The following is a 95,883-nucleotide window of genomic DNA, read 5'->3' as shown; positions in this document are numbered from 1 at the left end:
AATTTAACGGAAAGGACATGCGCTTCGAGCGCGTGCAATACAGATGCATATCCCCCACATCGAATCAATTCAAAATCCCATGCTGTCGGCCCGCCTGGACGCGGTGATCGATAACAAGACCAAGCCGCGGGGCAGTCTGGGCATGCTGGAGTCACTGGCAAAGCAAGTCGGTCTGATCCAGAAGACGACGCGCCCGGCCCTGGTACAGCCCACGATCCTGGTGTTTGCCGGCGACCATGGCATCGTCGCTGAAAACGTGTCGGCATTCCCGCAGAGCGTCACCTGGCAGATGGTGGAGAACTTCCTCGCGGAGGGCGCAGCAATCAATGTCTTTGCGCGCCAGAACACGATTGCGCTGAAGGTAATTGATGCCGGCGTCAATCACGATTTTGGCTCGCGTGAGGGATTGATCAACCGGAAAGTCGGTCCGGGCACGCGCAATTTTGTCGATACGTCCGCGATGACGAAAGACGAATGCGCACGCGCGATGCAGCATGGCATGGCGCTGGTGAAGGAGCTGGAGGGCAATGTGATCGGTTTCGGCGAAATGGGCATCGGCAATACCACGCCTGCTGCGGCGATCCTGCACAAAATAACGGGCATGTCGGTGGCCGAATGCACTGGCGCCGGTACCGGACTGACAACTGAAGGCATTTCTCACAAACAGCGTGTGATCGAGCGTGCGGTGGCACATCATGAAGCGGTCGTCGAACCGCTGGACATTCTGGCAACCTTTGGCGGCTATGAAATTGCGATGATGGCCGGCGCCATGCTGCAAGCTGCCGAGCAACGCATGGTGCTGCTGATTGACGGCTTCATCGTCACCAGTGCACTCATGATCGCCGCCAGGATCAATCCCGCTGTCCTGGATTACTGCGTGTTTTCCCATTGCTCGGATGAGCAGGGCCACAAGGCAATGCTGCGATATTTCGACGCGCGACCGTTGCTGCAACTGAGCTTGCGACTGGGCGAGGGTACCGGCGGCGCGCTCGCGTATCCTCTGCTGCAAGCGGCCGTCAATTTTCTGAACGAGATGGCGACCTTCGAGTCGGCGCAAGTCAGTGAGCAAGTGGCCTAGCACAGATATTTCACCAGGCCAGCCCTCAACTTGATCGGAATCTGCATGTTTGTTGCGGATACGGCGTGCGACGACCGTATTCAATTTGTACTGCTGGTCTACGCAGGGGCCTGCGACGGTCCTCAGCACGGCGCGTGTCCGACGGGCCTGGTGATGCGGTGGCATTGGCGCGCATGGCCCGCCGGTATACAAATCTCGTTCACCTCGAGTCGGCGCGCAGGGCTCTTGCCGGTGTTCCGCCGCGAGGACAGGCCTGGCCCGTCCAGCGGGAGCTGTCGGCGATAACATGACAGCCCTTGCCGTCGCGCCCGTGCACGAAGTGCCTGGCCGCACTATCCGAGCGTGGGCAAGTCCTTCGGCACCCAATACTTGGGATGATCGATCCCATAGTCGACGCGGGCCAGCTGTTCCGCAATCTGCTGGAGCGGTGTCTCTCCACCGTAGTGCTGGTCGTTCACGCTTTTTGTCGCGTGTCCGATCAGGCGGCTGCGGTGCTCCAATGTCATGCCCTTCTTTTGAAGAATGCCATTTAATGTGCTGCGGAAGGAGTGAAAGACCTTCTTGCGTTCCCGGTACACGCCATAACGCTTCGTGTACTCGCGGAATGTGCGCGAGGGAATACGCCCGTAACCGGACTTTGGCTCATAGGTCAACTCAGGAAAGAGACGCTTGTGGCCAAGCGACTTGACGTACTCGAGGTAGAGATCCAGCCCGATCTCGATCAGTTTCGGGTGAATCGGAACGAGGCGTCGTGCAGCGTCCGTCTTCACGCTCTTGCGAAAGTCTTCGCGGCTCACTTCGGGCGAATACAGTTCACCATCGTGTTCATCCTCGTCCTCGGTGTCGGTGATATGGAAGCAGCGGATACCCTCTTCCGATACGACGATGTCTGCGACATCCATCTGTGCGATTTCGTTGATCCGCGCCCCGGTGTACAGTCCGATCAGGGGTATCCAGTATTGCGCGGCGGTCTTGAACAGATTGTCGCGATAATCGACGCTCTCGAACAGTATATGCAGTTCGGCATCGGTGAAGCGCAGGTAGCCGTGCTTGCCCTCACCGTTTTTCTTGCGCTGCTTGCTGGGCAGAATACCTGCAAAGCGGTCCCCTTCGGGAATGCAGCCATCGATGTAGGCCCAGCGCAGGAATGCCTTGACCACTTCGCATTTCTTGATCGCGTTTTGGGCACTCTGCCGAGGCAGATGGGTCATGGCGAGCGCATCCTTCGCGGTGAGCACTCCCTTGGCGGTGCCGCGCGTGCCTTGCCCGAAGCCCTTGGGCCAGACGCTCATTACGGATTTGAACTGGCGGATGTGGGTAGCGTCGATGTCCGCCACCGGGATATCGAAGATGCGGGCGGTCTTGCCGTTGATGACGACCGTGCGCTTTTCTGCCGTCGTCTCGTCCGGTGCGATGATTTCCCGGAAATGACGCAGGGCCGGCTCGTAGGCGCCCGGCCAGGTGCTGGCGCTGGCCCAGCGCTCTTCGAGCTCCATGTCTTGCTTGTAGCGCAGGATGGCGTCGGACAGCCACTCGCCGCGGCCGTCATTGCCCTGCTGACGCAGCAGTGTGCGCGTTTCCCGGATCTCGCGCGCGCTGGGCACAAACGTCGCGCGCTGGAACGGGTTCTCCAGCACTTCGAGGGGCACCCGGCCATTTTCCATCATCGCGTGGATGATCACGCTCAAGTCGTTCGGATCGTCGCCCGGTTGCCGGGTGACCTGCAAGCGGCCATCCGCAGCCTTGCCGATCAGCCATTGACTGGCTTCATTGTCGTAGCGCATCGCTGTCTCCATCGTCTTCGATTGCAGGAACAAGTCGTACGCCGCAGCGAAGCGCCGCGCCGCCGTTTTGGCCAGCCGCGGATTGCGCGTGTGGAGCGAGCGCCGGATTTCACGCGGCAATACAGGATAGGACAGGCGCCAGGCGCGCGGGATGACGACGCGCAGATAATAGATGCCGAGGCGGTTGCGGACGAGGTAGGAGGGCAGTTGCATGGAGTAAGTGGAGCACTGGTGTGTGCCACTTCGTGCCGTTCCATGAACCGCGAAAGGAAAAAGTCGGAAAATCAGCGACTTACGGAGTAGTGGTGGAGCGGAGGAGGATCGAACTCCCGACCTTCGCATTGCGAACGCGACGCTCTCCCAGCTGAGCTACCGCCCCACGAAGCCTTGATTTTATTGACTCGGGCTGTTTGATGCAAGGGGTCAATGGGATTTGCTTGATCAAAATGCGAATTTCAGAAATGTTTTCAAAAAACGTCCCCAAGTGATTGAATCTATTGACGGAAATTCGTCCCGGCCACTATAGTGACGGGATGATTTCCGATTTTCATCAACTTTCCGAAAAAGTCACGCAGCTGGCTGAACTGGCCCAATCCCTGCGCAGGGAAAATGCTGACTTGCGCCTGACGCTTGCTTCGCTCTCGGCGGAGAATGCTGAACTTTCCAGGCGTATCGAGGAGGCCTATCACCGTGTTTCCGCCCTGCTGGAAAAAATTCCGGTGGCGGGCGAGACGAATGAGGAGGCAGCATGATCCAGCTCGATGTCACGATCATGGGCATACCCTATCGCCTCGCATGCAGGGAAGGTGAAGAAGCCGCGTTGAAGCAGGCTGTCGACTACCTGAACGACAGGATGTGTGCGATCCGCGATGCCGGAAAGGTGAAGGGCAACGATCGCATTGCCGTCATGGCCGCGCTCGGCATCGCTGCCGAATTGCTTGCGACCAAGTCCGAGGACGGCCCGTTCTCGGGAATGACCGTGTCGGAAGTGAATCAGAAAATTGCAGCAATGCATACCGTCCTGGACGCGGCGCTTGCGCCCCAGCAGGACCTCTTCTGAGCGCACCTGCCAGCACGAATTCCGCCCCGGAATCCCGCCCGAAATTTTTCCGCAAAGTCTTTGACAAGGGGCGTGATTCAGGTACACTAAAGTCTCCTGCCGTGTTCGCGATTGCCATATATTCCTTGAACCATTTATGTGCATAGGTCGTGGAAATTTGTTCGATGGGCGTGCGCGTCGCTAGTCCGATGAACCCGAAATTGAACTAACTGCGACCACCTTGAACCGTAAGGTTCGGGATGCCGGCAAAGACGGCACAGGCGGGACTGATTCACGAGCGGCTGCATTCATGCAGCCGCTTTTTTATGTGCGCTTCGTTTGCGTCGGCGCTCACTTCGTGATGAGGACACGACTATGCAGTACTGGCTGATGAAATCTGAACCGGACGAGGTAAGCATCGACGATGCACTCGCCGCGCCGAAGCAGACGGTGCCGTGGTTCGGCGTGCGCAACTACCAGGCGCGCAACTTCATGCGCGACATGATGCATGTTGGCGATGGGGTGCTGTTCTATCACTCCAGTTGCGCCGAACCCGGCATCGCGGGCATTGCCGAGGTCGCCAGCTCACCCTATCCAGACGAGACCCAGTTCGACCCGAAAAGCAGCTACTACGATCCGAAGTCCACACGCGAGAATCCGCGCTGGATGCTGGTCGACGTGCGCGCCGTGAAAAAGACACGGCTCATGACCTTGCCTGAACTGCGCGCGCTTCCGGAATTGGCCGACATGCAGATCCTCCGTCGCGGCAACCGCCTCTCCATCACTCCAGTCACGCCATCCGAGTGGCGGTGTATCATCAAGCACATTTCATAATCTCGGGAAACATTCGGATGGACATCTCCCTGGTTGCAGGGCTGCTGGTGCTTGGCGCAGCGGTCGGGTTTGCCGCGGGGCTGCTCGGCATTGGCGGTGGCATGCTGCTGGTGCCTTTCATGACCATGCTGCTGACGGCGAAGCATTTTCCGCACGAGCAGATCGTCCACATGGCGATTGCGACGTCGCTTGGCACTATCATGTTCACTTCGCTGTCGTCAGTGCGCGCGCATCACTCCCGTGGAGCAGTGCTGTGGAATGTGGTGAAGCTGCTGGCGCCCGGCATTCTCATTGGTTCCTGGATCGGTCCGTGGATCGGGGCGCAGATGAATTCCTCTGCGCTGGCACTGTCTTTCGCCGTATTCGTTGCGTTCTCCGCGACGCAGATGCTGCTCGACAAGAAGCCGGCAGGCTCGCGTGAATTGCCGAAGCCGCCGGGCATGTTTGCGGCCGGCGGCGTGATCGGTACGCTGGCGGGACTCGTGGGCGCGGGAGGCGGATTCGTCTCCGTTCCCTTCATGACGTGGTGCAACGTCAAGATTCACAATGCGGTGGCAACCAGCGCTGCGCTCGGTTTTCCGATCGCGCTCGCTGGCACCCTGTCCAACATTTACTTCGGCATGAAAGTGCCCGACCTGCCTTCCGGCTCGCTGGGTTACATCTACCTGCCGGCACTGTTCGTGATCTCGCTTGCCAGCGTGACCACCGCGCCGCTCGGTGCGAAGACCGCGCACAATCTGCCAGTGAAAAGCCTGAAGAAGATTTTTGCCCTCATGCTGTACCTGCTGGCAGCGTACATGATGGTCAAGGCATTTCGTTAGTGGCAGGAGAGCCGCCTCACAGGCTCAGGCATTCTTGAACTGTTCTCGCAACACATTCTTCTGCACCTTGCCCATCGTGTTGCGCGGCAGGTCCTGCAGGAAGAACACGCGCTTCGGCACCTTGAAATTCGCGATGCGCGACTTGAGGTAAGCGATGACATCGACCTCGGTCAGTGTCGAACCGGGACGCGGCACAATGACGGCAGTCACCGCTTCGCCGAAGTCATGGTGCGGCACACCGACTACCGCCGATTCGGTCACACCCTCCATCTCGTCGATGAAGGATTCGATTTCCTTTGGATACACGTTGTAGCCGCCCGAGATGATCAGGTCTTTGCTCCGCCCGACAATCGACAGATAGCCGTCGGCATCGAACTTGCCCACATCGCCCGTCTTGAAATAAGCATCAGCCGTGAATTCTTCCGCCGTCTTTTCCGGCATGCGCCAGTAACCCTTGAAGACATTCGGACCCTTGACCTGGATGTCGCCGATCTCATCGGCCGCGCACGGCGTGCCGTCGCCTTTCACTACGCGCACCGACACGCCGGTCAGCGGCAGGCCGACCGTGCCTCCCTTGCGCTTGCCTTCATACGGGTTCGACACCAGCATCGTGGTTTCGCTCATGCCGTAACGTTCGAGGATGGTGTGGCCGGTGCGCTCGATGAACTCATTGAACGTGTCGGTCAGCAGCGGCGCCGAGCCGGAGACGAACAGCCTCATGTTCGCACAGGCTTTCCTGTCGAACGACGCCTCGGCCAGCAGGCGGACATAGTAGGTCGGCACGCCCATGAACACCGTGGAGCGCGGCAGGTGGCGCATCACATCTGCGGCATCGAATTTCGGCAGGAAAATCATCTTGCTGCCGTTGAGCAGCGCGCCATGCGATGCGACGAACAGGCCGTGTACATGGAACAGCGGCAGTGCATGCAGCAGCACGTCGCCCGGCTGCCAGTGCCAGTAGTCGTGCAGCACCTTGGCATTGGAGGCGAGGTTATCGTGCGTCAGCATGGCGCCCTTGCTGCGGCCGGTGGTTCCCGAGGTGTACAGGATCGCAGCGAGATCGTCGGGACGGCGTTCGACGGTGTCGAAACTGTTCGACTGCAACGCGGCGCGCACCAGCAACGATCCCTGTCGGTCGTCGCCCAGCGTGAAGACATGCTGCGTGCCGCACTTGAAGGCGATCTTCGACACCCAGCCGAAGTTCTGCGGCGAGCAGACCACGACAGCAGGTTCGGCATTGCCGACGAAATATTCGATCTCCGCCGCGCGATACGCGGTATTGAGGGGCAGATAGATATAGCCGGCGCGGATGGTCGCGAGATAGAGGATCAGCGCTTCCGGCGATTTCTCGACCTGCACCGCGATGCGTGAATCCTTCGGCAGGTTGAGACCGGCGAGGAGGTTGGCGATTTTCGCAGTGGCACGATCGAGGTCGTTCCATGTGTAGAACAGGCCATCATGCGTTTCGATGCAGCAGGAAGCGCGGTCTTGCGGAAAGCGGGAAGTGAAGAGAGCGTACAGGTTGGCGTTCATGGCGGGAAGTTATTTTCCTGAAAATACCGGTTTGCGCTTGTTGAGAAAAGTTTGGACGCCTTCGCGGTAATCCTGCGAGGCGAGAAAGGAGAAGGCGTCGTGCAGTTCCTGCTCGGTCAGCGGCTCGGGCTGTGCGGCCAGCCGATTGACAAGGCGCTTGTTCATGCGCGCGGCGAGCGGCGCACCCTGCGCAATGCGGGAGGCGGTCTTGCCGGCCTCCGCATGCACGTCCGAAGCAATGCGATGGATCAGTCCCTTGTCCTTCGCTTCGGCAGCATCGAACACGCGGCCTTCCAGCAGGATTTCCAGCACGACGGCCTTACCGACCAGCTGCAGCAGGCTCTGCAGTTCGCCGGGCGCTAGCGGAAAGCCGAGGCGATTGATCGGGATGCCGAAACGAGCCGAGGGTGCGGCGATCCGCAGATCGCAGGCGCAGGCGATTTCCAGGCCGCCGCCGACGCAGACGCCTTCGATCGCTGCGATGGTCGGGTGCTGGCATTGCGGCACGGCGTGCAGCGCCTGCGCAATGGTTTCGGTGTGGTAGCGGATGCCCTGTGCCATCGTATTGCGCACGGTAGAAAATTCCTCCACGTCGGCGCCCGCCGCGAAATTGCCTTCGTCGCCGCGCACGATCACGCAGCGCAGCGACTCATCCTGCGACAGCACGGTAAAGGCATGCGCCAGCGCCTTCCACATCGCCACATCGATGGCATTGAGCTTGTGCGGATTGGACAGGATGATAGTGGCGACGACGTCTTTTTTCTCTATGCGAATTTCCGACATTAGCTTCGATGCCTGCGGTAGGTGACGATGAGGGCGACCGCACCGAAAACGATCATCGGCAGCGACAGCATCTGTCCGGCGGAGATGGTGATGCCGGCGAAACTGACTTCATAGTCTGGCGTGCGGAAGTATTCGGTGAAGAAGCGCGCCATGCCGTACAGCATGACGAACATCGCGCCCACCGCCAGCGGCGGACGTGGCTTGCGCGCGTAGATCCACAGGATGATGAACAGCAGCAGGCCATCGACCAGCGCCTGGTAGATCGGCGAGGGATGGCGCGGCAGGTTGTCGACGTTCGGCCAGATCATCGCCCACGGCAGCGAAGGGTCGGCGACGCGGCCCGGCAATTCCGCGTTGATGAAATTGCCGATGCGCCCGGCGGCATAACCGAGCGGCACCATCGGTGCGATGAAATCGTACACATCAATGAGATTCTTGCCGGCCTTGCGCGCCCACAGCCACATTGCAATCAGCACGCCGAGGAAACCACCATGGAAGGACATGCCACCCTTCCATATGGCGATGATTTCGAGCGGGTGGGTGAAGTAATACTCCGGATGGTAGAACAGCACTTCACCCAGCCGGCCGCCGAGCACGACGCCCAGCACGCCATAGAACAGCATGTCGTCCAGCTGCTCAGGCTTCCAGCCGGCGGCCGCCATGTGCGGCTGACGTGCGCGGACGCGTCCGAGAACGATGAACTGGATGAAGCCGAACAGGTACATCAGGCCGTACCAGTGCACCTTGAGCGGGCCAATAGAGAAAGCGATCGGATCGGGAAGTGGATGTATCAGCATTTATCGTTTCTTTCGCAGTAATTCGAGAAAGGTATGCAGCACCGGGGACATGTTGTCGCGTCGCCATGCCAGTCCGGTCTCGATGGACACGGGCTTACCGGAAAGCGTCTTGTATTCGACGCCGGGGCGCTTCAGGTTCGACACGGATTGTGGCACAAGCGCGATGCCCATGCCTGCGGAAACGAGCCCGACGATGGTTTGCATCTGGATCGCTTCCTGGCCAATATGTGGCGTCAGACCGGCGTCGCGGAAACAGCCGACGATCGCGTCATGGAAAGCGGGCGCGATGCGCCGTGGGAAAATGATCAGCGGCATGTCCGATATGCTGCCGAGTGACACCTCGCGCTTGCCGCGCAAGGCTTTCAGGCCCTTCGGCGCGGCCAGCACCAGCGGCTCGGAGAATACTCTCAGGTAGTCAAGTTCCGCCTTGACCTTGTCCTGGAGCGGCGCAATCAGCAGACCGGCATCGATCCGGTTCTGCATCAGGTCTTCCAGTTGCACATCTGTGGTGGCTTCGCGCAACTCGATACGAACCTGCGGATGACGTTCGCGGAATTCCCGCAGGAGCGGCGGCAAAACGCTGTAATCGGCGGTGGAGACGAAGGACAGTGACAGCAGGCCGGATTCGCCCGAAGCAGCGCGCCGAGCCAGATCGGGCAGCGCGCCGGCCTGCTGCAATATGCGACGTGCTTCGGGTAGCAAGGCAGCGCCGGCGGGCGTCAGGGCGACGCGACGCTTGGTGCGGGCAAAAAGCGGTGTACCGAGGGCGGCTTCCAGCGACTGGATGGTTTGCGACAGCGGCGGCTGCGTCATGTGCAGGCGCACGGCGGCGCGCCCGAAGTGGCTCTCCTCGGCCACCGCGACAAAATAGCGCAATTGCCGCAGCTCAATATTCATATGCAATTCGAATTAATAGGCAATGAATCATATATTTGACACGCAGCTTCGCGCAAGGCAATCTAGTTCCTTTATCGTGACGCCGCCTGAAGCAGGCGACTGGACGCAGATTCATTTCCGGAGAGTGACATGCCGCAATACCGTTCCCGCACCACCACCCATGGCCGCAACATGGCCGGCGCACGCGCATTATGGCGCGCCACCGGCATGAAGGATAGCGACTTCAGCAAGCCGATCATCGCCGTGGTCAATTCGTTCACCCAGTTCGTGCCGGGCCACGTGCACCTGAAGGACATGGGGCAGCTGGTCGCGCGCGAGATCGAGGCAGCCGGCGGCGTGGCGAAGGAATTCAATACCATCGCAGTGGACGACGGCATCGCCATGGGCCACGGCGGCATGCTGTATTCGCTGCCGTCGCGCGAGCTGATCGCCGACTCGGTCGAGTATATGGTCAACGCGCACTGCGCCGACGCGATGGTCTGCATTTCCAACTGCGACAAGATCACCCCCGGCATGCTGATGGCCGCGATGCGTCTGAACATCCCGGTGGTGTTCGTCTCCGGCGGCCCGATGGAGGCCGGCAAGGTGATCGAGGCATTGCACGGCAAGCAGGAAGGATCGCAGAAGATCATCAAGGTCGACCTGATCGATGCCATGATCCAGGCCGGCGACCCGACCGTATCCGATGCGCAGGTAGCCGACATCGAGCGCTCCGCCTGCCCGACCTGCGGTTCCTGCTCCGGCATGTTCACCGCGAATTCCATGAACTGCCTGACTGAAGCGTTAGGCCTGTCCCTGCCGGGCAACGGCACGACGGTGGCGACGCATGCCGACCGCAAGCAGTTGTTCCTGCGCGCCGGCCGCCTGGTCGTGGACCTGGCCAAGCGCTATTACGAGCAGGACGATGCTTCCATCCTGCCGCGCAGCATCGCCACCAAGGCAGCCTTCGAGAATGCGATGGCGCTCGATGTGTCGATGGGCGGCTCGACCAACACCGTACTGCACCTGCTGGCCGCAGCGCAGGAAGCCGGCGTGGATTTCACGATGGCCGACATTGATCGCATCTCGCGCAAGGTACCTTGCCTTTGCAAGGTGGCGCCCGCAACCCAGGATTACCACATCGAGGACGTGCACCGCGCAGGCGGCATCATGGCTATCCTCGGCGAACTCAACCGTGCCGGCCTGCTGGAGACTAACTTGCCGACCGTGCATAGCAAGACGCTGGGCGAAGCGATCGCCGCCAACGATATCGTGACGAACCAGGATGAAGCCGTACGCCAGCGCTTCCTCGCCGCTCCTGGCGGCGTGCCCACCCAGGTTGCGTTCTCGCAGGACAAGCGTTACGACAGGCTCGACACCGATCGCGCCCACGGTTGCATCCGCGACAAGGCTCATGCGTATTCGGAGGACGGCGGCCTCGCGGTCCTGTACGGCAACCTGGCCGAGAAGGGTTGCATCGTGAAGACCGCGGGCGTGGATGAAAGCATCCTGAAGTTCACCGGCAAGGCGCGCGTGTTCGAGAGCCAGGACGCGGCAGTGGAAGCCATCCTCGGCGATGTCGTGAAAGAAGGCGATGTCGTCATCATTCGCTACGAAGGCCCGAAGGGCGGGCCGGGGATGCAGGAAATGCTGTATCCGACTTCGTACATCAAATCCAAGGGGCTGGGCAAGGTCTGTGCACTGTTTACCGACGGCCGATTCTCTGGTGGTTCCTCCGGCCTGGTGATCGGCCACGCATCGCCTGAAGCGGCGGAAGGTGGCGCGATCGGCCTCGTGAACGATGGCGACACCATCGAGATCGACATCCCGGCACGCCGCATTCACTTGAGCATCAGCGATGCTGAGATGGCAGCCCGCAGGACGGCGATGGAAGCGAAGGGCGACAAGGCATGGAAGCCGGAGAACCGCCAGCGCGTCGTATCGCAGGCGCTGCAGGCTTATGCTGCGCTGGCGACATCGGCTGACCGGGGCGCGGTGCGCGACCTGTCGCAACTGAAGAGATAAGCGGTTTGTCCTGCTGATGCAACAAGGGCGGCACATGTGCCGCCCTTGTTGCTTTTGTACTAGTTCTTGAAGGTTTTCTTGACCCGTTCCTTGCGTGCTTTCTCCAACTGCTCATGCGCCTTGCGTTTGTCCAGGCCAAGCATGCGTTCGATGAATTCGAACCAGACGAAAGCCACACCGAGCAGTGCGGCAATCCACCACCAGGAAAGATCGGCAACGATGCTGACTTCAAAGTATTTCAGGATTGACAATACGACAATGGCGATGATGATAGGCATGACTACTCCGGGATTCACATTTCTTGCAGGATATTGCTAAAGAGTGTAACGGTCAATTTACACTGTCAACCGCGCAAGGAAGCTTGCCGTTTCGGAATGGAACAGGTAATGTGCATGTCCAGTTCACCGGTGAATGACCGGGATTTTTTCATGGAGAAAGTAATGAAGGGTTCTTTGTTGGTAGTTCTGGCCGCAGGTGTCCTGGTTTCCAATGCTGCGATGGCAAACGCCGATCTGGCGAAGGCGAAGAACTGCCTGGCTTGTCACTCCGTTGCGAACAAGGTCGTCGGACCGGCATTCAAGGATGTCGCTGCCAAGTACGCGGGCCAGAAAGATGCTGAAGACAAGCTCACGCAAAAGGTGCTGAAGGGTGGCAGCGGCGTGTGGGGCGCAGTCCCGATGCCCGCCAACGCACAGGTCAACGAAGCGGAAGCCCGCACCCTGGTGAAGTGGGTGCTGTCGCAGAAATAATCCCGCTCTCGGTTGATCACGAAAAAGCGCTCGCACGAGCGCTTTTTTTATTGGCGTGGCGGCGCACGCGTCCGCAGGTGATCGGCCCGGGACGAAAAAAAGCCCCGGCTGAAAACCGGGGCTTTTTGCCATCGTCGTGCTGGTGTTACTTGGTCACGGCGATCTGCTGGCGCTTGCCATCCTTGTAGGTGTACAGCGTCAGGGTGCCGTCCTTCATGTCGCCCTTGGCATCGAAGGAGATATGGCCGGTCACGCCCTTGTAGCTGGTCTTCGCCAGCTCCGGCAGGTACTTTGCCGGCTCGGCCGAACCGGCCTTCTTCATCGCTTCGACCATCACCATCACGGCGTCATAGACGTACGGTGCATACAGTTGCACGTCGTTGCCAAACTTCTTCTTGTAAGCGGCGCGGAAATCGTCCATGCCCTTCTTCTGAGAATCTTCCACGCCGCCCGCTTCTGCGCAGACGATCTGGCCCGGGGCGCCAATGGCGTCGCCAGCCAGGTTCACCAGGTTTTCGGTGCAGACGCCGTCGCCGCCCATGAACTTGGCATTGATGCCCAGCGCTTTCATCTGACGCAGCATCGGGCCGGCCACAGCGTCCATGCCGCCGAAGAAGACGGTGTCAGGATTCTTGGCCTTGATGGCGGTCAGAATGGCGTTGAAATCGGTGGCCTTGTCGTTGGTGTACTGCTGCGCCACGATCTGCGCAGCGCCACCCTTGGACTTGACGCCCTTGATGAACTCTTCCGCCACGCCCTGGCCGTAAGCAGTACGGTCGTCGATCACCGCAACGCGCTTGGCCTTGTTGATCTGCACAGCGTAACGGCCCAGCGTGCCGCCGAGCTGGCCGTCGTTGGCCACCACGCGGAAGGTGGTCTTGAAGCCTTGCTGCGTGTATTTCGGATTGGTGGCGGACGGGGAGATCTGCGGGATGCCGGCGTCGGAGTAGATCTTGGAAGCCGGGATGGTGGTGCCGGAGTTCAGGTGGCCGATCACGCCGTTGACCTTGGCATCGACCAGTTTCTGTGCAGCTGCAGTTCCTTGCTTCGGATCGGCGGCATCGTCTTCTGCGAGCAGTTCGAACTTGGCCTTCTTGCCACCGATGGTCACGCCCTTGGCGTTGAGTTCGTCGACGGCCATGCGCGCGCCGTTTTCATTGTCCTTGCCGAGGTGGGCAATGGCGCCGGAGATCGGGCCGACGTGGCCGATCTTGACGACCAGTTCCTGTGCCGATGCGGCACCTGCAAAGGCAAATGCAATCGCGCCAGCCAACGGAATCATTTTTGTCTTGAACTGCATAAAATATCCTCCTAAGGATTGAAAAAACGCAGGGTTGCTGCAACACTCACCTATTGAATGGCTATCGGAATGGTGTGGCCTGGACTGGTTTTCAGTCTTCTAGTGACGCTCCCGACAGCCGTTTATTATTCAGTTTTTCTGAACACGCAGACGGTACAACAGAAAAAACGGTTCGAAAAGAGTTTTTCTGTGGTTTTTTCAAACATTCTTCGTTTTTTATATGCCCAAATTCCATGTCCTGGACAAGGTTGATCGCAAACTGCTGAACCTTCTGCAGAAGGATAACCAGATGCCTACCCGGACTTTGGCTGAAAAGGTGCACATCTCCCAGCCGACATGCCTGCGCCGGATGAGGGAGTTGCGCGAGGCGGGCATCATCAGCGCGGACGTGTCGCTGGTTGATCCGTTTGCCCTGGGATACGGGATGCTCGCCTTCCTCGAGGTGTCGCTCAACAACCAGTCGGACGAGCACATGCAGGAATTCGAGGCGCGCATGGCGAAGGAAATCGAAGTCATGCAGTGCTACTTCGTCTCCGGAGAGTACGACTACTTCCTCGTCGTGCACGTGATCGACATGGATGCCTACTACCAGTTCGTGCGCAAGGTCATCTCCGGCTCGGGCAATGTCCGCCATTTCCAGTCGCGCTTCCCCATGAAGCGCGCGAAGTTTGCTACTCGCGTCGCTTTCGACGAAAAGCAGGCCGAGGTGCAGGTGCGTGTCGGGAAATAGACTACGCACGGGCGGTCGACGTACCGCCGGACCGGACATTGCCGTGGGCAGGCATGCCGGTGAAGGCGAAATCCACTTCCGGCCGGCGGCCCGAGACGATGTCGGCAATTGCCCGCCCCGAGCCGCAACCCATGGTCCATCCAAGCGTGCCATGCCCCGTGTTGAGGAACAGGTTGGCAAAGCGCGTCCTGCCGATATAGGGGACGTTTGACGGCGTCACGGGACGCAGGCCGGCCCAGTACATCGGATTGTCATAGTCGCAGGCGTCCGGAAACAGTTCGCGCGTGCGCCGGGTGATGGCTTCGCAGCGAGTCGTGTTCAGATCGCGACCATAACCGTTCATCTCGGCCGTACCTGCCACGCGCAGGCGGTTGCCGAGACGGGATATCACCAGTTTGTAACCGTCGTCGGTGAGCGATACCGTCGGCGCCGCATCCGGTGTGGTGACGGTGTAAGTGGCGGAGTAGCCCTTGCCGGGATAGACCATCAGCCTGATGCCGAGCGGATCGAGTAGGGGCACAGAGAAACTGCCCATGGCGACCACGAAGGCATCCGCATGCAAGACTTCGTACGTGCCATCGGGGTTGATGATTTCGACGCCGCTGATTTTTCCGTCGTCATTCAGCAGCCGCGTAATGGTTGTGTTGAACCGAAACTGCGCGCCGGCTGCGCCGGCTCTATCGGCAAGTCCGCTGGTGAATTTAAATACGTCGCCTGATTCATCCGTCGCCGTGTAGTCGCCGCCGACGATCTTGCCGGCGATGCGAGACAGTGCAGGCTCGATCTTCACAACTTCCTCCGGGCCGATGGACTGGCGCGGGCAACCCAACTCGCGCATCAGTCGTGCCGCTTCCAGCGAATGCTCGAACTCCTTGTGATCAGTGTAGAAGTGCAGGATACCGCGCGTGAGCTGGTCATATTCGATGCCGGTCTCGGCGCGCACCGCCTGCAGCGTCTGGCGGCTGTATTCGGCGATGGCGACGATCTGCCTCATGTTGTCCGCCACGCGCGCCGGCGCGCATTCACGCAGGAAGCGCAGGCCCCAGATCCATTGCTGCCACTCCGGGCGTAGGCGGAACAGCAGGGGAGCATCTTCCTTGCCCAGCCATTTGAGGATCTTCATCGGGGCCGCCGGATTGGCCCAGGGCTCCGCGTGCGAGACGGAAATCTGGCAGCCGTTGGCGAAGCTGGTTTCGCGCGCTGCGCCGGTCTGGCGATCGATGACTGTGACCTCATGCCCCGCCTTGTTCAGGAACCATGCGGATGCGGTGCCGATGATGCCGGCGCCCAGTACGATGACTTTCATGACAACAAAATCTCCGGATGTGAATGCAAGTGTCGGGCATGCCGAAAGGTGCAGGCGATCTGCATTTCCGGCGCGCTGCGTTCCTGTGTACGCCATTCCGCAGGGCATGCGCCATGCGCCCGGTCAAACATAGGAGCCTTCTGCTGCGGAGTCCTCGAGAAAACGTGATGCGTGCCGTGAACATAGCATTTGTCACGGCCGGTGATGGAGCGATTCGATGGGAATGTGTTCACGGATGAACAGGGTGTCTATTTTTTTGCAGACTGCAGCTTGCTGATTTCCTGCGTCACTGCGCGTGTGACGGCATCCTTGATGGAGTGATGCAGGCCGTCCTTGATCTCGGCAGCCAGTTTTTCGACAGCAGTCTGCAGGACATCGGCCAGGCTGTCTCGGACGCGCTGCTCGAGCACGAAATCGATGCGCTCCAGCACCTGCACGAGGACGCGCTCCCTGACCTCGTGTTCAAGGCGCTCGAACTGTTCTTCGTCAAGCGCGGCCGGAGCGATGGAAGATTTGGCGGCTGTCTCGTCCTTGAGCGGGGGCGGAGGCGGCGTCGGTGCGGCAGGCTGCTTCGGCGACGCAACCGGAGCGGGGATGATTTCGGTCAGGACTGGAATGCTCGCGTCCAGAGAGGGGTTTGTCATGCCTTGTCTGCCGTGAAATGCTGCAGTGGGTAGCCGCGCTGCTGGTAGAAACGGTAACGCTCGCGGCCTGCCAAGGTCTCGGCCTCGTCACGAGTGACGATCTCGACCATGCGCTCGAAACGCGCAAAATGCGCCGGCGTGCGGCCGGAGAGGTTGACCAGGACTTCGTAATGCGGCAACTCGGCCTGGTCGTCTTCGGTGAGAATGATCGGCGTGCTGTTCGCGTGTGGGTCGGAGAGCGGCACGTGCGGCAGGAAGTCGAGTTCCGAAAAAGTCCAGAGCGCCTGGTCCAGCGCCGCCATTTCCGGGCCGTCGCTGGTTAGCAGCACGATCTGGCAATTCGCCGTCCGCGCCTTGCGGACCAGGCGGCAGGTGTACGCGATCTTGTCCGGGACGTTGGTGTGGAAGTCGATGCGTGTCATGGTGCCTGATCAGAAACGGAAGCCCGGCGGCGCGTTGCCGATGGCTGGCGGCAGCTCGGTCGCCGAGGAGCGGGAGGCCTGCTTGCCGACGTTGTCGCCATTCTGTCGTTTTTCGGCAATGGCCTTCGGCGCAGGTGCTGCCGGTTCAGCCGGGGGATTGTGATAAGACTTCGACAACTTGCTTGTTTCGGGATAGCCCGCCGCAGTCAGTGCGCCATTCCACGCGCCGGCTTCGTAGCCGCGCTGCTTGTTACGACCGACGAAGAGTACTGGCACCTGACCATCCTCGCCCATCTGCCTGAAACGCACGGCATCTTCAGCCGTGTTGACAGTCTTTTCAGAGAATGGAATGCCGCGCGCGGTGAGCATCTTGCGGCCATCGTCGCAGGGAGCGCAATTGCGCGCTGTGTACAAGGTGACCGGATGGTTCTTCACCGCTTCCGCGACTTCATAGGGAAGATCTCCGGTGTTGGCGCTGCCGCTGGCGACCGTTTTCGTCTCGACGCGCGACGCCGAAGCCGGCGGCACGTCGCTGTAGGTCACCTTTCCGTCCGGCCCGACCGACTTGTACAGTTGCGCGTGAGCGCTTGCGGCGACCAGCAAGAGCAGTGCCGTACACGTTGGCAGCACACGATTCATTTCTTCTCCCTGTAACTACGATGTCTTACGAGGCCATGCCGCTGTGGCGCAACAGCGCGTCGATCGTCGGTTCACGGCCGCGGAAGGCCTTGAACGATTCGAGCGCGGTGCGAGCTCCGCCTGCGCCAAGGATCTCGCGCTGGAATTTCCGGCCTGTTTCGATCGACAGGATATTGCCGCCGACCGCGCCGGCTTCTTCGAACGCGCCATAAGCGTCGGCCGACAGGACCTCGGCCCATTTGTAGCTATAGTATCCTGCCGCGTAGCCGCCGGCAAAGATGTGGCCGAAGGAATTCTCGAAGCGGTTGAATTCCGGCGGGATCATTACCGCAACCCGGTGCCGCACGTCGTTCAGTACGTCGCGCGCCGACCTCGGGCCGTACGAATCGTGGTCGAAATGCAAATGCATGTCGAACAATGCGAACTCGATCTGGCGCAGCATCTGCAGGCCGGACTGGAAGTTCTTGGCCGCGATCATCTTGTTGAACAGTTCACGCGGCAAAGGCGCGCCGGTATCGACATGCGAGGTCATGTGCTGCAGCACATCCCATTCCCAGCAGAAGTTTTCCATGAACTGCGAAGGCAGTTCGACCGCATCCCATTCGACGCCGGAGATGCCGGATACGCCGAGTTCGTCCACTTCCGTGAGCATGTGATGCAGGCCGTGTCCTGTTTCGTGGAACAGCGTGATCACTTCATCGTGCGTGAACAGCGCGGGTCTGGCCTTGCCGTCGACAACAGCCGGTTCGCTGAAGTTGCAGGTGAGGTAGGCAACCGGGGTCTGCACGCCCGTTTTCGTCAGGCGGCGGCCGCGCGCATCGTCCATCCAGGCGCCGCCGCGCTTGCCGTTGCGTGCATAGAGGTCGAGATAGAACTGGCCGACCAGCTTGCCGTCCTTTTCGATGCGGTAGAACTTCACATCCTTGTGCCAGGCAGGCGCGCTGTCGGGTTTCAGCTCGACCGAGAACAGCGTCTGGATCACGCGGAACAAGCCTTCGATGACTTTCGGCTCGGGGAAGTACTGTTTCACTTCCTGCTCGGAGAATGCATAGCGTTGCTCGCGCAGCTTTTCGGAAGCATAGGTCACGTCCCATGCTTCGAGCTTGTCGAGGCCGAGTTCCTTCTTCGCGAACGCGCGCAATTCGGCAAGGTCGTTTTCCGCGAAGGGGCGCGCGCGACTGGCGAGATCTTCGAGGAAGGAGATGACCTGTTCCGGCGTCTCGGCCATCTTCGGCACCAGCGACACTTCCGCGAAATTCCTGAAGCCGAGCAGCTTCGCTTCTTCGTCGCGCAACTTGAGGATCTCAGCGATGTTCTGCGTGTTGTCCCATTCGGGCTTTTCGCCGAGCTCGGACGCTTTCGTGACGTTGGCGCGGTAGATGGTTTCGCGCAGCTCGCGCTTGTCCGCGTACTGCAGCACCGGGAAGTAGGACGGGAAGTGCAGCGTGAATTTGTAGCCGGGCTTGCCGTCCTTTTCCGCTGCGGCGCGCGCGGCCTGCTTCACGTCGTCCGGAAGGCCGGAGAGGTCGGCTTCGTTCTCGACGAACAGCGCATAGTGGTTTGTCGCATCCAGCACGTTTTCGGAAAACTTCGTGGACAGCGCCGCCTGCTGTTCCTGGATTTCTGCGAAGCGCGCCTTCTTGTCGTCGGGCAGTTCGGCGCCACCGAGGCGGAAATCGCGCAGGGCGTTCTCGACGATCTTCTTGCGTGCAGGATTGAGCGTGGCGTATTCGCTGCCTGTCTTGAGCGCCTTGTACTTCTCGAACAGAGTAAGGTTCTGCCCGAGTTCGGTCCAGAACTCGGTGATCTTGGGCAGGTTCTCGTTGTACGTCGCGCGCAACTCGGGCGTATCGACCACTGCGTTCAGGTGACTGACGATGCCCCACGCCCTGCCGAGCTTTTCCGTCGCATTGTCGAGCGGCTCGACAAAGTTATCCCATGTCACATTTTGCGCGGGCGCTTCGAGTTGTTTGACGACCGCGCGATTTTCATCAAGCAATGCGGAGATGGCGGGTGTGACGTGTTCCGGCCGAATGGCGTCGAAGCGCGGAAGGTCGGAAAAGTTGAGCAGGGGGTTCTGGGCAGAGTTCATATGATTACGTTCTTTCCGCGGCCTCAATGGTGTTAACGAGCAGCATCGTAATGGTCATCGGCCCGACGCCTCCAGGCACCGGGGTGATGTAGCCGGCGACCTCTTTGGCATTGGCAAAGTCCACATCGCCGCACAGCTTGCCGTTGTCGTCGCGATTCATGCCAACGTCGATGACGACCGCGCCCGGCTTGACCATGTCGGCAGTAACGATATTGCGCTTGCCGGTGGCGACCACGAGGATGTCGGCCTGCCGCGTGTGATGGCCGAGGTCCCGGGTCTTCGAATTGCAGATCGTGACCGTCGCGCCAGCCTGCAGCAGCAGCATAGCCTGCGGCTTGCCGACGATGTTCGACGCGCCGACCACGACGGCGACCGCACCGCGCACCGGATAGTTGATCGATTCCAGCATTTTCATCACCCCATAGGGTGTGCACGGCCGGAACAACGGCTGGCCAGTCATCAGCAGGCCCGCGTTGCTGACGTGGAAGCCGTCCACGTCCTTCTCCGGCGCGATCGCTTCAATCACCTTATGGGCATTGATATGCGGAGGCAAGGGAAGTTGCACCAGGATGCCATGTATCTTTGGATCCCGGTTCAGCGCATCGATGCGCGCCAGCAGCGCTTCTTCGCTCATGTCGGCGTCGTACTTCTCCATGACCGAGTAGATGCCGTTGTCCTGGCAGGCCTTCACCTTGTTGCGCACATAGACCTGCGACGCCGGGCTGTCGCCGACCAGGATCACGGCGAGGCCGGGCTGCTTGCCTTTTGCCGTGAGGGCGGCGGCGCGCTTCGCAACGTCGGCGCGGATTTGCTGGGAGAGTTCGTTTCCGTTGATGAGTTGGGCTGACATGTTTTTATGCGGGAAGGTGAGGAGGGTTTAAAACGGAATTATAAGTCGCCGGCCTGATCAGGCCGACATGCTTGCCCGGATTTGCTGCGCCGCGGCAGAAAATTTCACATTATGAGATTCAATCTCGCGATTTGAAAAGTTGAAAAAGTACTGTTAGAATCTTTTCACCGCGCACAAACGCGACAGACAAAATCTTGTCAAAAAATTCCGGACCGCGAGACCCGAGATACCGGACCGGCAAGCCTTATCAACCAGGAGACGCAACATGTCCGCCCAGCTCGATCAAGTGTTGGCGCAAGCCGCCAATGACCCCGATGTAATGGAAACCCAGGAATGGCTTGATGCACTTGAAGCCGTCATCGAAACCGAAGGACCGGAACGCGCCCACTACCTGATGGAGCGCATGGTCGATCTGGCCCGTCGGCGCGGCGCCTACATTCCGTTTTCCGCCAATACGGCCTACGTCAATACCATACCCGCCCATCTCGGCGAGCATTGCCCGGGCAATCTCGAATACGAAGAGCGCCTGCGCTCCTGGATGCGCTGGAACGCGATGGCGATGGTGGTGAAGGCCAATCGTCTCGACGGCGATCTCGGCGGCCATATTTCCAGCTTTGCATCGCTGGCCAACATGCTGGGTATCGGCTTCAACCATTTCTGGCATGCGCCGACCGAAGACCACGGCGGCGACCTCCTGTACCTGCAAGGCCATTCCTCTCCCGGCATCTACGCGCGCGCCTTCCTCGAAGGCCGACTTTCCGAAGAGCAGCTGCTCAATTTCCGCCGCGAAGTGGACGGCAAGGGACTGTCCTCCTATCCGCATCCGAAATTAATGCCGGAATTCTGGCAATTCCCCACCGTATCGATGGGCCTCGGGCCCCTCATGGCGATCTACCAGGCGCGTTTCCTCAAATATTTGCATGCGCGTAACATCGCCGATACGTCGAAGCGCAAGGTGTGGGCATTCTGCGGCGACGGCGAGATGGACGAGCCGGAATCGATGGGTGCGATCGGCATGGCCGGACGCGAAAAGCTCGACAACCTCGTGTTCGTCATCAACTGCAACCTGCAACGCCTCGACGGCCCCGTGCGCGGCAACGGCAAGATCATCCAGGAACTGGAGGCCGATTTCCGTGGCGCGGGCTGGAACGTGATCAAGGTGATCTGGGGCAGCTACTGGGATGAACTGCTGGCGCGCGACAAGGAAGGCATCCTGCAACGCGTGATGATGGAAACCGTCGACGGCGAATACCAGAATTACAAGGCCAAGGATGGCGCCTACGTGCGCAAGCATTTCTTCGGCAAGCATCCGAAATTGCTCGAAATGGTGTCCAAGATGTCCGACGACGACATCTGGCGCCTCAACCGCGGCGGCCACGATCCGCACAAGATTTATGCGGCCTTCAAGCAGGCGCAGGAACATACCGGCCAGCCGACGGTCATTCTCGCCAAGACCATCAAGGGCTTCGGCATGGGCAAGTCGGGTGAAGCGCGCAATACCGCGCACCAGACCAAGAAGCTCGACGACGAGGCAGTGCGCGAGATGCGCGACCGCTTCAACATCCCGGTCCCGGACGACAAGCTGAAGGAAATCCCGTTCTTCCGGCCCTCCGACGACACACCGGAAATGAAGTACCTGCACGAGCGCCGCAAGGCGCTGGGCGGCTACCTGCCGCAGCGCCGCATGAAGGCGGACGAAACGCTGCCGATACCGGATCTGTCCGCGTTCAAGGCCGTACTTGACCCGACCGCGGAAGGCCGCGAGATATCCAGCACGCAGGCATTCGTGCGCATCATCACGACACTGCTGCGCGATGCCAACCTTGGCAAGCGCGTGGTGCCGATCCTGGTCGATGAAACTCGCACCTTCGGCATGGAAGGCCTGTTCCGCCAGATCGGCATCTTCAACCAGCAGGGACAACTGTACGAACCGGTCGATCGCGACCAGGTGATGTACTACCGCGAAGACAAGTCCGGCCAGATTCTGCAGGAAGGCATCAACGAGGCGGGCGGCATGAGCTCATGGATTGCGGCGGCGACGTCGTACTCGACCAGCAACCGCATCATGATCCCGTTCTACATCTATTACTCGATGTTTGGCTTCCAGCGCTTCGGCGACCTGGCCTGGGCCGCGGGCGACATGCGTGCACGCGGCTTCATCCTTGGCGGCACCGCCGGCCGCACCACGCTGAACGGCGAGGGCCTGCAGCACGAGGATGGCCACAGCCACATCCTGGCCTCGACGATTCCGAACTGCCTGCCGTACGACCCGACCTTCGCGCATGAAGTCGCCGTCATCATCCATGATGGCCTGAAGCGCATGATGGAGAAGCAGGAGGATGTCTTCTATTACATCACCCTGATGAATGAAAACTACCCTCAGCCGGGCATCAAGCCGGGACAGGAGGAGAACATCCTCAAGGGACTGTATCTCCTGCAAGAAGGCGACAAGAAGGCCAAGCAGCGCGTGCAGCTCATGGGCTCCGGCACCATCCTGCGCGAAGTCATCGCCGCTGCCGAGCTGCTGCAGAACGACTGGGGCGTTGCCGCCGATGTGTGGTCCGCGCCGTCCTTCACCCTGCTGGCACGCGACGGCCAGGACGTGGAGCGCTGGAACATGCTGCACCCGGCGGAGCCGCAGCGCGTGCCGCATGCCACCAGCTCGCTGCAGGACAGCAAGGGGCCGATCGTGGCGTCGAGCGACTACATGCGCACCTTTGCCGAGCAGATCCGTGCTTACATGCCGAAGGGACGTACTTACAAGGTGCTTGGAACGGACGGCTTCGGACGCTCCGACACGCGCGCCAAGCTGCGCGAGTTCTTCGAAGTCGATCGCCACTTCGTGACGATCGCGGCGCTCAAGGCGCTGGCGGAAGAGGGCGCCGTCAAGGCGTCCGTGGTGGCCGATGCGATCGCGAAGTACGGGATCAATCCGGACAAGCCGAATCCCGTGACGCAGTAATTAACAATAAATCTTCTTCGCTGCCGCTAGTATTCCCTCCTCCTGGCAGGGGGAGGAACAGGGTGAGGGGAAGAGGTTGAGCAATCGCCTGCTGCTGCTCGACTTCTCCACCCCCATCCCGACCTTCCTTCCCGAGAGGGAGAAGGAGCAAGGCAGCGAAGGAACAAAAACGGAGCTAGCGCTATGAGCTTAACGGAAGTCAAAGTCCCGGATATCGGCGATTTCAAGGAAGTGGAAGTCATCGAACTGATGGTCAAGCCGGGCGACAGGATCGCGGTTGACCAGTCGCTGATCACGGTGGAGTCGGACAAGGCCAGCATGGAGATTCCCTCCACTCACGCGGGCATCGTGAAGGAATTGAAGATCAAGATCGGCGACAAGGTGTCGGAAGGCACACCCTTGCTGGTCTTGGATACGGAAGGCGCTGCGACACCGGCGCCTGCACCGGAGACGGCTGCTGCGGCTGCTACACCTGCAGCTGCCGCACCTGCAGCCGCCGTACCTGCACCTGCGCCTGCGGCAACGCCGCCATCACCGCCCAACCTGACGCTGGTCGAGTCGAAGCCGGTGCCCACCGCTGCGCTTGAACCGCGCGAAGAAACCGGCATCAAGCCGCATGCATCGCCCTCGGTACGCAAGTTCTCGCGCGAGCTCGGAGTCGACCTGGTGCGCCTCCGGGGCACGGGGCCGAAAGGCCGGATTCTGCATGAAGACGTGCAGAACTATGTCAAGGCGATCATGTCCGGCCACGCGGAAGCGGCGCCTGCTGCACCTGTGGCGAAGGGCGGCGGCATCGGCCTGGAGCTGTTGCCTTGGCCGTCACTGGATTTCTCAAAGTTCGGCGAGACCGAATTGCAGCCGCTCTCGCGCATCAAGAAGATCAGCGGACCGAACCTGCATCGCAACTGGGTGATGATCCCGCACGTGACGCAGTTCGACGAGGCCGATGTGACCGAGCTCGAGGAATTCCGCAAGGAGTCCAACAATGCATTCGCCAAGTCGGGCATCAAGCTCACCATGCTCGCCTTTGTGATCAGGGCCAGCGTCGCGGCGCTAAAGAAATTCCCCGTCTTCAATTCCTCTCTGGACGAGAAGGGCGAGAACCTGATCTTGAAGAAGTTTTTCAACATCGGGTTTGCGGCCGACACGCCGAACGGACTGGTGGTGCCGGTAGTCAAGAATGCCGATACGAAGAGTATTTCGCAGATCGCGCAGGAAATGGGCGACCTGTCCGCACAGGCGCGCGAAGGCAAGCTGAAGCCGGCCGACATGCAGGGGGCGACCTTCACGATTTCTTCGCTCGGCGGCATCGGCGGCACGGCATTTACGCCGATCATCAATGCGCCGGAAGTCGCGATCCTTGGCTTGTCGAAGTCGAGCATCAAGCCGGTGTGGGACGGCAAGCAGTTCGCACCGCGCCTGATGCTGCCGCTCTCGCTGTCCTACGATCACCGCGTGATCGACGGCGCGATGGCAGCGCGCTTCGCGGCCTATCTTGCCGAAGTGCTCGGCGACATGCGCAAGACATTGCTGTAATCCAATAGCAGGAGAGGAAGCTCCGGGCATCCGGGAAAGTGAGAGAATTCAGCTCATTTCATTTGCCCTGGTGCCTTCCTTACTTGCTGGAGAATAACAATGACTACTTGCGTCGTCGTCAAGAAAAACAACGAAATCGCGATCGCGTCCGATTCCCTCGTCACGTTCGGTGACACCCGTTTGTCGCATGCGTACGAGGTGAACGAAAAGGTTTTCAAGGTCGGCGACTCTTATGTCACGCTGGCCGGCACGGCGGCTCACTTTCCGGTCATGCGCAAGCTGATGTCCGGCATGGGTGAAGAATGCCGGCTGGGCAATCGCGATGAAGTGTTCGAGACCTTCTCGAAGGTGCATGAAATACTCAAGGAAAAGTATTTCCTGAACACGAAGGAAGACGAGGACGATCCGTACGAATCGTCGCAGATCACGGCGCTGATCGCCAATCCGCACGGGATTTTCGGCGTGTATTCATACCGTGAAGTGTTCAGCTTTGACCGCTTCTGGGGAATCGGCAGCGGGCGCAATTTTGCGCTGGGTGCGATGTACGCGGCGTATGACCGCGAGAACAATGCCCGTGAAATCGCCGAGATCGGCGTGCTGGCGGGTGCCGAGTTTGACAAGAGCACATCGGGGCCGTTCAGGATCTACAGTTTCCCGATGAATGAACAAGATAAATAATCCCTCTGCCGCGTAGAGGGAAACAGACGGAGCGAAAGCCATGAGTTTGCAGGAAGTGAAGGTCCCGGATATTGGTGATTTCAAGGAAGTGGAAGTCATCGAATTGCTCGTCAAGCCCGGTGACACCGTGAACGTCGATCAGTCGCTGGTGACCGTCGAATCCGACAAGGCCAGCATGGAGATTCCGTCGACCCACGCCGGCGTGGTCAGGGAGATGAAGGTCAAGATCGGCGACAAGGTGTCCGAAGGATCGCTGCTGCTCATGCTCGAACCCGCTGCAGGTACGGAGGCTGCTGCCTCCGCACCGGCGCCTGCCGCAGCGGCTGCGCCCGCGGCATCCGCCCCGGCTGCAGCGGTACCTTCACCTGCACCTGCCCCTGCACCTGCGGCTGGCAGTTATGCCGGCAAGGTCGACATCGAATGCGACATGCTGGTGCTCGGCGCCGGCCCCGGCGGCTACTCGGCTGCCTTCCGTTCCGCCGACCTCGGCATGACCACGGTGCTGGTCGAGCGCTATTCCACGCTGGGCGGCGTTTGCCTGAACGTCGGCTGCATTCCGTCCAAGGCCTTGCTGCATGTAGCGGCGGTCATCGACGAGGCTGCATCGATGGAGGCGCATGGCGTTTCCTTTGGCAAGCCGCAGATCGATATTGACAAGCTGCGCGCGTACAAGGAGAAGGTCGTCAAGAAGATGACCACCGGCCTGTCGGGCATGGCGCGTTCACGCAAGGTGAATGTGGTGCAGGGCATCGGCCAGTTCGTCAGCCCGAACCACATGGAAGTGACTGCAGCTGACGGTAGCAAAAAGACGGTGCAGTTCAAGCAGGCGATCATCGCCGCCGGTTCGTCCGTGGTGAAGCTGCCCTTTGTTCCGGAAGACTCGCGCATCGTCGATTCCACCGGCGCGCTCGAACTGCGCGAGGTGCCGAAGCGCATGCTTGTCATTGGTGGCGGCATCATCGGCCTGGAAATGGCAACCGTATATTCCACGCTCGGCGCGCGCATCGATGTGGTCGAAATGCTGGACGGCCTGATGCAGGGCGCGGACCGCGACCTGGTTAAGGTATGGCAGAAGTTCAATGAAAAGCGCTTCGACAGGATCATGACGAAGACGAAGACCGTTGCGGTCGAGGCGCTCAAGGAAGGCATCAAGGTGAGCTTTGAAAGCGCCGACCCGTCGGTGACTGCACCGGAGCCGCAACTGTACGACCTGGTGCTGGTGGCCGTCGGCCGCAGTCCGAACGGCAAGAAGATCGCCGCAGACAAGGCCGGTGTGGCAGTGACCGACCGCGGCTTCATCCAGGTCGATGCGCAGATGCGCACCAACGTGCCACACATCTTCGCCATCGGCGACGTCATCGGCCAGCCGATGCTGGCACACAAGGCGGTGCACGAGGCGCATGTCGCGGCGGAAGCCGCAGCGGGGCAGAAGTCCTACTTCGATGCGCGCGTGATCCCGTCCGTCGCCTACACCGATCCCGAAGTGGCCTGGGTCGGCATGACTGAAGATGAAGCGAAGGCCAAGGGCGTCAAGTTGGAGAAGGGCCTGTTCCCCTGGGCCGCGAGCGGACGCGCCACGGCGAATGGTCGCGACGAAGGTTTCACCAAGCTGCTGTTCGATGCCGAGACGCATCGCATCGTCGGCGGTGGTATCGTCGGCACGCACGCGGGCGACATGATCGGCGAAATCGCGCTGGCGATCGAGATGGGCGCCGATGCCGTCGATATCGGCAAGACGATCCATCCGCATCCGACCCTCGGCGAAACGATCGGCATGGCGGCGGAAGCTTTCGAAGGTGTTTGCACGGACCTGCCGCCGGCACGTAAGAAATAGTCTGTCGGACAAGATCCGCTTACTCGAAGCGCCAGCCACAAGCTGGCGCTTTTTTATTTTGTCCACGGAAAACACGGAAAGCACAGAAAGTTTCATGGTTCGTGTTTGCGCCGAGCTTCGTCGCTCATTGAGGTGGAATGCATACAGCGCTGTATGGTCAAGCTGGCTCTTCCATACAGCGCTGTATTGACACTCTCTCTTTGCCGGGGATAAACTCTTTTTGATGAAATATTCTGCATGGGCATTGATGCGGGAAGGGCTTGCCGGCAACGCCGACTGGACTCCCGCATGGTCGGACGCCGAGCCGAAGGCACAGTACGACGCGATCGTTGTTGGTGGCGGCGGACATGGTCTGGCGACCGCTTACTACCTCGCAAAAAACCACGGTCTCAGCAGGGTCGCAGTCCTCGAAAAGGGCTGGATCGGCGGCGGCAACACCGGACGCAACACCACAGTCGTCCGTTCGAACTATCTCTATCCGGAAAGTGCGCGGCTCTATGAGTTCTCGCTGAAGCTTTACGAGAACCTTTCGCGGGACCTCAACTTCAATATCATGTTCAGCCAGCGCGGCATGGTCACGCTGGCGCATACGCGGCATGACATCGATTCCATGTCGCGCTGGGCGAATGCGATGCGGCTCAACGGCATCGATTCCGACCTGTTGACGCGCGATGAGGTGATGGCCCTCTGCCCGGCACTCACTGACGGCGGGCCGCAGGCGCGCTTTCCGATACTCGGCGGATTCATCCAGCGTCGCGCTGGTACCGCGCGTCACGACGCAGTGGCCTGGGCCTATGCGCGCGCCGCGTCCGCACTGGGCGTCGACATCATCCAGAATTGCGCCGTAACCGGACTCGAGATGGCGGGCGACAGGGTGAGCGGCGTCAGGACCAGCCGTGGTGCGATTCGCTCCGAACGCATTGGTATGGCGGTAGCGGGCAGCAGCACCCTGCTGGCCGACATGGCCGGCTTCCGGTTGCCGGTGACCAGCTATGCATTGCAGGCGATGGTGAGCGAACCGGTCAAGCCAGTACTCGATACCGTCCTCATGTCGCCCGCCGTCGGCGCCTACTGGAGCCAGTCCGACAAGGGCGAACTGGTGATCGGCGGCGGCATCGATCATTTCATCTCCTACGCCCAGCGCGGCAGTTTCGCCGTGACGCAGCAGGTACTTGCCGCGACGCTCGAGATGTTCCCTTCGTTCAGCCGCTTGCGTCTGATGCGGCAATGGGCCGGCATCGTCGACGTGGTGCAGGACTCCAGCCCGATCATCGGGCCGACGCCGGTGAAAGGCCTGTATATCAATTGCGGCTGGGGCACCGGCGGTTTCAAGGCGATCCCGGTCGGCGGGTGGACGCTCGCGCATGTGATGGCAACCGGCCGCAGCCATGATCTGGCCGAACCCTTCCAGCTCGAGCGTTTCCATACCGGTCGCCTGATCGATGAAGCGGCGGCATCCGGCATCGCTCACTAGGAATCAACCATGATGCAACTCACATGCCCGTGGTGCGGCACGCGGCCAGAAAGCGAATTCCACTGCGGCGGCCAGACCGCCATCGCCCGCCCCGGGCCGGCATACAGCGTTGCCGACGAGACCTGGGGCGAGTACCTGTTCTTCCGCGACAATCCGCGCGGCGTGCATGCCGAGCGCTGGCGACATACCTTCGGCTGCGGCCAATGGTTCAATGTGTTGCGCGACACCGTCACGCATGAAGTGCATGCCGTCTACGACATTGTCGGCAAGCCGCCGGCACTGGCCGGCAAGGGAGAAACCCGATGAGCGGCTACCGTCTTGATGCGAAGGGGCCGAGCCTGATCGACAGGTCGCGTCGGATCGCCTTCCGCTTTGGCGGGCGCACGCTGTATGGCTATGAGGGCGACACGCTGGCATCGGCATTGATTGCCTCCGGCGTGCGCACGGTGGCGCGCAGCTACAAGCTGCATCGTCCGCGCGGTGTTTTTACCTGCGGCCCGGAAGAGCCGAGTGCGATCGTGGACATCGGCCAGGGTGCCGCGCGCATACCGGTGACGCGCGCGACGGATGTCGAACTGTTCGACGGGCTCGTGGCCGATGCAGGCAATGCCTGGCCGAGCGTGGACTTCGATGTCGCGGCGGCGATGTCGGCGTTTGCCCGTTTCCTGCCGTCCGGCTTCTACTACAAGACCTTCATGTGGCCGCACTGGCATCTGTTCGAGCCAGGCGTGCGCAAAATGGCGGGCCTCGGCATTGCGCCGCAAGAGCGTGATCCGGAGCGATATGACGAAGTCAGCATCGACACCGATGTGCTGGTCATTGGCGGCGGCGCCAGCGGCCTGGCTGCTGCGCGTGCTGCTGCGGCAGCGGGCGCCGGCACGATCCTGCTGGAATCCGACAAGGCGCTCGGCGGCTGGCATCGCTGGGCGCAGCAGGCCGATGCCGATGCATGGCGCGAGGATCTTGCGCGCGCCGGCGTGCAGGTCCTGCTCCGCGCGACGGCATTCGGTTTGTATGACCACAATTTCGTCACTGCGCTCGAAACGCTTCCTCCCGGCGCCCACGTGCGTGAACGGCTGTGGAAGATACGCGCGACCCACATGGTCCTTGCCACCGGCGCTTATGAGCGCCCCATGCTCTTCCCCGATAACGATCGCCCCGGCGTGATGCTCGCGGGCGCGGTGCAGCGCTATGCCTCCGACTATGCGGCGGCCTGCGGCAAGCGCGTGCTGCTGGCGGTGAATGCCGACAGCGGCTATGCGACAGCCGATGCGCTGCTGCGTGCGGGAATGGAGGTTGCGGGAATCGCCGATGTGCGTCCGGAGAAATATCGCAGCGACAACGTCAGCATTCCGGCTGGCGTGCCGCATTGGCATGACGCCTTTGTGATCGGCGTCGAGGGCAAGAACTTGGTGGACGGTGCGCAGCTGATGACGGGCGGCAAAGTGCTGTCCGTGGATGCGGACACGATTGCCTGCGTCGGTGGCTTCACGCCGAACGTCAACCTGTTTTCGCAGGCAGGCGGCAAGCTGCGCTGGATCGATGAATGCGCGATGTTTGTACCCGATGGTTCGCCTGCCGGCATCGCCTGCATCGGTGCCGCTGCAGGCGTGTTCGACGATGCCGCGGCATGTGCTCATGCGGAAGACGCGGTACGCGCACTGCTGCGCGGTGACATGGTTCCGGCGGCGCCCATACGCGGCGCGGGACAGTCGCTTGCCGATACCCATCCGTCACCCGCTGCGCTCGGCAACGCAGCGCGCAAAGGCAAGATCTTCGTCGATCTGCAAAGCGATGTCAGCAGCGACGACGTGCGCGTGGCGGCGAGCGAGAACTATCGCTCCGTCGAACATCTCAAGCGCTATACCGCCACCGGCATGGGCACCGACCAGGGCAAGACGAGCAACGTCAACGCGCTGGTCCGGCTCGGCGCGCATACCTCGCGCCAGCCGGCAGAGGTCGGCACGACCAAATTCCGTCCGCCCTTCAAGCCGGTCACGCTGGGCGCCATCGTCGGCGGCCGCAGCGGTGAGCGTTATCGTCCGCGCCGGCAGTTGCAGGCGCGGACCTGGCATGAGCAGCGCGGTGCGCTGTTCGAGGAATTCGGCGGCTGGATGCGACCGGCGGCCTATCCGCGCGCTGGCGAAGGACTGGAGCAGGCAGCAGCACGCGAATCACTGGCGGTGCGCAATGGCGTCGGCCTGTTCGACGGCTCGCCGCTCGGCAAGATCGAGGTGGTCGGGCCGGATGCCGCGGCCTTCCTCGACCTGATGTACGTCGGCACCATGTCCACGCTCAAGCCGGGGCAGGGCCGCTACGGACTGCTGCTGAACGAGAACGGTGTGATCGTGGATGACGGCATCGTGGTGCGCATGTCCGAGCAGCACTTCTGGGTCAATACCACCAGCGGCGGCGTGGAGCGCACCGCGGCGGCGTTCGACGAATGGCTGCAGTGCGAGTATGTCGACATGCGGGTCGCCGTCGTTCCCGTGACGAACCAATGGGCCAACATCACCGTGGCCGGGCCGTTCGCCTGGAAGCTGTTGCAGGCGGCGGGCTTGCCGCCGGAATTCGCGCCGGACAGCATGAAGCACATGACCATGCGCGAGGCGACTGTCGATGGCGTGCCGCTGCGCGTGCTGCGTGCCAGCTTCTGCGGTGAACTCAGCTATGAAATCAACCTTCCGCCATCGCAGGCGCAGCGCTTGCTCGAACGCCTGTGGGAAGTGGGGCAGGCGTTCGACGTAACGGCCTACGGCGTCGAAGCGCTGCAGATCATGCGCACCGAAAAGGGTTACCTGCACGTCGGCGCGGACACAGACGGCACGACGCTGCCGGGGGACGTCGGCTTCGACCGGGGCATCGAAAAGAAGGTGGCGAACTTTGTCGGCCGCCGGTCCTTGCTGCGGCCCGCGGCCATGGATGTGTCGCGCATGCAGCTGGTCGGAATGCGCCCGGTCGATCGGCGCACGAAGCTGCCGGTCGGTGCGCAGGTGGCGCCGGAACCGCTGCCCTGTGAGACCGAAGGCTGGGTGACGTCGAGCTATTACAGCCCGATCCTCGGCGAGCCGATTGCGCTCGGCATGTTGCGCGGCGGGCGCAACAGGACAGGGGAACGCATTCGCCTGCATCATATGGGCGCATGGCTGGAAGCGGAGGTGGTCGAAACGACGTTCTACGACCGCGCCGGAGAACGATTGAATGGAGCCTGACCTCATGCGTCCCACCATGAAACGACTGGCTGGATGGAACGTGGCCACCATCCGCGTATTCAAGAATGGCGAACCGGCGGTTGCTGCCGCCGCCACGGACGCGCTTGGCATCGCCTGGCCGCAGAGCCATGGCGCATGGAGCGGCAGCGATCCGTGGATGATCTGGCGCAGTCCGGTGGAGCGAATCGTGCTGTCCTCCTCGCAGCAAAGTTTGCAGACGCTGCTGGCGAACTTGCGGCCGGGGCGCATGGATGCGGGCTGCGCCGTCGATCTCGCCGAAGCGATCGCTGTCTGGCACCTGGAGGGCAGCGCGCTCGCGGGAGTGATGACGCGCCTGGCCGATGCGTTGGCGCTGCCGGCGCCGGGAAATGCCACGCGCCTGCGCTGGGCGGATGTCTCGGTGATCCTGATGCGCCTCTCGCAGTCCGAGGCCTTGCTGCTTGCCGATGCCACGCTGGAACCTTATCTTGATGACTGGTGGGCCTACGCCTGCGACGCACTGTAAAACGACATGACACATCCAAGCGATCATTACATCCTCACCGTCCGCTGCGCAGACCAGTCGGGCATTGTCGCGGCGGTGGCGAGCGCGCTGTCGAGCCGGAACATCTTCATCACCGAATCCTCGCACTATGGCGATCCGGACACCGGCCTGTTTTTCATGCGCACCGTATTCCGCCCGGAAAGCGAGGGCTTTGCAGGAATGGACGCGGTCAACGCAGCGCTGCAGGCCGTGGCCGAGAAGTTCGGCATGACGATCCAGGTCACGCCGGAATCGCAGCGCATGCGCACCATCATCGCGGTGTCGAAGCATGGCCACTGTCTGAACAACCTGCTGCACCAGTGGCATTCCGGCGAACTGCCGATCGACGTTGCCGCCGTGGTATCGAACCACGACGACATGCGACGGCTGGTCGAGTGGTACGGCATTCCCTACGTGCACGTGCCGCTGGAGAACGGCGACAAGCGCGCTCAGGAGGAACGCATGCTGCACACGATCCGCGAATACGATGCCGAGCTGACGGTGCTGGCGCGTTACATGCAGATCCTGTCGGACGACATGTGCCGCGCACTCGCGGGACGCTGCATCAATATCCATCATTCCTTCCTTCCCAGCTTCAAGGGCGCCCGGCCGTATCACCAGGCGCATGCACGCGGCGTCAAGGTAATCGGCGCGACAGCGCATTACGTCACGCCTGATCTCGACGAAGGTCCGATCATCGAACAGGAAACCGTGCGTGTGGGCCATGCGCTGACGCCGGATGAATTCGTGCGCATCGGAAAGGACATCGAAAACGTTGTGCTGTCGCGTGCCGTCCGCTGGCATGCGCAGCGGCGCGTATTGTTGAACGGGGAACGCACTGTCGTTTTCCGGCAAGCCGGCTGAGCGGGTTTTCCGCGATGCATTGTTTTTTCTTCACACAGGGAGACTCTCGTAATGAAGCATATTGTTTTCTCGCGTTCGCGCCGCATGATCTTGCTTGCCGCGCTCTGCGCAAGCGCCTTCGCATTCAGCCAGCCTGCCGCTGCCGAAAAGGTCGTCAAGATCGGCGTGTCCGGCCCTTATAGCGGCGGCGTCGCGCACCTCGGCAAGGACTTCGAGAATTCCGTCAAGCTGGCGATCGAGGAAGCGAATGCTGCAGGCATCAAGCTGGGCGGCGAGAAGGTGCGCTTCGAGATGATTTCCGAAGACGATCAGGCCGATCCGAAGCAGGCAGTCGCCATCGCGAACCGGCTGGTCGATGCCGGCGTGGCCGGCGTCGTCGGCCACCTCAATTCGGGCACCACGGTCGTGGCCTCGAAGGTCTATAACGCCGCCGGCATTCCGCAAGTCGCCCCGGCTGCCACCAACCCGACGCTCACCCGCCAGAACTTCAACAACGTCTTTCGCGTCATCGGCGACGACCAGCAGGTGGGCGCCACGATCGCGCAATACATGGTGACCAAGCTCGGCGCGAAGAACGTCGCCGTGGTGGATGACCGTACCGCCTTCGGCCAGGGCCTGGCGGATGTTGTGGCCAAGACCGTCGTCAAGCTCGGCGGCAAGGTGGCTGCACGCGAGTACACCAACGACAAGGCAGCCGACTTCCGTCCGATCCTGACCAGCATCAAGAGCAAGAACGTGCAGGCCATCTTCTATGGCGGCGTCGATGCGCAGGCCGGCCCGTTCAAGAAGCAAATGGTCGAAATGGGCATGAAGATGCCGCTGTTCGGCTCCTCGATTTCCAGCGATGCGTTCGCGACGCTGGCCGGCAAGGAAGCGGCCGAGGGCACGTATTCCGGCGATTCCGGCCAGGCCATCGAGAAGATGCCCGGCGGTCCGGATTTCGTGAAGAGGTTCAACGCAAAGTTCGGCAAGGTTGTCATGTACGCGCCGTATGGCTATGATGCGACCAACGTGCTGATCAACGCCATGAAGGCAGCCGATTCCGCGGATCCGAAGAAGTACCTGCCCCAGATTTACAAGCTCAACTTCAAGGGCGTCACGGGTCCGATCGCGTTCGACAGCAAGGGTGATTTGCGTTCGGCAGCCGTGACCATTTCGCAGGTCAGGAACGGCAAGTTCGAGCCGCTGGAAACCATCTCCAACAAGTAAGGCATGCCATGACGAAAACGCGCAGCAAACCCGACGACAACCTTTCGGCACAGGACTGGGTTCTCGCTGCGCGTGCTGCCCTGATCCGACATGGCGTGGCTGACGTCAAGGTAGATCGTCTGGCGCGCGAGCTGAACGTGACGCGCGGCAGCTTCTACTGGCATTTCGCTGACCGCCAGGCATTGCTCGATGCGCTGCTGAAGCAATGGCGCTCGCAGAATACCGAACCCTTCTTGCGCGTGGTCGCGGACGACGCCGTTCCGCCACTGGAACAGCTCGCGCGCTTCACGCGCATCTGGCTGGACGAGAAGGAATTCGATCCGGCCTACGACAGCGCGGTGCGCGACTGGGCGCGCAATGCCCCCGAGGTGGCGCGCGCAGTGCGTTCGGCGGATACGGCGCGCTTGCGCGTGCTCACGCAGATATTCGCCGCGCTCGGCTATTCCGAGGGCGAAGCCGTAATCCGCGCGCGCATCACGTACTACCACCAGGTCGGCTACTACACCATGCGCATCACCGAATCGCATGCGCGCCGCGCCGAACTCTTTCCGGCCTACTTCGAAGTGCTGGCCGGCCAGCCGCTTCCTGCCAGGCAATAAGCGTTCAATTCAGCCAGGAGTCTGCGCGAGGATTGCGGCTATACTTGGGCGATTGCCTGCAATTGCCGTGCAAGGCCCTTCAACCCTCGATGACAGATCATGCCCTCCATACGCTATCGCATTCTCAACGTTTTTGCTGAAACACCCTTCGGCGGCAATCCGCTGGCCGTGATCGAAGACGGCAGTGGCTTGTCCGATGCCGAGATGCAGGCAGTGGCCCGCCAGTTCAACCTGTCGGAAACCACTTTTCTGTTTCCCTCCGAACGTGCGGCGGCTCGCGTGCGCATCTTCACGCCGACCTACGAGATGCCCTTCGCGGGACATCCGACGCTCGGTTCGGCGCAGGTGGTGCGCGAGCTGTTCAAGACCGGCGACAGCTTCACGCTGGAGATGCAGGCCGGGCTGATCCCGGTACGCGCCGATGGCGATCGATGGACCCTGCGCGCGAACCCGCCTGACTATCGGGCCATGGAAGCGACGCGCGCCGAACTGGCCGCCATGCTGAACCTGCCCGAGGAAGCGATCGCCGCGCCTGCGATGTGGGTCAATTGCGGCACGGAGCAACCCATGATCCCGCTCACCAGCGTCGATCATGTCAACGCCTGCCGGCCCGATTCTGCGCTGATGAAGAAATACAACACCAACACGCAGGGGCAGGCGAAGACCTACGTCTTCGCACGCACCGCAGACGGATTCGAATCGCGCTATTTCTGGATATCAGGCCAGGCCGGCCTCGGCGAAGATCCGGGCACGGGATCAGCCTGCGCCAATCTGGGCGGATGGTGGATGGCCGCCGAGGGCGACGAACCCCTGAAGGCAACAGTCAGGCAGGGTACGCTCATCAACCGACCGAACCTGCTGACGCTCGAAGTGACCGATGGCGAGATTCACGTGGGCGGTCGCGTGATCGAGCTCGGCGGCGGCGAGCTGCACTGGTAATCTCAGTCCGCGCCTTGTGTACTGTCGTGCACGGCCAGCGGATGCGCATCCTGCCAATGGCAGGTGCCGCCGCTGATGCTGCAGCGCTGGTCGGGCAGCCGGCAGGTGTCATGCACTTCACCGCGCGCGCGGCGCATGACAATCGCCTGCACGCGGCAAACCTCGCGGCACAGCGTCATCGTGGCCTCGTCGCCGATGCGGTAATAGACTTGCGTGCCTTCTTTGCGGCGCACGAGGATCCGTGACTGGTGCAGCATTTTGAGCTTGTGCGAGACGTTCGACTGCTTCGCTTCGATCTCGGCCGCAAGCTCGTTGACCGTGCGCTCGCCATGGCGCAGCGCAGTGAGTATCTTCAGGCGCGTCGGCTCCGACAGTACTGCGAAGTAAAACGAGACCATTTCCAGGTGATGGTCGTCCGGCATCTGTTGTAGAGAGGGTTGCATGTCGCCGAGTCGGTCCGATGTGCGTTTCATTTGGGACAAGGCTACCCCGCCGCCTACGCGGAAAAAATGATATGGATCAACTTTTCTGGACAGGCCCCTAGCCTGGCAGACGCAGCCCGGCAGCCAGCAGACGCGTCAGTTCGGCCGCCGGTATCGGCTTGCAGCCGGTCGCATTCTGCCCGCTCCACAAGGGGGAGAAGTCGCCCGAGCCCTGGCTTTCCGCCTTGGCGCGCAAGGGGCCGATCGCCGTGCTGGCAAGGGGAAATGCCGGCGCGGCCGATTCAATCGGTCCGAGTTCCCGGATGACGCGGTTAACAATGCCACGCGCCGGCCGCCCGCTGAAGATGTTGGTGACGGCGGTGTGGCGCGCATTCGCACTCGCGAGGGCGGCGCGGTATATCGCACTGGTCGTGGCCTCGGGGCAAAGCAGGTAGGCCGTGCCGACCTGCACGCCTGCGGCGCCCAGCGCCATGGCCGCGGCAACACCCTCCGCATCTGCGATGCCGCCAGCGGCGATGACCGGCACCTTCACCGCTTTCACCACCTGCGGCAGCAGCGCAAAGGTTCCCATCTGCGTCGTCAGGTCTTCCGTCAAGAACATGCCGCGATGCCCGCCTGCTTCAAAGCCCTGCGCGATGACTGCATCGGCGCCGCGCTCTTCCAGCCAGAGCGCTTCTTCCACCGTGGTGGCCGTCGACAGGATCTTCGCGCCGCATTTTTTTGCACGCTCCAGCAGGCGCTCCGAGGGCAGGCCGAAATGAAAGCTGACTGCGGCGGGCCTGAATTCATCCAGCACGTCGGCGGCTTCGTCGCTGAAAGGCATCCGCATGGGGGCGGCGGGAATATTGCTCGAGTCGATGCCGAATTCCTGGTAATACGGGGAGAGCGCCTTGCGCCATCCCGCCTCGCGTTCCGCGCTCGGTTCAGGCGGCTGGTGGCAGAAGAAATTGACGTTGAACGGTTTCTCGGTCTGCGCCTTGATAGTTGTCAGTTCCTTGCGCATGGCCTCCATGCCCAGCAGCGCGCAGGGCAGTGAACCAAGGCCGCCTGCATTGGACACGGCAATCGCGAGCGCACTGCCCTGCGAACCGGCCATGGGGGCCTGGATGATCGGCAAGGCGACACCGAGTAGCTGTTGCAGATTCATGTCTCACTCCATTGAATGAAGATAAAGAGGGCGGTCAAAGCCTGCTGAGCGGGAAATACAGCAGGGCAAGCATGCCGAGCGCGCCGAGAAAGGTGACGATGGCAACGATCAGCCTCGAAATGCGCGCCGCCTTGTCCTGCTCGGCCTGTTTCATATCGGAATTCATCACATGCCTCGTTGGCGCGGTCTTTTCACTCACATCGTACTGTAGCAGCTCCAGGCATTTCCGCCGTCTCGCTGCACCCAAACCATGCTACTGGTGAGAAACCGAAGATTCATTGACTGCACAAAAACCTTTGTCCACGGAAAACACGGAAAACACAGAAATTTTTGTCGTTGTCCGTGCTTTCTGTGTTTTCCGTGGACAAAGGGGTTTCTGCACGCTACAACATCGGCCGCCGCCCCGACACACCCATCTTCTCCTCCAGCGCGTGCGCGATCTGCAGCAGGGCGAACTCGCCCTGGTGCCGTCCAACGATTTGCATGCCGACCGGCAGGCCATCGTCAGTGAATCCGCAGGGCAGGGAAAGGGCAGGATGCGTGGTCACGGTGACGAGGTAGCAGGAGCGCATCCATTCGATGTAGCTTTCCATCTTCACGCCATCGATTTCCGTGATGTATTGCTGCTCGACGGGGAAGGGCGGCACCTGGTTGACCGGCAGCACGATGAAGTCGTAGGTCTGCATGAAGCGGTGCATGCGCTGGAACAGGGCCGTGCGCAGCTTGTTGGCGCGTGCGAGTTGCGATGCCGTGAGCTTGCGTCCTTCCATGATGTTCCACACCACCGTGTCCTTCAGCACGCCGGGATGGCGGTCCATCACGGTGCCGAGTCCGGACTCGAAGGCATAGGCGCGCAGGGCCATGAAGATGTCGTGCGCGTCGCGGAAATCCGGACAGGCTTCCTCGACCACGCAGCCGAGGTCTTCGAAGACCTTGCGCTGCGCATCGATGATATTCACCACGCGCCTGTCGACCGGCAGGCCGCCCATGTTCGGACTCCATGCGATGCGCGCGCCCTTGAAATCGCGATCGAGCGGCGCACGGAAACGTGCACCGTCCTCCGCGATGGCAAGCGGGTCACGCGCATCGGGGCCGGCCATGACAGACAGATAGAGCGCAAGGTCGGTCACATTGCGTGCCATCGGGCCGCTCACGGACAGCGTTTCCCAGCCATCGGTGGTCGGCACCTGCGGGACGCGGCCGACCGAAGGACGCAGTCCGACCACATTGCAGAAATTCGCCGGACAGCGCAGCGAGCCGCCCATGTCGGTGCCGTCGGCCAGCGGCACCATGCCGGTCGCCAGCGCGACCGCCGAGCCGCCGCTCGATCCGCCGCAGGTCTTCGACAGGTCCCAGGGATTGCGCGTAGCGCCGAACACCGCATTGAAGGTTTGCGAACCCGCGCCGAATTCCGGCGTGTTGGTCTTGCCGATGCTGATCGCGCCCGCCTGCTGCTGACGCTCGACCACGAGCGCGCTGCTGGTCGGAACCAGGTTCTCATGCACCTTCGAGCCGAAGGTGGTGCGCATGCCTTTGGTGAGCATCAGGTCCTTGTGCGCAACCGGCAGGCCGTGCAGCGGCCCGAGTGCTTCGCCGCGCGCCTGCTTCTCATCGGCCGCCGCGGCAGCCGCCAGCGCCTGTTCGGCATGCAGCGTGACGATGGCGTTCACCTTGGGATTGATGCTGTCGATGCGCGCCAGGTGAGCTTGCATCACTTCGCGTGCGGACAGACGGCCGGCGCGGATTTCGCCGGCCATGTCGCTTGCACTCAGATAGCAGATGTCTTGTGTCATGTTCAATAGCCGAAAGTCTGCGGCAGCCACAATGCGAGTTGCGGGAATGCGGTGACAAGGATCAGCGCAGTCATCATCGCGGCCACCATCCACAGCGCCCAGCGCACGGTGGATTCAATGGTAATTCCGGCCACGCGCGAGGTCACCATCAGGTTCACCGCCATCGGCGGCGTGAACTGGCCGATCGCGAGATTCATCGTCATGATGATGCCGAACCATACCGGGTCCCACTTGTAGATCGCCATGATCGGCAGCAGGATGGGCAGGAATACCAGATAGATCGATACCGCATCGAGCAGCATGCCGGCGATCAATAACATGATCGTCACCATGACCAGCATCATGCCTTCATTGCTGGTGAAGCCGAGCAGCAGTTTGGCGAAGGCGTCGAAGGCGCCGAGCGTCGAACCGGCATGCGCGAACACGCCGGCCAGCGAAATGATCAGCATCACCACGGCCGAAATTTCCGCCGACTCGACCAGTACCTTGTAGACATCGCGCAGCGTCAACGAGCGATATACGAAGACGCCGACAAAGAAGCCGTAGAAAGCGGCGACCACGGCCGCTTCCGTCGGCGTGAAGATGCCGGTGCGCAGGCCGCCGAGGATGATGACCGGTGCGAGCAGGCCCCACACCGCCTCCTTGAATGTCGCCCAGAAGGGCGGACTGACTTCACCGTCGCCCTTGCCCCAGCCGTGCTTGTGCGAGAAATACAGCGTCGGCATGATCAGCGCAAGGCCGGCCAGGATGCCGGGGATGACGCCGCCCGCAAAGAGTGCCGGCACGGATGCCGACGGTACCAGCACGCTGTACACGATCAGCGCGACCGAGGGTGGAATCAGGATGGCCGTCGAGCCGGCCGCCGCGATCAGCGTCGCGGAGAAAGCTTTCGGATAGCCTTGCGTGGACATGCTCGGAATCATCACCATTGCCACCGCCGCAGCATCGGCAGGGCCGGAGCCGGATATGCCACCGAGGAACATGCAGACCAGGATGGCGACGATGCCCTGTGCGCCACGCCGCTTGCCCACGATCGCCGACGCGAAGCGCACGATGCGCACCGCGACGCCGGCGCGTTCGAACATCATGCCCGCCAGCACGAACACCGGAAGTGCGAGCAGCGGATACTTAGCAATGCCGTTATAGGCGTTGGTTGGCACCGACATGATGCCGAGGCCTTCGGTGAGGATCACGGCGGTGCCGGAGATGCCAAGCGCAATCGCCAGCGGCGCGCCCATGGCCAGCAGCAGTGCGAAGCCAAGGAAAAGGATGAGGCTGCCTTGCGCGATCATGATGCGCTCCTTTCAGCAGCTTCCGCAGGCTGGCGGAAAAGCCGGATCAGACGCCCAATGATGCGCAGGAAGATCAGCGCCGACAGCAGCGGCAGCCAGATCGTGTAGATCCATTGCGGAATGCCGATGCCCGGCGAGGTGGTGTCGTACTGCCAGTCGTCCCAGAACAGGAAGGTGCCGTACCAGGCGAGCACGGCGAACATCACGGCACTGAGCAGCATGACCAGGTATTCCACCTTGCGCGCGATGCCGCGCGGCAGGCGTTCGGTGATGAAGGTCATGCGGATATGCTGGTCCTTGACGAAGGCGGCGGAAGCGCCAAACAGGGTCAGGACCACCATCAGGAAAATCGAAAACTCTTCGGTGAAGGCGAACGAGGCATCGGTGAAGTAGCGCACCAGCACGTTGGCAAAGGTGATGCAGCATATCAGGGCCATTGCCAGCGCGGCGCAGGCTTCTTCGATCTTCACGGTGATGCGTGGCGGCGCTTCGCCGCGTGATTCTGCGCTTTCCGGAAGGTCACTCGGCAGTTCGCTCATGTGAAATTCTCTTGGATACGTAAACAAAAATACCGCCTGGACAGCGGTTGGGGATGGAGCATGCTGTTGCGGCAGGGGCGCCTCTCTTCACTCTGGAAAAAAGACACCCCGCGCATGATGATGCTTACTTGCGTGCGGCGATTTCTGCTTCGGCCTTCTTGACCAGGTCGACGCCGACAGTCTTCGACCACTTGTCGAAGACCGGGCGGGTCAGTTTCTTGAACTGCGCCAGTTCGTCGGCGGTCGGATGCGTGACCTTCACGCCCTGTGCTTCCACTTCCTTCCACAGCGCGTTGTCGTTCGCGGTCAGGCCCTTGCGTGCCAGCGCGATTTCTTCCTTGCCGGCCTGGATCGCGGCGGCGCGCACGGCTTCCTGGTCAGCCTTGCTCCAGCTTTCCCATACCTTGCGGTTGACCACGAAGATCAGCGGATCGTTCATGTAGCCCCACTGCGTCAGGTATTTCTGGCCAACGGAGCTGATCTTCGCGCCGAGGAAGACCGAGATCGGATTTTCCTGGCCGTCGACAGCGCCGGAAGCCAGCGCGGGCTGCGCATCGGCCCAGCTCATCTGCGTCGGGTTCGCGCCGAGCGCGGTGAAGGTGTCGTTGAACAGCGGCGAGCCGACCACGCGGAACTTCATGCCTTTCATGTCGGCCGGCGTCCTGATCTCATGCTTGGAATTGCTGACCTCGCGGAAGCCGTTTTCTCCCCACGCCAGCGGCACCACGCCGTTCTTCTCGATCACCTTGAAAATGGCCTTGCCCGTCTCGCCGTTCATCAGCGCATCCGCGCCGCGATAATCCGGCACGAGGAAGGGTAACGAGAACAGATTCAGCTCCTTCACCTGCGGCGACCAGTTGATCGACGAGCCGACGGCAAGATCGATTACGCCCTGGCGGATCGCGGTGAATTCGCGGGTCTGGTCGCCAGCCACCAGCGAAGTGCCTGGATACATCTTGATGTTGATGCGGCCCTGGGTCTTTTCCTTGACCAGTTCCGCCCAGCGCTCGCCGCCCTTGCCCCAGGGGAAAGCGGTGCCGAGCACGGTCGACAGGCGATATTCAGGTTGGTATTTTTGTTCTGCGTGGGCGGGCGCGGTAAAGGCGAGCGCGGCCCCGATTGCCAATGTGAAGAGTGACTTGCGCAAAATGGCTCCTTCGAGGTTGAGTGGCAGTCTCGATCGGCTGCTCGATGAAATGTGGTGCGAGATGCACTCACAGACTTTACCAAATTTGAAAGAATCTTGCTTTTGGGAATATGCGGGAATCACGCGTTCGGCCTGGCCCAAGCGCGATGCGCTGTCGCGTGATGCTTGCGTGATCGAAAGTCTGCCGGTTGCGGATACCGGCAGTAAGAAGAGAAGGCGGGCCGCAGCCCGCCATACAGGACTGTTTAGTGGCCGAGCGACGTCAGCACGTCGGACAACATCGAAATCATGTGATCGATTTCCTCTGTCGTGATGTTCAGCGCCGGCATGAAGCGCAACAGATCGGGGCGCGGCGAATTGAGCAGCAGGCCGATCGGCTCCAGGTTGCGGGCCGTCTCGACGATCTTCGGCCCGATGTCCTTGCCCAGCTTGAGTGCGCGCAGCAAGCCTTCGCCGCGTTCGCCGTCGAGGCTGTGACGCACGCACAGCCTGCGCAGTTCGGCGCCGAGGTATTCGCCCTTGTCGCGCACCGCCGGCAGGAAGCCGGGCTTGAGCAATTCTGTGAGCACGGCAACGCCCGCCGCGGTCATGACCGGGTTGCCGTTATAGGTGCCGCCTTGCTCACCCGGTTCGAAGCAGGCAACTTCCTCGCGTGCCAGCAGTGCGGCCAGCGGCACGCCGCCGCCGATGCCCTTGCCGAGCGTCATGATGTCCGGCTCAACGTTCGACAACTGATAGGCGAACAGTTCGCCGGTACGGCCCATGCCGGCCTGCACTTCATCGACGATGAGCAACAGATTGCGCTGCTTCGTCAGTGCGCGCAGCGCCTGCATGAATTCGCGCGTGGCCGGAATGACGCCGCTTTCGCCTTGCACCGGTTCCAGCATCACGGCCACGGTCTTGTCGGTGATCAGCTTCTCGACGCTATCGATATCGTTCAGTTCCGCCTTGGGGAAGCCCGGCACCTGTGGCGCAAACATGGTGTCCCAGCCGGTCTTGCCGCTGGCCGACATGGTGGCCAGTGTGCGGCCGTGGAAGCCGTGGTTGAAGGTGATGATCTCGTAGCGGTTCTCGCCGGCCGCGTTCTTGTTGAGCTTGCCCCATTTGCGCGCCAGTTTGATGGCGCCTTCATTGGCTTCCGCGCCGCTGTTGGCGAAGAACACGCGGTCGAAGCAGGAGTTCTGCGTGAGCATGGAGGCCAGCACGATCGACGGCTCGTTGTAGAAGGCGGGCGAGGGGTTGATGAGCTTGCCGACCTGCGCCGTCACCGCGTCGACGACGCATTGGGGCGAGTGGCCGAGGCAGTTGACCGCCCAGCCCTGCAGGTAGTCGAGGTAGCGTTTGCCGGTATGGTCCGTCAGCCACATGCCGCGGCCCTCGGTAAACACCAGGTTGGGCCGGTTGGTGATTTTCATGAGGGCGTTGATGTCGTACTGGCTGAATTCCATGTCGGGCTCCTGAACTCTAAAAATGGGCAAATGGGAGAATCAAAAAAAAAGCCACAGGGCTGGCCTGTGGCTTGGTGAGCGCAAACGCTTACACGCACGGCTTCCCTGGCTGGGGCAGCAGGGAACGGCGTCGCAATGGTTTGGCTGTCGTGTTCATGAAAATAATATTACCGTTATTTTGCGCAGTGCGTCAAAAACTATTTTGCGGCCAGGTCCGCGGCGATGTCCGCTTCGGAGGTGAAGGCGTCAGCATAGAACTCCTCTTCCGGCAGCTTGCATTGCGCCACGAAATCGCGCTTCGCCGAGTCCACCATGACCGGCACGCCGCAGGCATAGACCTGATAGCCGGACAGGTCGGGAATGTCTTCCATCACGGCACGATGAACGAAGCCGCTGCGGCCGGTCCAGCCGTCTTCCGGCAGGGCATCCGATACCACGGGCACATACTTGAAATTCGGCACGCTGCGTGCCCATTCCTCGCAGAGAGCATGCATGTACAGGTCCTTCGGCCGGCGTCCGCCCCAGTAAAGCACCATCGGGCGCTGCGTCTTCTTGTGGATCGCATGCTCGATGATGGCCTTGATCGGCGCGAAGCCGGTGCCGGAAGCGAGCAGCACCATCGGCTTGTCAGACTCCTCGCGCAGGAAGAAGGTGCCGAGCGGACCTTCGAAGCGCAGGATCTCGCGTTCCTTCATGTTGTTGAACACATGGTCGGTGAACAGTCCGCCCGGCATATGGCGCACGTGGACCGTCAGGTGCTCATCCAGGTGCGGCGCATTGGCCATGCTGTAGCTGCGGCGCTTGCCGTCCCTCAGCAGGAATTCGATGTACTGGCCGGCCTTATACTGCAGGCGCTCGTTCGCAGGCAATTGCAGCGAGACGACCATCACGTCGTCCGCCACGCGGTCGAGCTTCGCCACGCGCGTCGGCAGTTTCTTGATCGGGAACTCGCCCACGCCCAGCACTTCGCGCGCTTCGATCACGATGTCCGAATGCGGCGTCGCGCAGCAGAACAGCGAGAAGCCTTTCTCTTCTTCCGCCGGCGACAGGGCTTTCTCCTGGTGTGCGCCGTGCGTCACCGTGCCTTCGACCAGCTTGCCCTTGCAGGTGCCGCAGGCGCCGTTCTTGCAGCCGTAGGGGAGACCGACGCCGGCGCGGATCGCCGCCGTCAATACGGTTTCGTCTTCTTCGCAGGTAAATTGCCGACCGCTCGGCTGAACAGTTACATGGAAAGTCATACAATCCTGATGATGATGAATAAAAAAATCGATATGCCGCGCGTGCTGATTGTCGGTTGCGGCGATGTCGGCATGCGCCTGCTGGCGCTGCTGCGCGGGCGCTTCCGCGTCTTCGCGGTGACGAGCCAGGAAGCGCGTCGGGACGAATTGCGCGCTGCCGGCGCGGTTCCCGTGATCGCCAACCTCGACCAGCCCACCAGCCTGGTGCGTCTCGGACAGCTCGCTTCCTGCATCGTGCATCTCGCACCGCCCGCGCCTGAAGGGGAAACAGACCGGCGCACGCGTAATTTGACCGCCATTTTACCCGACCATGCGACCCTGGTTTATGTGAGCACCACCGGGGTGTATGGCGATTGCGGCGGCGCGCTGGCCGACGAGACGCGGCCGGTCCATCCACATAATGCGCGCGCGGTGCGTCGTGTCGATGCAGAGCGCGTCCTGCGGGGATGGGCGCGGCGCTCGGGTTCGCAGCTCGCGATCCTGCGCGTGCCCGGCATTTACGCCGCCGACCGGCTGCCCATTGACCGCCTGAAAAAGGCCACGCCGGCACTCGTTCCCGAGGATGACGTCTTCACCAACCATATCCATGCCGACGACCTGGCGCGCATCGTCTTCATGGCGATGTTTCGAGCCCAGCCTTGCCGCGTCTATCACGCAGTGGATGATTCGGACATGAAAATGGCCGATTACTTCGACGCGGTCGCCGACGCCGCAGGCCTGCAAAGGCCCCCGCGCCTGCCGCGCGAGGAACTACGCAAGGCCGTCTCCCCGGTCATGCTGTCTTTCATGTCGGAATCACGCCGCCTCGCCAATGCCAGGATCAAGACGGAACTTGGTGTGCGCCTGCGTTATCCGACTGTCAACGATGCACTGCAGAAGGCTTTTGGCAAGGCTTGATTTGCCCGCTTGACCTTACCATGATAGGAAGGTCGATAATGCAGTCGATATGTTCATCAAGGAGCAGGCATGAGTGCGGTTCCGCAAGCCAATCCAGCCGGATTGAAGGAATTCACCGTCAAGATCGAGGGCATGAGTTGCGCCTCCTGTGTTGCAAGAATTGAAAAAGCCTTGCGCGCAGTGCCCGGCGTTGCCAATGCCAACGTCAACCTCGGTACCGAGAGCGCGACCGTGTCTGCCGAGGGCACAGTGGGCTTCGACACGGTAAGGCAAGTCGTCGAGAAAGCGGGCTACGAAGTTGCGCAGCAGGAAATTGACCTTGATGTCGAAGGCATGACGTGCGCCTCCTGCGTAGGCCGCGTGGAAAAGGCCTTGCGCAAGGTAAATGGCGTGGTCGATGCCACCGTCAACCTCGCCACCGAAAGCGCCCATGTGAAGGCTAGTGCCGCGCTTCCCGCAGAAGCCATGATTGCGGCGATCGAGGCGGCCGGGTATCACGCGCGTCCGCATCGCGCCACGAGCGCGGCCCAACAGGCGGAAAAACCGGTCGACAAGCAGTTGCGGCATGTAGTCTTCGCTGCATTGCTGTCGCTGCCGCTGATCGCGCCGATGCTGCTGAACCTGTTCGGTGGGCACTGGATGCTGCCCGGCTGGGTGCAACTGGCGCTGGCAACGCCCGTCCAGTTCTGGCTTGGCGCACGCTTCTATCGCGCTGGCTGGAAGGCGGTCAAGGCCGGTGCAGGCAACATGGACCTGCTGGTGGCGCTGGGCACCAGCGCCGCCTACGGCCTGAGCCTCTATCAATGGCTCGCATACGGCGAGCATGGCATGGCGCACCTGTATTTCGAAGCATCGGCAGTGGTGATCACTCTCGTCCTGCTCGGAAAATGGCTGGAGGCGCGCGCCAAGCGGCAGACCACGGAAGCGATCCGCGCCTTGCAGGTGCTGCGTCCCGATGTAGCGCGTGTGCGGCGCGAGGGTGTCGATACCGATGTGCCGATCGAACAGGTCCGTCTCGGCGATGTGATCGTGGTGCGTCCCGGCGAGCGGGTGGCGGTCGATGGCATCGTGCTCGAAGGCATGAGCCACATCGATGAATCGCTGATCACCGGCGAGAGCCTGCCCGTGGCCAAGCAGGCCGGCGACAAGGTGACCGGCGGTTCGATCAATGCGGAAGGCTTGCTGCTGGTGCGCACCGGCGCCGTCGGTGCGGAGACGACACTCTCGCGCATCATCCGCCTGGTCGAGAGCGCGCAGGCGGCCAAAGCACCGATCCAGCACCTGGTGGACAAGGTGAGCGCCATCTTCGTGCCGGTCGTTCTGGTCATTGCGCTGATCACGCTGTTCGCATGGTGGCTCTACAGCGGCAATATCGAACAATCCATCATCAACGCCGTGGCCGTGCTGGTGATTGCCTGCCCCTGTGCGCTCGGGCTGGCGACGCCGGCGGCGATCATGGCCGGCACCGGCGTTGGCGCGAAGAACGGGATCCTGATCAAGGATGCTGAGGCGCTCGAGATCGCGCATGCGATCACCACCGTGGTGTTCGACAAGACTGGCACGCTCACGATCGGCAAGCCTGCATTGACCGAAGCCGCGCCGAATGGCGTCGGCCAGGATGCGTTGCTCAGGCTCGCAGCGGCGGTGCAGCAGGGCAGCGAGCATCCGCTGGCCCGGGCGGTCGTCGATGCCGCTAAAGCCAGGGGCATCGCTGCGCCTGCGGCAAGTGAAGTCACCGCATTGCCCGGGCGCGGATTGGCGGCGACTGTAGATGGACATCAGCTCAAGCTCGGCAGCACCCGCCTCATGCAGGAACTCGGCATCCACCTGTCGCCCCTGGCGGAGCGCGCGGCCCTGCTGGAAGGCAAGGGCAACACGATTTCCTGGCTTGCCGAGGACGGCGCGGCAAAACAGCTGCTCGGCCTGCTGGCCTTCGGCGACCAGATCAAGCCCAGCGCGCAGGAGGCCGTCAGCCGCCTGCAAGCGCTCGGCGCGAAGACCGTGCTGCTGACCGGCGACAACAAGGGCAGTGCGAATGCGGTCGGCAACGCGCTGGGCATCGACCAGATCGTCGCGGAAGTGCTGCCCGCCGACAAGGCAGGCAAGGTTGCCGCTCTGAAGGGCAGGGGGCAGGTGGTGGCAATGGTCGGCGACGGCATCAACGATGCGCCGGCGCTCGCGGCCGCCGATGTCGGTGTGGCGATGGCAACCGGTACCGACGTTGCGATGCACGCTGCGGGCATTACGCTGATGCGTGGGGATCCGGCCCTGGTGGCAGATGCCATCGACATCTCGCGCCGCACCTATAGCAAGATTCGCCAGAACCTGTTCTGGGCATTCATCTACAACCTCGTCGGGATTCCGCTGGCAGCGTTCGGCATGCTCAATCCGGTGGTGGCCGGTGCGGCGATGGCATTCAGCTCGGTCAGCGTGATCAGCAACGCCTTGCTGCTGCGTCGCTGGAAACCGGTGGTTGCCGAGAGGGCAAAGGGGGCAGCATGAACATCGGCCAGGCATCCAGGGCATCGGGCGTATCGGCCAAGATGATCCGCTATTACGAAAGCATCCACCTGATCAAGGCCAGCGAACGTACCGAGTCCGGCTACCGGACCTATGGCAACAGCGATGTCCACACGCTGCGCTTCATCAAGCGCGCCCGCTCGCTCGGGTTTTCACTGGAGCAGATCAAGGAACTGCTGTCGCTGTGGGAGGATCCGCATCGTGCCAGCGCGGACGTGAAGGCGATCGCGCAGGAGCACGTTGCCCAGCTCGAACAACGCATCAGGGAGCTGTCGGAGATGCGCGATACCATCAGCCATCTCGCGCATGCCTGTTCCGGCGACAGCAGGCCGGAGTGTCCGATCCTGCAGAATCTGGCGTCGGTGCCCGAGGAGGGGCATAGCTGTCATTGAGGGGGCACCCATGTGCTTTACGGGACGGCGCAGGTTGCGCCGCCGGTCGGGTGCCTGGATAGGGGGACGGAAAGCCGCCCCATCCGTTTTATGCAGCGCTGCTTTCGAGCACCGGGTAGCCGGCTTCAACAATCGCGGATTTGATGTCGTCGAGCTTGGCGCTCGAATTGACGCGCACTTTCTGCGTGGCGAGATCCACGTCCACCTTCGCCGCGGCGTCCACCGCCTGCACCGACTTCGTGACCGTGCTGACGCAGTGGCCGCAACTCATTCCTTCGACTTTCAGTTCGTACATGGTGTGCTCCTGTTGAATGAAGATGGTGGTAGCGTAAGGCGTTCCAACATGGGAAGGTCAAGCGCCATCGGGGTTATTTCGTTCCGAACAACCTGTCTCCCGCATCGCCGAGCCCCGGAATGATGTAGGCGTGATCGTTCAGGTGCGAATCCAGCGACGCCACATACACCTTCACGTCCGGATGCGCCTGCTGGAACACCTGCACGCCTTCCGGCGCGGCGACCAGCGCGAGAAAGGAAATCTGCTCGGCGGACACACCGCGCTTTTTCAGTACATCAACGGCGTGCACCGCCGAATTGCCGGTGGCCAGCATCGGATCGCACAAAATGAAATTGCGGTCAGCCAGGTCGGGCAGGCGCACCAGGTATTCCACCGGCCGATGCGTTTCCGGGTCGCGGTAGACGCCGATATGGCCGACACGTGCCGACGGCACCAGTTCCAGCAGGCCGTCGCTCATGCCGATGCCGGCGCGCAGCACAGGCACCACGACCAGTTTCTTGCCGGCGATGACCGGCGCGTCGATGGTTTGCAGCGGCGTTTCAATGCGCATCGTCGTCAACGGCAGGTTGCGGGTGATCTCGTAGCCCATCAGCAGCGTGATTTCGCGCAGCAATTCGCGGAAGGTGCGCGTCGAGGTGTCGCGGTCGCGCATGTGCGTGAGCTTGTGCTGGATCAGCGGGTGGTCGAGGATGAAGAGGTTCGGAAAGCGGGGATCTTGTTTCATGGCGTAGTCGAGATTGGGATGAGCGGCTGAAGCCGATATTAGTCCATTCCGAAGCTAAAGCGCGAGCGGAACAAACATCGGCGCTGCCGCACAGTGCACGTTGCCTTCAGCGGGCAATGCGCACCGCGGTGAATCATGTGGATTCCGGAAAATCGTAGTGGGCAACATATTAATGGTTTTCCGGAAGTCGGGATTCACTATTTGGATTTCGGTCGGGAGGGTGACGGGAGTCCAGTCATTTCCGGCTTGCTTTCCTTGGGAAGACCGGGGGGAAGGCTGGCCCCGGCCAAGTTCGTCCGGCGGGTGACATGGTGCACTGACGGCGCCAGTGGCCGCATTCTGCCGGAAAAAAAGAAAAGGCGACTGTCCCTGAAGGAACAGTCGCCTGTGTCTGCTGGTGCCCATGGGCAGGATTGAACTGCCGACCTCTCCCTTACCAAGGGAGTGCTCTGCCACTGAGCTACATGGGCCAACCGTTGAAACCGCACGAGGCGGCTTCAATAAACAAAAAGCCCGGCCAACTGAACCGGGCTTTCTGCTGAATTTGCTGGTAGGCCGTGTAGGGCTCGAACCTACGACCAACGGATTAAGAGTCCGCTGCTCTACCAACTGAGCTAACGACCCAACGAGAGCGAGATTATACCCATTGCCTTGGCTCTGGTCTACTGTTCGCAGCAAAAAACTTTCTTCAGGTCAGCGCCGCGGTCACTTTCAGCACTTCATCGGCAGTCGTGGCGCCTTCCCTGATTTTTAATGCACCCGCGATGCGGAGGGGCTTCATGCCGTCGTTGACGCTCTGCTGCGTCAAGGCATGGATGTTGGTTTCCTGCTTGATCAGCTGGGCAAATGGTTGCGTCACGGTCAACAGTTCATACAGGCCGGTGCGGCCGCGATAGCCCGTCTGACGGCATTCGGGGCAACCGACGGGACGATAAATCTTCTCGGGCCTGGGCAGTTTCCAGCCTTGCGTCAGGCCTTGCCACACATCGTCGGAGAGTTCGCCGTCGGCCTTCTTGCATTCCGGGCACAAGGTGCGCACCAGGCGCTGCGCCATGATGCCGATCAGGGTTGCTTCCAGCAGGTAGTAGGGCACGCCGAGTTCCAGCAAGCGCATCACGGCGGACGGCGCGTCGTTGGTGTGAAGGGTCGACAGCACCAGGTGGCCGGTCAGCGCGGCCTGGATGGCCATCTCGGCGGTCTCCAGATCGCGGATTTCGCCGATCATGATGATGTCCGGGTCCTGCCGCATCAGCGCGCGCACGCCGTCCGCGAAGGACAGGTCGATGCCGTGCTGGACCTGCATCTGGTTGAAGGAACCCTCCACCATTTCGATCGGGTCTTCCACCGTGCAGACATTGACCTCCGACGTGGCCAGCGCCTTCAACGTGGTGTAGAGCGTGGTGGTCTTGCCGGAGCCGGTCGGACCGGTGACGAGGATGATGCCGTGCGGGCGTGCGGTCAGGGCATCCCAGCGTTGCGCGTCGTCCGGCGGAAAGCCGAGCTCCGGCAGGGTCTTGACCACGACCTCCGGGTCGAAAATGCGCATCACCAGCTTTTCGCCGAAGGCGGTCGGCATGGTGGACAGGCGCAGTTCGATTTCCTGCCCTCCCGATGTGCGTGTCTTGATGCGGCCGTCCTGGGGACGGCGCTTCTCGATCACGTCCATGCGCCCGAGCAGCTTGATGCGTGCTGTCATCGCGATCATGACGGCGGCCGGCACCTGGTAGACCTGGTGCAGCACGCCATCGATGCGGAAGCGAATTGCGCCGAGGTCGCGCTTGGGTTCGAGGTGGATGTCCGAGGCGCGCTGCTCGAAAGCGTATTGCCACAGCCAGTCGACGATGTTGACGATGTGCTGGTCGTTGGCGTCGAGCTGCTTGTCGCTCTTGCCGAGTTCGACCAGCTGCTCGAAGTTGTTGCGCAGGGCGAGGTCGTGCGTGTTCGACTTGTTTGCGCCCTTGATCGATTTCGCGAGCGTGAAGAATTGCGCGGTGTACTGGGCGATGTCGAGCGGATTGGCGACGACCAGCTTCACGTTGCGGCGCGTGATCTTGGCGATTTCCGCTTCCCAGTCCGCCACGAAGGGCTCGGCAGTGGCGATCACGACCTCGGCCGGCGTCATTTCCACCGGCAGGATGTTGAAGCGCGCCGCATAGTTCGCCGACATGACATCGGCGACCTTGGCGAAATCGATCTTCAGCGGATCGATGCGAAAGAAGGGCAGCCTGACCTTGCCCGCCATCCATTCGCTCAGCCAGTCCAGCGTGAGCAGCTTGTGCGGCGGCAGCGCCGATTGCAGTTTGCATTGCGCGACCGCGCTCAGGGGATGCATGGCAATCGTGGCATTGCGCAGCAGCGCTTGCGCCTGGTTGTAGGCGGTCTTGGCAGATGTCTTGTCCACGATGCCGTCCGCCAGCAGCCAGCTGAACACCTGGTGCAGGTCGAGCGCTTTGGGCGCGGCCTTGGGCCTCGGAGAGTCCTGCTGCTCGAGTCTGGCATCCATGATGGTGATCCCGGTAAATGTTTTCTTAGCGCGCCAATTGCCAGGCCTTCAGGCCGTTGACCCAGGACTTTGCCGGCAGGCGGGTCGCATCCGTGATCTCGGCGGCGCGTTCATAAAGTGCCGTGAAATCCAGTTCCGGCGCAGTCTTGAAGCCGATGGCGATGACGTTGCCTTCATGGACCGGCGGCAGGCACATCACCTCGTCGAAGGCGTAGCGCATCGCCTTCAGGTTCTTGCCGTAGCTCGGATGGTCGCCGAACAGGTTGACGGTCATGATGCCGTCGGGCGTCAGGCAGGTTTCGCAGGCCTTGTAGAACTCTGGCGTGTCGAGGACAGGCCCCTTCACCGTCGCGTCGTACAGGTCTGCCTGGATAACGTCGATCTTGCCGTGGTTGGCTTCGTCCAGCACGAAATCCATCGCATCCATTTCACGGATGGTGAGGCGCTCATCCTGGAATGGCAGGCGGAACATTGTGTGGCAAGTCATCACGACCGCAGGGTTGATCTCGACGGCAGTGACCAGCGATTCCGGGAAGTGCTTGTAGCAGAACTTGGTCAGCGCGCCGGTGCCAAGGCCGAGCTGCACGATGTGCTGCGGCGCGCGGTTGAACAGCATCCACGCCATCATCTGCTGTGCGTATTCCAGTTCGATCCAGTTCGGCTTGCGGATGCGCATTGCACCCTGGATCCACTCGTTGCCGAAGTGCAGGAACACCACACCGTTTTCCTCGGACAGGGTGATTGGCGCGAACTTCGGCTTGCGCGCCGGTTTCGCGGAGGATCTGGCATTGGACTCTGCGCGCGGGCCGGATTTGCGGTTGGCTTGCGCCTCGATGGAATTGCGTTTGATCAGCATGGGATACCTGGTAATGCAAGTTTCCGACATTCTACAGAATGATGTCTCGCCAAACCCCCAGTTTTTACCCGAAGGTCTTGTTGTTGTGGTAAATCTTCGCTCGTTACGGGCGTTGCCGTTTTGGCAAGGCGAAATGATTCGCTTGCGGGCGGAAGGCCGCTATGCTCGCTCAGACGAAGTCCTGCGGACGCTCAAACCGCGCCACCTTTTGCGATTCTGGCAAGCTGTCTCTGAGCGTTTCCCAACGATTGCCTCTGCGTTGCACCGACGAATCTCGCTCAAAAGGCCTTGTCCGCCGCTTCGGTTAAGCAGGCAAGAGGAACCGTCGCGCCGCTGGCCGCCACCTATCTGGGTCAACAGACGTCAGCAGATAACAAACGTTAGGCGCAACCAGGGAGCCGCCAGCATGGATGACAAAAAGAGTTTTGATACAGAGCGTTGTCAATCGATTGTCGCCGCACGGCACTTTGCGCCTTGCGCCGACCAGCGTCAGGTCAAACCTGAATACATCTCGGTCATGGTGCGCGGGGAGGGGACGTACCTTTGGGACAGCCAGGGAAAACAATATCTGGACGGGGTGTCCGGCGTATATTGCACGGCGCTTGGCTACGGCCGCGAAGAACTGGTTGAAGCTGCCACGAATCAGATGCGGCAATTGTCGTTCTGCAGTCCGTACATGAACGTGACGCATCCGTCCCTGGCCAATCTCGCGGAAAGATTGTTCTCGATTCTCCCCGAGCGCTACGGGCGCGTGGTCTACTGCAACTCGGGCTCGGAAGCCAATGAAACCTTGATCCGTACCGTACGACGCTACTGGGACACGATAGACAGGCCGCAGAAAAAGATTCTCATCAGCCGCCACAATGCTTATCACGGGTCGACCATGGGCAGCGCGTCGCTTGGCGGTTTCAAGGCCATGCATCAAATGGGAGGGCTTCCCATTCCCGGCATACATCATATTGGCGAACCGTACTGGTTTGCCTACCGGGGCGATCTTACGGAAGAGGAGTTCGGCCTGCGGATGGCCGGCGAGCTGGAAGAAAAGATTCTCGAACTGGGGCCGGACAATGTTACGGCGTTTGTCGCAGAGCCCATCCAGGGAGCCGGCGGATTCATTTTTCCGCCTTCGACCTACTGGCCGGAGATCCAGCGAATCTGCCGCAAGTACGATGTGCTGCTTTGCGTTGATGAAGTCATCGGCGGATTTGGCCGTATGGGCGAATGGTTTTCGCACCAGCTCTACGGCATTGAGCCTGACACCATTTCCATCGCCAAGGGCCTGACCTCGGGCTATGTGCCGATGGGCGGGCTGATCCTGTCGAGCAAAATCGCCGATGCGATCGCTGCAGGCGGCCTCTATGCGCACGTCTTCACCTATCAGGGCCACCCGCTGGCGGCGGCGGTCGCATGCGCCAATCTCGGCCTATTGAATGAAGGCGGAATTGTCGACAAGGTCAGGAATGACACCGGCCCGTATCTGCAGCGCTTGCTGCAAGAGACATTCGCCGGTCATCCTCTCGTGTGGGGCGTGCAGGGCGCAGGCGCGGCGGCAGCCTTGCAGCTTGCGCCGGTCAAGGGCAAAAAGCAGCGCTTTGCCAATGAAGACGTGGTCGGTGCGTATTGCACGCAATCGGCTTTTCAGACGGGGCTCATTGTCCGTTCAGTGATGGCACGGATGATCCTGGCACCGGCGTTGACGGCCACACGCGAAGAGATCGACGGGATTGTGCAACGACTGAAGCTGGCGGTGGACCGTACCGCGGAAGCGCTGGGGATCATTTGAGCGCTTTGGCGGGAATGGCGGAGATGCGCCAAAAAACCGCGGTTTCAGTGGGCGGGCATCATGGATCATGGCGAGGGCGGAAAAACAAAAAGCCGCTGCCTGCGTGGCAGCGGCTTTCCTTTTGCGGCAGAAGCCCTTTGATGCTGGACGCGCTTCCTTAGCCTGCCATCCCGAGCAGCATCTCGTTCAAGCGCTTCACGAATCCCGCCGGATCCGCGAGGGCACCGCCTTCGGCCAGCATCGCCTGATCGAACAGGATGTGCGACCAGTCATCGAACTTCGCTTCCTCGTATTTCAGGCGCTGCACCAGCGGATGATCCGGATTGATTTCGAGGATCGGCTTGCTTTCGGGTGCGTTCTGGCCGGCGGCCTTGAGCATGCGCACCAGATTGCCGGACAGTTCATGCTCTTCCGCCACCAGGCAGGCCGGCGAATCGGTCAGGCGGAAGGTGACGCGCACATCCTTGGCCTTGTCGCCCAGCGCCGTTTTCATCTTCTCGACCAGATCCTTGTACTGGTTCTCGGTTTCCTCGTGCTGCTTCTTCTCGGCTTCGTCTTCCAGCTTGCCGAGGTCGAGGTCGCCCTTGGCCACCGACACCAGTTCCTTGCCGTCCACCTCATGCAGGAAGGAGAGCATCCATTCGTCCACGCGGTCGGTCATCAGCATCACCTCGACGCCCTTCTTGCGGAAGATCTCGAGATGCGGGCTGTTCTTCGCCGCGGCGTAGGAGTCGGCGGCGATGTAATAGATCTTGTTCTGGCCTTCCTTCATGCGGCCGATATAGTCGGAGAAGGAGACATTTTGAGCGTCGCTGTCATTGTGTGTGGATGCGAAGCGCAGCAGCTTGGCGATGCGCTCCTTGTTCGCGTGGTCCTCGCCGATGCCTTCCTTGAGCACCTGGCCGAATTCCTTCCAGAAGGTCGCGTACTTGTCCTTCTCGGCCTGGTCGTCGCTGCTGGCCATGTCTTCCAGCAGGCCGAGGATGCGCTTGGTGGAGCCTTCACGGATGATGCGGATGTCGCGCGACTCCTGCAGGATTTCGCGGGAGACGTTCAGCGGCAGGTCGGCCGAGTCGATCACGCCCTTGACGAAGCGCAGGTAGACCGGCATCAGCTGTTCGGCATCGTCCATGATGAAGACGCGCTTCACATACAGCTTGATGCCCCCGCGCTTGTTGCGGTCCCACAGGTCGAACGGGGCGCGCTTCGGAATGTAAAGCAGCTGCGTATATTCGCTGCGGCCTTCGACGCGATTGTGCGTAAAGGCGAGCGGACCTTCGAAGTCATGCGAGACGTGCTTGTAAAACTCTTCGTACTGTTCCGGCGTGATGTCTGACTTGCTGCGCGACCACAGCGCGCTGGCCTGGTTGACGGTCTCGAACTCGTCCTTGACGATGGTTTCCTTCTTTTCCTCGTCCCATTCTTCCTTTTGCATCAGGATGGGCAGGGAAATGTGGTCGGAATACTTGCGGATGATGGACTTCAGCTTCCAGGACGAGAGCAGCTCATCCTCGCCTTCGCGCAGGTGCAGCGTGATGTCGGTGCCGCGCGAGGGCTTGTCAATCATCTCCACCGAGAAGTCGCCTTCGCCAGCCGATTCCCAGCGCACACCCTGGTCGGCCTTGAGGCCGGCGCGCCGCGTTTCCACCACGATCTTGTCTGCCACGATGAACGCTGAATAGAAGCCCACGCCAAATTGACCGATCAGCGCGGCATCCTTCTGCTGGTCGCCGGACAGCTTGGAAAAGAATTCCTTGGTGCCCGACTTGGCGATGGTGCCGAGGTGCTCGATGGCGTCCTCGCGGCTCATGCCGATGCCGTTGTCGGAAATGGTGATGGTGCGCGCTGCCTTGTCGAACGTCACCTTGATTTTCAGGTCGGGATCGTTTTCGAACAGACTGGCGTTGTTCATCGCCTCGAAACGCAGCTTGTCCGCGGCGTCGGAAGCGTTGGAGATAAGCTCACGCAGAAAGATTTCCTTGTTGGAGTACAAGGAGTGGATCATCAGGTGCAGCAATTGCTTGACTTCTGCCTGGAAGCCCAGGGTTTGCTTTTCGGTGACTGCCATTTTTCCCTCAAAAGTCGATGGACGATAATTTTTTACCAATTATTGGGACGGGTTGAAATATTTCAAGGCCCTGGAAACCGACATTTCGATACAAATCCGCCGCCGGGTGACAATCGGCGGATACAAAAAGAAGAGAACATTGGGAAAATTTCGACAATCGAAGCTGGGCTTTGGGCAAATCCCGCTGCCGGACACTGCCGCCATCACACCGGCGGCAGGCGCATAATTGCGCTCGTCCGCAGTACTCGAGGGAAATCAATGGATTCACAGGCAGAACATCAACAAGTCCGCCCCCAGGCGAAAGCCGGCAAGCGGAAATCCTTCATTGGCATCATCCTCGCGCTGCTATTGCTGGCCGGGCTGGGCTGGCTGGCGTGGCATCTCACGCACCAGCAGACGCAGGGCGGCCCGGGCCCCGGCGGACGGCGCGGACCGCCGTCGACCACAGTAGGCGTGGCGACAGCCGAGCGGGCTGACCTGCCGGTCACAGTGGAAGCGCTGGGCACGGTAACGGCCGCTGCCACCGCCGCTGTCCGCCCGCAGGTGTCCGGCGTGCTGAAACAGGTGAATTTCCAGGAAGGACAGATGGTGAAGGCCGGCCAGGTCCTTGCCGAGATCGATCCGCGCCAGTTCGAGATGACACTGATGCAGGCGAGCGGGCAACGCCAGCGCGATGAAGCGCAGCTGGAGAACGCCAAACTAGTGCTGGAACGCTACCGTACGCTGCTGGCGCAGGATTCGATCGCGCGCCAGGACGTGGACACCCAGGCTGCGCTGGTCAGGCAACTGGAGGGCACCGTGGTCGCTGACCGTGCCTCGGAAGGCACTGCCCGCCTGAACCTCGGCTATACCAAGGTGACGGCGCCGATCAGCGGCCGCGTCGGCCTGCGCGTGGTCGACATCGGCAACGTGGTCGGCCCGAACGACGCCAACGGCATCGTCGTCATTACGCAGACCGAGCCGATCGATGTGCAGTTCGCGGTGCCGCAGGACCGTATCGGGGAACTGCGCGGACAGATCAACGCAGGTGCGAAGATGCCGGTCACCGCGCTCGACCGCACCCGCAGCACGGCGCTGGAAACCGGAACCTTCCTGGCCATGGACAACCAGGTCGATGTGCAGACCGGCACAGTGAAGGCCAAGGCGCGCTTCGCCAACAGCAGCCACGGCCTGTTCCCCAGCCAGTTCGTCAATGTGCGCCTGCTGGTGCGCCAGGTCGAGGGCGCGATCATGGTGCCGATCAACGCCTTGCGCCACGGCAGCAACGGTGATTACGTTTACGTTCTGAATCCGGCAGAGAAGACCGTCAAGCTGCGGCCCGTGACCCGCGGCGCGATTGCCGGCGACAAGGTGCAGATCGTGTCCGGACTGAATGCCGGTGAACAAATCATTACCGAAGGCGCCGACCGGCTCAAGGATGGCGCGCATGTCAACTTGCCGGGAGACCGGCCAGCCGCCGGTCCGGGTGGTCAAGACAGTGGACGGCAAGGCTGGGGAGGCAGGAAGCGCTCCGGCGCCGGTGGCGACAATGCACCCATGCAAGCGCCCACCGAGCGGCGCGGCCGGCCCGGCGCCGCAGCGCAATGAATGGCAGGCCGGACGCCATCCCGAACAGATTGAAAGCATGAGTCCCTCCCGTCCCTTCATCCTCCGGCCGGTTGCCACATCGCTCCTGATGCTGGCCATCGTATTGGCCGGCATCATCGGCTACCGGTTCCTGCCGCTGTCGGCGCTGCCGCAAGTGGATTTTCCGACCATCCAGGTGCAGACGCTCTATCCGGGCGGCAGTCCGGAAGTCATGAGCCGCAGCGTCACCGCGCCGCTGGAACGCCAGTTCGGCCAGATGGCCGGCCTGCAGCGCATGAGTTCCACCAGTGCCGCCGGCGTTTCCATCATCACCCTGCAGTTCAGCCTCGGTCAGACGCTGGACGTGGCCGAGCAGGAAGTGCAGGCCGCGATCAATGCCTCCGGCTCGCTGCTGCCCGCCGACCTGCCGGCGCCGCCCGTGTACGCCAAGGTCAATCCGGCCGACGCGCCGGTGCTCACTCTTGCGATCACCTCCGACACGCTGCCGCTGACCGAAGTGCAGAACATCGTGAATACCCGGCTTGCGCTCAAGATCAGCCAGGTGTCCGGCGTCGGTCTCGTCACGCTCTCTGGCGGGCAACGGCCGGCGGTGCGCATCCAGGCCGATACGCAACTGCTCGCCTCCTACGGCCTCGGCCTCGACAACCTGCGTACCGCTATCGCCGCGGCGAATGCCAACAGTGCGAAAGGCAGCCTGGACGGCCCGACGCGCGCTTTCACCATCAACGCCAACGACCAGTTGCTGACCCTCGATGACTACAAGAACCTGATCGTCGCCTACCGCAATGGCGCGCCGGTACGCCTGTCGAACGTCGCGCAGGTGGTCGACAGCGCCGAAAACGTCCGCCTTGCCGCGTGGTCCGGCATGAAACCGGCCATCATCCTGAACGTGCAGCGCCAGCCCGGCGCCAACGTGATCGCCACGGTCGATGCGATCAAGGCACGCCTGCCCGAGCTGCAGGCCAGCCTGCCGGCAGCCCTGCGCGTCGACGTGCTGAGTGACCGCACCAACGGTATCCGCGCCTCGGTCGAGCATGTGGAAATCGAACTGATCCTCGCCGTGGTGCTTGTGGTACTGGTGATCTTTGCCTTCCTGCATGATCTGCGCGCCACCGTGATCGCCAGCCTGGCTGTCCCGATTTCCCTGATCGGCACCTGCGGCGCGATGTACCTGCTCGGCTACAGCCTCAACAATCTCAGCCTGATGGCACTGACCATCGCGACCGGTTTCGTGGTGGATGATGCCATTGTGATGATCGAGAACATCGCGCGCTACGTCGAACGCGGCGATCCGCCGATGCAGGCAGCGCTCAAGGGCGCGGCGCAAATCGGCTTCACCATCATTTCTCTGACCGTATCGCTGATCGCGGTGCTGATTCCGCTACTGTTCATGGGCGATGTGGTCGGGCGGCTGTTCCGCGAATTCGCCGTCACGCTGGCGATCACGATCCTGATCTCGGCCGTGGTGTCGCTGACTCTGGTGCCGATGATGTCGGCACGCTGGCATTCCGCGCCGGAGGGCAGCCGGCATGGGGTTGGTGCACGCATGCAGGCGATGTTCGAGCGCATCATCCATCGTTACGACAGGGCGCTGCAATGGGTGCTGGAACACCAGCCGCTCACCTTGCTGGTGGCCTTGGCCACGCTCGCGGTGACGGTGCTGCTCTACGTGGTGATTCCGAAAGGACTCTTCCCCGTGCAGGATACCGGTCAGTTGCAGGCGCGCGTCGAGGCGGCCGAGAGCGTGTCCTTTGCGCGCATGTCCGAGTTGCAGCAGCAGGCGGCCAAGGTGATTCTTGAAGATCCCGATGTCGCCACGCTCAGTTCACTGGTCGGCGTGGATGCCGCCAGCAACACCATGCTGCACACCGGCAGCATGCTGATCAACCTCAAGCCCGGCCGCAGCAATGCGCAGCAGGAGACGATGGAACGCCTGCGCGAGCGCGTCAGCCGCATTCCCGGCCTGCGGCTCTTTCTGCAGCCGACGCAGGACCTGACGATCGATGCCGAGACTGGCCCGACGCAATTCCGCGTATCAATGGAGGGCGCCGATAATGCCACGGTCGTGCAATGGGCGAACCGGCTCGCGCAACGCATGCGGGAAAGTCCGGCACTGCGCAACGTGGTGTCCGATGCCGGCGCGACCGGTACGGCAGCCACGATCAACATCGACCGCGACACCGCCTCGCGTCTCGCGATATCGGCCTCGACCATCGACGACGCGCTCTACAGCGCCTTCGGTCAGCGCATCATTTCGACCATCTTCACCCAGACCGACCAGTACCGCGTGATTCTCGAGGCACGGCCCGATGTGGCAACACCGGCCTTGCTCGGCCAGTTGCCGCTGCGCACCGGCTCGGGCAAGACGACGCCGCTCAATGCGGTAGCAAGCATCACCGAGCAACCTGCGCCGCTGCAGATCACCCACGTCGCGCAATACCCGGCCACCACCATCGGCTTCGATACGGGCGCGGGCACTTCGCTGGGGCAGGCGGTCGATGCCATTCGTCAAGCGGCGAAAGACATCCAGCTGCCGCCGTCGGTCAGCCTCACCTTCCTCGGTGCGGCTGGCGCCTACCAAGCCTCGCTGACCAACCAGCTCTGGCTGATCCTCGCGGCAGTGGTTTGCGTGTACATCGTGCTCGGCGTGCTGTACGAAAGCTATATCCATCCGCTCACTATCCTGTCGACGCTGCCATCGGCCGGTGTCGGCGCATTGCTCGCGCTCATCATCGCCGGACATGACCTCGGCGTAATCGGCATCATCGGCATCATCCTGCTGATCGGCATCGTGAAGAAGAACGCGATCATGATGATCGACTTCGCCATCGACGCCGAACGCAATGAAGGCCGGACGCCGCGCGAAGCGATCCACCAGGCGGCGCTGCTGCGCTTCCGGCCCATCCTGATGACGACGCTGGCTGCGCTGTTCGCCGCCTTGCCGCTGATGTTCGGCTGGGGCGAGGGCGCGGAACTGCGCCGCCCGCTCGGCCTGTCGATCTTCGGCGGCCTGATCGTGAGCCAGATGCTGACCTTGTTCACTACGCCGGTGATCTATCTCGGCTTCGACCGCCTCGGTCGGCGCTGGTCGCGCCAACCGTCAGGCGACGCAGCAGGTGGAGGCGCGCAGTGAACCTGTCAGCGCCCTTCGTCCGCCGGCCGGTCGCCACGGTCCTGTTGACCGTCGGTCTTGCGCTGGCCGGCATCGCCGCCTTCTTCGTGCTGCCGGTTTCGCCGCTGCCGCAAGTCGATTACCCTGCCATCTCGGTCAGCGCCCGCCTGCCCGGCGCCAGCCCGGAGACCATGGCGTCCAGCGTGGCAACGCCGCTGGAGCGACGGCTCGGCGTCATCGCCGGCATCAATGAAATGACCTCCAGCAGCGGCACCGGCTCCACGCGCATCAGCCTGCAGTTCGACCTCAACCGCAAGATCGATTCCGCCGCACGCGAGGTGCAGGCGGCGATCAACGCGGCGCGCGTGGACCTGCCGGCGACGCTGCGCAGCAATCCGACCTACCGCAAGATCAATCCGACCGACGCTCCGGTCCTGATCCTCGCGCTCACCTCGCAGACGCGTTCGGCCGGCCAGATCTATGACGAAGTGTCGAACATCGTGCAGCAGAAGCTGGCGCAGGTGCCTGGCGTCGGCGACGTGGAACTCGGCGGCGGCTCGCTGCCCGCGGTGCGGGTGGAATTGCTGCCGTTTGCGCTCAGCCGCAATGGCATCAGCATGGAAGACGTGCGGGCGGCGATCCAGGCCAGCACGGCCAACCGCCCGAAAGGCGCGGTGGAAGGCGATGGACGACGGCTGCAGATCTATTCGCAGGCGGTAGAAGGCGGTCGGCGGCCCATGGCGGCGGATTATCGCGGCCTGGTCGTGGCCTGGCGCAATGGCGCGCCGGTGCGCTTGTCGGATGTGGCGGAAGTCAACGACAGCGTCGAGGATACCCACACGCTCGGCCTGTTCAACGGCCAGCCGGCGGTGATCGTGCTGATCACCCGGCAGCCCGGCGCTAACGTCATCGAGACGGTGGACAACGTGCGCGCCTTGCTGCCGACGCTGCAGGCGCAGTTGCCGCCCGACGTACGGCTGCAGGTCGCCTCCGATCGCACCCATTCCATCCGCGCTTCACTCAAGGAAATCGAGATTACGCTGCTGATTGCGCTGGTGCTGGTGGTGCTGGTGGTGAGCGCCTTCCTGCGCAACGCGCGCGCTACCGTGATTCCCGCCGTAGCGACCGTGGTGTCACTGCTCGGCACCTTTGGCGTCATGTACCTGCTTGGATTCAGCCTGAACAACCTGAGCCTGATGGCGCTCACCGTCGCGACGGGTTTCGTGGTGGATGATGCGATCGTAGTGCTGGAGAATACCGCCCGCCACATCGAAGGCGGGATGGACCGATTCCGGGCGGCATTGCTCGGCGCGCGCGAGGTCGGTTTCACCGTGCTCTCGATCAGCCTGTCGCTGGTCGCAGTGTTCATTCCACTGCTGTTCATGGGCGGGCAAGTCGGACGCCTGTTCCGCGAGTTCGCGGTTACGCTATCGGCGGCAGTGCTGATCTCGATGGTGATCTCGCTGACCACCACGCCGATGATGTGCGCGTGGCTGCTCAAACCCGGCGCCGAGACGCGCCCGCCGGGCAGGGTCGCACGGGTGTTCGAGCGCGGCTTCGCCCGCCTGCTGCGCGGCTATGCGCACAGCCTGGAATGGGCGCTGTATCACCGCTGGCTGATCATGCTGATCCTCGCGGCGGTGATCGGATTGAATGTGTATCTCTTCATCGCCGCACCGAAAGGATTCTTTCCGCAGCAGGACACCGGACAGCTCAATGGCGGCCTGCGCGCGGACCAGAGCATTTCCTTCCAGGCGATGCAGGGCAAGCTGCGCGAGATCGTGAATATCATCCGCAAGGATCCGGCGGTCGAGACCGTGGTCGGGTTTACTGGCGGCTTCCGGGCCGGCGGTGGCTTCATGTTCGTCAATTTGAAGCCGGCTTCCGAGCGCACGGAAAGCGGGCAGGCGGTAATCGCACGCCTGCGTCCGCAACTGGCGCGTGTCACCGGCATCACGCTTTTCCTGAATCCAGTACAGGATGTGCGCATGGGAGGGCGCTCGTCGACATCCACCTACCAGTACACCTTGAAGAGCGACAACCGGGCCGACCTGCAGCGCTGGGCGACGCGACTGGCCGATGCGATGAAGCATCAACCCGCGCTGATCGACGTCGATACCGACCAGGAAGATACCGGCGTCGAAACTTTTGTCGATGTTGATCGTGAAAGCGCTGCGCGCCTCGGCATCAATTCGCGCGATGTCGACAACGCCTTGTACAACGCCTTCGGGCAGCGCCAGGTCGCGACCATTTATGACGAGCTGAACCAGTACCACGTCATCATGGAGGTCGCGCCGCAATACGCGCGCGGCCCGCAGGCGTTGGGAGATATTTACGTTCCCGCCAAGGCCAATGGCAATGTACAGACGGGCAGTGCGAACACCAGCACAAACAGCAGTACAAACACCAGCACGCCCGCGGTCATCAACCCGGGCCTGCGTGACCAGTCCAGCGGACAAGCGATCAGCACCACGCCGTCCACCATGGTGCCGCTGTCGGCGTTCGCCCGTTTTTCCGAACGCGCGACGCCGGGATCGATCAGCCATCAGGACGCCGAACTTGCGACGACCGTGTCGTTCAATCTCGCCGACGGCTACAAGCTCGGCGATGCGCAGGTGGCGATTGCACAGGCGGAAGCCGAGATCGGCATGCCGATCAATGTCCGCGGCAGTTTCCAGGGCACCGCGCGCAGCTTCCAGGAATCGCAGTCGCAGCAGCCGATGCTGATCGTCGCAGCGATGGTTGTGATCTACATCGTGCTCGGCATCCTGTACGAAAGCCTGGTGCACCCGGTCACGGTGCTGTCCACGCTGCCGTCCGCTGGTGTCGGCGCGGTGCTGGCGCTGCTGCTGTTCAACATGGAGTTTTCCATCATCGCGCTGATCGGCGTGTTCCTGCTGATTGGCATCGTGAAAAAGAATGCCATCCTGATCATCGATTTCGCGCTGGAAGCGGAGCGTGCGCGCGGTGTCTCTTCGATCGAAGCCGTGCGCGAGGCCTGCCTGCTGCGCTTCCGGCCCATCCTGATGACCACGCTGGCCGCAGCGCTCGGCGCGCTGCCTCTCGCGATCGGCTTCGGCGAAGGCGCCGAATTGCGCCGGCCGCTGGGCGTGGCGATCATCGGTGGACTGATCGCCAGCCAGCTGCTGACCTTGCTGACCACGCCCGTCGTTTATCTGCTGCTCGACAAGCTGCGCCGCCGCAAGCCCGATGAACGCCAACTCAGCCGGACTGCGCATGCACCGCAGCCAGGCATCGAACCGACATGAAGCGATCTACCATGCATTTTCTTTTCCCACTCTCCCACCGGCGTTTGCTGCACATCGCGCTCCTGCCCGTCCTGCCGATCCTGGTTGCGGGCTGCGCGCTCAGCCCGGTGTATGAACGTCCGGCGACGCCTGCGCCGACGGCATTCAAGGAGGCGCAGGGATGGGTCGCAGCCGTGCCCGGCGATGCGCTGGATCGCGGCAAGTGGTGGAGCTTGTTCGACGATCCGGTGCTCAACGATCTGGAGTCCGCCGTCGAGATATCGAACCAGAACGTCGCCGCCGCCACCGCTGCCTATGCGCAGGCGCGCGCACTGGTGGAGCAACAGCGTGCTGCCTTGTTCCCGGTGGTGTCGCTCGATGCCGGGGCATCTCGTTCGGGAGGTGGCACCTCAAGCACGCGCACCACGACCGCCAGTCGCAGCGGCAACAATGTGCAGCTGAGTCTCGGCGCCACCTGGGAGCCGGATGTCTGGGGCCGTCTGCGCGGCGCGGCGAACAGTGCCAGCGCGAGTGCGCAGGCCAGTGCGGCAGATCTCGCGTCCGCGAAGCTGTCTGCGCAGGGTGAACTGGCCGCGAATTATTTCTCGCTGCGCCTGGCCGACGCACAGGGCGCCTTGTTGCGCGATACGATTGCGGGCTATGAGCGTGCGTTGCAGATCGCGCGCAACCGTTATGCCGCCGGCATCGCCACCAAGACCGATCTGCTGCAGGCGGAAACCCAGCTGGCCAACGCGCAGGCGGATGAAGCCGGCGTCGTGCGCCAGCGCGCGCAATTCGAGCACGCCATTGCGGTGCTGGTCGGCAAGGCGCCGGCCGAATTCACGCTTGCGCCTGCTGCCTGGTCCGTGGCCGTGCCGCAGGTGCCGACCGGGGTGCCGTCCACCCTGCTGCAGCGCCGGCCCGACATTGCCGCCGCTGAACGGCGCGTGGCCGCCGCCAATGAACAGATCGGTGTTGCGCGTGCTGCCTTCTTCCCGAACATCGGGCTGAACGCTTCCTATGGCTCGTCCGGCAGCCGCGTGGCGGACCTGTTCGGTGCCGGCACGTCGTTATGGTCGCTCGGCCTGTCAGCGGCGCAGACGCTCTTCAATGCCGGTGCGACGAGCGCAAAGGTCGCCGGCGCGCAGGCGGCGCAGGAAGAGGCGGCGGCGCGTTATCGCCAGACAGTGCTTGCTGCATTCCAGGATGTCGAGAACCAGCTGTCCGCGGCGCAGGTGCTGGCGCGTCAGCAGGATTTGCGGCGCCAGGCATCGCAGGCCGCGGACGAAGCGGAACGCCTGATGCTGAACCGCTATCGCGCCGGACAGGTATCGTTCTCGGAGGTGGTCAGTGCGCAGGCGAGTGCGCTCAGTGCACGACGCGCACTGGTGCAGGCGCAGGCGGATCGCCAGACTGCAGCCATCGCGCTGATCCAGGCGCTCGGCGGCGGATGGCATGCCGAACCCTGATAATTCAAAGATGTTTTTCGAGGATGCGCAGCACGCCGCCCTGCGCCAGGTTCGCGATGTTCACTCGCATGCGCGTCGAAGGCAACTGGCTCGGCGAGAAAAGACTGCCCGGCGCAAGCAGATAACCTTCCTGTAATGCCTTTTCCGCCAGCACATTCGTGTCGCAGCCGGTGTCGGCCCAGAGGAACATGCCGGCCGGAGCCGAGATATCGATTTTCACGCCGACGCGCTCCAGCTGCTTGATGGTCTTGTCGCGTACGGCATCCAGTTTGCCGCGCAGGCGGTCCACGTGCTTGCGGTAGTGGCCTTCGGAGAGGATCTTGTACACGATTCGCTCGCCCAGGTCCGAGGTGGTGAGCGTTGTCAGCATCTTGCGGTCGGACAGCTGCTTGGCCATCTCGGCGGAAGTGGCAATGAAGCCCACGCGCAGGTTGGCGGCCAGCGTCTTGGAAAAGCCGCCGAGGTAGATGACGCGGTTGAGCTGGTCGAGCGCCGCAATGCGCGTGGCGGGCTGCACTGCGCTGCCGGGGTGCAGATCGCAATAGATGTCGTCTTCCACAATGGTGACGTCATGCTGCTCGGCGATCTTCAGGATCTGGAAGGCTTTCGCTGCCGACAGCGAGGTGGAGGTCGGATTGTGCAGCACTGAATTGATCACATACAACTTCGGCTTGTGCGCCGCCACCAGTTCCGCCAGTTTCGCGATGTCCGGCCCATCCGGCAGGCGCGGCACGCCGACCACCTTCGCGCCAAGCGTGGCAAAGGAACCGAACATCAGAAACCATGCCGGGTCGTCCACCAGGATAGTGTCGCCGGGCTGGGTGAAGTGGCGCGCGATGAGGTCCAGCGCCTGCGTGATGCCGGAGGTCGTGACGATCTGCTCCGGGGTAACGGCGATTTCGAGTTCGGCCAGTTTCGGTTGCAATTGCTGCCGCAGCGGAAGGAAACCCTGCGGATTGCCGTATTGCAGCAGCAGGTTCTGGTGTTGCCGGCTGATGGCGCGCAGCCCGTTGGCGATCAGCTCGCCATCCAGCCAGTCACTCGGCAACAAGCCAGAGCCCGGCATTTTCTCCGGCGGATGCTGACGGAACATGTTGCGCACCAGCCAGACCACGTCCAGTTGTTGCGGCATTGTCTCCACGGCGCGCGGCATGTTGCCCGTCGCTGCGATCGGCGAACGCTCTCGCACATAAAAGCCCGAGCCGCGACGCGATTCCAGATAGCCCTTTGCCACCAGCCGGTCATAGGCCTCTACCACGGTGAAGCGCGACACGCGATGCGTCTCTGCAAACTGCCGGATGGAGGGCATGCGCGCGCCGCTGCGCAAGAGCTTGTCGTCGATGCGCGACTCGACGGAGCGCACGATCTGGTCCACCAGCGATTCGCCGGCCTGGCGCGACAGCACCGCCGGTGCGGCAAGGCTGAGGTCGGCGGAAGAGGCTTTACGAGCTTGGGCTGTACTGGTCATTTTGCCGTGACAATGGTCGGAATTATTTGTTGAACTGTACTGGTACTGTATCGGTAATGTCGATTAGGATAGTTCAACCACAACCAAACTGCAACCACACCATGCGCCTTTCGCTGCCTGACAGACATGAACTCGAATCCGCCGCGCAGATCGTGTACCGCGCGATGCCCCCCACGCCGCAGTACAGCTGGCCGCTGCTCAACGAGGCGCTCGGTACCGAAGTGTGGATCAAGCACGAAAACCACACGCCCACCGGCGCCTTCAAGGTACGCGGCGGCCTGGTCTACATGGAGGGGCTGACGCGTCGCGCGCCGCAGGTCGCAGGCGTGGTGTCCGCCACGCGCGGCAACCACGGCCAGTCGGTCGGCTTCGCGGTGCGCCGCCATGGGCTCAAGGCGACGATCGTCGTCCCGCACGGCAACAGCAAAGAAAAGAATGCGGCGATGCGCGCGCTTGGCGTCAACCTGGTCGAGCACGGCAACGAATTCCAGGAAAGCCGGGAGCATGCCGCGCGCCTCGCGGACGAGCAGCGCCTGCACATGATCCCGTCCTTCCACCGGGACCTCGTCAACGGCGTGGCGAGCTACTGGATGGAACTGCTGACGGCGCAGCCCGACCTCGACACCATCTTCGTGCCGATCGGACAGGGTTCCGGGATCTGCGGTGCCATCGTGGCCCGTAACGCACTGGGGCTGAAGACGCGCATCATCGGCGTGGTCTCCGCGCATGCGCTCGCCTACAAGCTGTCGTTCGAGCAGCAACGCAAGATCGAATCACCGGTGAGTACCAAGACCGCCGACGGCATGGCCTGCCGCGTGCCGGACGAGGAATCGCTTGCGCTGATCATGCAGTACGCGGACGATGTCGTCGCGGTAACGGATGAGGAAGTCGAGGCGGCGATGCGGCAGTACTACGTCGCCACGCATAACGTCGCGGAAGGCGCGGGCGCGGCACCGCTCGCTGCCGCGATGCAGATGAAGGACAGCGTGCGCGGGCGCAAAATAGGCCTTCCGCTATGCGGCGGGAATGTCGACCATGACCAGTTCGCGCGGATTCTTTCAGCGCATTCCTTGACCTGAAGCGAAGGACGCAGCATGAGCGCTGTCATCACACAGGAAAGCCGCGGCATGTGGCTCGGTACGATCGGCGTGGCCATCTTCAGCCTCACCTTGCCGTTCACGCGCATGGCGGTTGCCGAACTCAACCCGGTGCTGGTTGCGCTCGGCCGTGCGGTGGTGGCAGCACTTTGCTCCGCTGTCCTGCTGTGGTGGATGGGCGCGCCGCGTCCGACGGCAACGCAGATGCGCGCACTGCTGATCACTTCGCTGGGCGTGGTCATCGGCTTTCCGGTCTTTTCCTCGATCGCGATGCGGTACGTGCCGGCGTCGCACGGCGCCATCGTGCTTGGCATCCTTCCGCTTGCCACCGCGCTGGTCGGCGCCTTGCGATTCAAAGAGAAACCGTCGCCCGGTTTCTGGATCACGGCGCTGATCGGCAGCGCCATCGTCGTGAGCTTTGCATTGTGGCAAGGCGGTGGAGAATTGCATGCGGCGGACCTTGCCCTGTTCGTTGCGGTCATCGCGGCGGCGCTGGGTTATGCGGAAGGCGGCCGCCTGTCGCAAACCATGGGTGGCCAGCAGGTGATTTCCTGGGCACTGGTACTTTCCATGCCGGTCCTGCTGCCGGTCACAGTGTGGCTGGGATGGCGCTATGGCATCACCGCCTCGCCGAAGGCATGGATAGGATTCGGCTATGTTTCCTTATTTTCGATGTTTATTGGGTTCTTCTTTTGGTATAAAGGACTGGCGCTGGGCGGTATCGCGCGGGTGGGACAGGTGCAATTGCTGCAACCTTTCCTGACCCTGATCGGCGCCGCGCTGATCCTGGGCGAGGCACTGGATGCGCGCAATATCCTGTTCGCGCTCGCCGTCATTGCGGTGGTCGCCGTTGGACGCCGTACGACGATCCGGAGGTAAAATCATCATCTTTGCATTGTGTTCAATGGAGCCCATCTTGTCCGTCTACGAAAAACTTAAAGCACTCAATATTGAACTGCCCACCGTCGCTTCCCCCGCGGCTGCGTATTTGATGTATGTACAGACCGGCAACACCGTATTCATTTCCGGCCATATAGCAAAGAAGGATGGCAAGCCCTGGGTCGGCCAGCTTGGCAAGAACATGAGCACCGACGAAGGCAAGCAGGCCGCGCGCGCGGTGGCCATCGACCTGCTCGCCACCCTGCAGGCCGCATGCGGCGGCGACCTCAAGCGCGTCAAGCGCATCGTCAAGGTCATGAGCCTCGTCAATTCAACGAGCGATTTCACCGAGCAGCACCTGGTCACGAACGGCGCATCCGAGCTGTTCGGCGAGGTGTTCGGCGAGCAGGGCCGGCATGCGCGTTCGGCATTCGGCGTGGCGCAGATCCCGCTCGGCGCCTGCGTTGAAATCGAACTGATCGCAGAAGTTGCCTGAACCGCACCAATACCTCGCCCTTTACTGACCGGCCCGCTCTATGGAAACCTATCATCCGCCTTCCGTCGTTTCGCTCGACCACATCCTTCCCGAAGAACCCTTGCTGATGATGGGCGCTGGTCCTGTGCCGATTCCGCACAAGGTGGCCTACGCCAATTCCATCGTCATCAACCATCTCGGCGAGACGATGAACAAGGTGATCGAGCAGGTCAAGGAAATGGGCCGCTACGTATTCCAGACGGCGTCGAGCCATGTACTCGGCGTGGCGGGCCCGGGTTCGGCGGCTATGGAAATGGCGGTCTGCAACCTGGTCACCCCTGGCAGCAAGGTGCTGTCGATCTGCAACGGCTACTTCAGCCGCCGCATGGCGGAGATGGCGACGCGCGTCGGTGCGGAAGTCACTGTCATCACCGTGCCGGACAATGAAGCCGCCGATCCCGATCTGATCGAACAGCACCTCAAGCAGGGCGAGTACAGAACGCTCACCATCGTACAGGGCGAAACCTCGAACACCGTCTACAACCGCCACCTGGAAGCGATCGCACGCCTCGGGCATGCCTACGGCTGCATGGTGATCGTGGATGCGGTCTGCACGCTCAGCACTATGCCGCTGGAGATGGATCGCTGGAAGGTGGACGCGGTGATCACCGGCGGACAGAAGGGATTGTCCTCGATTCCCGGCGTGTCGCTGCTGGCGTTTTCAGAGAACGCCTGGAAGCGCATCGAAGCGCGCGACAAGCCGATCACGCACTGGTGCCTCGATGCGCTGCTGGCGGACAAATTCTGGAACCAGAAGTCCTACCACTACACCGCGCCGGTCTCCGGCATCCTGGCGCTGCATGAAGCGCTGCGTCTCGTCTGCGACGAAACGCTGACGCGCCGTTTCCGTCGCCATGAAGTCTGTTCCAAGGCGCTGCAGCGCGGCATCGAAGCGATGGGCCTGAAGCTGCACGTGCCCGAGCCGGTGCGCCTGAATTCCGTGGTCGGCATCACCGTTCCGGACGGGATTTCCGGCGACGCGGTGCGAACGCACATGTCGCGCGTGCATCGCGTGGAGATCTCCGGTTCCTTCGGCCTGAACATCGTGCGCATCGGACAGATGGGCGAACAGAGCCGCGCGCACAACCTGTTCCGGACGTTGCATGCCTTGGGATCGAGCATGCAGTATGCCGGCGCGACACTCGACCTCCCGGCCGGCATCGCCGAACTTGAGAAGGGATTGTCGGCGAAGTTTTCCGGAAGCGACTCGGAGGCGCAACTCCAGTAATCCTGTTTTCGGACGGCATCTACCCGATGCCGTCCTTCCCTGGCCGCCACAAGCAGGCCTGACAACAAGGCAAATGTGATTCGCCCCGCCATCCGGGAACAACGCAGATGCCGCCATCATTCAAGTGAGACAAGCAATGAAAATGGAAAACCCGACACCGATGCAATGGAAATTCTCCGAGCGCGCGCAGCAGTTGCAAAGCTCTGCGATCCGCGAAATCCTGAAGGTGACTGTACGCCCCGAAGTCATCTCCTTTGCTGGCGGATTGCCGTCCCCTGAAACTTTCCCGGTCGAGAAAATGCGCGCCGCCTTCGACACCGTGCTGTCGAACCAGGGCAAGGTTGCGCTGCAATACGGCCCGTCGGACGGCTACGCTCCCTTGCGTGAATGGATTGCGAATTCCCTGTCGGTCAACGGCGCGAAGATTGTACCGGAGCAGGTGCTGATGGTGTCCGGCTCGCAGCAGGGCCTCGATCTGCTGGCCAAGGTGCTGGTCGACGAAGGCAGCAGGCTGCTGGTCGAAACGCCAAGTTATCTCGGCGCGCTGCAGGCCTTTTCCGTGTACCGCCCGCAATTCGTCTCCGTCGCCACCGACGAGCACGGCCTGCTGCCCGAGCATGTCGCCAGCATCGGGCAGGGCGCGAGCCTGCTGTACGCTTTGCCGAATTTCCAGAATCCGACCGGCCGCACGCTCTCCGTCGAACGCCGCGCCGCGCTGGTCGACACCTGCGCGCGTCTTGGCCTGCCGCTGATCGAGGACGATCCCTACGGCGCGCTGTGCTATCGCGGCGAGCCGTTGCCGAAGATGGTGACCATGAACCCTGACGGCGTGATCTACATGGGTTCCTTCTCCAAGGTGCTGACGCCCGGCATCCGCCTCGGTTACGTGGTTGCGCCGGTGCCGCTGATCCGCAAGCTGGAGCAGGCCAAGCAGGCCGCTGACCTGCACACCGCGCAGCTGACGCAGATGGTGGTGTACGAAGTCGTGAAGGATGGTTTCCTTGCCGAGCATATCCCCACGATTCGCAAGCTGTACGCCGATCAATGTCATGCGATGCTCACCGCACTGGATGAATTCTTCCCCTCGGGCGTCACCTGGACGCGCCCGGAAGGCGGCATGTTCATCTGGGTCACGCTACCGAAACATATCGACAGCATGAAGCTGCTCGATGAAGCAATTGCAGAGCATGTCGCTTTCGTTCCCGGCGGCCCGTTCTATGCAAATGCGCCGGAGAGCAATACGCTGCGGCTGAGCTTCGTCACGGTGCCGCCCGAGAAGATCCGCGAGGGCGTAGCACGCCTTGGAAAGCTGATCGCTGCGAAAATGTAGGTCAGTTCAGGGCTGTTTTGCGTGTCAGCCAAATGCCGCAGTGTTGCAAGCACTGCGGCATTTTTTGTTCGGACGACGCGGCGCTACTTGCCATTTCGTCAGGACGATAAAACAACATCCTTCCGTCGCTCGCGCCATCCCGCCGCCACGTCATTGCCGGACTTTCCGCCGCTGGTGTAACATCGGTTGAACTTGCTTCGCTGCAAGTATCCGGATCGCATGCATCGAAGCGGCTCTCCGGCCCTCGCTGAATTCCCTTCCGCGCAGTACGTTCGCAGCGCAAGCCTCCACCGAATCATCCTGGAACATGAACATCTCCGGCACAAGCACCGCCGATACGCTTGCTGGAACAGCAGGCGACGATCAATTAAACGGCCTCGACGGCAACGATACGCTTTTCGGATACGACGGCAACGACATCCTGGAGGGTGGTGCGGGCAACGACACGCTGGACGGCGGAACCGGCAACGACCTCCTGCTCGGCGGCTCCGGCAATGACTATTACATCATCCGCGACCGGCATGCGAGCATCTACGACAGCAGCGGCACCGATGGCGGCATCGTGTATGTCGACTTCTACAAGACCAATGCGGATGTCGAGAGCTGGTCCTGGGCGTCCGGCGTGCAGCGCCTGCCATACTGGATCGATGCGCTGTTGCCGGGCGATGCTCCCGGGTTCCAGCCGATGCTCAACGGCAGCAAGACGCTGTATTACTGCTTTCCGGCTACGCCACCGTCGCAATTCTCCAGTGACGACAGTAACGGATTCACGCCATTCAATGCGCAGCAAAAGGCGTTCGTGCAGCAGGCACTCGCCTATATATCAAGCATCATCGACATCCACTTTGTCGAGACCACTGATCCCGGGGCGCTGAACACCATCGTCTTTGCCAATAACATCCAGAGCACATCCGTCGGCTACGCCTACTATCCCTACGACGGTGCGATCGGCAGCGATGTCCTGCTGGACAACTCCACACCAGGCAACCTGACGCCGCAGGACGGCCAGTATGCCGCGCTCACGCTGATCCACGAAATCGGGCATGCGCTTGGGCTGAAGCACACCTTCTCGCATGTGTCTGCCGATGGTACCTACGGAGAAGGGCCCTATCTGCCTTCGGCGGAAGAGAGCACGCAATGGTCGGTGATGAGCTACACCGACCGACCGCAGGACTATCACCTGCGCTATTCACCCTTCGATATCGCCGCGCTGCAGTACCTGTACGGTCCCAGCACCGCTGTAACCACAGATAACGTCTACACGCTGCAGACCGCAAGCACCAACTTCATCTGGGACGGCGGCGGCAATGACACCATCGACGGCTCGGCGGTCACGCAGCCGATTAACCTGTACCTCGAACCGGGTTACTGGGGCTACATCGGCTCGAAGTCTTCGCTGATCTCATCCGCCGGCCAGATCAGCGTGAACTTCGGCACGGTGATCGAAAACGCAAAGGGGGGAAGCGGCAACGACTGCATCGTGGGGAATGCCGCGGCCAACCATATCTGGGGCAACGGCGGCAATGACAACCTGACCGGCGGCGGGGGCGACGATGTGCTCGACGGCGGAACCGGGGTTGATACGGCCGTCTATGCCGGGTTACGGAGCAATTACACCATCGCCAGAAATGCCACGGGATATACCGTCATTGATCGTGCCGGCACGGAAGGCTGCGATTCACTGCTCAATGTCGAGACGATCCAGTTTTACAACCTGTCGCTTACGCCGGATAGCGATGCGAGCGTGGGCAAGACCTGTATTGGGACGGCGTCAAACGACATCATCGACGGCACGAGTGGCGACGACATCCTGTCTGGCAATGACGGCAACGACCGTCTGATCGCGTGTGCCGGCAATGACGTCATTGACGGTGGCGCCGGCCTGGACAGCGTTGTCTTTTCCGGAAACCGTAGCAATTATGCGATCTACAAAACGGCCAGCGGATTGACGGTGGTCGACAACACCGGGTCGCAGGGCACCGACGTCCTGTCCAATGCGGAACGTCTTGTTTTCGACAACACGGCCTTGGCTTTCGACATCAATGGCGATGCAGGCATGGCTTATCGCCTCTACCAGGCCGCGTTCAATCGCGCGCCGGACCTGCCTGGACTCGGATTCTGGATCAATGCGCTCGACGCCGGTTTTTCGCTGATGAACGTCGCCTCGGGTTTCTATTACTCCGACGAGTTCCGCTCGCTGTACGGCACATCACCTTCGAATGCCGATATCCTCACCCACTACTACCAGAACGTGTTGCACCGCGCCCCAGATGCCGAAGGATTCGCGTGGTGGCTGAATGTGCTGGATAACGGCGTGGCGTCGCAGATACGCGTGCTGATCGATTTCAGCGAGAGCCCGGAGAACCAGGCGCAATTGATGGGCGTGGTGCAGAACGGCATTGAATACACGCCGTATGTGTAAAGGAAACGCGGCTGCGCATCTCGCGGTCGCGCAGCCGCTTGAGACGATTACTTCGCAGCCGCCAGGCCGCTTGGCTTGATCTTCGCTTCCAGCGCCTTGCCTTTGCGCGCGCGCTTGCCAAAGTGGTTCGCCAGCGCAGCACCGGACAAGGTCAGCTCCTGCGCCTTCCCGCCGCGTCCCGTGCCGAATACGACAACACCCTTCTTGCTGATCGGCTGGGCAGCCACCAGCTTCTCGTTATTTTCCAGCTCCATGAGGATAACGCCACGCCCGCCGCCGGACTGCATCTTGATCTCATCCAGGCCGAAGACCAGCAGACGTCCTTTTTCCGAGAGGCAGGCAAGGGCACCTGCGTCGGTCGTAACGACGCGCGGCGCCGCGGGCGTATCGCCGTCATCGATGGTCATGAACGCCTTGCCCGCCTTGATGCGACTGACCATGTCGCCAGCCTTCGCGGTGAAGCCATAGCCTGCCGTGGAAGCAAGCATCAGCGTCGTATCGGCCGGGCCGACGAAGTAATGCAGCAGGTGTGTGCCGCTGGCCAGTTCGATCAGCGTGGTGACCGGCACGCCGTCGCCGCGTGCGCCGGGCAGGGCGGACACTGCGACGGAATAGATGCGCCCGTTCGAGCCGAAGGCCAGCAAGGTATCCACCGTGCGGCATTCGAAGGTGCCATACAGGCTGTCGCCGGCCTTGAAGGTGAACTGCGCCGGATCATGGCCGTGGCCGGTGCGGGCCCGTACCCAGCCGTTCGTCGAAACGACGACAGTGACCGGCTCGTCCAGCACCTTCTGTTCGACGACCGCCTTCTCTGCTTCTTCGATCAGCGTGCGGCGCGCATCGCCGAATTGCTTGGCGTCACCCTCGATTTCCTTGATCACCAGCCGTTTCATCGACGACGGATTGTCGAGCAGATCGTGCAGCGTCGCCTTTTCGTTGCGCAGTTCTTTCAGCTCCTGCTGGATCTTGATTGCTTCCAGTCGCGCCAACTGGCGCAAGCGGATTTCCAGGATGTCCTCGGCCTGGCGGTCGGATAGCCGGAAGGCATGCATCAGCGCCGGTTTCGGCTCATCCGATTCGCGGATGATCTTGATGACTTTGTCGATGTTCAGCAGGACCGCCTCACGGCCTTCCAGGATGTGGATGCGGTCGTCGACCTTCTGCAACCGGAACTGAGTCCTGCGGGTGATCGTCGCAAAGCGGAAATCGATCCACTCGTGCAGGATATGGCCGAGGCCCTTTTGCCGCGGACGTCCGTCGCCGCCGATCATCACCAGGTTGATCGACGTGCCGGTCTCCAGCGAGGTGTTGGCGAGCAGGATGTTCATGAACTCGGTCTGGTCCTGGTTCTTGGACTTCGGTTCGAGTACCAGACGCACGGGCGCATCCTTGCCCGATTCGTCGCGCACCGTGTCGAGCACGGAGAGAATCATCTGCTTCATCGCCAGCTGTTCCGGCAGCAGCGACTTCTTGCCGACCTTCACCTTCGGATTGGTCAGCTCCTCGATTTCCTCCAGCACCTTCTGCGAAGAAGTGCCGGGCGGCAGTTCGGTGACGACAGCCTGCCACTGGCCGCGCGCGAGGTCTTCGATCTTCCAGCGGGCGCGTACCTTGAGCGTGCCGCGGCCGTTCTCGTACATCTCGGTAATCGCGGAGGACGGCGTGATGATCTGTCCGCCACCGGGAAAGTCGGGACCGGGAATGAGTTGCATCAGCTCCGCGTGTGTGATCTTCGGATTGCGGATCATCGCCACCGCAGCCTTCGCGACTTCACTCAGGTTATGCGAAGGGATTTCTGTCGCGAGGCCGACCGCAATGCCCGATGCGCCGTTCAGCAGCACGAAGGGCAGGCGCGCCGGCAGCAGTTTGGGCTCCTCTGTCGAACCATCGTAGTTCGGCTGGAAATCGACCGTGCCCATGTCGATTTCGTCGAGCAGCAATTTCGAGATCGGTGTCAGGCGCGCTTCCGTGTAGCGCATCGCCGCGGCACCGTCGCCGTCGCGCGAGCCGAAGTTGCCCTGACCGTCGATCAGCGGATAACGCAGCGAGAAATCCTGTGCCATGCGTACCAGTGCGTCGTATACCGACTGGTCGCCGTGCGGATGCAGCTTGCCCAGCACGTCGCCCACCACCGCGGCGGACTTGCGCGGCTTCGCGGCGGCATTCAGGCCGAGTTCATGCATCGCATACAGGATGCGGCGCTGCACCGGCTTCTGGCCATCACACACATCCGGCAGCGCGCGGCCCTTGACGACGGAGATGGCGTAGTCGAGATAGGCACGTTCCGCAAAGGTGGCGAGCGTCAGCGCTTCGCCGTCGCCGGACGGCATTTCTTCAAACAGGGAGGCTTGTTCGGTCATTGTGGTTCAAGTCTTGAAGTTCCCTCCCCCTTGCAGGGGGAGGGTTAGGGTGGGGGGAGTGAGGTTGAACAAACGACTGCGACAGTTCAATCACTTCACCCCTCGCCGGGCGCCCCCATCCCAACCATCCCGCTAAGAGGGGGAAGGAGTCATTAATCAGATCAGATATCCGCTTCCGCTTCATTGCCATGCTCTTCCAGCCAGGCACGCCGCGCGGCGGCTTCGCCTTTACCCATCAGCATGTTGAAGCGCGATTCGGAAGCCGCGAGGTCGAAGTCGCCCAGCGAGACCGGCAACAGGCGGCGGGTATCCGGGTTCATCGTGGTTTCCCACAACTGTTCCGCATTCATTTCACCCAGGCCCTTGAAGCGCGAGATGGTCCACGCGCCGTCCTTCAGTCCATCCTTGCGCAACTTGTCCTCGATCGCTTCCAGTTCGCCCTCATCCAGTGCGTACAGCTTCTGCGCCTGCTTCTTGCCGCGCGCCGGTGCATCGATGCGGAACAGGGGAGGGCGCGCAACACAGATATGTCCGCGCGCCATCAGCTGCGGGAAGTGCTTGAAGAACAGCGTCAGCAGCAACACCTGGATGTGCGAGCCGTCCACGTCTGCATCGGACAGGATGCAGATTTTTCCGTAACGCAGTCCGCTCAGATCAGGGGTGTCGTTCGGCCCATGAGGATCGACGCCGATGGCCACCGCGATGTCATGGATCTCGTTGTTTGCGAACAGACGGTCGCGTTCGGTTTCCCAGGAATTGAGCACCTTGCCACGCAGCGGCAGGATGGCCTGGAATTCCTTGTCGCGCCCCATCTTGGCCGAACCGCCGGCAGAATCGCCCTCGACCAGGAAAAGCTCGTTGCGGCTCACGTCATCCGATTCGCAATCGGTCAGCTTGCCGGGCAACACGGCAACGCCGGAGGACTTCTTCTTCTCCACCTTCTGCGCCGAGCGCAGGCGGGATTGCGCCTGCTTGATCACCAGTTCGGCCAGCTTCTTGCCGTAGTCGACATGATGATTCAGCCACAGTTCCAGCGCGGGCCGCGTGAAGGTGGCGATCAGGCGCACTGCATCGCGCGAATTCAGCCGTTCCTTGATCTGGCCCTGGAACTGCGGATCGAGCACCTTGGCAGAGAGCACGAAGGACACGCGGGTGAACACGTCTTCCGGCAAGAGCTTCACGCCCTTGGGCAGCATCGAATGCATCTCGACGAAGCTTTTCACCGCGCCGAACAGGCCTTCGCGCAAGCCCGCTTCATGCGTGCCGCCGGCCGGTGTCGGGATCAGGTTGACGTAGGATTCGCGCACGACATTGCCTTCTTCCGTCCAGGCCACCACCCATGCAGCACCTTCGCCTTCGGCAAAGCCGTCGACGTCGCCGCTCGCGTACTGCTCGCCTTCAAACAGAGGGATCAGCGGATCGGCATTGGATGACTGCGCCAGCGACTCGACCAGGTAGCCGCGCAAGCCCTGGTCGTACTGCCAGGTCTGCGTATCGCCATTCTTCGCATTGGTCAGCGTGACCCGCACGCCGGGCAGCAGCACCGCCTTGGAGCGCAGCAGGCGCTGCAATTCTGCGTTCGGGATGGCTGAGGAGTCGAAGTATTTCGCGTTAGGCCAGACGGTGACGCGGGTGCCAGTGCGCCGTTCATCTCTTGCCAGCGTGCGCGATTTCAGTTTCTCGATGACATCGCCGTCGGCAAACGTGATCTTGTGCTCGCCGCCTTCGCGCCACACCGTGATTTCGAGGCGCGAGGACAGCGCGTTGGTGACGGAAACGCCGACGCCGTGCAGACCGCCCGAAAAGGAATAGGCACCGCCCGAGCCCTTGTCGAACTTGCCGCCCGCATGCAGTCGGGTGAAGACGATTTCCACCGTCGGCACCTTTTCTTCCGGATGCAGGCCGACGGGAATCCCGCGCCCGTCATCCTCGACGCTGACGCTGCCGTCGGTGTTGAGCGTCACTGAAATGTTCTTGCAGAAGCCGCCCAGCGCTTCGTCCGAGGCGTTGTCGATCACTTCCTGGATGATATGCAGCGGATTCTCGGTGCGGGTGTACATGCCGGGGCGCTGCTTGACCGGCTCGAGTCCCTTCAGGACCCGGATGGACGATTCGCTGTAATCAGATGCAGAGGATTTTTTGGTTGCCATTCAAATGGAGGTGCCTGATAGGCTGTTATTGCTTGATGGAATGTATTTAAACATAAGTCACAGCATTCTAATGAAAAATCGGGGGTGAATGCGGGAGAACCAAGATGGGGGCGATATTCCGCCTTCCAATGCGGTCCAGCGGGAATGTGCAAGGGCTTGGTAGCGCAGGTGATGCGTGATTGCAATTTAATTGGTGCAAGGTCATGAAATCTTTATAAAATGAAACCTCATGTCATCCCGCAATTTTCCATTCGCCGTACGCTTGATCGGATTTCCTCCGCAGGAGCTGGAGGCTTTCGACGCTGCTTTCGAGACGGAGCAAGCAAACAGCTACGGCTATTTTCGCCTCGCGGAAGGAAATCTGCAGGATCCCGACCTCTACATCGCCAACGCCGGGGAACTGAAGGCGCTCGTCACGCTGACGGACCTGCGTCCGAGTGATGTACGGCCCGCCTTGCTGATCGGGCAGCCCGATGTGGAGCTCCCTTATCGGCAGCTGGACCGGCCGCTCGCATGGCCCGAATTGTTTGCAGCCCTCGATGCACTCATGGAAACACGCGCCGACGCGTTGTCGCGTCTGGAGGCGTCCGATGTCGTGACCGTGCCGGAACGTCGTCGCCGCGACCGCCTCGACCTGGACCTCACCGATCCGGCAGAATACGAGAAAATGCGCTCCAAGGTTCGCCGTGACGGCGCGGTGCTCGTGGTCGACAAGAGTGCCGCGCTGCGCGACTACCTGGCCGACCTGCTGGCGCGCCAGCGGATTCCTGTCGTCTGGGTGAATGACGAAGTCGACGCGGTGGAAGTGTGCAAGCAGGAGCCCATCTCGGCTGTGTTGATCAATACCTCAACGCCCGGCGTCGATCCTTACCGCTTGTGCTGGGCGATCAAGGAAAAAGATTCCCCGGTCAGGATCGCCGTAATCTTCCTGATCAGCAAACCCTTCGTGTACGACCTGGAACAGGCCAGCTACGTGGGCGCCGACGGCTTCCTCAACAAACCCCTCGCCAGCCATCACCTGATCACCGCGCTGAAGAAATTCCTGCCGTTTGCGCGTTGAAGGGCGAGGGTCCGCAGAAAACACTCGGCGTCCCCTTCAGAAAACACGGAAAAATACGAAAGTGTTACTGGAAAAGCCCGAACGAATGTCAGTGCTCGACATATGGCTAACGACTGCAGTCCAGGATCTTGATCTGTTCCGTGTCTTCCGTGTTTTCCGTGGACAAAATCAAACTACTTGCTCAACAACCGCATGCCGCGTTCCAGCCCTTCGATCGTGACCGGGAACATGCGGTTGTTCATCAGTTGACGGATGACGGAGATGGACTGGCGGTATTGCCACAATCCTTCCGGCTCGGGGTTGAGCCAGATGAATTTCGGGAAAGTGCTGGTGAAGCGTTGCAGCCATTCGGCGCCGGCTTCCTCGTTGTTGTATTCGATCGAGCCGCCAGCCTGCAGGATTTCGTATGGGCTCATGGTCGCGTCGCCGACGAAGATCAGCTTGGTGTCGGGCGTGTACTTGCGCAGGATATCCCAGGTCGGGAAGCGCTCCGCGTGGCGGCGCCGATTGTTCTTCCACAGGTAGTCGTACACGCAGTTGTGAAAGTAGAAGAACTCCATGTTCTTGAATTCGGTCTTCGCCGCCGAGAACAATTCTTCGGTGCGCGCGATGTGATCGTCCATCGTTCCGCCCACATCCAGCAGCATCAGCACCTTGATGTTGTTCTTGCGCTCCGGCTGCATCTTGATGTCGAGATAGCCGGCGTTGTTCGCGGTGGCGCGAATCGTGTCATCCAGCGCGAGTTCCTCGTCCGCGCCTTCGCGCGCGAACTTGCGCAGGCGGCGCAACGCGACCTTGATGTTGCGCGTGCCGAGTTCGCGTTCATCGTCGTAATCACGATAGGCGCGTGCTTCCCAGACCTTCACCGCGCTGCGGTTGCCACCTTCGCCGCCGATACGGATGCCTTCCGGATTCTTGCCGCCGTTGCCGAAAGGTGAAGTGCCGCCAGTACCGATCCACTTGTTGCCGCCTTCGTGGCGTTCCTTCTGCTCGTTCAGCAGTTCCTTCAGTCGGTCCATCAGCTTGTCGTAGCCGAACTTCTCGATCGCCGCGATCTGCTCCGGCGTGAGTTCGCGCTCCATGCGCTTTTTCAGCCACTCGAGCGGAATCTCCGGATTCTTCTCAAAGATCGCATCGATGCCCTTGAAATACAGGCCGAACGCCTTGTCGAACTTGTCGTAATGCGCTTCGTCCTTGACCAGCGTGGTACGCGACAGGAAATAGAATTCGTCCAGCGACGGATTGATGACGTTCTTCTGCATCGCTTCCAGCAGGATCAGGAATTCCTTGATCGACACCGGAATCTTCGCGTCTTTCAGTGTGAAGAAAAAATCGATCAGCATGTCAGTCCCTGGAAGCCAGTTTGTGCTGCAGGTTCTTTTTCACGCCGGGCCACTCGTTCTGGATGACGCTGTAGACCACCGAATCGCGAATGCGCCCGTCCTGCATGATGATGTGGTTGCGCAAGACGCCGTCGCGCTTCGCGCCGAGTCGTTCGATCGCAGCCTGCGATCGCTTGTTGAACCAGTCGGTGCGGAACTCAACCGCGATGCAGCGCAGCTTCTCGAAGGCATGTCCCAGCAGCATCAGCTTGCACTCGGTATTGATCCCGGTGCGCTGGGCGCGTTGCGCATACCAGGTTCCGCCGATCTCAAGCCGCCGATTGGCTTCATCGAGATGCAGGTAGCGCGTGCAGCCCACGATCCTGCCGTTCGCGCTGTCGCGCACCGCAAAGGCAAATGCCTCGCCGTGCTCCCGCTGCAAAAGAAGTTGTTCGATATAGTCGCGCACGCCTTCCGGTTTTGGCACCGTCGTGAACCAGAGCTCCCACAGCTCGCCGTCCGCAACGGCCAGCCTGATTTCTTCCTCATGCTCCAGGGCCAGCGGTTCCAGCGTGGCATGTCGGCCGGACAGGACGACGGGCTCAATGAAGGCCATGGCAGCCGCTCCCTCAGCGATTCGCGCGCGACATGAATACCAGCCGCTCGAACAAATGCACATCCTGTTCATTCTTCAGCAGCGCGCCATGCAGCGGCGGCACGATGGCCTTCGCATCCTTGCTGCGTAATGCATCCGGCGGAATGTCCTCGGCCAGCAGCAGCTTCAGCCAGTCGAGCAGCTCGGAGGTGGAAGGTTTTTTCTTCAGGCCGGCGACTTCCCGCACTTCGTAGAAGGTCTCCAGCGCCTTCGCAAGCAGGTCCTTTTTCAGATCCGGGAAATGCACGTCGACGATCTGCGACATCGTGTCCTTGTCGGGGAAACGGATGTAGTGGAAGAAGCAACGGCGCAGGAAGGCGTCGGGCAATTCCTTCTCGTTGTTCGAAGTGATGATCACCAGCGGGCGCGTCTTCGCCTTCACCAGCTCGCGCGTTTCGTACACATAGAATTCCATGCGGTCGAGTTCACGCAGCAGGTCATTCGGAAATTCGATGTCCGCCTTGTCGATTTCATCGATCAGCAGCACGACCTGCTCCTCCGACGTGAACGCCTGCCACAGCACACCCTTGACGATGTAGTTGTGGATGTCCTTCACGCGCTCGTCGCCGAGCTGCGAATCGCGCAGGCGCGACACGGCATCGTATTCATACAGGCCCTGCTGCGCCTTGGTAGTGGACTTGATGTGCCACTGCAGCAGCGGCATGCCGAGCGCGGCGGCCACTTCCTCGGCCAGCATGGTCTTGCCGGTCCCCGGTTCACCCTTGATCAGCAGCGGACGCTGCAACGTCAATGCAGCATTGACCGCGAGTTTCAGATCGTTGGTCGCAACATAATTTTGGGAACCTTCGAAGCGGGTATCTTGTCGCATAGCGTTGTGTCATCAAGATTGAAAATAAGACCAAGTATAAGCGAGAAAGATAATACGGGCTGGAGGAAAGCCTCGAGCCAATTTTCTTCATTTCCAAAATTTCATGAAAATTTCCCTGCTGAAGCTTTGGGTGATGTGGCGTCGTTTTCGCCGGACATCACCCCGCCATAACGAGCATCACCTGCAGTACATCGTACAGATCGAAGCCTTGATGCGGCGCGCCAATCCCTTTGCCGCCTGGACCGAGCGCGCCAACTGGATGATCGATGTCGCCGACTGGCTTCGACACGGCCCGCGCAAGTCGAGCCTGGATGAAAACACCTGGCGGCGCATCAAGCACCAGCGCACGCGTTTCATGCTCGACTGGCTCGACAGTCATCGGGATGTGCGCCGCGTGGTGCAGGCAACGCTGCAGAAAACCTTGCGTGAGGCGGCCGGACCGGAACTGTTCTGCGCCACCGGCCTGCCACACGAACCGGCATTTTTCGGTGAACTGTCGGAACGCATTGCCAAAATGATCTTGCCGAAAGCACCATCGGCACATGAGCTTTCCGCCTTGTTTACCACGATGTTCCCGGATCCTGCCGATGCCGACTGGCTCACCGGCATGGATCACAAGACCCTGGCGCGCCTCTGGAAGCTGTGCGCCGACGACGGGATTACGCACGCCTACAGCCAGCAGATCGACGAAGCGCTCACTTATCTGGTATCGATGATCATCGCGGTCGGCATCAGCCCGGAGTTCCGCCAGCGACTGGAGCCGCGCGTGCCGCTGCAGGCAACCCCGTTCATGGCGCTGCAGCGCGAATTGCAGAAGTACCTGATGGCGGGCGCGCATGATGAGGCCGCGCTGCGCAGCGTGCGCATGCTGGTCGCAGTTTGCCAGGCGCAGACTGACCGCATCTATGCGCACCTCGATGAGCACGGCGTATCGGTCGGACTGGTCTACCGTGTCGAACGCATGCGCGCGCAACTGGCGCGGATGGCGCGCCTGATCGACCTGCGATCCGCGCTGCCCGGCTCGCAGCTGAGCGTGCCGGTGCAGGCGCTGCTGCTGGATCTGGTCGAGGCGCATCATTATCGCTCCACGGTGCGCGGGCTGATCAGCCGCAGCTTTTCGCTGTTGGCGCGCAAGATGGTCGAGCGCAATGCTGACCGCGGCGAGGCTTATGTTTCGCGCGACCGTGGTGAATATCTGGCAATGTTCAGATCGGCATGCCGGGGCGGGGCGGTAAGCGCCATGACTGTGCTCGTCAAGGCGGCGATCCCTGCCGCCGGCGTTGCGCGCTTTTTCGAGGGCGCGTTTGCTTCGCTGAATTACGCCGTGAGTTTCCTTGCGATTTCCATGACGGGCGGCACACTCGCAGCGAGGCAGCCCGCCATTACCGCACCCGCACTGGCCTCGAAGATGCAGTCACTCGATACGGCCGATGGCATGCGCAAGCTGATTGCCGAAATCGGCGCGCTGCTGCGCTCGCAGGCGGCGGCGGTCTTCGGCAATGTCGCTGCCATCATTCCGGCAATGGTCGTGGTGTCGCTCGCGATGTGGCTCGCAACTGGCTCAGGGCTCATGTCGCCTGACCGCGCGCATGCCAGCCTGAATGGACTGTCGATGCTTGGCGTGACGCCATTGTTCGCGGCTTTCACCGGCGTGCTGCTGTGGCTATCAAGCCTCGGCGCCGGTTTTGCCGACAACTGGTTCGCGTTGCGGAAAATGCGCGAAGCGCTGGCACATCATCGCCGGTTGGTCCACGCGCTCGGGCCGGTCCGTGCCGATCGTCTCGCGCACTGGCTTGAGCGCAACGTCGCCGGTATTGTCGGCAATGTGTCGCTGGCACTCCTGCTGGGCATGTCGCCCGTCCTCCTGCAGTTTTTCGGCCTGCCGCTGGACGTGCGACATGTCACGCTCGCCACCGGCACGCTTGCGGCGGCCGGCGCGAGCCTGGGATGGAGCGTGTTCGGTACGGCTGAGTTCTGGCTCGCGGCGGGCGGCGTTTTCCTGACCGGCATACTGAACATCGGCGTGGCATTCGGCTGCGCGCTTGTGCTGGCACTGCACGCACGCGACGTGCCGGTGCGGCTTCGCCGCGTGGTGATGCGCGCCGTCGTGCGACGCCTGATCGCCTCGCCGCGTGCCTTCCTGTTGCCCGAACGTCAACTCGCCACGGTCGAGGTTTTACCTGAACGGAAAGCTCCGGAAGAGCAGGAAAGCGTGAAGCGGTCGAGGACCGGCCAATAGTCTGTTGCCCATGTCGGAGACGGTCTCCGCCTCGCGTGGACGATCGGACAATGTTAATGTAGAATTACTTGATTTTGATGCGTCAGAGAAACACCTACAAAACGCATCGGGAACTTATTCGCAAGTAGTTCGGGTCGGCTGTCTCCCTTGGTCTTACGGTGCCGGAAAACGGCCTGCTGCCAGTTCCCTGGCGAGCAGGCACGTGTCCCGTACGGACTTCTTGCGAATAAGGCAGTTCCGGATTTCGTATCACTCACCCCTCCATCGACCATGAAAAAACTATTTGCGTTCCTCGCGCTCGCAGGTGTTGCCAGCGTCGCCGCATCCGCGGACCTCGTCGGCAATCCCAAGGCGGCAGAAAACAAGGTTGCCATGTGCATCGGGTGCCACGGCATCCCGGGCTACAAGGCCTCGTTCCCCGAGGTGTACTCGGTGCCCATGCTGGGCGGGCAGAATGCGAAGTACATCATGAACGCCCTCAACGAGTACAAGAAGGGGGATCGCAAGAACCCGAGCATGCGCGGCATCGCGGCCGGCCTGTCGAATCAGGACATCGCCGACGTCGCGGCATACTACGCACAGCAGAAATGAGGGGACAGACGATGAAAAAGATTCTCGCGGGCGCAGCCGTCCTGATGTCGTTCAATGCATTTGCAGGCGGCAATATCGAAGCCGGCAAGGCTGCCGTCCAGAAATTCAATTGCGCCGCTTGCCATGGCCAGGATTTCAATTCCCCGGTTGATCCGAGCTATCCAAAGCTCGCCGGCCAGCACGAGGATTATCTGGCGCATGCGCTGATTGCGTACCAGCGCGGCGCAGACGGCGCCAATGGCCGGGGCAATGCAATCATGGGTTCGCAAGCCAAGCCGCTGTCGCATCAGAACATCCAGGACATCGCCGCTTATCTGCACAGCCTGCCGGGTTCACTCGTGCTGCGCAAGTAATCGCTGCACTCACTTCATGCAAAAGCCACGATGCTTCGTGGCTTTTTGTTTTTGGACGTCGATTCCGCAATGGTGGCCGCTAGTCCAGCGATAATCCCGCGGCCCGCATCCGGGAACGCAGCCGCTCGAGTTCATCGAAAAGGTCGGTGACCAGCCCGGCCAGTTCCGGATTGGCGTCGAAAGTGCGTTCCAGCTCGTGGAGGCGGCGCGTCCGCATGAGGTCGCGCCCGGAGAAATGCCACTGTCCGGGATCATCGCTGGCCTGGCCGGGAAGGGCGCCGGCCCGCACATGTTCGACGATCCATTCGCGGCTCACCGTGCAGCTCACGGCCAGTTCATCCAGCGAGAGCCGCGCTTCCTCCATCACAATTGCCACAATTTCCTGCGTCATCGTTCACACTCCCAGTGCCTGGCGTGGATTGAAGGCGAGTTCACGCGCCATCGTTTCATACAGGTTGCGCGCCTCGGCGCTGGCGGCAGGCGGCAGCACAACCTCCATCACGAGGTACAAATCGCCCGGCGGCGAGCCGGGAATTCCCCGCCCTTTGAGGCGGAGCTTGCGCCCCGATTGGGAACCCTCGGGAATGCGCACTTCCACTATTCCATCCGGCAACGGCGCCTTCACGCTGGCGCCGAGCGCAGCTTCCCACGGCGCGATCGGCAGGCTGGCGTACACGTCGCGTCCGTCGACACGGTAGCGGGCGTGCGGATTGAAATGCACTTCCAGATACAGGTCGCCGGACTGCCCGCCGCCTGCACCGGGCGCGCCCTGACCGGCAAGGCGAATCAGCTGGCCTTCGCGCACACCCTTGGGAATGCGCACGTCCAGCGAATGCTCGGTAAGCGTCACATGGCCGTGCTGGTCGACGCGCGGTACGCGCAGGCTCAACGTGCGCGACGCGCCGTGATAGGCATCCTCGATGTCGAGCATGATTTTCGCATGATGGTCTTGGCCGCGTGCATGAGACCCCGCCCCCGCCCCGCCAAAGCCGCCCATGCGACCGCCGAACAGCTCCGAAAAGAAATCGCTGAAGTCTGTAGTTTCCGATCCACTGAAGCCACGTCCTGAAAATTCGAAGCCAGCGTCCCAGTCCGGCGGCGGACGAAATTCCTGGCCGGCATGGTAGCGCTGTCCGAGCTGATCATAGGCGGCGCGCTTCTCGGGATCCGACAGCACCGCGAAAGCCTCGTTGAGCTCCTTCATGCGGGCTTCCGCACCGGGTTCCTTGGAGACATCGGGGTGGTACTTGCGTGCAAGGCGGCGGAACGATTTCTTGATCTCGTCTGCTGGCGCGTCCCGGGCAACGCCCAGAACCTGGTAGTAGTCCTTGAATTCCAATCGGATTCTCCTTCTACTTATTGATTCGTTTATATCAATAATGGTGCCGCACGAGCGGCAATTCAAGGTATTGAATTTTTTTCAGCTGCGCATATGTTGTCCATGTACGCCGATAACGAACGGCGTCGGGCTGAATCAACTTCAACATGACAGGAGGATGAAATGTTGTACCGATCGGTATTTCCTCGGGACGTGTTTTCCGAACTTGAACGGCTGCAACGCGAGATGCAGCAAGCATTGGAAGGCGGCCCGAGCATCCGCGGTATCGGCCGCGGCGGCTTCCCTGCCTTGAACGTCGGCAATACGCAGCAATCGGTGGAGCTCTATGCCTTTGCACCAGGACTCGATCCGGCCAGCATCGAAGTCCATCTGGAACGCGGTGTCCTGACGATATCCGGTCGGCGCTCTGCCGATCTTCCTGCGGAGGGCGACAAGGCGTCCGTGCATATCAACGAACGTTTCGCCGGCCCGTTCCGTCGCGTGGTGAGCCTGCCGGAAGATGATGTCAATCCGAGCGGCGTTTCCGCCGAGTACAAGAATGGCGTGCTGCATGTCAGCGTCAAGCGTCGTGAAGCACCGCAGCCGCGCCGTATCTCTATCCAGTAATCGAGGAGGAAGCACCATGAACGACAAAGCGAATGTCACCAAGGCCAATGAAGGCGCTCGCCCGGAGGTCGCCTTGCTCCCGCCGGTCGATGTGATCGAGGACGCTTCCGGCATCACGCTGTTTGCGGACCTGCCCGGCGTGCCCAAGGAGAAGCTCAACCTGCAACTCGAAGCAGAGACCCTGACGATTGACGGCGAAGTGGAGTTGAATGCGCCGCAGGAGATCGAATCCAGCCACGTCGAAGTGCGGCTGCCGCGCTATCGCCGGGTGTTCACGCTCTCACGCGAACTCGACAGCGAAAAGGCGACGGCAGAATTCAAGAATGGCGTGCTCAAGTTGCGCATACCGAAGGCGGAGCACGCGCAGCCGCGCAGGATCGACATCAAGGTCTCCTGATTGAAAGAAGGGCCGCGTATGCGGCCATTTTCCGGTTCGATGGAGGTAAGCGATGAACTTCGACGAGATCAAGCAAGGCTGGTCTTCTTTCTGGGATTCGGTCGCTGAAGGCTGGCAGCATCTGCGTCAATCGGCTTCCAGCGCGATTACCCGTTTCAAGCCGAGCACGCAGACCAATCTGCCGGCAAAAAGCGATATCGATGACGCGTTCTTCATTCCATCGATGGGCTGGTCCATGCTGGGTGGCGATGTGTTCGAAGACGACAAACGCATCGTCGTGCGCATTGAAGTGCCGGGACTGGACAAGAACGACATCGACATCGAGGTGAGCGGCAACTCCCTCGTGGTGCGCGGCGAGAAGCGCTTTGAACGTGAAGATACGGAAGGGCGCTATCGCGTGCTGCAATGTGCTTACGGCAGCTTCGAGCGTCTCGTTCCGCTGAATACGGCGGTCAAGGCCGATCAGGCCAAGGCCAGCTACAGGAACGGCGTGCTGCGCGTGGAATTACCCAAGGTGGAAGAAGTCAAACCGAACAGGCTGACTGTCAGGATCCACTGACGCCTGTTGCGAAAACGCGCGTCTGCGAGGGCGCGCTTTCTTTATTGATACTGGTCTAGCGCAACTGCGTCAAAAAACTGAGTCATATGGCTCCCTCCCCCTTGCAGCGGGAAGGAGCCACTCATTGCCGATTTTTGACGCAGTAGAGCTAGCGTCGCTTCACGCATTCGACATAGGCAGCGCCGTCCGGCGGCAGGCCGCTGCGCTGTGAATTCCAGATCATCTCGCCCAGGCACTCCATCACCTGGTGATGCGCTTCATGTTCCGAGCCCAGTCTTTGCGAAAGCGAAAGAAAGGCACCGCGGATGCCCGGCGGCTGGTCGATCGAAATCTGCTCGGCAATCGAAAGGTGCATCGACAGGTGCAGGAAGGGATTGGTCTGTCCACTCTCCACGGAGTAGTCCTTTGCCAGTGCCGCTTCCGTGTCGGCAAGCGCGTCCCAGTACTCCTCGTGCTGCATGATCCAGTCGCGCGCGATGGCCTCCATCGGCGTAAGAATCTCGTTGGCCATGGCCTTGCGATAGGTATCGCAAAAAAAGCGTCGAACGTCGTGCTGCGAAGGAGTAAACATCATTCAGGAAAATGAATCTCGGTGAAGCTGCTTATTGTACCGGCACAAACCTGCCGCCGCGGATTCCTTTAACATAGACAACATTCCCCGCATCACGAGCGCGAGGAAATCTGAACCATCAAAAATGGAACCCAACATGTTGAATGACAGTGCACTCGATATCCTGTTCCGCAATGCACGGACGCACAACGGCTGGCGCGAAAAGCCGGTCTCCGACGAGCAATTGCGACAGCTCTATGACCTGATGAAATGGGGGCCGACCTCGGCGAACTGCAGTCCGGCGCGCATCGTCTTCGTGAAGTCGGCCGAGGCGAAGGAAAAACTGCTCGCCTGCATGGATCCGGGGAATGTCGACAAGACCAGGGCGGCGCCCGTGACAGCGATCATCGGCATGGACATGGCGTTTTACGAGAGAATGCCACAACTCTTTCCGCATAATCCCGACGCGCGTTCGTGGTTTGCGGGCAAGCCGGAAGTGATTGCGAGCACCGCGATGCGCAATTCATCGTTGCAGGGTGCTTATCTCATTATGGCTGCGCGCGCCATCGGTCTGGATTGCGCACCGATGTCGGGCTTCAATGCGGACAAGATGAACGCGGCATTTTTTCAGGGCACATCGATCAAGGCAAACTTCGTGTGCAGCCTCGGGTACGGCGATACCAGCAAGCTGCATCCGAGAGGTCCGCGCCTCACCTTCGACGAGGCGTGCCGGACCGAATAAAAGCGTGCGCGTTCAGACGCCTTTCTCGGGCAAAGGCGTCTTGTCCTTGTATTCGCACAGGTCGGCAATCAGGCAATTCCAGCACTGAGGCTTGCGCGCGATGCAGATGTAGCGGCCGTGCAGGATCAACCAGTGATGCGCTTCGTGCCGAAATTCCTCCGGCACGACCTTCAGCAGCTTCCGCTCGACTTCCTCGACATTCTTTCCCGGCGCGATGCCGGTGCGATTGGCGACGCGGAAGATGTGCGTGTCGACGGCAATGGTCGGTTCTCCGAACGCCGTGTTGAGCACCACGTTTGCTGTCTTGCGACCGACACCCGGCAAGGCCTCCAGCGCCTCGCGCGAGTGCGGCACCTTGCCGTCATGCTGTTCGAGCAGGATGCGGCAGGTTTCGATCACGTTCTTCGCCTTGGTACGATACAGGCCGATGGTACGAATGTATTCGGTCAGACCTTCCACGCCCAAGGCGTAGATTTTGGCGGGCGTATTCGCGAGCGGGTAAAGTTTGCGCGTTGCCTTGTTGACCGAAACATCGGTCGCCTGCGCAGACAGGATGACGGCGATCAGCAGTTCGAACGGCGTGGTGTATTCCAGTTCCGTGGTCGGGTGCGGATTAGCCTTGCGAAATCGGTTGAAAAGCTCGAGGCGCTTTTCTGCGTTCATGGCTTGTCTTTCGCTTCGTCCAGCATGGTGTTGATTTCAGCGATCTGTTTCTTCACCGAACGCGAGACATCAGCGAGGCCTGGGGCATTCGCTGCCTGCGCCGCCATTTGCTCTTTCTTGAGCCGCGCGCGCTCCATCGCTGCCTGGATGATGGCCCGCTTGCGTTCCTGCGCCGCCTTTTCTTCCGATGTCAGCGTCGATTCGGCTTCCACCGTCTTGAGCTTGGCCGCGGCCTTTGCCGCCAGTCGCGCATCGTTTTCTTCCTTGTCGCGTCGCAGCCGCAAGACATGGAAGGCATGCCGCTGGCGCGCGGCATCCGCCTGCTCTTGCGACCATGCGTCCCAGCCGGTCTTGCCCGGGGTGACGTCGATCATCGCGATGCAGTCGACCGGGCAGGGCGCAACGCAGAGGTCGCATCCGGTGCACAGGTCTGGAATGACGGTATGCATCTGCTTCGCGGCACCAATAATGGCATCCACCGGGCAGGCCTGGATGCAAAGCGTGCAGCCGATGCACAGGCTCTCGTCGATCACCGCGACCGGGCGCGGGCGTTCAATGCCGTTGATCGGATTCAGGGGGATGACAGGTTTGCCCAGCAGCGTCGCAAGCCTGGCAATGCCTTGCGCGCCGCCAGGCGGGCACTGGTTGTAGGAGGCCGTGCCGCTCGCTACTGCCTCGGCATAGGGACGGCAGGCGGGATAGCCGCACTTCGTGCATTGCGTTTGCGGCAGCAGGTCTTCGATCTGGTCGGCCAGCAGTTTGGCGTTGGATGACACGGCAGGTTCTGCAAAAGGTAAAAACAGGATTATCCGACAAACCGCGCATGCAATAAATAAAAAAGCCGTTCCCGGCGGGGAACGGCTTTGACATGCAATTGAGGCTGATCAGGAATAGGTCTTGATGAATTCCGTGATCTTCGGGCAGATGATTTCACGCCAGCGACGACCGGAGAAAATACCGTAATGGCCGCACTTCTCGGCAACGTAATGTTGCTTTTTCGCCTTCGGAATGCTGGAGCACAGACCATGCGCCGCTTCCGTCTGGCCGAGACCGGAAATGTCGTCCAGTTCACCTTCGATGGTGAACAGCGCGACGCTCTTGATGTCCTGCGGACGCACCAGCTTGCCCTCCACTTCCCAGGTACCCATCGGCAGGCGGAACTCCTGGAAGACTGTCTTGATGGTCTCGAGATAGTATTCGGCCGGCATGTCGAGCACAGCGTTGTACTCGTCATAGAACTTGCGATGCATTTCCGCCGACTCGTTGTCGCCTTCGCGCAGGTGCATGTAGAAATCCCAGTGGCTCTGCGCGTGGCGCCCCGGGTTCATCGCGATGAAGCCGGCGTGCTGCAGGAAGCCCGGGTAGACCTTGCGGCCGAAGCCGGGATAGTTCGGCGGCACGCTGTAGATCACCCTGGTTTCGAACCAGGAGTAGGGTCGCTTGGTTGCGAGGTCGTTGACCTCGGTAGGCGATTTGCGCGGATCGATTGGGCCGCCCATCATGGTCATGGTCTTCGGCAGCTTCGGATCGTTTTCAGTCGCCATCAGCGAGATGGCGGCGAGGACCGGCACTGTCGGCTGGCACACCGAGATTACATGCAGATCAGGACCGAGGCGGCGGATGAAGTCCTGCACGTAGTAGATGTAGTCGTGCAGGTGGAACGGTCCTTCGGATGCTGGCACCATGCGCGCATCGGTCCAGTCAGTGATGTACACATCATGGTCCGACAGCAGGCTGCGGGCGGTATCGCGCAGGAGTGTCGAATGGTGGCCGGACAACGGGGCGACCAGCAGCACGGTTGGCTGCTTCAGTTCCGCGAACTGCTTGTCGGTCAGGTCTTTCTTGAAGTGGATAAGGCGGCAGAACGGTTTTTGCTCGGCGACTTCTTCAAAAACGCCAACGGGCTTGCCATTGACCGGAACAGTCTTGATACCGAACTCGGGCTTTTCGTAATCCTTGCCGAGCCGGTACATCAATTCGTAGCCGGCCGCGATACGTTGCGCGAACGGCGTGTGGGCGAGCGGGGAAACCGGGTTCGTGAACAACTTGGCGGAAGCCTCCGCCCATTGGATCAGCGGGTTCAGGAAAGTCCGGTTCAGCTCGTGAAATTGGTAAAGCATAGTGGCCTCTTTCAAGTGGTACCAGTGGCGCTAGATTCTCCAGATAAACATCAGTTGCTGCAATGCATCATATGCAATTTTAGGAAATTTCCGCAAGAAATATATTTCCTGTTTGCAGTTTTGCCTTGCTGGCCGTTTCTTTCCTCTGCTGCCTTCCTGCCAACAATGGGCAAAGAAATGTGCGGTCAAGAAACATCATACCTACTTCGTCTGTTGGCCGCAGTGCGACTGTTTCGTTATCTGTTGCCCTTGGTACGACACGCTATCCGTATGGATGCATTCTCCATGAAAACAACAGACTCTTGATTACCCGTACCTCACTTGGTCGTTCCTGCCTTTCGCCGCGTTACATCCATCCGTGTTTGCGTAGCACATTCACCACGCCTTCTGTGGTGGCCCGGACCACTATGCCAAGCGACGGGCAAGGAAAAGCCTGAGGCGGCCTCATTGGCCGCTGCTCTTGAAATCGCCCGGAGCAAATCGTTTATGAGCGACCAGCATGTCTGCTGGCTGGCCGTTCCTTGGCTGGTTGCTGCCCTGATGCAGCCTGTTCTGCACAGAAATCAAAGCATTTTCCATGCCGGTAGCAGGGTGACTGCTTCGAGGAAGGGCAGGGCGCATTTGTCGCTGCAGCTCAGACGGAGCGGGCGGCAGAGCCGTATCGTCGCCACCTTGAAGAGTTTGCTGCGCGGGTGGTCAATTTGTAAAAATTACCTGCAATCCGACCGCTCACAGTGATGACTGCATGTTGTGAGGCAACAACGGATTCCTCAGCGCCCTGCGGGAACGATGAATAATGTGGCAGCAAAGAAAAACGCCCCGGACCTTGGCAGGCGCGGGGCGTTCCGGTGACTTGCAGAATGCTCAGTCGAATACCGGGCTTTCCACGCCCAGCACCTTGTGCAGCTTCGGCGAGGTGGTGGTGTACTGCATGTGAATCTTCTTTTCCGGGAAGATGTACGGTGCGGCGCCGAACGCCGCCAGCGCAGCTTCATGGAAGCCCGACAGGATCAGTTTCTTCTTGCCCGGATAGGTGTTGATGTCGCCCACCGCAAAGATGCCCGGTACATTCGTCTCAAACTTCTCGGTGTCGACCTTCAGCTGCTTGCGCTCGATATCCAGGCCCCAGTCCGCAATCGGCCCCAGCTTGGGCGACAGGCCGAAGAACACCAGCAGGTCGTCCAGCGGCAGGCGGCGCGTCACGCCGTCGGCGCCGGTCACCTTGATTTCGGTGAGCTTGTCGTTCTGCTCTTCAAAGCCGGTCACCTGGCCCACCAGGAACTGCATCTCGTAGTTTTCGCACAGCTCCTTCATCTTCGCCACGGAAGCAGGCGCGGCACGGAATTCTTCGCGACGGTGCAGCAGAACGACCGATTCCGCCTTGCCGACCAGGTCCAGCGTCCAGTCCAGCGCGGAGTCGCCGCCGCCGCAAATCACGAGGTTCTTGCCGTGGAAGCGCGACGGATCCTTGACGCGATAGAACAGCTGCTTTCCTTCGAATTTCTCGATGCCGTCGACCTTGATCGTGCGCGGCTGGAAGGAACCGACACCGGCGGCGATGAAGATGGTCTTGGTGATGAAACGGGTGCCTGCCGAGGTCTCGAGATTGAAGCGGCCGTCTTCGCGCTTTTCGACCACGGTGACTTCCTGCCCGAGGTGGAAGGTGGCGCCGAAGGGCTCGATCTGCTTGAGCAGGTTGTCGGTCAGTTCCTGGCCGGTGCAGCTGGGCACGGCGGGGATGTCGTAGATGGGCTTG

General features: G+C 61.4%; 84 protein-coding genes, 3 tRNA genes and 1 other RNA gene. 45 read left to right on the top strand and 43 right to left on the bottom strand.

The window, feature by feature from the left end; all coding sequences use genetic code 11:
- Positions 1-43 precede the first annotated feature (43 nt).
- On the top strand, positions 44-1,078 hold the full coding sequence (cobT, locus tag VJ698_RS15035; protein ID WP_324103590.1) for a nicotinate-nucleotide--dimethylbenzimidazole phosphoribosyltransferase: 1,035 nt from the start codon (positions 44-46) through the stop codon (positions 1,076-1,078).
- Between the two features lie 332 nt (positions 1,079-1,410).
- Here cobT and VJ698_RS15030 read toward each other — a convergent pair whose 3' ends face one another.
- Together VJ698_RS15030 and VJ698_RS15025 are read right to left on the bottom strand one after the other, a co-directional pair.
- Complete coding sequence (locus VJ698_RS15030; protein ID WP_324103589.1) at positions 1,411-3,075, bottom strand: site-specific integrase; 1,665 nt, start codon at positions 3,073-3,075, stop codon at positions 1,411-1,413.
- Between the two features lie 90 nt (positions 3,076-3,165).
- Positions 3,166-3,241 (bottom strand) — tRNA-Ala (locus tag VJ698_RS15025).
- 154 nt (positions 3,242-3,395) lie between these two features.
- On the opposite strand from VJ698_RS15025, the gene VJ698_RS15020 reads away from it, so the two are divergent.
- The 5 genes from VJ698_RS15020 to VJ698_RS15000 all read left to right on the top strand — a co-directional run bounded on the left by VJ698_RS15020 (position 3,396) and on the right by VJ698_RS15000 (position 5,556).
- Positions 3,396-3,614, top strand: a complete 219-nt coding sequence (locus VJ698_RS15020) for a DUF904 domain-containing protein (RefSeq protein WP_324103588.1) — start codon at positions 3,396-3,398, stop codon at positions 3,612-3,614.
- Positions 3,611-3,922 carry a cell division protein ZapA gene (locus VJ698_RS15015; RefSeq protein ID WP_324103587.1) on the top strand — a complete coding sequence of 104 codons (312 nt, stop codon included), beginning with the start codon at positions 3,611-3,613 and terminating at the stop codon, positions 3,920-3,922. The genes VJ698_RS15020 and VJ698_RS15015 overlap by 4 nt, the downstream gene beginning before the upstream one ends.
- 90 nt (positions 3,923-4,012) lie before the next feature.
- A non-coding RNA gene (ssrS, locus tag VJ698_RS15010) (6S RNA) lies at positions 4,013-4,193 on the top strand.
- Positions 4,194-4,276: 83 nt separating this feature from the next.
- The gene (locus VJ698_RS15005; RefSeq protein WP_324103586.1) at positions 4,277-4,735 is read left to right on the top strand and encodes an EVE domain-containing protein; all 459 of its coding nucleotides are present in this window, start codon (positions 4,277-4,279) and stop codon (positions 4,733-4,735) included.
- A gap of 17 nt (positions 4,736-4,752) precedes the next feature.
- The gene (locus tag VJ698_RS15000; RefSeq protein ID WP_324103585.1) at positions 4,753-5,556 is read left to right on the top strand and encodes a sulfite exporter TauE/SafE family protein; all 804 of its coding nucleotides are present in this window, start codon (positions 4,753-4,755) and stop codon (positions 5,554-5,556) included.
- A 24-nt stretch (positions 5,557-5,580) separates the two neighbouring features.
- On the opposite strand, the gene VJ698_RS14995 is transcribed toward VJ698_RS15000, so the two are convergent.
- From VJ698_RS14995 to VJ698_RS14980, 4 genes are read right to left on the bottom strand one after another with little or no spacing between them, the layout of a single operon-like run.
- Positions 5,581-7,089, bottom strand: a complete 1,509-nt coding sequence (locus tag VJ698_RS14995; protein ID WP_324103584.1) for a malonyl-CoA synthase — start codon at positions 7,087-7,089, stop codon at positions 5,581-5,583.
- 9 nt (positions 7,090-7,098) lie between these two features.
- Complete coding sequence (locus tag VJ698_RS14990; protein WP_324103583.1) at positions 7,099-7,872, bottom strand: enoyl-CoA hydratase/isomerase family protein; 774 nt, start codon at positions 7,870-7,872, stop codon at positions 7,099-7,101.
- Positions 7,872-8,669, bottom strand: coding sequence for a prolipoprotein diacylglyceryl transferase (gene lgt, locus VJ698_RS14985; RefSeq protein WP_324103582.1), 798 nt, complete (start codon positions 8,667-8,669; stop codon positions 7,872-7,874). Before lgt ends, VJ698_RS14990 begins: the two co-directional genes overlap by 1 nt.
- Positions 8,670-9,566: a LysR substrate-binding domain-containing protein gene (locus tag VJ698_RS14980; protein WP_324103581.1), complete on the bottom strand. Its 897-nt coding sequence runs from the start codon at positions 9,564-9,566 to the stop codon at positions 8,670-8,672.
- 129 nt (positions 9,567-9,695) lie between these two features.
- On the opposite strand from VJ698_RS14980, the gene ilvD reads away from it, so the two are divergent.
- Positions 9,696-11,570 carry a dihydroxy-acid dehydratase gene (gene ilvD, locus VJ698_RS14975; RefSeq protein ID WP_324103580.1) on the top strand — a complete coding sequence of 625 codons (1,875 nt, stop codon included), beginning with the start codon at positions 9,696-9,698 and terminating at the stop codon, positions 11,568-11,570.
- Between the two features lie 59 nt (positions 11,571-11,629).
- Here the strand turns inward: ilvD and VJ698_RS14970 are convergent, their stop codons facing one another.
- The gene (locus VJ698_RS14970; protein WP_324103579.1) at positions 11,630-11,848 is read right to left on the bottom strand and encodes a TIGR04438 family Trp-rich protein; all 219 of its coding nucleotides are present in this window, start codon (positions 11,846-11,848) and stop codon (positions 11,630-11,632) included.
- A gap of 162 nt (positions 11,849-12,010) precedes the next feature.
- Here VJ698_RS14970 and VJ698_RS14965 point away from each other — a divergent pair, with 162 nt between their 5' ends.
- Positions 12,011-12,319 carry a c-type cytochrome gene (locus VJ698_RS14965; protein ID WP_324103578.1) on the top strand — a complete coding sequence of 103 codons (309 nt, stop codon included), beginning with the start codon at positions 12,011-12,013 and terminating at the stop codon, positions 12,317-12,319.
- On the top strand, positions 12,232-12,507 hold the full coding sequence (locus tag VJ698_RS24610; RefSeq protein ID WP_414691165.1) for an effector-associated constant component EACC1: 276 nt from the start codon (positions 12,232-12,234) through the stop codon (positions 12,505-12,507). The genes VJ698_RS14965 and VJ698_RS24610 overlap by 88 nt, the downstream gene beginning before the upstream one ends.
- Here VJ698_RS24610 and VJ698_RS14960 read toward each other — a convergent pair.
- Complete coding sequence (locus VJ698_RS14960) at positions 12,465-13,619, bottom strand: branched-chain amino acid ABC transporter substrate-binding protein (protein WP_324103577.1); 1,155 nt, start codon at positions 13,617-13,619, stop codon at positions 12,465-12,467. The two genes, VJ698_RS24610 and VJ698_RS14960, sit on opposite strands and share 43 nt — an antisense overlap.
- A 220-nt stretch (positions 13,620-13,839) precedes the next feature.
- Between VJ698_RS14960 and VJ698_RS14955 the strand changes: the two genes are divergently transcribed.
- Complete coding sequence (locus VJ698_RS14955) at positions 13,840-14,349, top strand: Lrp/AsnC family transcriptional regulator (RefSeq protein WP_324103576.1); 510 nt, start codon at positions 13,840-13,842, stop codon at positions 14,347-14,349.
- Between the two features lies 1 nt (position 14,350).
- On the opposite strand, the gene VJ698_RS14950 is transcribed toward VJ698_RS14955, so the two are convergent.
- The 6 genes from VJ698_RS14950 to folD all read right to left on the bottom strand — a co-directional run bounded on the left by VJ698_RS14950 (position 14,351) and on the right by folD (position 20,302).
- On the bottom strand, positions 14,351-15,655 hold the full coding sequence (locus VJ698_RS14950; RefSeq protein WP_324103575.1) for a D-amino acid dehydrogenase: 1,305 nt from the start codon (positions 15,653-15,655) through the stop codon (positions 14,351-14,353).
- A 248-nt stretch (positions 15,656-15,903) separates the two neighbouring features.
- Entirely contained in the window at positions 15,904-16,299 is a 396-nt protein-coding gene (locus VJ698_RS14945; protein ID WP_324103574.1) for a hypothetical protein, read from the bottom strand.
- On the bottom strand, positions 16,296-16,721 hold the full coding sequence (locus tag VJ698_RS14940) for a DNA polymerase III subunit chi (protein ID WP_324103573.1): 426 nt from the start codon (positions 16,719-16,721) through the stop codon (positions 16,296-16,298). Before VJ698_RS14940 ends, VJ698_RS14945 begins: the two co-directional genes overlap by 4 nt.
- A gap of 9 nt (positions 16,722-16,730) precedes the next feature.
- Positions 16,731-17,360, bottom strand: a complete 630-nt coding sequence (locus VJ698_RS14935) for a DUF4124 domain-containing protein (RefSeq protein ID WP_324103572.1) — start codon at positions 17,358-17,360, stop codon at positions 16,731-16,733.
- A 25-nt stretch (positions 17,361-17,385) separates the two neighbouring features.
- Positions 17,386-19,452 carry a M3 family metallopeptidase gene (locus VJ698_RS14930; protein ID WP_324103571.1) on the bottom strand — a complete coding sequence of 689 codons (2,067 nt, stop codon included), beginning with the start codon at positions 19,450-19,452 and terminating at the stop codon, positions 17,386-17,388.
- A gap of 4 nt (positions 19,453-19,456) precedes the next feature.
- Complete coding sequence (gene folD / locus VJ698_RS14925) at positions 19,457-20,302, bottom strand: bifunctional methylenetetrahydrofolate dehydrogenase/methenyltetrahydrofolate cyclohydrolase FolD (protein WP_324103570.1); 846 nt, start codon at positions 20,300-20,302, stop codon at positions 19,457-19,459.
- Positions 20,303-20,567: 265 nt separating this feature from the next.
- Here folD and aceE point away from each other — a divergent pair, with 265 nt between their 5' ends.
- The 12 genes from aceE to VJ698_RS14865 all read left to right on the top strand — a co-directional run bounded on the left by aceE (position 20,568) and on the right by VJ698_RS14865 (position 36,132).
- Positions 20,568-23,264 carry a pyruvate dehydrogenase (acetyl-transferring), homodimeric type gene (gene aceE, locus VJ698_RS14920; RefSeq protein WP_324103569.1) on the top strand — a complete coding sequence of 899 codons (2,697 nt, stop codon included), beginning with the start codon at positions 20,568-20,570 and terminating at the stop codon, positions 23,262-23,264.
- Between the two features lie 183 nt (positions 23,265-23,447).
- Entirely contained in the window at positions 23,448-24,800 is a 1,353-nt protein-coding gene (aceF, locus tag VJ698_RS14915; protein ID WP_414691164.1) for a dihydrolipoyllysine-residue acetyltransferase, read from the top strand.
- 99 nt (positions 24,801-24,899) lie between these two features.
- Positions 24,900-25,478 (top strand): MFS transporter, encoded by a 579-nt coding sequence (locus tag VJ698_RS14910; protein WP_324103568.1) that lies wholly within the window; start codon positions 24,900-24,902, stop codon positions 25,476-25,478.
- A 40-nt stretch (positions 25,479-25,518) separates the two neighbouring features.
- Positions 25,519-27,312, top strand: coding sequence for a dihydrolipoyl dehydrogenase (gene lpdA / locus VJ698_RS14905; protein WP_324103567.1), 1,794 nt, complete (start codon positions 25,519-25,521; stop codon positions 27,310-27,312).
- 220 nt (positions 27,313-27,532) lie between these two features.
- Complete coding sequence (locus VJ698_RS14900) at positions 27,533-28,786, top strand: sarcosine oxidase subunit beta family protein (protein WP_324103566.1); 1,254 nt, start codon at positions 27,533-27,535, stop codon at positions 28,784-28,786.
- A 9-nt stretch (positions 28,787-28,795) separates the two neighbouring features.
- Complete coding sequence (locus tag VJ698_RS14895) at positions 28,796-29,092, top strand: sarcosine oxidase subunit delta (RefSeq protein ID WP_324103565.1); 297 nt, start codon at positions 28,796-28,798, stop codon at positions 29,090-29,092.
- The gene (locus VJ698_RS14890) at positions 29,089-31,998 is read left to right on the top strand and encodes a 2Fe-2S iron-sulfur cluster-binding protein (RefSeq protein WP_324103564.1); all 2,910 of its coding nucleotides are present in this window, start codon (positions 29,089-29,091) and stop codon (positions 31,996-31,998) included. The genes VJ698_RS14895 and VJ698_RS14890 overlap by 4 nt, the downstream gene beginning before the upstream one ends.
- Before the next feature lie 16 nt (positions 31,999-32,014).
- On the top strand, positions 32,015-32,503 hold the full coding sequence (locus tag VJ698_RS14885) for a hypothetical protein (protein WP_324103563.1): 489 nt from the start codon (positions 32,015-32,017) through the stop codon (positions 32,501-32,503).
- Positions 32,504-32,509: 6 nt separating this feature from the next.
- Positions 32,510-33,385: a formyltetrahydrofolate deformylase gene (gene purU, locus VJ698_RS14880; RefSeq protein WP_324103562.1), complete on the top strand. Its 876-nt coding sequence runs from the start codon at positions 32,510-32,512 to the stop codon at positions 33,383-33,385.
- Positions 33,386-33,436: 51 nt separating this feature from the next.
- Positions 33,437-34,594, top strand: a complete 1,158-nt coding sequence (locus tag VJ698_RS14875; RefSeq protein ID WP_324103561.1) for a branched-chain amino acid ABC transporter substrate-binding protein — start codon at positions 33,437-33,439, stop codon at positions 34,592-34,594.
- Positions 34,595-34,602: 8 nt separating this feature from the next.
- Positions 34,603-35,193, top strand: coding sequence for a TetR/AcrR family transcriptional regulator (locus tag VJ698_RS14870; protein ID WP_324103560.1), 591 nt, complete (start codon positions 34,603-34,605; stop codon positions 35,191-35,193).
- A gap of 99 nt (positions 35,194-35,292) precedes the next feature.
- Positions 35,293-36,132 carry a PhzF family phenazine biosynthesis protein gene (locus VJ698_RS14865; RefSeq protein ID WP_324103559.1) on the top strand — a complete coding sequence of 280 codons (840 nt, stop codon included), beginning with the start codon at positions 35,293-35,295 and terminating at the stop codon, positions 36,130-36,132.
- A 2-nt stretch (positions 36,133-36,134) separates the two neighbouring features.
- Here the strand turns inward: VJ698_RS14865 and VJ698_RS14860 are convergent, their stop codons facing one another.
- From VJ698_RS14860 to VJ698_RS14820, 9 genes are all read right to left on the bottom strand, one after another.
- Positions 36,135-36,605, bottom strand: coding sequence for a metalloregulator ArsR/SmtB family transcription factor (locus VJ698_RS14860; protein WP_324103558.1), 471 nt, complete (start codon positions 36,603-36,605; stop codon positions 36,135-36,137).
- 67 nt (positions 36,606-36,672) lie between these two features.
- Positions 36,673-37,722: a nitronate monooxygenase gene (locus tag VJ698_RS14855; RefSeq protein WP_324103557.1), complete on the bottom strand. Its 1,050-nt coding sequence runs from the start codon at positions 37,720-37,722 to the stop codon at positions 36,673-36,675.
- A gap of 34 nt (positions 37,723-37,756) precedes the next feature.
- Positions 37,757-37,888 (bottom strand): hypothetical protein, encoded by a 132-nt coding sequence (locus VJ698_RS14850; RefSeq protein WP_324103556.1) that lies wholly within the window; start codon positions 37,886-37,888, stop codon positions 37,757-37,759.
- Positions 37,889-38,105: 217 nt separating this feature from the next.
- Positions 38,106-39,515, bottom strand: a complete 1,410-nt coding sequence (locus VJ698_RS14845; RefSeq protein ID WP_324103555.1) for an amidase — start codon at positions 39,513-39,515, stop codon at positions 38,106-38,108.
- A gap of 2 nt (positions 39,516-39,517) precedes the next feature.
- A complete protein-coding gene (locus VJ698_RS14840; protein ID WP_324103554.1) occupies positions 39,518-40,807 on the bottom strand; it encodes a TRAP transporter large permease in 1,290 nt (429 codons plus the stop codon).
- The gene (locus tag VJ698_RS14835) at positions 40,804-41,346 is read right to left on the bottom strand and encodes a TRAP transporter small permease (RefSeq protein ID WP_324103553.1); all 543 of its coding nucleotides are present in this window, start codon (positions 41,344-41,346) and stop codon (positions 40,804-40,806) included. Before VJ698_RS14835 ends, VJ698_RS14840 begins: the two co-directional genes overlap by 4 nt.
- A 124-nt stretch (positions 41,347-41,470) precedes the next feature.
- A complete protein-coding gene (locus tag VJ698_RS14830) occupies positions 41,471-42,493 on the bottom strand; it encodes a DctP family TRAP transporter solute-binding subunit (protein ID WP_414691163.1) in 1,023 nt (340 codons plus the stop codon).
- Positions 42,494-42,738: 245 nt separating this feature from the next.
- Positions 42,739-43,941, bottom strand: a complete 1,203-nt coding sequence (locus VJ698_RS14825) for an acetylornithine transaminase (protein WP_324103551.1) — start codon at positions 43,939-43,941, stop codon at positions 42,739-42,741.
- Positions 43,942-44,138: 197 nt separating this feature from the next.
- Complete coding sequence (locus VJ698_RS14820) at positions 44,139-45,179, bottom strand: CDP-6-deoxy-delta-3,4-glucoseen reductase (protein ID WP_324103550.1); 1,041 nt, start codon at positions 45,177-45,179, stop codon at positions 44,139-44,141.
- Between VJ698_RS14820 and VJ698_RS14815 the strand changes: the two genes are divergently transcribed.
- From VJ698_RS14815 to cueR, 3 genes are all read left to right on the top strand, one after another.
- Positions 45,168-46,076, top strand: coding sequence for an NAD-dependent epimerase/dehydratase family protein (locus VJ698_RS14815; protein ID WP_324103549.1), 909 nt, complete (start codon positions 45,168-45,170; stop codon positions 46,074-46,076). The genes VJ698_RS14820 and VJ698_RS14815 overlap by 12 nt on opposite strands.
- 69 nt (positions 46,077-46,145) lie before the next feature.
- On the top strand, positions 46,146-48,578 hold the full coding sequence (locus VJ698_RS14810; protein ID WP_324103548.1) for a heavy metal translocating P-type ATPase: 2,433 nt from the start codon (positions 46,146-46,148) through the stop codon (positions 48,576-48,578).
- Positions 48,575-48,988, top strand: a complete 414-nt coding sequence (gene cueR / locus VJ698_RS14805; protein ID WP_324103547.1) for a Cu(I)-responsive transcriptional regulator — start codon at positions 48,575-48,577, stop codon at positions 48,986-48,988. The genes VJ698_RS14810 and cueR overlap by 4 nt, the downstream gene beginning before the upstream one ends.
- Before the next feature lie 88 nt (positions 48,989-49,076).
- Here the strand turns inward: cueR and VJ698_RS14800 are convergent, their stop codons facing one another.
- From VJ698_RS14800 to VJ698_RS14775, 6 genes are all read right to left on the bottom strand, one after another.
- Positions 49,077-49,283 (bottom strand): heavy-metal-associated domain-containing protein, encoded by a 207-nt coding sequence (locus tag VJ698_RS14800; RefSeq protein ID WP_324103546.1) that lies wholly within the window; start codon positions 49,281-49,283, stop codon positions 49,077-49,079.
- 73 nt (positions 49,284-49,356) lie between these two features.
- Complete coding sequence (gene upp, locus VJ698_RS14795; RefSeq protein ID WP_324103545.1) at positions 49,357-50,007, bottom strand: uracil phosphoribosyltransferase; 651 nt, start codon at positions 50,005-50,007, stop codon at positions 49,357-49,359.
- Positions 50,008-50,402: 395 nt separating this feature from the next.
- Positions 50,403-50,477: transfer RNA gene (locus VJ698_RS14790), tRNA-Thr, on the bottom strand.
- Between the two features lie 78 nt (positions 50,478-50,555).
- Positions 50,556-50,631 (bottom strand) — tRNA-Lys (locus tag VJ698_RS14785).
- Positions 50,632-50,695: 64 nt separating this feature from the next.
- A complete protein-coding gene (locus tag VJ698_RS14780) occupies positions 50,696-52,510 on the bottom strand; it encodes a GspE/PulE family protein (protein ID WP_324103544.1) in 1,815 nt (604 codons plus the stop codon).
- A gap of 25 nt (positions 52,511-52,535) precedes the next feature.
- Entirely contained in the window at positions 52,536-53,366 is an 831-nt protein-coding gene (locus tag VJ698_RS14775; RefSeq protein WP_324103543.1) for an SAM-dependent methyltransferase, read from the bottom strand.
- On the opposite strand from VJ698_RS14775, the gene VJ698_RS14770 reads away from it, so the two are divergent.
- Positions 53,365-55,149, top strand: coding sequence for an aminotransferase (locus tag VJ698_RS14770; RefSeq protein ID WP_324103593.1), 1,785 nt, complete (start codon positions 53,365-53,367; stop codon positions 55,147-55,149). The genes VJ698_RS14775 and VJ698_RS14770 overlap by 2 nt on opposite strands.
- A 157-nt stretch (positions 55,150-55,306) precedes the next feature.
- Here VJ698_RS14770 and htpG read toward each other — a convergent pair whose 3' ends face one another.
- Complete coding sequence (htpG, locus tag VJ698_RS14765) at positions 55,307-57,217, bottom strand: molecular chaperone HtpG (protein WP_324103542.1); 1,911 nt, start codon at positions 57,215-57,217, stop codon at positions 55,307-55,309.
- 52 nt (positions 57,218-57,269) lie between these two features.
- Here htpG and VJ698_RS14760 point away from each other — a divergent pair, with 52 nt between their 5' ends.
- The 5 genes from VJ698_RS14760 to VJ698_RS14740 are packed head-to-tail and all read left to right on the top strand — an operon-like array spanning position 57,270 to position 66,633.
- Positions 57,270-57,443 carry a hypothetical protein gene (locus tag VJ698_RS14760; protein WP_324103541.1) on the top strand — a complete coding sequence of 58 codons (174 nt, stop codon included), beginning with the start codon at positions 57,270-57,272 and terminating at the stop codon, positions 57,441-57,443.
- 32 nt (positions 57,444-57,475) lie between these two features.
- Positions 57,476-58,804 (top strand): efflux RND transporter periplasmic adaptor subunit, encoded by a 1,329-nt coding sequence (locus VJ698_RS14755; protein ID WP_324103540.1) that lies wholly within the window; start codon positions 57,476-57,478, stop codon positions 58,802-58,804.
- A 37-nt stretch (positions 58,805-58,841) separates the two neighbouring features.
- Positions 58,842-61,937, top strand: coding sequence for an efflux RND transporter permease subunit (locus VJ698_RS14750; protein ID WP_324103592.1), 3,096 nt, complete (start codon positions 58,842-58,844; stop codon positions 61,935-61,937).
- Positions 61,934-65,185 carry an efflux RND transporter permease subunit gene (locus VJ698_RS14745; RefSeq protein WP_324103539.1) on the top strand — a complete coding sequence of 1,084 codons (3,252 nt, stop codon included), beginning with the start codon at positions 61,934-61,936 and terminating at the stop codon, positions 65,183-65,185. The genes VJ698_RS14750 and VJ698_RS14745 overlap by 4 nt, the downstream gene beginning before the upstream one ends.
- Positions 65,182-66,633 carry an efflux transporter outer membrane subunit gene (locus VJ698_RS14740; protein ID WP_324103538.1) on the top strand — a complete coding sequence of 484 codons (1,452 nt, stop codon included), beginning with the start codon at positions 65,182-65,184 and terminating at the stop codon, positions 66,631-66,633. Before VJ698_RS14745 ends, VJ698_RS14740 begins: the two co-directional genes overlap by 4 nt.
- Positions 66,634-66,637: 4 nt before the next feature.
- Here VJ698_RS14740 and VJ698_RS14735 read toward each other — a convergent pair whose 3' ends face one another.
- Positions 66,638-68,101: a PLP-dependent aminotransferase family protein gene (locus VJ698_RS14735; protein ID WP_324103536.1), complete on the bottom strand. Its 1,464-nt coding sequence runs from the start codon at positions 68,099-68,101 to the stop codon at positions 66,638-66,640.
- Positions 68,102-68,202: 101 nt separating this feature from the next.
- Here VJ698_RS14735 and VJ698_RS14730 point away from each other — a divergent pair, with 101 nt between their 5' ends.
- From VJ698_RS14730 to VJ698_RS14705, 6 genes are all read left to right on the top strand, one after another.
- Entirely contained in the window at positions 68,203-69,180 is a 978-nt protein-coding gene (locus VJ698_RS14730) for a threonine dehydratase (protein WP_324103535.1), read from the top strand.
- Positions 69,181-69,195: 15 nt separating this feature from the next.
- Positions 69,196-70,077, top strand: a complete 882-nt coding sequence (locus tag VJ698_RS14725; protein ID WP_324103534.1) for a DMT family transporter — start codon at positions 69,196-69,198, stop codon at positions 70,075-70,077.
- A 37-nt stretch (positions 70,078-70,114) separates the two neighbouring features.
- Positions 70,115-70,573, top strand: a complete 459-nt coding sequence (locus VJ698_RS14720; protein WP_324103533.1) for a RidA family protein — start codon at positions 70,115-70,117, stop codon at positions 70,571-70,573.
- Between the two features lie 40 nt (positions 70,574-70,613).
- The gene (locus VJ698_RS14715; RefSeq protein WP_324103532.1) at positions 70,614-71,840 is read left to right on the top strand and encodes a pyridoxal-phosphate-dependent aminotransferase family protein; all 1,227 of its coding nucleotides are present in this window, start codon (positions 70,614-70,616) and stop codon (positions 71,838-71,840) included.
- 136 nt (positions 71,841-71,976) lie between these two features.
- On the top strand, positions 71,977-73,170 hold the full coding sequence (locus VJ698_RS14710; protein ID WP_324103531.1) for a PLP-dependent aminotransferase family protein: 1,194 nt from the start codon (positions 71,977-71,979) through the stop codon (positions 73,168-73,170).
- A 307-nt stretch (positions 73,171-73,477) separates the two neighbouring features.
- Entirely contained in the window at positions 73,478-75,592 is a 2,115-nt protein-coding gene (locus tag VJ698_RS14705) for a DUF4214 domain-containing protein (protein WP_324103530.1), read from the top strand.
- Positions 75,593-75,639: 47 nt separating this feature from the next.
- Here VJ698_RS14705 and parC read toward each other — a convergent pair whose 3' ends face one another.
- Positions 75,640-77,952 carry a DNA topoisomerase IV subunit A gene (parC, locus tag VJ698_RS14700; protein WP_324103529.1) on the bottom strand — a complete coding sequence of 771 codons (2,313 nt, stop codon included), beginning with the start codon at positions 77,950-77,952 and terminating at the stop codon, positions 75,640-75,642.
- A 161-nt stretch (positions 77,953-78,113) separates the two neighbouring features.
- Positions 78,114-80,102 (bottom strand): DNA topoisomerase IV subunit B, encoded by a 1,989-nt coding sequence (locus VJ698_RS14695; protein ID WP_324103528.1) that lies wholly within the window; start codon positions 80,100-80,102, stop codon positions 78,114-78,116.
- 229 nt (positions 80,103-80,331) lie between these two features.
- Here VJ698_RS14695 and VJ698_RS14690 point away from each other — a divergent pair, with 229 nt between their 5' ends.
- The gene (locus VJ698_RS14690) at positions 80,332-81,162 is read left to right on the top strand and encodes a response regulator (protein ID WP_324103527.1); all 831 of its coding nucleotides are present in this window, start codon (positions 80,332-80,334) and stop codon (positions 81,160-81,162) included.
- A gap of 173 nt (positions 81,163-81,335) precedes the next feature.
- On the opposite strand, the gene VJ698_RS14685 is transcribed toward VJ698_RS14690, so the two are convergent.
- The 3 genes from VJ698_RS14685 to VJ698_RS14675 are packed head-to-tail and all read right to left on the bottom strand — an operon-like array spanning position 81,336 to position 83,968.
- Positions 81,336-82,505 carry a hypothetical protein gene (locus VJ698_RS14685; RefSeq protein ID WP_324103526.1) on the bottom strand — a complete coding sequence of 390 codons (1,170 nt, stop codon included), beginning with the start codon at positions 82,503-82,505 and terminating at the stop codon, positions 81,336-81,338.
- Position 82,506: 1 nt separating this feature from the next.
- The gene (locus VJ698_RS14680; RefSeq protein ID WP_324103524.1) at positions 82,507-83,100 is read right to left on the bottom strand and encodes a GNAT family protein; all 594 of its coding nucleotides are present in this window, start codon (positions 83,098-83,100) and stop codon (positions 82,507-82,509) included.
- 13 nt (positions 83,101-83,113) lie between these two features.
- Positions 83,114-83,968 carry a MoxR family ATPase gene (locus tag VJ698_RS14675; RefSeq protein ID WP_324103523.1) on the bottom strand — a complete coding sequence of 285 codons (855 nt, stop codon included), beginning with the start codon at positions 83,966-83,968 and terminating at the stop codon, positions 83,114-83,116.
- Between the two features lie 103 nt (positions 83,969-84,071).
- On the opposite strand from VJ698_RS14675, the gene VJ698_RS14670 reads away from it, so the two are divergent.
- The 3 genes from VJ698_RS14670 to VJ698_RS14660 all read left to right on the top strand — a co-directional run bounded on the left by VJ698_RS14670 (position 84,072) and on the right by VJ698_RS14660 (position 87,151).
- A complete protein-coding gene (locus tag VJ698_RS14670; protein ID WP_324103522.1) occupies positions 84,072-86,207 on the top strand; it encodes a site-specific recombinase in 2,136 nt (711 codons plus the stop codon).
- 270 nt (positions 86,208-86,477) lie between these two features.
- A complete protein-coding gene (locus tag VJ698_RS14665; RefSeq protein WP_324103521.1) occupies positions 86,478-86,798 on the top strand; it encodes a cytochrome c in 321 nt (106 codons plus the stop codon).
- Between the two features lie 11 nt (positions 86,799-86,809).
- Positions 86,810-87,151, top strand: coding sequence for a cytochrome c (locus VJ698_RS14660; RefSeq protein ID WP_324103520.1), 342 nt, complete (start codon positions 86,810-86,812; stop codon positions 87,149-87,151).
- Positions 87,152-87,230: 79 nt separating this feature from the next.
- On the opposite strand, the gene VJ698_RS14655 is transcribed toward VJ698_RS14660, so the two are convergent.
- Both VJ698_RS14655 and VJ698_RS14650 read right to left on the bottom strand, forming a co-directional pair.
- Positions 87,231-87,542 carry a MerR family transcriptional regulator gene (locus VJ698_RS14655; RefSeq protein WP_324103519.1) on the bottom strand — a complete coding sequence of 104 codons (312 nt, stop codon included), beginning with the start codon at positions 87,540-87,542 and terminating at the stop codon, positions 87,231-87,233.
- Between the two features lie 3 nt (positions 87,543-87,545).
- Positions 87,546-88,490, bottom strand: a complete 945-nt coding sequence (locus VJ698_RS14650) for a DnaJ C-terminal domain-containing protein (RefSeq protein ID WP_324103518.1) — start codon at positions 88,488-88,490, stop codon at positions 87,546-87,548.
- A gap of 162 nt (positions 88,491-88,652) precedes the next feature.
- Here VJ698_RS14650 and VJ698_RS14645 point away from each other — a divergent pair, with 162 nt between their 5' ends.
- From VJ698_RS14645 to VJ698_RS14635, 3 genes are read left to right on the top strand one after another with little or no spacing between them, the layout of a single operon-like run.
- A complete protein-coding gene (locus tag VJ698_RS14645; protein WP_324103517.1) occupies positions 88,653-89,096 on the top strand; it encodes an Hsp20/alpha crystallin family protein in 444 nt (147 codons plus the stop codon).
- A gap of 16 nt (positions 89,097-89,112) precedes the next feature.
- On the top strand, positions 89,113-89,493 hold the full coding sequence (locus VJ698_RS14640) for an Hsp20/alpha crystallin family protein (RefSeq protein WP_324103516.1): 381 nt from the start codon (positions 89,113-89,115) through the stop codon (positions 89,491-89,493).
- A 52-nt stretch (positions 89,494-89,545) separates the two neighbouring features.
- A complete protein-coding gene (locus VJ698_RS14635; RefSeq protein WP_324103515.1) occupies positions 89,546-90,052 on the top strand; it encodes an Hsp20/alpha crystallin family protein in 507 nt (168 codons plus the stop codon).
- A 148-nt stretch (positions 90,053-90,200) separates the two neighbouring features.
- Here VJ698_RS14635 and VJ698_RS14630 read toward each other — a convergent pair whose 3' ends face one another.
- Positions 90,201-90,623, bottom strand: a complete 423-nt coding sequence (locus tag VJ698_RS14630) for a DUF1841 family protein (RefSeq protein ID WP_324103591.1) — start codon at positions 90,621-90,623, stop codon at positions 90,201-90,203.
- Between the two features lie 136 nt (positions 90,624-90,759).
- Here VJ698_RS14630 and VJ698_RS14625 point away from each other — a divergent pair, with 136 nt between their 5' ends.
- Positions 90,760-91,344 (top strand): malonic semialdehyde reductase, encoded by a 585-nt coding sequence (locus tag VJ698_RS14625; RefSeq protein ID WP_324103514.1) that lies wholly within the window; start codon positions 90,760-90,762, stop codon positions 91,342-91,344.
- A 12-nt stretch (positions 91,345-91,356) separates the two neighbouring features.
- Here VJ698_RS14625 and nth read toward each other — a convergent pair whose 3' ends face one another.
- From nth to VJ698_RS14605, 4 genes are all read right to left on the bottom strand, one after another.
- Positions 91,357-92,007: an endonuclease III gene (gene nth / locus VJ698_RS14620; RefSeq protein WP_324103513.1), complete on the bottom strand. Its 651-nt coding sequence runs from the start codon at positions 92,005-92,007 to the stop codon at positions 91,357-91,359.
- Positions 92,004-92,783 carry an electron transport complex subunit RsxB gene (gene rsxB / locus VJ698_RS14615; protein ID WP_324103512.1) on the bottom strand — a complete coding sequence of 260 codons (780 nt, stop codon included), beginning with the start codon at positions 92,781-92,783 and terminating at the stop codon, positions 92,004-92,006. Before rsxB ends, nth begins: the two co-directional genes overlap by 4 nt.
- Before the next feature lie 108 nt (positions 92,784-92,891).
- Entirely contained in the window at positions 92,892-94,127 is a 1,236-nt protein-coding gene (locus VJ698_RS14610) for a polyhydroxyalkanoate depolymerase (protein WP_324103511.1), read from the bottom strand.
- Positions 94,128-94,991: 864 nt separating this feature from the next.
- Positions 94,992-95,883: NAD(P)/FAD-dependent oxidoreductase (locus VJ698_RS14605; protein WP_324103510.1), on the bottom strand; the 892-nt coding region annotated here is incomplete at its 5' end.

It is taken from the genome of Noviherbaspirillum sp. (assembly GCF_035254685.1).
GTDB lineage: Bacteria > Pseudomonadota > Gammaproteobacteria > Burkholderiales > Burkholderiaceae_D > Noviherbaspirillum.
Note: the sequence above shows the minus strand (reverse complement) of the source record. Positions and strands in the feature narration are given on the sequence as shown.

What these genes read in the sequence shown, in the direction of transcription:
- cobT (WP_324103590.1), top strand. Translation starts at nt 44, where the DNA reads ATGCATATCCCCCACATCGAATCAATTCAAAATCCCATGCTGTCGGCC.
- VJ698_RS15030 (WP_324103589.1), bottom strand. Translation starts at nt 3,075, where the DNA reads ATGCAACTGCCCTCCTACCTCGTCCGCAACCGCCTCGGCATCTATTAT.
- VJ698_RS15020 (WP_324103588.1), top strand. Translation starts at nt 3,396, where the DNA reads ATGATTTCCGATTTTCATCAACTTTCCGAAAAAGTCACGCAGCTGGCT.
- VJ698_RS15015 (WP_324103587.1), top strand. Translation starts at nt 3,611, where the DNA reads ATGATCCAGCTCGATGTCACGATCATGGGCATACCCTATCGCCTCGCA.
- VJ698_RS15005 (WP_324103586.1), top strand. Translation starts at nt 4,277, where the DNA reads ATGCAGTACTGGCTGATGAAATCTGAACCGGACGAGGTAAGCATCGAC.
- VJ698_RS15000 (WP_324103585.1), top strand. Translation starts at nt 4,753, where the DNA reads ATGGACATCTCCCTGGTTGCAGGGCTGCTGGTGCTTGGCGCAGCGGTC.
- VJ698_RS14995 (WP_324103584.1), bottom strand. Translation starts at nt 7,089, where the DNA reads ATGAACGCCAACCTGTACGCTCTCTTCACTTCCCGCTTTCCGCAAGAC.
- VJ698_RS14990 (WP_324103583.1), bottom strand. Translation starts at nt 7,872, where the DNA reads ATGTCGGAAATTCGCATAGAGAAAAAAGACGTCGTCGCCACTATCATC.
- lgt (WP_324103582.1), bottom strand. Translation starts at nt 8,669, where the DNA reads ATGCTGATACATCCACTTCCCGATCCGATCGCTTTCTCTATTGGCCCG.
- VJ698_RS14980 (WP_324103581.1), bottom strand. Translation starts at nt 9,566, where the DNA reads ATGAATATTGAGCTGCGGCAATTGCGCTATTTTGTCGCGGTGGCCGAG.
- ilvD (WP_324103580.1), top strand. Translation starts at nt 9,696, where the DNA reads ATGCCGCAATACCGTTCCCGCACCACCACCCATGGCCGCAACATGGCC.
- VJ698_RS14970 (WP_324103579.1), bottom strand. Translation starts at nt 11,848, where the DNA reads ATGCCTATCATCATCGCCATTGTCGTATTGTCAATCCTGAAATACTTT.
- VJ698_RS14965 (WP_324103578.1), top strand. Translation starts at nt 12,011, where the DNA reads ATGAAGGGTTCTTTGTTGGTAGTTCTGGCCGCAGGTGTCCTGGTTTCC.
- VJ698_RS14960 (WP_324103577.1), bottom strand. Translation starts at nt 13,619, where the DNA reads ATGCAGTTCAAGACAAAAATGATTCCGTTGGCTGGCGCGATTGCATTT.
- VJ698_RS14955 (WP_324103576.1), top strand. Translation starts at nt 13,840, where the DNA reads ATGCCCAAATTCCATGTCCTGGACAAGGTTGATCGCAAACTGCTGAAC.
- VJ698_RS14950 (WP_324103575.1), bottom strand. Translation starts at nt 15,655, where the DNA reads ATGAAAGTCATCGTACTGGGCGCCGGCATCATCGGCACCGCATCCGCA.
- VJ698_RS14945 (WP_324103574.1), bottom strand. Translation starts at nt 16,299, where the DNA reads ATGACAAACCCCTCTCTGGACGCGAGCATTCCAGTCCTGACCGAAATC.
- VJ698_RS14940 (WP_324103573.1), bottom strand. Translation starts at nt 16,721, where the DNA reads ATGACACGCATCGACTTCCACACCAACGTCCCGGACAAGATCGCGTAC.
- VJ698_RS14935 (WP_324103572.1), bottom strand. Translation starts at nt 17,360, where the DNA reads ATGAATCGTGTGCTGCCAACGTGTACGGCACTGCTCTTGCTGGTCGCC.
- VJ698_RS14930 (WP_324103571.1), bottom strand. Translation starts at nt 19,452, where the DNA reads ATGAACTCTGCCCAGAACCCCCTGCTCAACTTTTCCGACCTTCCGCGC.
- folD (WP_324103570.1), bottom strand. Translation starts at nt 20,302, where the DNA reads ATGTCAGCCCAACTCATCAACGGAAACGAACTCTCCCAGCAAATCCGC.
- aceE (WP_324103569.1), top strand. Translation starts at nt 20,568, where the DNA reads ATGTCCGCCCAGCTCGATCAAGTGTTGGCGCAAGCCGCCAATGACCCC.
- aceF (WP_414691164.1), top strand. Translation starts at nt 23,448, where the DNA reads ATGAGCTTAACGGAAGTCAAAGTCCCGGATATCGGCGATTTCAAGGAA.
- VJ698_RS14910 (WP_324103568.1), top strand. Translation starts at nt 24,900, where the DNA reads ATGACTACTTGCGTCGTCGTCAAGAAAAACAACGAAATCGCGATCGCG.
- lpdA (WP_324103567.1), top strand. Translation starts at nt 25,519, where the DNA reads ATGAGTTTGCAGGAAGTGAAGGTCCCGGATATTGGTGATTTCAAGGAA.
- VJ698_RS14895 (WP_324103565.1), top strand. Translation starts at nt 28,796, where the DNA reads ATGATGCAACTCACATGCCCGTGGTGCGGCACGCGGCCAGAAAGCGAA.
- VJ698_RS14890 (WP_324103564.1), top strand. Translation starts at nt 29,089, where the DNA reads ATGAGCGGCTACCGTCTTGATGCGAAGGGGCCGAGCCTGATCGACAGG.
- VJ698_RS14885 (WP_324103563.1), top strand. Translation starts at nt 32,015, where the DNA reads ATGAAACGACTGGCTGGATGGAACGTGGCCACCATCCGCGTATTCAAG.
- purU (WP_324103562.1), top strand. Translation starts at nt 32,510, where the DNA reads ATGACACATCCAAGCGATCATTACATCCTCACCGTCCGCTGCGCAGAC.
- VJ698_RS14875 (WP_324103561.1), top strand. Translation starts at nt 33,437, where the DNA reads ATGAAGCATATTGTTTTCTCGCGTTCGCGCCGCATGATCTTGCTTGCC.
- VJ698_RS14870 (WP_324103560.1), top strand. Translation starts at nt 34,603, where the DNA reads ATGACGAAAACGCGCAGCAAACCCGACGACAACCTTTCGGCACAGGAC.
- VJ698_RS14865 (WP_324103559.1), top strand. Translation starts at nt 35,293, where the DNA reads ATGCCCTCCATACGCTATCGCATTCTCAACGTTTTTGCTGAAACACCC.
- VJ698_RS14860 (WP_324103558.1), bottom strand. Translation starts at nt 36,605, where the DNA reads ATGAAACGCACATCGGACCGACTCGGCGACATGCAACCCTCTCTACAA.
- VJ698_RS14855 (WP_324103557.1), bottom strand. Translation starts at nt 37,722, where the DNA reads ATGAATCTGCAACAGCTACTCGGTGTCGCCTTGCCGATCATCCAGGCC.
- VJ698_RS14850 (WP_324103556.1), bottom strand. Translation starts at nt 37,888, where the DNA reads ATGAATTCCGATATGAAACAGGCCGAGCAGGACAAGGCGGCGCGCATT.
- VJ698_RS14845 (WP_324103555.1), bottom strand. Translation starts at nt 39,515, where the DNA reads ATGACACAAGACATCTGCTATCTGAGTGCAAGCGACATGGCCGGCGAA.
- VJ698_RS14840 (WP_324103554.1), bottom strand. Translation starts at nt 40,807, where the DNA reads ATGATCGCGCAAGGCAGCCTCATCCTTTTCCTTGGCTTCGCACTGCTG.
- VJ698_RS14835 (WP_324103553.1), bottom strand. Translation starts at nt 41,346, where the DNA reads ATGAGCGAACTGCCGAGTGACCTTCCGGAAAGCGCAGAATCACGCGGC.
- VJ698_RS14825 (WP_324103551.1), bottom strand. Translation starts at nt 43,941, where the DNA reads ATGGAATTCAGCCAGTACGACATCAACGCCCTCATGAAAATCACCAAC.
- VJ698_RS14815 (WP_324103549.1), top strand. Translation starts at nt 45,168, where the DNA reads ATGGAAAGTCATACAATCCTGATGATGATGAATAAAAAAATCGATATG.
- VJ698_RS14820 (WP_324103550.1), bottom strand. Translation starts at nt 45,179, where the DNA reads ATGACTTTCCATGTAACTGTTCAGCCGAGCGGTCGGCAATTTACCTGC.
- VJ698_RS14810 (WP_324103548.1), top strand. Translation starts at nt 46,146, where the DNA reads ATGAGTGCGGTTCCGCAAGCCAATCCAGCCGGATTGAAGGAATTCACC.
- cueR (WP_324103547.1), top strand. Translation starts at nt 48,575, where the DNA reads ATGAACATCGGCCAGGCATCCAGGGCATCGGGCGTATCGGCCAAGATG.
- VJ698_RS14800 (WP_324103546.1), bottom strand. Translation starts at nt 49,283, where the DNA reads ATGTACGAACTGAAAGTCGAAGGAATGAGTTGCGGCCACTGCGTCAGC.
- upp (WP_324103545.1), bottom strand. Translation starts at nt 50,007, where the DNA reads ATGAAACAAGATCCCCGCTTTCCGAACCTCTTCATCCTCGACCACCCG.
- VJ698_RS14780 (WP_324103544.1), bottom strand. Translation starts at nt 52,510, where the DNA reads ATGGATGCCAGACTCGAGCAGCAGGACTCTCCGAGGCCCAAGGCCGCG.
- VJ698_RS14770 (WP_324103593.1), top strand. Translation starts at nt 53,365, where the DNA reads ATGGGATACCTGGTAATGCAAGTTTCCGACATTCTACAGAATGATGTC.
- VJ698_RS14775 (WP_324103543.1), bottom strand. Translation starts at nt 53,366, where the DNA reads ATGCTGATCAAACGCAATTCCATCGAGGCGCAAGCCAACCGCAAATCC.
- htpG (WP_324103542.1), bottom strand. Translation starts at nt 57,217, where the DNA reads ATGGCAGTCACCGAAAAGCAAACCCTGGGCTTCCAGGCAGAAGTCAAG.
- VJ698_RS14755 (WP_324103540.1), top strand. Translation starts at nt 57,476, where the DNA reads ATGGATTCACAGGCAGAACATCAACAAGTCCGCCCCCAGGCGAAAGCC.
- VJ698_RS14750 (WP_324103592.1), top strand. Translation starts at nt 58,842, where the DNA reads ATGAGTCCCTCCCGTCCCTTCATCCTCCGGCCGGTTGCCACATCGCTC.
- VJ698_RS14740 (WP_324103538.1), top strand. Translation starts at nt 65,182, where the DNA reads ATGAAGCGATCTACCATGCATTTTCTTTTCCCACTCTCCCACCGGCGT.
- VJ698_RS14735 (WP_324103536.1), bottom strand. Translation starts at nt 68,101, where the DNA reads ATGACCAGTACAGCCCAAGCTCGTAAAGCCTCTTCCGCCGACCTCAGC.
- VJ698_RS14730 (WP_324103535.1), top strand. Translation starts at nt 68,203, where the DNA reads ATGCGCCTTTCGCTGCCTGACAGACATGAACTCGAATCCGCCGCGCAG.
- VJ698_RS14725 (WP_324103534.1), top strand. Translation starts at nt 69,196, where the DNA reads ATGAGCGCTGTCATCACACAGGAAAGCCGCGGCATGTGGCTCGGTACG.
- VJ698_RS14715 (WP_324103532.1), top strand. Translation starts at nt 70,614, where the DNA reads ATGGAAACCTATCATCCGCCTTCCGTCGTTTCGCTCGACCACATCCTT.
- VJ698_RS14710 (WP_324103531.1), top strand. Translation starts at nt 71,977, where the DNA reads ATGAAAATGGAAAACCCGACACCGATGCAATGGAAATTCTCCGAGCGC.
- VJ698_RS14705 (WP_324103530.1), top strand. Translation starts at nt 73,478, where the DNA reads ATGAACATCTCCGGCACAAGCACCGCCGATACGCTTGCTGGAACAGCA.
- parC (WP_324103529.1), bottom strand. Translation starts at nt 77,952, where the DNA reads ATGACCGAACAAGCCTCCCTGTTTGAAGAAATGCCGTCCGGCGACGGC.
- VJ698_RS14695 (WP_324103528.1), bottom strand. Translation starts at nt 80,102, where the DNA reads ATGGCAACCAAAAAATCCTCTGCATCTGATTACAGCGAATCGTCCATC.
- VJ698_RS14690 (WP_324103527.1), top strand. Translation starts at nt 80,332, where the DNA reads ATGTCATCCCGCAATTTTCCATTCGCCGTACGCTTGATCGGATTTCCT.
- VJ698_RS14685 (WP_324103526.1), bottom strand. Translation starts at nt 82,505, where the DNA reads ATGCTGATCGATTTTTTCTTCACACTGAAAGACGCGAAGATTCCGGTG.
- VJ698_RS14680 (WP_324103524.1), bottom strand. Translation starts at nt 83,100, where the DNA reads ATGGCCTTCATTGAGCCCGTCGTCCTGTCCGGCCGACATGCCACGCTG.
- VJ698_RS14675 (WP_324103523.1), bottom strand. Translation starts at nt 83,968, where the DNA reads ATGCGACAAGATACCCGCTTCGAAGGTTCCCAAAATTATGTTGCGACC.
- VJ698_RS14670 (WP_324103522.1), top strand. Translation starts at nt 84,072, where the DNA reads ATGAAAATTTCCCTGCTGAAGCTTTGGGTGATGTGGCGTCGTTTTCGC.
- VJ698_RS14665 (WP_324103521.1), top strand. Translation starts at nt 86,478, where the DNA reads ATGAAAAAACTATTTGCGTTCCTCGCGCTCGCAGGTGTTGCCAGCGTC.
- VJ698_RS14660 (WP_324103520.1), top strand. Translation starts at nt 86,810, where the DNA reads ATGAAAAAGATTCTCGCGGGCGCAGCCGTCCTGATGTCGTTCAATGCA.
- VJ698_RS14655 (WP_324103519.1), bottom strand. Translation starts at nt 87,542, where the DNA reads ATGACGCAGGAAATTGTGGCAATTGTGATGGAGGAAGCGCGGCTCTCG.
- VJ698_RS14645 (WP_324103517.1), top strand. Translation starts at nt 88,653, where the DNA reads ATGTTGTACCGATCGGTATTTCCTCGGGACGTGTTTTCCGAACTTGAA.
- VJ698_RS14640 (WP_324103516.1), top strand. Translation starts at nt 89,113, where the DNA reads ATGAACGACAAAGCGAATGTCACCAAGGCCAATGAAGGCGCTCGCCCG.
- VJ698_RS14635 (WP_324103515.1), top strand. Translation starts at nt 89,546, where the DNA reads ATGAACTTCGACGAGATCAAGCAAGGCTGGTCTTCTTTCTGGGATTCG.
- VJ698_RS14630 (WP_324103591.1), bottom strand. Translation starts at nt 90,623, where the DNA reads ATGTTTACTCCTTCGCAGCACGACGTTCGACGCTTTTTTTGCGATACC.
- VJ698_RS14625 (WP_324103514.1), top strand. Translation starts at nt 90,760, where the DNA reads ATGTTGAATGACAGTGCACTCGATATCCTGTTCCGCAATGCACGGACG.
- nth (WP_324103513.1), bottom strand. Translation starts at nt 92,007, where the DNA reads ATGAACGCAGAAAAGCGCCTCGAGCTTTTCAACCGATTTCGCAAGGCT.
- VJ698_RS14610 (WP_324103511.1), bottom strand. Translation starts at nt 94,127, where the DNA reads ATGCTTTACCAATTTCACGAGCTGAACCGGACTTTCCTGAACCCGCTG.